The organism is Streptomyces cinereoruber (genome assembly GCF_009299385.1).
GTDB lineage: Bacteria > Actinomycetota > Actinomycetes > Streptomycetales > Streptomycetaceae > Streptomyces > Streptomyces bikiniensis.
On sequence record NZ_CP023693.1, the window covers coordinates 4,370,019 to 4,480,587 of the forward strand.

Sequence of the window (110,569 nt, forward strand, 5' to 3'; positions counted from 1 at the left end):
CAGGAGGCATGGGGCCGCACCGTGACCATGCTGACGTACAAGACCGCCCGCCAGGGCGGCACCCTGGTCAAGGTCCCCGCGCCCTACACCTCCCAGCGCTGCTCCGCGTGCGGCTTCCTCACGCCCGGCAGCCGGGAGACGCAGGCCCTGTTCGTGTGCAAGAACCCCGACTGCGGATGGACCGGCAACGCCGACCACAACGGAGCCCGGAACGTCTTGCACCTGTACCGGATCGGCCACGTGGCGATCCCGGCTGCCGGGAGGGCAGTCGTCAGGCGCACTCGCGGCGTCAAGCCTGTCACCGCAAGGTAGACGGGAATCTCCTTCCTGAGCTTGCGAAGGGAGGAGAGCACTTCAAAACCTCTTCGAGCGGCGCGCCGAGATGGAGGTCATCCCGGCCGCGCGGGAGTACGGGCTCGGGGTCATCCCCTGGTCCCCGCTGCACGGCGGGCTCCTCGGCGGGGTCCTGAAGAAGGAGGCCGAGGGCAAGCGGCGCACGGAGGGGCGCGCGGCGGCCACGCTCGCCGACCCGGCCGCGCGGGCGCAGCTCCAGGCGTACGAGGACCTGCTCGACAAGCACGGGCTCCAGCCCGGCGAGACCGCCCTGGCGTGGCTGCTCACCCGGCCCGGTGTGACGGGGCCGATCGTGGGGCCCCGGACCCCGGAGCAGCTGGCCGGCGCGCTGAGGGCCCTGGAGGTCGAGCTGAGCGAGGAGCTGCTGGCCGCGCTCGACGAGATCTTCCCCGGGCCCGGACCTTCGCCGGAGGCCTTCGCCTGGTGACGGCCCGGCCGTCAGGGGCCGGGCGCGTACGGGCCGCCCAGCCCCCACGCCTGGTGCATCGCGTCCGCGAAGGCCGCCGCCAGTTTGTGTTCGCCGGTGGGGCCCGGGTGGGTGCCGTCGTAGGTGTCGGCGGGGAGGGCGTACGACTCCGGGATCGTCCCCAGGAGCAGCGGGGAGGCGGGTGAGTCCAGATCGGCGACGGCCTTCGCGAGGAGGTCGTTGAAGCGGGCGCACTCGGCGGCGAAGGGGGCGTCGTAGGTGGCGCGGACGTTCGGGATGACCGGGAGGAGGACCGCCCGGACGCGCGGGTTCGCGGCGCGGGCGGCCCCGACGAAGGCCCGGACGTTCTCGTCCGTCTGGTCGCTGTTCGTGTAGAAGCCCAGGTCGATCAGGCCGAGGGAGACGAGCAGCACGTCCGCCCCGGTCGCCGCGACCGTCTCCCCGATCACCGGCGCCATGTGCAGCCAGCCCTCGCCCCAGCCGGCCAGGTGCCGGCGGGCGGGGGCGGGGAAGTCCGGGGCCGCGTACGCCTCGGTGGCGTGGGGGCCGTCCGGGTCCTCCGGGTCGTACAGGCCCGTGCGCGGGCCCACGATCTCGTACCCGCCCGGGAGCGTGGCCTCCAGGTGCTGCCACATCCGGTAGCGCCAGGTCCAGTCGCCGACGCGTCCGATGGTCATGCTGTCGCCGACGAACAGAAAACGCATGGTCACATCATCGCGGATCGGGTGGCGGGGCTCTTTGTGATCCGGGGCACCCCCTAGTGCCCGTCCGTCCGCGCGTCAGCGCAGGCGGCGGGCCCGCAGGACGACGTCGTCGGTGTGGTGGGCGCCCGCGCCGCCCTCGGGCACCACGCGGGGCCGCTCCTCGTCCACCTCGATCCGCCAGTCGTCGCCGAGGAGCGCGGCGACCATCGAGGGCCAGACGTAGTCGGCGGGGTCGAAGGCGTCGTCCTCCCGCTCGGCGTGGTGCTCGGGGCGGTGCTCGTCCATGCCCGCGTGGTGGACGAGCAGGAGGACGCCGCCGGGCGCGACGGCGTCGAGCAGGGCGCGCTCGGCCGCCGCGTCCGGCGTGCGGAGCAGCGCCGGGTACTGCGCGGAGACCAGGTCGAAGGAGCCGGGCGGGAGCGCCGCCTCGGCCAGTCCGGCGTGTACCCAGCGGACGTCGGCTCCGGCGTCCCGCGCGTGGGCGGCGGCCCGGGCGAGGGCCACCCCGGAGACCTCCAGGGCGGTGACGTCCCAGCCGGAGCGGGCGAGCCAGATGGCGTCCGCGCCCTCGCCGCAGCCGACGTCGAGCGCGCGACCGGGGGAGAGGTCGGCGACCTCGGCGACGAGCGCCCCGTTGGGCTGCCCGCTCCAGAGCTGCTGGTGCTCGGAGTAGCGGGTGTCCCACTCGTCGCGCACGGAGGGGTCGCCGACGTAGCCGTCGGTGAAGGTGGGAAGGGTGGGGAGGGCCTCTGCTGAGGTGTCGTCTGCCATGACCCCACCGTCGCGCAGCGCCTGCGCGTGGGGCCAGTCCTGTTGCGGAAACGGCAAAGGGGTGGGGCGGGGCGGGCGGTTGCGGCTCGGGGCCGACGGGGCCCCGAAGCCGGCCGGGTCTCAGGTCGTGAGGAAGGCGTCCACCGTCCTCGTGAAGTCCTCCGGGGCGTCGTGCCACGGGAAGTGGCCCGCGCCGGCCAGGACGGCGAGTTCCGCCTTCGGGAACAGCGCCGCGTACGCGGCGGCCGTCGGCGGCGGGGTGTTCACGTCCCCCTGGCCCGCCACCACCAGGACCGGGCGGTCGAACCCCGCGAGCACCGCGCGCGTGGCGGGCGGGTCGTAGGCGCCCTCGCCCCCGTAGGCTGCCGCGGCCTCGTCGTTGCGCTGCCGGTCGCTTTCGCCGTGGCGCTTCTGTGCCGCTTCGTCCCAGGCCCCGTGGAAGAACGGCGCGACCGCCCCGAACGCCTCCGCCGTGCCCCGCCCCGCCGTGACCTCCTCCAGGGCCGCGTACGCCGGGCCGAACCACGGCTCCCCGCTCCGCAGCCGGGCCGTCGTCAGCCGCTCCTCCGGGGGCGTGTCGAGCCCCACCGCCGCCGTGCCCGGCGTGACGAGCACCAGGCGGGCCACGCGGCCGGGGTGCCGGGTCACGTACAGCGCGGCCAGGTTGGCGCCCGCCGAGTGCCCGAGCAGGTCGACGGCGTCGAGGCCGAGGTGCTTCCGCAGCGCCTCCACGTCCTCCACCAGGCGGTCGCAGCGGTACGAGGCCGGGTCGGCCGGTACGGCGGACGCCCCCGTGCCCCGCAGGTCGAGGCGGATCAGGCGGCGGCGGGCCGCGAGGCCGCCGAGGTCGCCCAGGTAGGCGGAGTCCTGCATCGGGCCGCCGGGGAGGCAGAGCAGCGGGGCCCCGGATCCGGGGCCGGAGTCGTGGTACGCGAGTTCCGTGCCGTCAGGGGCGGTGAAGGTAGGCATGGGCGCGACCATGACAGCGGTACCGATCATGGTCAACCGGGTTGTCGCCGCCCGTGGCAGGCTTGGGGCATGCGATCTGCTCTGTGCGCCCTCGGTACGGCGGCGGCCCTGGTGCTGCTTCCGGCCGCTCACGCCCGTGCCGAAGGCCAGGAGCCCGACCGGGACTTCACGATCCGGGACGCCCGGATCACCGAGTCCAGCGGCCTCGCCGCGAGCCGCGCCCACCCGGGGATCTACTGGACGCACAACGACCAGGACGCGCCCCTGATCTACGGCGTCGACTCCCGTACGGGGGAGACGGTCGCGACCCTGACCATGCGGGGGGTCGGCACCCCCCGGGACATGGAGGCGATCTCCGTCGGCCCCGACGGGAGCATCTACGTCGGCGACATCGGCGACAACCTCGACGGCTCCTGGGACCACGTCTGGATCTACCGCTTCCCCGAGCCGAAGGTCCTCGAGGACCAGAACGTGGCGGCGGAGCAGTACGTCGTGAAGTACGCCGACGGCGCGCGCAACGCCGAGGCCCTGATGGTCCATCCGAAGACCGGCCGGGTGTACATCGCGAGCAAGAACGAGGACGGCGGCGGACTGTACGCGGGGCCCGAGCGGCTCTCCCGGTCCGGGACCAACGTCTTCCGGCGCGTGGGCGAGGTGCCGTGGGTGACCGACGGCGCCTTCTCGCCGGACGGCGAACGGCTCGTCCTGCGCGGCTACTTCAGCGCCCGTGAGTACGTCTGGAAGGGCGGGCGGATCGAGGGCGAGGGGACGTCCGCGGGGGCGCCCTTCCAGGGGCAGGCGGAGTCGGTGACGTACACGGCGGACGGCTCGGCCCTCATGTTCGGCTCGGAGGGGAAGGAGAGCCGGGTCCTGCGCGTGGACCCGCCGTCCGGCGGCGGCCGGGAGACGGAGGCCCCGGCCTCCCCCGGCGCCTCCGCGGCCCCGTCCCCGTCCGCGTCCGCCGTCCCGGGCCCCGGCGAGCAGGGGAACGTCACCGTCGGCTTCCTCGTCCTCGCCGGCGCCACGCTCCTGGTGGTGGCGGGCAAGCGGCTCGTCAGGCGCCGCTGACTCCCTTCTTCTCCTCGTCCACCGGCCCCTTCCGCCTCCGGTCCACCAGGGTCTCGAAGCCGTCCAGGAGCCGTTCGAGGCCGAAGGCGAAGTGGTCGGTCTCGCGGGAGAAGGTGTCGTCCGCGAGCGCGGCCATCAGCGGGTAGTCGCCCGAGAGCATCGCCCGTTCCAGATAGGGCCGTTGCGCCTCCCAGAACGCGTCGTCGCCGATCCCGGTCTCCCGCGCGGCCTCGGAGGCCTGGAGCTCCATGCGGGCGGTGCCCGCCGCGTACCCCTGCACGGTGATGATCACCGAGATGGTCTCGGGGTCGCTCAGCCCCATGCCGTGCGGGCCCTTGAGCCCCGCGAGGCACAGTTCCAGGCCGCGCAGGGCGCTCGGGCCGAGGACGGAGCGGGCCTGGTTGACCCGGAGCAGCCAGGGGTGGGCCCGGTAGAGGTCGAGGGTGGTGCGGGCCAGGGCCGTGACGGTGTCCCGCCAGTGGGTGGGGGGCGGCGGGTCGTCGGGCAGGGCCTCGCCCTGGACCCGGTCGTGCATCAGGTCCAGGAGTTCGGTCTTGCCGGGGACGTACCGGTAGAGCGACATCGTGCCCACGCCCAGTTCGTTCGCCACCCGCCGCATCGAGACGGCGTCGAGTCCCTCCGCGTCGGCGAGGCCGATCGCCGCCGTGACGATCCGGTCGACGGTGAGGCCGGGTTTGGGGCCGCGGCTGGGGCGGTCGCCCGTGCCCCAGAGGAGGTCGAGGCTGCTCTTGGTCATGCGGCCACTTTAAAACGCTCCGCTTTGAAACTGAGTACACCGTACTCGTAATGGAGTACGGTGTACTCGATTACGTGTTCCGAGAGACCGCACCGACCGGAGGCTCCGTGTCCCAGCACGCCGTCATGCCCGAACGCACCGGTACGCCCGCCCGCGTCCCCGAGTACGCCGTCCTCGCCGAAGGCCTGCGCAAGGAGTACCGGGGCAAGGACGGCACCACCCACGCCCTCGACGGCTTCGACCTCGCCGTCCGGCCCGGCACCGTCCACGGCCTCCTCGGTCCCAACGGCGCCGGCAAGACCACCGCCGTCCGCATCCTCGCCACCCTCCTGCGGGCCGACGGCGGACGCGCCGAGGTCGCCGGGACCGACGTCGCCCGCGACCCGCGCGCCGTCCGCGCCCGCATCGGGCTCGTCGGCCAGTACGCCGCCGTGGACGAAGGCCTGACCGGCCGCCAGAACCTGGAGGTCTTCGGCCGCCTCTTCCACCTCGGCGCCCGCCGCGCCCGCGACCGCGCCGCCGAACTCCTCGACCGCTTCTCCCTCGCCGAGGCCGCCGACAAGGGCGCCGGCCAGTACAGCGGGGGCATGCGCCGCCGGCTCGACCTCGCCGCCTCGATGATCCTCGCCCCCGCCGTCCTCTTCCTGGACGAGCCGACCACCGGCCTCGACCCGCGCGCCCGCGGCGAGGTCTGGGAGGCCGTCCGCACCCTCGTCGCGGGCGGTACGACCGTGCTGCTCACCACCCAGTACCTGGACGAGGCCGACCGGCTCGCCTCCCGGATCACCGTCGTGGACCGGGGCCGGGCCATCGCCGACGACAGTCCCGACGGCCTCAAGGACCTCGTCGGCGGCGACCGCGTCGAGGTCGTCGTCGCCGAGGCGGCCGACCTGCCCGCCGCCCGCGCCGTCCTCGCCCGGGTCGCGGGCGCCGAGCCCCGCACCGACGAGGCCGAGCGGCGCGTCCACGTCCCCGTCACCGACCGGGTCGCCGCCCTGACCGAGGTCGCGCGCACCCTTCAGGAGGAGCGGATCGCCGTCGAGGACCTGGCCCTGCGCCGCCCCGCCCTGGACGACGTCTTCCTCCGCCTGACGGGCCAGGGGACCGACCTCCAGGAGACCGCCCACCAGGAGGCCGCCGCATGAGCACCGCCCTCACGCCCGTGACCGGCAGTCGCGCCCACTGGGCCCTCGTCGACTGCCTCACCCTCGTCCGCCGCACCCTGCTCAACTACCGCCGCAACCCCGTCGCCATCCTCTGGCAGCTCGGCTTCCCCATCGTCTCCGTGCTGCTCTACGGGTTCGTCTTCGGCAGCGCGATGCGGGTGCCCGGCGGCGGCGACTACCGCGCGTTCCTGATGCCCGGCATGTTCACCATGGCCATGGCCTTCGGGCTCATGAACACCGCCGTGGCCGTCGTCACCGACAGCGGCAAGGGGGTCGTGGACCGCTTCCGGTCCATGCCGATGGCCCCCTCCGCCGTCGCCACCGGCCGCGCCCTCTCCGACCTCCTGATCGCCACCGCCGAACTCACCGTCCTGGCCGCCACCGCCCTCGCCATCGGCTGGACCTCGAACGGCGGCCCCGGCGCCACGCTCCTCGGCTTCGGGCTGATCCTGCTGCTGCGCTTCAGCCTGATCTGGGCGGGCGTGTGGTGCGGCCTCGTGCTGCCGAACGCGGAGGCGGCCGGCGCCCTCTACGCCGTGGTCTTCCCGCTCACGATGATCTCCAGCGTGTACGTGGCGCCGTCCCTGATGCCCTCCTGGCTCGCGCCCGTCGCCGCCTGGAACCCGATCTCGTCCACCGTGACGGCCACCCGCGAGCTCTTCGGCAACCCGGGCGCGGGCGGCGGCTCCTGGATCGAGCAGCACGCCGTCCTCATGGCCGTCGTCTGGCCGCTCGCCCTCGTGGCGCTCTTCCTGCCCCTCGCGGTCCGCCGCTACCAGGCCCTGAGCCGCTGACGTACACGCAGGAGGGCCCGGCGCCGCGTGTGCGGTGCCGGGCCCTTTCCCTCGGGGGAGAGGGGTTACAGCTTCTCGATCACGTAGTCCACGCAGGCCGTCAGGGCCCGCACGTCCGCCGGGTCGACCGCCGGGAACATCGCGATCCGCAGCTGGTTGCGGCCCAGCTTGCGGTACGGCTCGGTGTCCACGATCCCGTTGGCGCGCAGCACCTTCGCGACCGCCGCCGCGTCGATCTCGTCCGCGAAGTCGATCGTGCCGATGACCTGCGAGCGCTTCGCCGCGTCCGTCACGAACGGCGAGGCGTACTTGGACTCCTCGGCCCATGTGTACAGCGCGTCCGAGGACTCCTTCGTCCGGGCCACGGCCCAGTCCAGACCGCCCTGGCCGTTGATCCACTTCAGCTGCTCGTTGAGCAGGAAGAGGGTCGCGAGTGCCGGGGTGTTGTACGTCTGGTTCTTCAGCGAGTTGTCGATCGCGGTCGGCAGCGAGAAGAACTCGGGGACGTGCCGGCCGGAGGCGTGGATCCGCTGCGCGCGCTCCAGGGCGGCGGGCGAGAACGCCGCCAGCCACAGGCCGCCGTCGGCCGCGAAGGACTTCTGCGGGGCGAAGTAGTAGACGTCCGACTCGGTGATGTCGACGGGCAGGCCGCCCGCGCCGGAGGTCGCGTCCACCAGGACGAGCGCGCCCTCGTCGGCGCCCGCGACCCGCTCGATCGGGGCGGCGACACCGGTGGAGGTCTCGTTGTGGGTGTACGCGTAGACGTCGACGCCCGCCTCGGCCACCGGCTCCGGGTGGGTGCCCGGGTCGGAGGAGATCACGCTCGGGTCGGCCAGCCAGGGGGCCAGCTTGGCGGCCTTCGCGAACTTGGAGGAGAACTCGCCGAAGGTCAGGTGCTGGGACTTGTTCTCGATGAGTCCGTGGGTCGCGACGTCCCAGAAGGCGGTGGAGCCGCCGTTGCCCAGGATCACCTCGTAGCCCTCGGGCAGCGAGAAGAGGTCACGGATGCCGGTACGCACCTCGCCGACCAGGTTCTTGACCGGAGCCTGGCGGTGGGACGTGCCGAGGAGGGAGGTGCCGGTGGCGGCCAGGGCGTCCAGCGCCTCCGTACGCACCTTGGAGGGGCCCGCGCCGAAACGGCCGTCGGCGGGCTTGATGTCAGCGGGAATCTGGATATCAGCCACGAGGCGGAGGGTATCGGGTCGCGGAGGCGCCGGTCGCCGGATGTCCGCCCGATGAGACGAGGGACGCGAGATCCTGGACTTGTGGGAACACACCAGGAACACGCGTCCGAACTCGCCGCCGCCCTGCGCTCGGCCGTCGCGGGGGAGGTCGACTTCTCCGCCACGGCCAGGGCCCTGACCACCATGGACGCCTCCAACTACCGCCGCGTTCCGGCCGGTACGGTCGCCCCGCGCGACGCCGCCGACGTCGCGGCGGCCCTGGAGGTGTGCCGGGCGCACGGCACGCCCGTGGTCGCCCGGGGCGGCGGCACGTCCATCGGCGGGCAGGCCACGGGCACCGGCGTCGTGCTCGACCTCACACGGCACATGGGCGGGATCGTCTCCCTGGACCCCGAGGAGCGGACGGCGGTCGTCGGGCCGGGGCTCGTCCTCGACCGGCTGCGGGCGGCGGCCCGCCCGTACGGGCTGACCTTCGGCCCCGATCCGTCGACGCACAGCCGCTGCACGCTCGGCGGGATGATCGGCAACAACGCGTGCGGGGCGCACTCGGTCGCGTGGGGCACCACGGCGGACAACGTGCGCTCCCTCGATGTGGTGACCTACCGGGGCGCGGAGTTGACACTCGGGCGGGAGGGGCGGGGCGCGCCGCCCGGCCTGCGGGAGCTGGTGGGGAAGAACCTCGCCCTGCTGCGGACCGGCTACCCGGAGGGACTGCCGCGCCGGATCTCGGGGTACGCCCTCGACGCGCTGCTCCCGGAGCGGGGCGTGGACGTGGTCCGCTCCTTCTGCGGCAGCGAGGGCACGCTCGGGGTGATCACGGAGGCGACGGTACGGCTCGTTCCGCTGCCCGCCGAACCCGTACTGGTGGTGCTCGGGTACGCGGACGAGGGCGCGGCCGCGGACGCGGCGCCGGGGCTGCTCCCGTACGGGCCGTTGACGGTGGAGGGGATGGCGGCGGACCTCGTACCGGACGCCGTCGGGCTGCCCCGGGGCGGGGCGTGGCTGTTCGTCGAGGTGGACGGGCCGGACGCGGCCCGGCGGCTGGTCCGGGCGGCGGACGCCCTGGACGCGGCCGTCGTACGGGACCCGGCCGGGCAGCGGGCGCTGTGGCGGATCCGGGAGGACGCGGCGGGGACGGCGACCCGGGCGCTCGACGGGGGCGAGGCGTGGCCGGGCTGGGAGGACTGCGCGGTGCCGCCGGCGCGCCTCGGCGCGTACCTCCGTGAATTCCGCCCCCTCCTGGCCGAATTCGGCCTCCGGGGGATCCCGTACGGGCACTTCGGGGACGGCTGCGTCCACGTCCGGATCGACTTCGACCTGTGGACGGAGCAGGGGGTACGCCACTTCCGCCGCTTCTCGGAGGCGGTGGCGGACCTGGTGGTCGCCCACGGCGGCTCGCTCTCCGGCGAACACGGCGACGGGCGGGCGCGGGCCGAACTGCTGCCGAGGATGTACGGGGAGGAGCTGGTCGGGCTCTTCGGCGCGGTCAAGGACGTGTGGGACCCGGACGGGGGCCTGAACCCGGGGATGCTGGTCCGGCCGGGGCGGCTGGACGAGGGGCTGCGGTTCGAGGGGCTTTCGGGGACGGACCTCCCGCTCGTGGGAGTCGGGCGGGCGGCGGCCCGGTGCGTCGGGGTCGCCAAGTGCCGTGTGGAGGGGCCGAGTTCGGGGCCGGGCGTGATGTGTCCCTCGTACCGCGCGACCGGGGAGGAGCGGCACTCGACCCGGGGGCGGGCGCGGCTGCTGCACGAGATGGCGATCGGGGAGGTGATCACCGACGGCTGGCGCTCGGAGGAGGTCCGCGAGGCGCTGGACCTGTGCCTGTCCTGCAAGGGCTGCCGCAGCGACTGCCCGGTGGGCGTCGACATGGCCGCGTACAAGGCGCAGTTCCTGGACCGGCACTACGCGGGCCCGCTCGGCCTGCTGCGCCGACCGCGCTCGCACTGGACGATGGGGTGGCTGCCGCACTGGCTGGACGTGTTCGGGCGGGGCCTGAACGCGGCGATGCGGCTGCCGTTCGCGGCGCGGCTCGCGGGGGTGACGCCGGAGCGGGCGCTGCCGAGGGTGGCGGAGGCGTCGTTCACGTCCTGGTTCGCCGAGCGCGCCTCGGACCGCCCGCCGGCCCTGACCCTCTGGCCCGACACCTTCACCGACCACCTGTCCCCGGAGGTCGGCCGGGCGGCGGTCCGGGTCCTGGAGGACGCGGGGCTGGGCGTGCGGCTGCCGGAGGGGCGGGTGTGCTGCGGGCTCACGTACGTGTCGACGGGGCAGTTGGGGGCGGCGCGGAGGGTGATGCGGAGGACGCTGGACGTGGTGGACCCCTCGGACTCCTCAAGCGGGGGCCTCCCCGTCGTCGTCCTCGAACCCTCCTGCGCGGCGACCCTCCGCACCGACCTGCCCGAGCTGCTGCCGGACGACCCCCGGGCCGCCCGCCTCGCCACCTCCGTCCGCACCTTCGCCGAGGCCCTGGAGGAGCTGGCCCCCGACTGGGCCCCGCCCCGCCTCGACCGCCCGGTCACCGGCCAGACCCACTGCCACCAGCACGCCGTCCTGGGCGACGCCGCCGACCGGCGGCTGCGCGCCCGCGCGGGGCTCACCGGCGACCTGGCGGGCGGCTGCTGCGGCCTCGCGGGCAACTTCGGCTTCGAACCGGGCCACTACGAGGTCTCGGTCGCCTGCGCCGGGGACCAGCTCCTGCCGGCCCTGCGGGACGCGCCCCCGGAGGCCGCGGTCCTGGCGGACGGCTTCTCGTGCCGTACGCAGATCGCCGACCTGACGGACGGGCGGGGACGGCACGTGGCGGAGCTGCTCGCGGAGGGGCTGGAGGAGGAGGCGGCGGCGCGGTGAGGGGGAGCGGGTGGTCCCGTACGGGAGGAGCCGTACGGGAGGACTCGTACCGGAGCTTCAGGGAGCCGTACCGGTCTCCGCGACGATCTCGCGGGCCAGCGCCGCCAGCGCCTCCGTCGCCGGATGCGGGAAGGCGTCGCGCCAGGCCAGGACGACCGGGAGCGGGGGCGCGTCGGGGAGGGGGCGGTAGGCGACGCCCGGGTACGGATGGAGGGCGGCCGTCGAGGCGGAGGAGACGCCGACGCCCCGGCCGGCGGCGATGGCGGTGAGCCAGTCGTCGGTGTTGGCGACGGTCAGGGTGGCCGCCGGGCGGGCGGCGGCGGGCCACAGGGCGAGGGTGGTCGCGCCGGAGACGGTGTTGAGGACGACCGTCTCGCCCACCAGGTCGCCGAGCGCGAGCCGGGACCGGGCGGCGAGCGGGTGGTCGGAGGGCAGCGCGGCCACCCGGGGCTCCGTGGCGAGCTCCTCGGTGACCAGGCCGGGCGCCTCCACCGTGCCCCGGAGCAGGGCGGCGTCGACCTCGCCGCGGGCGAGCCCGGCGGTGCGGTCGTCGACGCGGAGGAGTTCGAGCGGGGTGCCGGGGTGCTCCCGCTGCCAGCGCCGGAGCAGGGGAGTGGTGTACGGGCCGAACGCCGACCAGGCGTGCCCGAGGCGCAGGGGGCGGCGGCGGAGCCCGGCCGGGTCGACGGCCGCGTCGAAGGCGGCGAGGGCGGTGGCGGCCCGGTCCCGGAAGGCGAGCCCCTCGGAGGTGAGGGCCAGGTGGTGGGTGGAGCGGTCGACCAGCCGGATGCCGAGGTGCTGCTCCAGGGCGGCGAGCGTGCGGGAGACGGCGGGCTGGGTGAGGTGGAGCCGGGCGGCCGCCCTGGTCAGGCTGGACTCCTCGGCGATGGCGAGGAAACAGCGGAGGTGGCGCAGCTCGATGCTCATGCGTCGGGAGCATAAACGCAGCGCAATCGGCATTTCCGCTGCCGCGCGAGGAGCCGTACGGTGAGGTGGCGCCGGGCGGGTGACCTGCCCGACGCACCTTCGTACGTGCCGTACGTCGTGTCTCGTGTCGTGTGGAGGAGCAGCCGGTGGACAGTCCGGTCAAGGACGTGACCCCGGTCGCGACGGCGACGGCCGCGGAGCCTCGGGGAGTCCCCGTACGGGACAAGGCGCCGGGCGGTCGGCTCGGGCCGGTCGCCCTGGTGGTCACGAGCGGGCTCTCCGTACAGTTCGGGGCCGCCGTCGCCGTGCTCCTCATGCCGCGCGCCGGCGCCCTCGGCGTCGTCACGCTGCGGCTCGTGCTCGCCGCGGTCGTGCTGCTCGCCGTCTGCCGGCCCCGGGTCCGCGGCTACGGCCGGGCGGACTGGGGGACGATCGTCGCCTTCGGCACCGCCATGGCGGGGATGAACGTCCTCATCTACCAGTCGTCGAGCCGGATTCCGCTCGGCGCCGCCGTGACCCTGGAGGTCCTCGGCCCGCTGATCCTCTCCGTGGTCGCCTCGCGCCGCTGGACGAACCTGCTGTGGGCCGGGCTCGCCCTGGTCGGCGTCGTCCTGCTCGGCGGGGGCGGCTTCGACCGCCTGGACCCGCTGGGAGCGGCCTTCGCGCTCGGGGCGGGCGGCATGTGGGCCGCGTACATCGTCTTCGGCGCCCGCACCGGCCGCCGCTTCCCGCAGGCCGACGGGCTCGCGCTCGCGATGGCCTTCGGCGCGGTCCTGAGCCTGCCGCTCGGCATCGCGGAGGCGGGCGGCAGGCTCCTCGTACCCTCCACGCTCGCCCTGGGCCTCGCGGTCGCCCTGATGTCGTCGGTCCTGCCGTACACCCTGGAACTCCTCGCTCTGCGCCGCATGCCCGCGCCCACCTTCGCGATCCTGATGAGCCTGGAACCGGCCGTCGCGGCCCTGGCCGGCTTCCTCGTCCTCAGCCAGGCCCTCTCCACCACCGACGCCCTGGCCATCACCCTCGTCATCGCGGCGAGCATCGGCGCGGTCCGCACGACCCGCGCGAAGGGATAGGGCCTGTCCGGCGGATCAGGGCCGGGGCCGCGGCGGTCCGGACGGCCCCGGGGTCATTCCGTCCGCCGGCGGGCCCGCTGCACCTCGCCGTGGACGGCCCAGACATCGGTGACGGCCCCGAGCCCTTCACCGGCTGACCGCCCGCGCCCGGGCACCCCGCTGTCGTGCCCCACCCAAGTTGCTTCGCATGTCGGCAGGTGTCCCAACGTGGCTTGATGAAAAGGGGTTTGAGCGGCACGTGCCAGTGGCAGACACCATGTGCTGATACCTCCCCCCCCGGGGCGAGCGGAGCCCCGGAGGGGGGCCACTGGGAAATGGGGGGTGGTCATGTCAGTCGATCCAGGCAGCATGACACCGGAGCAATACCAGGCCTACGCCGACAAGATGGCCGCGGACGCGGAAAGGTTCTACGACCGCATAGAGGCAAGTGAGGCACAGCCCGGCCCGTCCGAGGACGCGGCCACCTCGACGGGCAACGATTTCCCGACGGCCGACCACGACGACTCCGACACGTCCAACTCCACCGCCTACGACCCGTCCGACGACGTCGACACCATGGACGACTTCGAAGACTTCGACGACGACCTCTTCTGAGGCCAGGAGCTTCACCCTCTCTCCACTCATCGCATGCCGTGGGCCCTACCGGGCTGGGTGCTGCCCGCACGGCTACGGGGCCTTGAAAAGGACTGGAGTCTCATGGCAGTGAAGACGATCGAGGAAGCGGACCGGAAGGCCCGGAACATCGTGCACGGCTGGTGCGCGGCGGCCACCGCCGTGAGCTGGGTGCCGGGCAGCACGCTCGTGCTCGGCATGGCGGACATGAAGATGGTGAACGACGTCGCCAAGGTCTACCGGGTGCAGTCGTTCAGCATCGAGGGAGTCACCGCGGCCATAGGCGGGGCCGTGGCCGGGCGCGGCACGTCGGAAGCCGCGCTGGTGTGGTTTCCCGTCGTCGGCTGGGGCATCAAGGCACTGATCGCGGGAGGGGTCACCAAAGCGGTCGGGGAAATCGTGATCAGCTACATGCGGGAGCGGTCGCCGCTCGTCGCCAAGTGATCCGGGGCGGAGACGACATCGGAAGATGACGGTGCGGACACCGGCCGCGGACGTTCGTTCCGCGGCTCGGTGCCGGTCCCCGGCGTTCAGTCGAAGAGGTCCAGCAGGTCCGCCCAGGAGCCGTTGTCGGACGAGCGGGCTCGCATCGGGCGGGGGTCCGGGTAGGTGGTCGTCGCGGCCCTCGCGCGGACGGCTTCCGGGCCGCCGCACGCGGCGACCGCGAAGTCGCCGAAGATCCTGGCGAACGCGGCCGGGTCGCGGAACTCCACGCCGTACGCGCGGCCGTCGTGCAGCGGCACCCACACCACCCGGTCGGACCGCGTCCACTCCGCCACCGGCCGGTCGTCCGCCGTCGACCGGCCCTCCAGCCACAGCCTCGCCACGTGCAGCAGGTTCACCCGGTCCATCGGCAGCCGCTTGCGCCGTACGCGCAGCTCGTGCGTCGTCAGGGTGACCAGGTGGTCCTTCCTCGGGTACCAGGCGCCGCCGATCCCGAACGGCACCCACAGCAGGATCCCGATCATCGGCCAGACCAGGGCGTCGCCCCACGACCGGATCAGCCCGCCGTCGAGCAGGTACAGGGCCCCGAAGACCAGGGCCCACTTCGCCGTCATCCGCCAGAACCCGGTGCCCTGCCGGTACAGGACCCGCCGCTTCCCCGTCGTCGTCATGCCCGCACGCTATCCGCCGCCCTGCCGGCCGCGACGGGCGGCCCGATTCCGTCGAAATCCGGCCACCGGACTGTTGAGACGGGCGGGGCGGGTGAGGAGCATGGGGGACACAGCCGTACGAGGAGGGGAGCGGGCGCATGGCCCTGGAGATGCGTGACCGGTGCGAACGGTGTCGGGTGGCTGTCCTGCCGCTCGACGGGCTCGCGCGGATCTGTTCGTACGAGTGCAGCTTCTGCGTGCCGTGCGCCGACGCCCTGGGCAGCATCTGCCCCAACTGCGGGGGCGAACTCGTCCCGCGACCGCGGCGCTTCGCCCCGGTGTAGGGGCCGGTCGGAAAACTTCGTGGGCGGCGCGCATGCCGCCGGACTTCCCGGGCACACGGAGGGGGAGCGCGTGGGACCGCTCCAGAACGCCGGGCCCGTGGTTCCCCCCGTACCGCGGGCCCGGTGAACGCAGGACGCGCGGCCCGTACACCTGGCGGAGGTGCGGGCCGCGCGCCGCTTTTCGCGCCCACCCGACGTGCCCACCCGACGTGTCGGCACCGCCGTCCGGGTCGCCGGGCCTCAGGCCGCGGCCCTCCTCCCGTACCGCTCGCGCGTGGTGAAGTTGCAGCCCAGGAGCAGGGCGAGGATCGGGACGGCGGTCAGGGCCGCGGGCGTCAGGCCCACCGCCAGGCAGCCCGCGAGCGTCACCGCCTGGACGGCCGTGGCGCGTCCGAGCGCGGTGCGCAGGGGCAGGGTCCCGCCGATCGCCCTCCTGAGTCCGTGGCCCGTCCAGGCGTTCGCCGCGATGACCAGGGCCCCGCAGGTGAACGAGACGATCATGGTCGGGGTCCTGGGGGCCGGTCCCGTCTCCTCCGGCTCGTCGGGGCCGAGTCCGCCGGCGACCAGAAAGACGACGACGAAGCAGAGCATCGCCAGCAGGAGGATCTGCCCGGCCGTGAGCACCATGGCGCCGATCAGGGAAACGCGGTGACCGGTTTTCATGACTCTCCTCGGGAGGGGATGGGGGTGCGCCCGGCCGGGAGGTGGGTGGGGCGGGGCATGGATGGGGGGTGGGGCATGTAGGGGAGGGCGCGTGCTGGTCGGGAAGCGTACTGGCCAGGTGGCGTGCTGGTCGGTCTGTATCCAGGTGCCGACAGCTCCGATTCGCGGGGCGAGCCTATCCAGAACGTCACATGCGCAGTCGCGGTTTTGTACACATACAGCGCATGACGGGTGGGGGTGGCGGAGTGCTTCACTGGAGGCATGAATTCGAAGGCAGACACCCGCCCCGCGTTCGAACTCCGCGTCGGCGGTCTGCACTTGACCGTTCAGCGCGTCCCCGGGTGGCTCGTCGCCCTGTTCACCACCGCGTCCGGGGTGGCGGGAACGTGGTGGGTCCAGAGGTGAGGACCGGAGCCCCTGCCGGACCCGGGGCGGCGTGGGCGCGGGCGTGGTCGAGTGCGCCCTCGGCTTCGCCGCCCGGGACCTCCTCAGCCCGAGCGCAGTCTGGCGCGCAGGATCGCCACACCCTCCCCCTCAAGGTCCTCGCAGGCCACCGCGCGGCCTGCCATCGCCATCACCAGCGAGAGGGTCGGCCCTCGGAGGGGAGCGCCCGAGCCGGTGGTGAACGGTCCGTCCGTGGCCTCGGCCCGCAGGCCCGTGAGGGCGGTCTTGCCCGCGACGGTGAAATCGCGGCCGGCGAAGAACCGGGCCACGGCGGTCGTCGTGGTCACCGGGGGCGTCCGCACGAGCCCCAGGGGGCGGCGGATGTCCTCGCCGTGGACGACTATTTCGCCCAGCCAGGCCGCAGTGTGTCCTGTCGGCCCGGTGCGCCCGGCGACGACTTCGCGGAATCGCCGCAGAGTCTCTTCGGGCGTGGTGCCGCGGTGCTGTGCGAGCCGTCGGTCGTTGTGCAGATCGGGGTCGAACCGCGCTGCCAGCATGCTCAGCAGCCAGCGCCCCATCCCCGTACTGGCTCCTGCCGTCAGATGGGCCACGACCTCCTCCACGGTCCAGCGTTCGCACAGTGACGCCTTCGCCCACTGGGCCTCGTCGAGTGCGGCGAGGTCCTGGGCGAGCGCCGACCGCTCGACGTGGATCGCCTGTTCCAGGGCTTTCCGGGTTTCCGTGACGCGTGGTTCGGGCATGAGGCGGTCTCCAGAGATCGGGTGTTCTCCATCAGACTCCTCGCGCTGCCCGAACTCATCGGTCGCCCCTGTGCTGCGAACCTGTTCGGCCAGGGTCTATGAACCCTGTGTATACACGGCGCGTATAGTTGGGGAGCATGGCAGCACCCGCATCCGCACCCGCCCCCGCCGCCCCGCGCCTGCTCAAGGCGCTGATCGTCTCGTCGGTCGGCGTCGCGGCGTCCCATCTGGTCCTGTCCGACACCCTCTACCTGTCGCTCGCCGCCCAGGCCTCCGCAGCGCTCGGGGCCGGGCCCGGGTACTCCTCCCAGCAGGCGTTCACCTCGGCGCTCGTCAACACCTTCCTGCTCATGCCGCTGGTCCTGTGGATCGGCATGCGGATCACGGGGGAGCGGAAGGTCGGTCCGGTGGTGCTGGTGGGGACCGCCGGGTGGGTCGTCGCCGTCGGGAACGGCATCGACGCGATCGACGACCGGCCCGGCGCGATCCTCCCCCTGGGCTCGCTCCTTCTCGTCGTCGGCGCCACCGCGCTCGCCTCGCTGATGCGGCGGACCCGGACCTGAGTCCGGGCCCGGAGCTCGCTCCGAGCTCTTTTCGAAACTAAAGCAAGCACGCTTGCTTGTTTCTCTCTCCGCTGCCATGCTCCTCCGCGAAGGCCCGTGCCCGTGACCGTGCCCGCGTCGCATCCGCGACCGTGCCCGTGCCCGCGACCGCCCGTCCCCGAGGGGAGCGCACCGTGTCCGACCCCGTCGTCCTCCTTGACGACCTGCGCGACGAGAGTGACGAACTCGACCGTCTCGTGAGCGAGTTGAGGGAGGAGGAGTGGAAGACGTCCACCCCCGCGCCCGGCTGGACGATCACCCACCAGATCGCCCACCTCGCCTGGACCGACCGGGCCGCCCTCCTCGCCGCCACCGACGCCGACGCCTTCGCCGCCGAGACGGAGAAGGCCCTCGCCGCCCCCGACCGGTTCGTGGACGAGGGCGCCGAGGAGGGGGCCGCGCTCCCGCCCGCCGTCCTGCTCGACCGCTGGCGCACCGACCGCGCGCGGCTCCAGGAGGCCCTGCGCGCCGCCCCGCCCGGCGCCCGCTTCCCCTGGTACGGGCCGCCGATGAGCGCCCCCGCGCTGGCCACCGCCCGGCTGATGGAGACCTGGGCCCACGGCCAGGACGTCGCCGACGCCCTCGGGGTCGTCCGCGCGCCGACCGCTCGCCTCCGGCACGTCGCCTGGATCGGTCACCGCGCCCGCGACTACGCCTACCTCGTCCGGGGCGAGCAGCCCCCCGCCGAACCCTTCCGGGTGGAACTCGTATCACCCGGAGGGGAGTTGTGGACGTACGGGCCCGAGGGCGCCGTCCAGAAGGTCACCGGGCCCGCCCTCGACTTCTGCCTCCTCGTCACCCAGCGCGTCCACCGCGACGACACCGCCCTCACCGCCCACGGCCCCGACGCCGCGCACTGGCTCACCATCGCCCAGGCCTTCGCCGGTCCGGCGGGAGCCGGACGTCAGGCCCTCGCCACCTCCGAGGAGCCCTGATGGTCCTCCGCATCGGCAACGCCTCCGGCTTCTACGGCGACCGCTTCGACGCCGTCCGCGAGATGCTCACCGGCGGCGGCCCCGGGGGAGACCTCGACGTCCTCACCGGCGACTACCTCGCCGAACTGACCATGCTCATCCTCGGCCGCGACCTGCTCAAGGACCCGGCCACCGGCTACGCCAAGACCTTCCTGCGCCAGATGGAGGAGGGTCTGGGCCTCGCCCACGAGCGCGGGACCCGGATCGTCACCAACGCCGGCGGCCTCAACCCCGCCGCCCTCGCCGACGCCCTGCGCGCCCTCGCCGACAAGCTCGGCCTGCCCGTACGGGTCGCGCACGTCGAGGGCGACCGGCTGCCCGCCCGGGACGGCGTCCTCGCCGCCAACGCCTACCTCGGCGGCGCCGGCATCGCCGCCTGCCTCGCCGCCGGTGCCGACGTCGTCGTCACCGGCCGCGTCACCGACGCCGCCCTCGTCACCGGGCCCGCGCAGTGGTACTTCGGCTGGGGCCCGGAGGAGTACGACCGGCTCGCGGGCGCGGTCGTCGCCGGGCACGTCCTGGAGTGCGGCACCCAGGCCACCGGCGGCAACTACGCCTTCTTCCGCGACCACGACCCGGCCCTCCTGCGCCGCCCCGGCTTCCCCGTCGCCGAACTCCACGACGACGGCTCCTGCGTGATCACCAAGCACCCCGGCACCGGCGGCCTGGTCGACGTCGGCACGGTCACGGCCCAGCTCCTCTACGAGACGGCGGGCGCCCGCTACGCCGGACCCGACGTGACCGCGCGCCTCGACACCGTGCGGCTCACGCGGGAGGCCCCCGACCGGGTCAGGATCGAGGGCGTACGGGGCGAGGCCCCGCCGCCCACCCTCAAGGCCGGGCTCAGCCGCCTCGGCGGCTTCCGCAACGAGGTCGTCTTCGTCCTCACCGGCCTCGACGTCGAGGCCAAGGCCGCGCTCGTACGGGACCAGATCGAGGACGCCTTCGTACGGGGCGGGTCCCGTCCGGCGGAGGTGCGGTGGGACCTCGTCCGTACCGACCGGCCCGACGCCGGCACCGAGGAGACCGCGAGCGCCCTGCTGCGGCTCGTCGTCCGCGACCCCGGCCCCGACGCCGTCGGCCGGACCCTTACGGGCGCCGCCATCGAACTGGCCCTCGCCAGCTACCCCGGCTTCCACGTCACCGCCCCGCCCGCCAAGGGTTCCCCCTACGGGGTCTTCGAGACGGTGTACGTGGACGCCGCCGAGGTCCCGCACACGGCCGTCCTCCCCGACGGGACCCGTCAGGGGATTCCCGTACCGCCCCGCACCCGCGCCCTCGAACCCGTACCCGAGCCGGAGCTTCCGGAGCCGCCCGCCGACGGGCCCGTCCGCCGCGCCCCCCTCGGCCGGATCGCCGGGGCCCGCAGCGGCGACAAGGGCGGCGACGCCAACGTGGGCGTGTGGGTCCGCACGGACGGGGAGTGGCGGTGGCTGGTCCACGCGCTCACCGTCGAGCGGTTCCGCGCGCTGCTGCCCGAGACGGCCGACCTGCCCGTCGTCCGGCACGTGCTGCCGAACCTGCGGGCCCTCAACTTCACCGTCGCCGGGATCCTCGGCGAGGGCGTCGCCTCCCAGGCCCGCTTCGACCCCCAGGCCAAGGCCCTCGGCGAGTGGCTGCGCTCGCGCGACGTGGACGTACCGGAGGAACTGCTGTGACCGCCGTATCGAAGGCCTCCCGAGAGGAATCCCCGTGACCGTCCTCGCCTCCGCCCTCGACACCGGCGGACCCGACTACGCCGACGCCCGCGCCGCCATGCTCGACAAGCTCGCCGCCCTCGACGCCGAGCACGCCAAGGCCCTCGCGGGCGGCGGCGAGAAGTACACGGCCCGGCACCGGAAGCGCGGCAAGATGCTCGCCCGGGAGCGGATCGAGCTCCTGATCGACCCCGACAGCCCCTTCCTGGAACTGTCGCCGCTCGCCGCCTGGGGCAGCGACTACACCGTAGGGGCCTCCCTGATCACCGGCATCGGGGTGATCGAGGGCGTCGAGTGCCTGATCACCGCCAACGACCCCACCGTGCGCGGCGGCGCCTCCAACCCCTGGACCCTGAAGAAGGCCCTGCGCGCCAACGAGATCGCGTACGCCAACCGCCTCCCCGTCGTCTCCCTCGTGGAGTCCGGCGGCGCCGACCTGCCCTCCCAGAAGGAGATCTTCATCCCGGGCGGGGCGCTCTTCCGCGACCTCACCCGGCTCTCCGCCGCCGGCATCCCGACGATCGCGGTCGTCTTCGGCAACTCGACGGCCGGCGGCGCGTACGTCCCCGGCATGTCCGACCACGCCGTGATGATCAAGGAGCGGTCGAAGGTGTTCCTCGGCGGTCCGCCGCTGGTGAAGATGGCGACGGGGGAGGAGAGCGACGACGAGTCCCTGGGCGGCGCCGAGATGCACGCCCGGACCTCCGGCCTCGCCGACCACTACGCCGTGGACGAGGCCGACGCGCTCCGTCAGGCCCGCCGGATCGTCGCCCGCCTCAACCACCGCAAGGCGCACCCCGATCCGACGTTCGCGGAGCCGCCGAAATACGACGAGGACGAACTCCTCGGGATCGTCCCCGGCGACCTCAAGACCCCGTTCGACCCGCGCGAGGTGATCGCCCGGATCGTGGACGGCTCCGACTTCGACGAGTTCAAGCCGCTGTACGGGCCGAGCCTGGTCACCGGCTGGGCGTCCCTGCACGGCTACCCGGTCGGCGTCCTCGCCAACGCGCAGGGCGTCCTCTTCGGCCCCGAGTCGCAGAAGGCCGCGCAGTTCATCCAGCTCGCCAACCAGCGGGACGTTCCGCTCGTCTTCCTGCACAACACCACCGGCTACATGGTCGGCAAGGAGTACGAGCAGAGCGGCATCATCAAGCACGGCGCGATGATGATCAACGCCGTCTCGAACTCGAAGGTCCCGCACCTGTCGGTGCTCATGGGCGCGAGCTACGGCGCCGGGCACTACGGCATGTGCGGCCGGGCCTACGACCCCCGGTTCCTCTTCGCCTGGCCCAGCGCCAAGTCCGCCGTCATGGGCCCGCAGCAGCTCGCGGGCGTCCTGTCGATCGTGGCGCGGGCGTCGGCGGCGGCGAAGGGGCAGCCGTACGACGACGAGGCCGACGCCGGTCTGCGGGCCCTGGTCGAGGCGCAGATCGAGTCCGAGTCGCTGCCGATGTTCCTCTCCGGACGGCTCTACGACGACGGGGTCATCGACCCCCGCGACACCCGCACGGTCCTCGGGCTGTGCCTCTCCGCGATCCACACGGCACCGGTCGAGGGCGCGCGCGGCGGCTTCGGCGTCTTCCGAATGTGAGGCGAGTCATGATCTCCAGGCTGTTGGTCGCGAACCGGGGCGAGATCGCCTGTCGCGTCTTCCGCACCTGCCGCGACCTGGGCGTCTCCACCGTCGCCGTGTACTCCGACGCGGACGCCGGCGCCCTGCACGTACGGGAGGCCGACGCGGCGGTACGGCTGCCGGGGGCCGCGCCCTCGGAGACGTACCTGCGCGGCGACCTGATCGTGAAGGCGGCCCTCGCGGCGGGCGCGGACGCCGTCCACCCCGGCTACGGCTTCCTCTCCGAGAACGCCGACTTCGCCCGTACGGTGATCGACGCCGGGCTCGTCTGGATCGGCCCGCCCCCGGCCGCCATCGAGGCCATGGCGTCGAAGACCCGCGCCAAGGAACTCCTCGGCATCGAGCCCCTGGACCCGGCCCGGGTCGCGGAGTCCGACCTGCCCGTCCTGGTGAAGGCGGCGGCGGGCGGCGGTGGCCGCGGCATGCGGATCGTACGAGAACTGGCCGATCTGGCGGGGGAGTTGGAGTCGGCGTCGGCGGAGGCGGCGAGCGCGTTCGGGGACGGCGAGGTCTTCGTCGAGCCGTACGTGGAGGACGGGCGCCACGTCGAGGTGCAGCTGCTCTGCGACGCCCACGGCACGGTCTGGGCGCTCGGCACCCGCGACTGCTCCCTCCAGCGCCGCCACCAGAAGGTGATCGAGGAGGCTCCGGCCCCCGGCCTGCCCGCCGCCCTGGAGGCCTCCCTCCTCGACACGGCCGTGCGCGCCGCCAAGGCCGTCGGCTACGTCGGCGCGGGCACGGTCGAGTTCCTCGTCGCGGACGGCCGCGCGCACTTCCTGGAGATGAACACCCGCCTCCAGGTCGAGCACCCGGTGACGGAGGAGGTGTACGGGGTGGACCTCGTCGCCCTCCAGCTCGCCGTCGCCGAGGGCGCGAAGCTGCCGCCGGAGACCCCGGCCCCGCGCGGCCACGCGATCGAGGCCCGGCTGTACGCGGAGGACCCGGCCCGGGGCTGGGCCCCGCAGACGGGCGCCCTGCGCCTCTTCGACGTACCGGGAGGGGTCCGGCTCGACACCGGGTACGCCTCCGGGGACGCGATCGGCGTCCACTACGACCCGATGATCGCCAAGCTGACCGTCCACGCCCCCACCCGCGACGGGGCCGTCCGCAAGCTCGCCCGCGCCCTGGAACGGACCCGCATCCACGGCCCGGTCACCAATCGGGACCTGCTCGTCGCGTCCCTCCGCCACCCCGAGTACGCGACGGCGGACCGCCTCGACACCGGCTTCTACGACCGGAACCTGCCCGCGCTCACCACCGCCCCGGAGGGCGCGGAACCGGCGGCCGTCGCCGCTGCGCTCGCCGCCGCCTCCGCCCGCCGGGGCCGCTTCGGCGGCGGCTGGCGCAACCTCCGCTCGCAGGACGAGACGCGGACGTACGGAGGGACGGGCGGCGATCACGAGGTCCGCTACCGGCCGACGCGGGACGGCGGCTACGAGGTCACCGCGCCGGAAGGGGTACGGGTCGTGGCGGCGGCCCCGGACCGGGTGAGCCTCGAAACGGCCGGAGTCGTACGCCACTTCGACGTGACCGCCTACGAGGACAGAACGGTCCACGTGGGAGGCCACCGCCTCACCGCCCGCCCCCGCTTCACCGACCCGCGCGAGCAGACCGCGCCCGGCTCCCTGCTCGCCCCCATGCCCGGCACCGTCGTCCGGGTCGCGGACGGCCTCGCCGTCGGCGACGCGGTCACCGCCGGGCAGCCGCTCCTCTGGCTGGAGGCCATGAAGATGGAGCACCGCGTCACCGCTCCCGCCTCCGGCACGCTCACCGCGCTCCACGCCGCCCCCGGCCGCCAGGTCGAGGTCGGTGCCCTGCTCGCCGTCGTACGGACCGAAGAACGGCCCGAAGCGCAGTCCTGAGAACGGCCCGTCGTACCGCCCGATGCACAGGAGGACCCGTCCGCATGAGCACCATGATCGAGACCGAAGAACTCACCGCCCTCCGCGCGGCCGTCTCCGCGCTCGGCCGGCGCCACGGCCCCGGCTTCGACCGGGCCGAGCTGTGGGCCGAGGCCGGGAAGCTCGGCTACCTGGGCGTGAACCTGCCCGAGGAGTACGGCGGCGGGGGCGGCGGCATGGCCGAGCTGTCGATCGTCCTGGAGGAGGCGGGCGCGGCCGGCGCGCCGCTCCTGATGATGGTGGTGTCGCCCGCGATCTGCGGCACGGTCATCGCCCGGTTCGGCACGGAGGAGCAGAAGCGGGCCTGGCTTCCGGGGCTCGCGGACGGCACGAAGACGATGGCGTTCGGGATCACCGAGCCCGACGCCGGGTCGAACTCGCACCGGATCACGACCACGGCGACCCGCACCGAGGAGGGCTGGGTCCTCAACGGCCGGAAGGTCTTCGTCTCGGGCGTGGACATCGCGGACGCGACCCTGATCGTGGGCCGCACGTCGGACGCGCGGACGGGCAGGCTCAAGCCCTGCCTCTTCATCGTGCCGCGCGACGCCCCCGGCTTCGGGCGCCGCCACATCGAGATGGAACTCGACGCGGACGAGAAGCAGTTCGAGCTGACCCTCGACGACGTGCACCTGCCCGAGGACGCGCTCGTGGGCGACGAGGACGCGGGACTCCTCCAGCTCTTCGCGGGGCTCAACCCGGAGCGGATCATGACGGCCGCGTTCGCGATCGGCATGGGCCGGTACGCGCTCGCGCAGGCCGTGACGTACGCGAAGGAGCGCCAGGTCTGGAAGGCCCCGATCGGCGCCCACCAGGCCGTCGCCCACCCGCTGGCCCAGGCGCACATCGAACTGGAGCTGGCCCGCCTGATGATGGCGAAGGCGGCGCAGCTCTACGACGCGGGTGACGACTTCGGCGCGGGCGAGGCCGCCAACATGGCCAAGTACGCCGCCGCCGAGGCCTGCGTGAAGGCCGTCGACCAGGCCGTCCACACCCTCGGCGGCAACGGCCTCACCAAGGAGTTCGGGCTCGCCCGCCTGATCACGGCGGCCCGCGTGGCCCGGATCGCCCCCGTCAGCCGGGAGATGATCCTCAACTACGTGTCCCACCAGACGCTGGGGCTGCCGAAGTCGTACTGACGGCCTTGGCGGCCTCGACGGCCTCGTCGTCCGCCCGGCGGACCTCGCCGGTGACGAGGACGAACAGGGCCACAGCGGCGAGTGCCGTGCCCGGGATCACCGTCATGCCGCGCTGATCGCCCTCCCGCACCGCCTCGTACTCCCGCCGGTCGACCTCGACGGTGCCGCGACGGCCGGACGTCTCGAAGACGACGTACCGGCCGTCGCGGACCTCGGCGTCCTGCCGGCTGTCCGAGGTGGCGGCGTCCACCGCGCACAGCACGACACCGGCGCCGATCAGGGCAACGAGCGCGAGTCGCGGCCGGCCGGGCAGGCAGCGGAAGGCGAGCCGATGGAGGTCCCGGTCGAAACCGCCGAAGAGGCCCCGGAAGAAGGCCCAGCCCATGAGCGGAAAGAGGGTGACGCCGCTCAGGAGCGCCAGGAACCTCGGGGAGGGCAGCGGGAGGCTCCCCGGCAGCAGGGTCAGCCCGGCCACCAGGAGCATCAGCGCACTCGTCCCACCCGCGAGGACGGCGTGCACCTTGGAGCTCGTTCTCATGCCCCCACCCTTCCGCCCCGCCCGACCGCGCGCACTGCCCGCTCCCGGCAGTCCCGCGCCGTCTTCCCGTCCGGTACGAGACCCGCGGAACGCCCGGCTCCACGCAGCGTCTCGATTTCCGTACGGAGGGTGCCCGTTCGTGAACATCGTGTGTACGATCTCGTCACTTCGTGCACAACCGGTGCACATTCACCGGGGGAGACGCACGTGTACCCGCCGCCGCATTCGCACCCGTACGCCCCCGCGCCCCCGCCCCTCCGGCGCTGGTGGCAGCACCCCGCCCTGATCATCACCCTGCTGGTGATCTTCCCGCCGGCCGGCATAGCCCTGGCCTGGACGAGCCTCTGGAAGAAGTCGCAGAAGATCGTGGCGACCGTGCTCTCGGGCCTGTGGTTCCTGTTGTCCCTCCTCCTCCAGGACCCGCCGGAGGAGGACACGAAGGCGGACCGGCCGACGGCCACCGCGTCCCCGAGCCCCACCCCGACGCCGACCCCGACTCCGACCCCCACCCCGTCGGAGACGGAGGAGGTCCCGGTGATGCCCTCGCTCGTCGGCGGCGCCTACGCCTCCGCCGAGCCGATCGTCACCGCCAACCTGGGCCGGGCCTACGCCGCCTACAAGGACGTGGACCTCCCCGCCGAGTACGGCACGTGGCTGGTCTGCTTCCAGCGCCCGGACGCCGGCGCGCCGGTCACGTCCGCGGTGCCGGTGGTGTACCTGACGGAGCCGGGCGTCCCGTGCCCGGCGTCGCCGAACACGGTCCTCCACAAGCCGACCCCGAAGCCGACCCCGCCCCCGGCCCCGAAGCCCCGGCCCACCACCCAGCCGCCGACGGTGGCCCCGGAACCGGAGCCCACGCAGGAGGCCGTCGAAGAGAACGTCTACTACCGCAACTGCACGGCCGTCCGCGCGGCCGGAGCCGCCCCCATCCGCCGCGGCGACCCCGGCTACGCCCGCCACCTCGACCGCGACGGCGACGGCGTGGGCTGCGAGAACTGACGCCGGTACGGCCCGTTCAGACGAGGTGCCGCCGGAAGAACGCGGCGGCCTCACCGCCGACCCGGAAGCGGACGTCCGGGTCGGCGGGCTCCGCGGCGAAGAAGTCGTCGTGGCGGACGTCGGGACCGGCCGAACGGCCGCTCGCGGTGGGGATGTTCTCCAGGTACGGCCGGGTGTCGGTCCCGTACGGGGCGATGGTGTCCGCCCCGCCCCAGCGGATGTCCACGGGCACCCGCACGGCCGCCAGGCTCTCCGGGGAGACGAGCCCGCCGACCCCGGGGGCCACCTGGAAGACCGCCCGCACGCGGGGGTCGGAGAGGTCCGCCCCGGCGGCGTCCAGCGCCCGCCGCGAGGTCTCGTCCACCGGGTGCTTCGCGCGCAGCGCCTCCAGGAGGCCGGGGAACTCGGGGGTCTCCGGCAGCGGGACCTCGCCCGTCAGGACCGCCCACAGGACCTCCGGGACGACCCGGGCCCCGACGAGGGCCGCCGCCGTGTAGCCGCCGAGGGAGAAGCCCGCCGCGCCCACCGGGCCGAGGGGCCGCTCGCGGTCGAGCGCGTCGAGGACGAAGGTCACGTCCCGGGGCCGCTCCCACACGTGCAGGAAGCCCTCGGGCTCGTACCCGTCGACGTGGTTGTTGCCGTGGTGGTCGAGGGCGACGACCCGGAACCCCGCCCCGCGCAGGGGCCCCGCCAGCCACTCCATGTCACCGCCGGAGCCCCCGGTCCCGTGCGACACGACGACCAACGGCGCGGGGTCGGACTCCGGACGGTCCGGCTCCCACAGGTAGACCCGTACGGGACGGGGGTGGCCCGGGTCCCGCAGGTCCCGCCGGGACTCGTCGTACAGGACGCGTATCAGGGGCCGTTCGGGCCGGGAGGTCGTCACGGCGGCAGCCTAGGGAGCCCACCGCCCCGCCGCCCAGGAGCCGGAGCGCACCGGGGACGGCGTGTCCTCCGGCTCGGCGGCGTACGGGCACGGGACGCGTACGGGCATGGGTCCCGCTCGCGACCGTGTCAGTGGCCGCCGGCGAGTTCGCCGGTGAGCTTGCCGTGGAGGTCGGCGCTGGGATCGTTGAGGCCGATGATCTCGACGCTCTTGCCGCGCTGCCCGTACTTGGTCTCGACGGCGTCGAGGGCGGCGACGGAGGAGGCGTCCCAGACGTGGGCGGCGGACAGGTCGATGACGACCTTGTCGGGGTCGGCGGCGTAGTCGAACTGTCCGACGAGGTCGTTGGAGGAGGCGAAGAACAGTTCGCCGGTCACGGTGTACAGGACGCTCGTGCCGTCCGGGGAGACGAGCCGGGCGACCTCGGCGAAGCGGGCGACGCGCTTGGCGAAGATGACCATGGCGGTGATCGAGCCGACGACGACGCCGATGGCGAGGTTGTGGGTGGCGACGACCACGGCGACCGTGACGAGCATGACGGCGGTCTCGCCGAGGGGCATCCGCCCGAGGGTCTTCGGGGCGACGGAGTGCCAGTCGAAGGTCGCGAACGACACCATGACCATCACCGCGACCAGGGCGGCCATGGGGATGTCGGAGACGACCGGCCCGAAGACGATGCACAGCACCATCAGGAACGCGCCGGCGAGGAAGGTGGAGACGCGGGTGCGGGCGCCGGAGACCTTCACGTTGATCATCGTCTGGCCGATCATGGCGCAGCCGCCCATGCCGCCGAAGAAGCCGGTGACGATGTTGGCGACGCCCTGGCCGATCGACTCGCGGGTCTTGTTCGAGTGCGTGTCGGTGATCTCGTCCACGAGCTTGGCGGTCATCAGCGACTCCATGAGGCCGACCAGCGCCATCGCGAAGGCGTACGGGGCGATCGTCGTCAGGGTGTCGAGGGTGAACGGCACGTCCGGCAGGCCCGGCACGGGCAGGGAGGACGGCAGTTCGCCCTTGTCGCCCACGGTGGGCACGGCGATCCCGGCCGCCACGGTGATGACGGTCAGGATGACGATGGAGACCAGCGGTGCGGGGATCACGGTGGTGATCTTCGGGAAGAACACCATCAGCGCCAGGCCGCCGATGATCAGCGGGTAGACGGCCCAGGGGACGTCGCGCATCTCGGGGACCTGGGCCATGAAGATCAGGACGGCGAGCGCGTTGACGAAGCCGACCATCACCGAGCGTGGGATGAACCGCATCAGCTTCGCCACGCCGACCGCGCCCAGGACCACCTGGAAGACGCCGGCCAGGATGACGGCGGCGATCAGGTAGCTCAGGCCGTGCTCGCGGTTCAGGGGCGCGATGACGAGGGCGACGGCGCCGGTCGCCGCCGAGATCATCGCGCGCCGACCGCCGACGACGGAGATGACGACGGCCATGGTGAAGGAGGCGAACAGCCCGATCGCGGGGTCGACCCCGGCGATGATCGAGAACGAGATCGCCTCGGGGATCAGCGCGAGGGCGACGACCAGGCCCGCGAGGACCTCGGTGCGCCAGACCTTCGGATCGTTCAGCCAGTCGGGCTTGAGGCCGCGCAGCCGCGCGGCGGGGGACACAGCAGCAGAAGACAAGGAGACGCGTACCTGTCGTGCTCGGGCACACCCCTGCGGCGGGCGGGGGGCGCGGAAAGGACGCGCGGGGGCCGGGACGGCACCCCGCGGACGGCCCGCGGGACGGGGCCGGAAGTCGTGGAGGACGGACGAGAGGCGGCGCACACGGACGCCGGCGCTTCACGTCGAGGGGCGAAGGGTCACGGCGGGCAGGCGGCGGCGACCGGCGTCATGGACTCGCGCACGCTCTCTCCTGCTCTCCTGCAAGAATCGGATCTTCGCCGGGGGCGCCATCGGCCCCGGAAACGGCGGGATGGTCGGGCCGCCCTCACCAGCAACTCTACCCTAACGTTAGAGTAGAGATCGGCGGGGTCGTACGGAACGCGGCCCGCCACGACGGGAAGGGTCAGGGACAGGGGCGTGGACGGCAAGCACATGCAGATCGGCGAGGTCGCCGCGCGCACGGAGCTCTCCCTGCGCACCATCCGGCACTACGAGGAGACCGGCCTGGTCATCCCCTCCGCCCGCTCCCAGGGCGGCTTCCGCCTCTACACCGAGACCGACGTCGCCCGCCTCATGGTCATCCGCCGCATGAAGCCGCTCGGCTTCACCCTGGACCAGATGCGCGACCTCCTGGACGCCACCGACCGCCTCGACGCCGACGACGCCGAAGACGCCGCCAACGCCACCGGCCGCCTCGACGCCGACGAGCGCGAGGCGCTGCTGGAGCGCGTACGGACCTACCGGCAGGCCGCCGCCGAACAGGTCGAGAAGCTCCGCGTCCAACTGTCCCGTGCCGAGGACTTCGCCGACACCCTGAGTGCCCGCCTGGACCGGAACGCTCCGGCGACCCGCGTCTAGGGCCTGTCCGGACGCCCGGACGCCCGGACGATCAGAGGGGCGAGGACCGGAGCGCCCGCCCGGAGCGCCACGCGTCCGTTCGCCCTGGCCGTACGGGGACGGGCCCGGGTCGCGGCCGGGGCGGCCCGCCCACCCACCCCGGAGCACCGCCCCAAAATCATGCAGGCGTGCTTGATTGTTCTACGGGGTACTGACAAGGTCTCCCCAAGTCGCCGCCCCACCCGCGATCCTGGCGCTCACCTTCCACCTCTCCAGGGGGTCATCCATGGTGTTCCACAGCGCGTACGAGGACGTTCCGGCCGTCTCGCTCCCCATCCACGACGCGGTCCTCGGCCGCGCCGCCGAGTACGGCGACACCCCGGCCCTCGTCGACGGCTCCGGCGCGGAGGGCGCGCTCACCCTCACGTACGCCCAGGTCGACGCCTTCCACCGGCTCGTCGCCGCCGGGCTCGCCGAGGCCGGTGTCCGCAAGGGCGACGTGCTCGCCCTGCACAGCCCCAACACCGTGCTCTTCCCCATCGCCTTCTACGCCGCCACCCGCGCCGGCGCCGCCGTCACCACCGTCCACCCGCTCGCCACCCCCGAGGAGTTCGCCAAGCAGCTCCGCGACTCCTCCGCCCGCTGGATCGTCACCGTCTCGCCCCTGCTCCCCGCCGCCCGCGCGGCGGCCGAACTCGCGGGCGGGATCGAGGAGATCTTCCTCTGCGACCAGCCGCCGGCGGGGGAGACCGTCCGTTCGCTCCAGGCCTTCCTCGGCTCCACCGGGCCCGTCCCCGAGATCGAGGTGGACCCGGACGAGGACGTCGCCGCCCTGCCGTATTCGTCCGGCACGACCGGGGTACCCAAGGGCGTGATGCTCACGCACACCTCGATCGCGACGAACCTGGCCCAACTGGAGCCGTTCATCCCCATGGGCCCGGGCGACCGCATCCTCGCCGTCCTGCCCTTCTTCCACATCTACGGCCTCACCGCCCTCATGAACGCGCCCCTCCGCCAGGGCGCCACCGTCGTCGTCCAGCCCCGCTTCGAGCTCGACACCTTCCTGCGGGCCGTCCAGGAACACCGCATCAACGGCCTGTACGTCGCCCCGCCGATCGTCCTCGCCCTCGCCAAGCACCCGGCCGTCGCCGACTACGACCTGTCCTCCCTGGAGTACATCGTCAGCGCCGCCGCCCCGCTCGACGCCGCCCTCGCCGAGGCCTGCTCGAAGCGGCTCGGGCTCCCGCCGGTCCGGCAGGCGTACGGCATGACCGAGCTGTCCCCGGGCACCCACGTCGTCCCGCTCGACGCCGAGACGCCCCCGCCCGGCACCGTCGGCCGGCTCCTGCCCTCCACCGAGATGCGGATCCTCTCCCTGGACGACCCCGCGAAGGACGCCGCGCCCGGCGAGGAGGGCGAGATCGCCATCCGGGGGCCCCAGGTCATGAAGGGCTACCTCGGCCGCCCCGACGCCACCGCCGCCATGATCGACGCCGAAGGGTGGGTCCACACCGGGGACGTCGGGCGCGTCGACGCCGACGGCTGGCTCTTCGTGGTCGACCGCGTCAAGGAGCTCATCAAGTACAAGGGCTTCCAGGTCGCCCCCGCCGAGCTGGAGGCGCTGCTCCTCACCCACGAGGGCGTCGCCGACGCCGCCGTCATCGGCGTCACCGACGCCGACGGCACCGAGATCCCCAAGGCCTTCGTCGTCCGCCAGCCCTCCGCGCCCGGCCTCACCGCCGAGGAGGTCGTCGCGCACGTCGCCGCGCGCGTCTCCCCGTACAAGAAGGTCCGCGCCGTGGAGTTCGTCGACACCGTCCCCCGGGCAGCGTCCGGGAAGATCCTCCGAAGGGAACTGAGGCAGCGCGCATGACCACACTCGTCACCACGTCCGAGGAACGGGGCATCACGACCCTCACGCTGAACTCCCCCGCCACCCGCAACGCCCTCTCCGCCGCCCTCGTCGGCGAGCTCGCCGACGCGCTCGCCGCGTGCGGCAAGGACCCGGGCGTACGGGCCGTGGTCCTCGACCACGCCGGCACCACCTTCAGCGCGGGCGCCGACCTGAAGGCGCCCCCGAGCCCGTACGACTTCGTGGCCCTGCTCCGGCGGATCGTCGAGCTGCCGAAGCCGGTCGTCGGCCGGGTCACGGGGCACGCGCGCGCGGGGGGCCTCGGGCTGCTCGGGGCGTGCGACGTGGTGGTGGCGGGGGAGGGGGCGGACTTCGCCCTCACGGAGGTACGGATCGGGGTCGCCCCCTCCGTCATCTCCCTGACCCTCCTGCCGAGGCTGGAACCGCGCGCGGCGGCCCGCTACTACCTGACGGGCGAGCGGTTCGGGGTGCCGGAGGCGATCGCCATGGGCCTGGTGACGGCCGGGGACGACGCCCTCCCCGGCATCCTCGACGCCCTGCGCGCCGCGTCGCCGCAGGGCCTGCGGGAATCGAAACGGCTGGTCACCGCTAGAGTCCTGGAGACCTTCGAACGCGACGCGGAGGACCTGGTGCAGAGGTCGGCCACGCTCTTCGCCTCCGCCGAGGCGCGCGAAGGGATGACGGCCTTCCTCGAACGACGGGACCCCGCATGGCGGCTGTGACCGCACCCAAGCAGGACAGGAGCCGCGCCACCCGGCAGCGGCTCCTGGAGGCCGCCGTGTCCTGCCTGGCCGAACACGGCTGGGCGGGCTCGACGGTCTCCGTGGTGGCGGAACGGGCCGGCGTCTCCCGGGGCGCCGCCCAGCACCACTTCCCCACCCGCGAGGACCTTTTCACCGCCGCCGTCGAGTACGTCGCCGAGGAACGCTCCCAGGCGCTGCGGGCGCTGCCCTCCGACGACCGCGAGGCGGCCGTCGCCGCCCTCGTGGACCTCTACACCGGCCCCCTCTTCCGGGCCGCCCTCCACCTCTGGGTCGCCGCCACCGGCGAGGACCAGCTCCGCGCCCGCGTCACCGAACTGGAGGCCCGCGTCGGCCGCGAGTCCCACCGCATCGCCGTCGAGGTCCTGGGCGCCGACGAGACCCGCCCCGGCGTCCGCGAGACCGTCCAGGGCCTCCTCGACATGGCCCGCGGCCTCGGCCTCGCCACCCTCCTCACCGACGACCGCGCCCGTCGCGAACGCGTGGTGTCCCAGTGGGCACGGCTGGTGAACGAGGCGCTGAAGTAGCGGCGCGCTCCGGGGCCGGAGCGGTGGCACGCCCCCGATCGGGAAGACCGCCCCGCCCCGTGACCCGCGTCACACCCCTTCCGGTCCCCTCGCAGTACCCTGTCCGCATGCCTCCGCTCGTACGCCGTCGCCACGTGGACTTCGTCCGCGTCACGAGCATGAGCTGTCGACGCTCCGTCTGACCCCCACGGCCGCTCCGGTCCGGGCCTCCCGCCCACAGGACCCCCGGCCCCCGGCCTCCCGGGTCCTCCGGACCCGCCCGGCCCTCCCAGACCTTCCGGGGTACCACTCCACCCACCCCTCCGGGTCCCGTCACAGAGCCCCAGCAGATCGGCACCCGTGGCGTCCGCCCCACCCCCGGCGGCCGTCCCGGGCACCCGTAGACCCCGCGGACACCTCATGACCAGCAGCTCGTACTCCTCGCAGCTCCCCATCGTGGACCTCTCCGCCGCCGACCGCGGCCCGCAGGCCCGGAGGCTGCTCCACGCCCAGCTCCACTCGGCCGCCCACGACGTGGGGTTCTTCCAGCTCGTCGGGCACGGGGTGACCGAGGCCGAGACGCGGGCCCTCACCTCCGCGATGCGCGCCTTCTTCGCGCTGCCCGAGGCCGACCGGCTCGCCCTCGACAACATCAACTCGCCGCACTTCCGCGGCTACACCCGCATCGGCGACGAGCGGACGCAGGGCGCCCGGGACTGGCGCGACCAGCTGGACATCGGCGCCGAGCGCCCCGCGCACGCCCCCGCGCCCTGGGAGGCCCCGTACTGGTGGCTCGAAGGCCCCAACCAGTGGCCCGAGGCGCTCCCCGAGCTGCGCACCGCCGCCCTGCACTGGATCGACCGCCTCAGCGGCGTCGCCGCGCGCCTGCTGCACGAGCTGCTCGCCTCCATCGGCGCGCCCGAGGACTTCTACGACGACATCTTCGGCCCGCACGCCCACCCGCAGCTCAAGCTGGTCCGCTACCCGGGCAGCAGCGGCGAGGGCGACGACCAGGGAGTGGGCGCCCACAAGGACTACGGCTTCCTGACCCTGCTGCTCCAGGACCAGGTGGGCGGGCTCCAGGTCCAGCGCGAGGACGGGAACTTCCACGACGTGCCGCCGCTGCCGGGCGCGTTCGTCGTCAACCTGGGCGAGCTGCTCGAAGTGGCCACCAACGGCTACCTGCTCGCCACCAACCACCGGGTGGTCTCCCCGCCCGGCGCGACGGAACGTTTCTCCGTCCCGTTCTTCTACAACCCGCGGCTCGACGCCCGGATCGCCCCGCTGGACTTCCCGCACGCCTCCACGGCCCCGGGCATCACCACGGACCCGTCGAACCCGCTGTTCGCCGAGTACGGGCGCAACGCCCTGAAGGGGAAGCTCCGCGCCCACCCGTCGGTGGCGGCCCGCCACCACGCGGAGCTCCTGCTGCATCCCGAGGGTCAGCCGGCGATGTCGGCGTAACCCTCGATCTCGCGCGGGTCCCGCCGGCCGGGGCCCGTGTAGCGGGCCGAGGGGCGGACCAGGCGGCCGGTGCGCTTCTGCTCCAGGATGTGCGCCGACCAGCCGGCCGTGCGGGCGCAGGAGAACATCGACGTGAACATGTGCGCCGGGACCTCGGCGAAGTCCAGGACGATGGCCGCCCAGAACTCCACGTTCGTCGCCAGGACGCGGTCGGGGCGCCGGTTGTGCAGCTCCTCGAGGGCGGCCTTCTCCAGCGCCTCCGCGACCTCGAAGCGCGGCGCGGCCAGCTCCTTGGCCGTACGGCGGAGCACGCGCGCGCGGGGGTCCTCGGCGCGGTAGACGCGGTGGCCGAAGCCCATCAGCCGCTCGCCCTTGTCCAGGGCCTGCTTCACGTACGCGGTGGCGTCGCCGGTCCGCTCGATCTCCTCGATCATGCCGAGGACGCGGGAGGGCGCGCCGCCGTGCAGCGGGCCGGACATGGCGCCGACGGCGCCGGAGAGCGCGGCGGCCACGTCGGCGCCGGTGGAGGCGATGACGCGGGCGGTGAACGTGGAGGCGTTCATGCCGTGCTCGGCGGCCGAGGTCCAGTACGCGTCGACGGCCTTGACGTGCTTCGGGTCGGGCTCGCCGCGCCAGCGGATCATGAACCGCTCGACGATGGACTGCGCCTTGTCGATCTCGCTCTGCGGGACCATCGGCAGGCCCTGGCCGCGCGCGGACTGCGCGACGTACGAGAGGGCCATGACGGCGGCGCGGGCGAGGTCGTCGCGGGCCTGCTCGGGCGAGATGTCCAGGAGCGGTTTGAGGCCCCAGACGGGCGCGAGCATGGCGAGCGCGGACTGTACGTCGACGCGGATGTCACCGGAGTGGACGGGGATCGGGAACGGCTCGGCGGCGGGCAGGCCGGGGTTGAAGGCGCCGTCGACCAGCAGGCCCCAGACGTTGCCGAACGAGACGTGGCCGACGAGGTCCTCGATGTCGACGCCGCGGTAGCGGAGGGCGCCGCCCTCCTTGTCGGGTTCGGCGATCTCCGTCTCGAACGCGACGACTCCCTCAAGCCCGGGTACGAAGTCGGACATCAGGCGGCTCCTCTATCGATGATCGATCAACGGGGTTGGTCGATGGCGGGAATCAACAGTCATCCAGCCGAAGAGTCTGTACGGTTCCGATGATGCGGGGAAGCGTGACATCCGGCACACTCCGCCGATCCGGCGGGAGAGGGTTAGCGCCCTCCGGTGCCGGGCAGACTGGCCCGCTGCCGCAGAATGGCCCCGTGAGCGATTCCGTGAACGACGACCCCACGCACTGTCCGGCGGCCCTTCCGGCGGCCGGCGAGGTCCCGGACCCCGCCGACATGCGCGAGCAGTACCGGACCACGGAGCTGACCCCGGCCGACCTCGCGCCCGAGCCGGTCGCGCAGTTCACCCGCTGGTTCAAGGAGGCCGCGGAGGACCCGGCGATCCACGAGCCGAACGCGATGGTCGTCTCCACCGCCACCCCCGACGGCCGCCCGTCCTCCCGGACGGTCCTGCTCAAGCACTACGACGCGGCCGGCTTCGTCTTCTTCACCAACTACGACTCCCGCAAGGGCCGGGAGCTGGCGGACAACCCGTACGCCTCGCTGCTCTTCCCCTGGCACCCGGCGGCCCGCCAGGTCGTCGTCACGGGCCGCGCCGAGCGCGTCGGGCGCGAGGAGACGGTGGCGTACTTCCGCACCCGCCCGCACGGCTCCCGGCTCGGCGCCTGGGCCAGCCCCCAGTCCTCGGTGATCGCCTCCCGCGAGGAGCTGCTCGCCCGCTACGACGACCTGGCCGCCCGCCACCCCGAGGGCACGCAGGTCCCGGTCCCCCCGCACTGGGGCGGCTTCCGGGTCGTCCCGGACACGGTCGAGTTCTGGCAGGGCCACGAGAACCGCCTCCACGACCGCCTGCGCTACGTCCGCGAGGACGGCGACGCGTGGCGGGTGGAGCGCCTGGCCCCGTAAGGGCCCCGGAAACGCAGACGACCCGTGAGCCTTGGTCCCGTCCGCCCAGGCGCCTGGGTCGGACGGAAGCCGGCCGGACTCACCGGCGGCTCACGGGTCGGGTGACTGCGTTGGTCTTCGGCAGACTGGCCTGCCGAGGTGCACAGAGTGCGACGGCAGGCCTCAGCCCGCAGTCACCTCGCTGGTCCGGTAAGAAATCACTTCCGGATCACCTCCTTTCATGCGTGGCTCCACCGTACGAACTCCGCCCGCGGCGCTCAACCGATTTATCCGGCGACTTCCCCCGGGCGCCCTCTCAGGCGTCCCGGCGGCGCATCGCCCACCACCCCGCGAGGAGCGCCGCCGCCGTCCACAGCGCCGCCACCCCGAGGCCCGCCCAGGGGCCGACCTGCCCGACCGGGTCCTGGTAGAGGATCTGCCGCCCGGCGCGGTCCGGCAGGTAGTCGGCGGCGCCCGCCGCCACGTCCCCGATCACGAACGGCAGCATCAGCAGCGCCGGGGTCAGGATGCTCAGCGTCGCGACCGCGCTGCGCAGCAGGAACGTCAGTCCGAAGGCGAGCAGGGCCATCAGGGCGAGGTAGATCCCGGCGCCGAAGCAGCCCCGCAGCGCCCCCGGCTCCCCGATGCCGATGGCGTATTCGCCCGCGAACGCCTGCCCCGCGAAGAAGGTGGTGAACGAGGTCACCAGGCCCACGGCGAGGGCCGCGCCCCCGGTGACCGCCGCCTTGGCCGCGTAGAGCAGCCCCCGGCGCGGCACGGCGGCCAGCGAGTTGCGCAGCGCGCCGTTCAGGTACTCGGACGACACGGCGGTCGCGCCGAAGGAGATCGCGGCGAGCTGCGCGTAGTTGGTCTGGAAGAGGGCGCGGAAGACGGGGTCCCCGGCGCCGTCCGGCTCCGGGCCGCCCACGCTGACGTACAGGGCCAGGTTGAGGGCGAGGGCGACGACGAAGACCGCGAGGAGCGATCCCGAACCGGCCCGGACGGAACTGATCTTGATCCACTCGGAGCGGGCGACTGCGGTGAACGGCACGGTCAGACCTCCAGGGCCGAGGAGCGGGGACGGGAAGCGGCGGCGGAGTGCTCCGCCTCCTCCGAGGTGAGCGCGAGATAGGCCTGCTCCAGGGAGGCGCGCTCGTCGGCCAGCTCGAAGACGGGGATGCCCTCGCGGGCCGTGACCGCCCCGATCTCCTCGGCCGAGGCGCCCTCGACCACCCACCGGCCGGCCTCGTCGGGGGCGTCCCCGACCGCCCACCCCTTGGCCAGGAGCGTGGCCCGCAGGCGTACGGGATCCCCGGTGCGCACCCGTACGCGCGCGTGGCTGTGGGCGTCGATGAACTCCCGCATCGGCACGTCCGCGAGGAGCCGGCCCCGGCCGAGGACGACGAGGTGGTCGGCGAAGAGGGCCGTCTCGTTCATCAGGTGGCTGGAGACGAGGACCGTACGGCCCTCGGCGGCGAGCCCGCGCAGCAGCTCGCGGATCCACACGATGCCCTCGGGGTCGAGGCCGTTCGCCGGCTCGTCCAGCAGGAGCACGGCCGGGTCGCCGAGCAGCGCGGCGGCGATGCCGAGCCGCTGGCGCATGCCGAGCGAGAAGGTGCGGACCCGGCGGCGGGCGGCGCCCGCGAGACCGGTCCCGGCCAGGACCTCGTCCACGCGCCGGTCCGGGATGCGGTGGGAGGCGGCGAGGGCCCGCAGGTGGTTCCGGGCGGTCCGGGAGCCGTGGGCCGCCTGCGCGTCCAGGAGGGCGCCGACGGTACGGAGCGGCTCGTCCAGCGCCGTGTACGGGCGTCCGCCGACGGTGGCGGTGCCCGAGGTCGGCCGGTCGAGGCCGAGGACGAGCCGCATGGTGGTGGACTTCCCGGCCCCGTTCGGGCCGAGGAAGCCGGTCACGCGGCCCGGTTCGACGGAGAAGGTCAGCCCGTCGACGGCCCGCTTCGGCGGCCTGCCGGCGTACTCCTTCGTGAGGTTCCTGACGTCGATGCTGGTCATGGCTCGATCCTGGCCGCCCGCCGGCCCCGGGCCATCCCCCGCCCGGGGAGGCGGTCTCCCCCGCACGGGGGAGCCGCGGGCGGCGGCCGCCCTGCCAGGATGACGGGATGCCCGGACCCTTCCGCCGGCCGACGCGCACCACTCCGCGCGCCCCTCGCCGCCGCCCGCTCGCGAGTGCGGTCACGCACGGCGCCCGCCGTCTCCGGCCGTCCACCCGCGCGGCCACCCACCACGCCGACCGGTCCCCACTGCTCGCGAGCGCCGCCGCGCACCGCGCCCACCGCCTCCGGCCGCTCGCGAGTACCGTCGCGCACCGCGCCCACCGCCTCCGCCCGCTCGCCCGCGCCGTCACGTACACCCGCTGGCTCCACCTCCTCGTGGGCGCGATCGTGCCGCTCGCCGCCGGCCTGATCCACCCCGGCCTCTCGCACCCGTACCCGGCGGACTGGCTGGTGGTGGCGGTGCTCCCGGTGCCGCTGGTCGCGGCCGTCGCCCTCGTGCCGGCGGCCCGCCGCGCCGAGGGCCTCCAGGCGCGTCTGATGCTCTTCCCGGGCAAGCACGCGCGCGCGTGGAGGACGCCGGAGGGCGCGGACGTCTCCGCGTCCCCGTCGGCCTCGTGGACGGACCGGGGCAGGACGGCCCTGTGGCTGGTGTTCCGGATGGAGGCGGGGCTCGCCGTCTGGCTGCTGTCGGTCGGACTGCCCCAGTGCGCGCTGACGCTGGCCGGGGTGCACGTCGAGGAGCCGGTCGTGGCCGGTCTGACCCTGCCTTCCGGCGGGGACCGGTGGTCGGCGTTCCTGGCCCCGCTCCCGGTGCTCGTGCTCCTGGCGGTGGTCGTCGCGGGCGGCGGACTGGCCGCGCGGGTGGCCCGTACCCTCCTCGGCCCCTCGGTGAAGGAGCGCATGGCCGCCCTGGAGGGGCGCACCGAGCGGCTCCTCGAACGCAACCGGATCGCGCGGGAGCTGCACGACTCGCTCGGCCACGCGCTGACCCTGGCCGTGGTGCAGGCCGGGGCCGCGCGGGCCGCCGCCGACCCGGAGTTCACCGACCGGGCCCTGGAGGCGATCGAGGAGACGGGGCGGGCCGCCCTGGAGGACCTGGAGCGCGTCCTGCTCCTGCTGCGCGAGACGGGCCGCCCGGCGGCCGCGAGCCCCGGCCTCGACGAGGCGGCCCGGCTGCTCGACTCGGCGCGCTCCTCGGGCGCGCGGGTCGACGCCGAGGTCACCGGGCCGCTGGAGGAGGTGCCGGGCCCGGTCTCCCGCGAGGCGTACCGGATGCTCCAGGAGTGCCTCACCAACGTGCTGCGGCACGCGGGCCCGGTCCCGGTCGCCGCCCGCGTGGCGGTGGAGGGAGCCTTGCTCCGCCTGGAGGTCCGCAACCCGCTGGCCCCGGGGCGGGCGGAGCACCCCGGCTCGGGCAGCGGCCTGCGCGGGATACGCGAACGGGCCGCGCTCCTGGGCGGCTCGGCCCGGACGGGCCGGGACGGCGACGCGTGGCTGGTCCGCGTGGACCTGCCGCTGCGCTGACCGGAGCGGGCGTACTGCGCGGCCGGAGCGGGCCGTACGCGGAACCAGGGCCGCCCGTACGCGCCCGTACGCCTGATCTACGCTGGCCACATGCCGATCACCGTCCTCCTCGTCGACGACGAACCGCTGGTCCGGGCCGGTCTGCGCGCCGTCCTGGAGGCGCAGCCCGACATCGAGGTGGTGGGCGAGGCGGCCGACGGGGCCGCCGTCATCCCCCTCGTGCGCCAACGGCGCCCCGACGTCGTCGCGATGGACGTCCGCATGCCGCTGATGGACGGCATCGAGGCGACCCGCGCGGTCCTGCGCACGGTGCACGAGCCGCCGAAGATCCTGGTCGTCACCACCTTCGAGAACGACGAGTACGTGTACGGGGCGCTGCGCGCGGGCGCCGACGGCTTCCTGCTCAAGCGGGCCCGCCCGGCGGAGATCGTGCACGCGGTGCGCCTCGTGGCGGAGGGCGACTCGCTCCTCTTCCCGGCGGCGGTACGGCAGTTGGCCGCCTCGTACGGGCGGGAGCGGGACGGGTCGGAGGCCCGGGAGGCGCTGGAACGGGCCGGCCTCACCGAGCGGGAGGCGGACGTGCTGCGGCTCGTGGCGCGCGGCCTGTCGAACGCGGAGATCGCCGCGCGCCTGGTGGTGGGCACGGAGACGGTGAAGTCGCACGTCAGCTCCGTCCTGGCGAAGCTCGGCGCCCGCGACCGCACCCAGGCGGTCATCGCCGCCTACGAGTCGGGCTTCGTCTCACCGGGCTGAACCGGGCCCGGAACCGTCCCGGCGGGGCGCGCCCGCCCATCGTTTTCGGCGAAGGTGATGTGCTCTGCGTCACGTTCCAGTTGAATGGTCCACAGCATGGGGGGTGTCGGGTGAGTGCTTTCGCGGAGTCCACGAGTGAGGCCGCCGTTCCCGGGGCGGGGGCCGATCTGCTGGCCGCGCTGCTCGACGGGATGGACGCGGCGCTCTGCGCCTTCGACGCCGACGGGACGGTCACCCACTGGAACCGGGAGGCCGAGCGGATCCTCGGCTGGACCGCCGGGGAGGCCGTCGGGCGGCGCGGGTTCGAGGGGTGGGCGGCGCGGAGCGCGGACGCCGAGGAGACCCTGGGGCGCCTGATGGGGGCCATGAAGGGTCCCGGCCGGCAGGTCCACGAGTTCGTCCTGCTCCGCAAGGACGGCGGGCGCGTGCTCGTACGGAGCCAGGCCGCCGGGGTGCGCGGCGCGGACGGCGCGCCGGCCGGGGTGTACTGCGCGTTCAGCGAGGTCCACGTCCAGCTCGACCTGGAACGCTCGGTCGCCCTCAGCGAGGCCCTGTTCGACGACGCCTCCTGGGGCGTCGTCCTGGTCGACGCCGACCTGCGCCCCGCCATGGTCAACGCCCACGCGGCCCGGTCCTTCGGCGCCGGGCGCACCACCCTGCTGGGCCGCCCGCTCGGCGAGGTCGTCGTGCACGGCGCGGAGGAGCTGGAGGCCGCCTTCCAGCACGTCCTGGCGGAGGGCACCCCGCCCGCGCCCGCCGAGGTGTGGGTGACCCTGCGGACGGCCACGGGGGAGCGGCGCCGGTGCTGGCGCAGCGGCTTCCTGCGGCTCGCGTCCCCGATGGCGGAGGCGGCGGTGCCGCTGGGGGTCGCCTGGCTGTTCCAGGACGTCACCGACGAGCGGCTCGCGGCCCGGGAGGCGGACCGGCTGCGGTTCCGGTGGAGCCAGCTGCACCGGGCGGGCGCGGCGGCGGCCGAGTGCGAGGACCCGGCGGAGGCGGCGGCGGTCCTCCTGGAGTTCGCCCTGGCCGGGTTCGCGGACCACGCCCTGGTGGACCGGGTGGCGGGCGACCGGCGCCTGACGCGGGCCCTGGCCGTCCCGGCGTCCGTCCCCGGCCCGTCCTCGCCGCCCGTGGGCGGCGGCATCCCGCTGCGGTACGGGCCGCGGCACCCGGCGCTCCAGGCCTGGGACCGGACGGGCGCGGTCCGGGCCAGCGCGGGCCGTACGGCCGAGGTGTGGGCGGAGGCCCACCAGTGGCCCGGCGACGCGGCGCACTCCCTGTGCGTGGTGCTGCGCTCCCGGGGCCGGACCCTCGGCGTCCTCACCTTCCTGCGGGCCGCCTGCCGCCCGGCCTTCGAGCGCGAGGACGTGGTCTTCGCGGAGTCGGTGGCGACGGGCGTGGCGTCGTCCCTGGCGCTGGGGGACGGACACGGGGACGGGCCCCCGGCGTACTGACCGGGGGCCCGTGCTCGCGGTGTCCGTGCCCGTCACTCCGGGTCCCGCCGGAACGCGGCCGTCGACCAGCGGTAGCCGAGCACGGTGAGGGCCAGGGACCAGGCGACGGCGAGCCAGCCGTTGTGGCCGATCTCGGTGCCGAGCAGCAGGCCGCGCAGGGTCTCGATGGCCGGCGTGAAGGGCTGGTACTCCGCGACGGGCCGGAACCAGCCGGGCATCGACTCCAGCGGCACGAAGGCGCTGGAGATCAGGGGCAGCAGGATCAGGGGCGTGGCGCTGTTGCTGGCGCCCTCGGCGTTGGGGCTGGCCATGCCCATGCCGACCGCGATCCAGGTGAGCGCGAGGGCGAAGAGCGCGATCAGGCCGAGGGCGGCCAGCCATTCCAGGACGGTGGCGTCGGTGGAGCGGAAGCCGATGGCGAAGCCGACGGCGCCGACGAGGAGGACGCTGGCGAGCGACTGCATCACGCTGCCGACCACGTGCCCGACGAGGATGGAGCCGCGGTGGATGGCCATGGTGCGGAAGCGGGCGATGATCCCCTCGTTCTTGTCCATGGCCACGGACACGGCGGCACCGACGACGGTGGAGCCGATGGTCATGAGCAGGATGCCCGGGACGATGTAGGCGATGTAGGCGTCGCGGCCTCCGCCGCCGGCCAGGCCCGCGCTCATCGCGTCGCCGAAGATGTAGACGAACAGCAGCAGGAGCATCACCGGCGTGAGCAGCAGGTTCAGGGTGAGGGAGGGGTAGCGGCGGACGTGCAGGAGGTTGCGGCGCAGCATCGTGGACGAGTCGCGCACGGCGAGGGAGAGGGTGCTCATCGGACGGTCTCCTCGTTCTGGTCGTTCCGGCTGTCGTGGGTGCTCTGGGCGGGGACTTCGGCGGTGCCGGTGAGGGCGAAGAAGACGTCGTCGAGGTCGGGGGTGTGCACGGTCAGTTCGTCCGCCTCGATGCCGGCCGCGTCCAGCCGGTCCAGGACGGTGCGCAGGGCGCGCTGGGTCCCGTCGCTGGGGATCTGGAGCGTGAGCCCCTCGTCGTCCGTGGTCGCCCCGCGCAGCTCGGCGGCGGCGGAGCGGTAGGCGACCGGGTCGGAGAAGCGCAGCCGTACGTGGCCTCCGGGGATCAGCCGCTTGAGCTCCTCGGCGGTGCCCTCGGCGGCGATCCTCCCGTCGTGCAGGACGGCGATGCGGTCGGCGAGCTGGTCGGCCTCCTCCAGGTACTGGGTGGTGAGGAAGACGGTGGTGCCGCCGGCGACCAGTTCGCGGACGATCCGCCACATGGTGTGCCGCGAGCGCGGGTCGAGGCCGGTGGTGGGTTCGTCGAGGAAGATGATCCGGGGGGCGCCGACCAGGGTCATGGCGATGTCCAGGCGGCGCTTCATGCCGCCGGAGTAGCCGGCGGCGGGCTTCTTCGCCGCCTCGACCAGGTCGAAGCGCTCCAGGAGTTCGGCGGTGACCCGGCGTCCCTCCCGCTTGGAGAGGTGGTGCAGGTCGGCCATCAGGAGCATGTTCTCCTCGCCGGTGATCAGGCCGTCGACGGCCGAGAACTGCCCGGTGACGCCGATCGCGGCCCGTACCGCCTGCGGGTCGGCGGCCAGGTCGTGGCCGCCGACCCGCAGGTCACCGGCGTCGGCGGTGATGAGCGTGGAGAGGATCTTGACGGCGGTGGTCTTGCCGGCGCCGTTCGGGCCGAGCAGGGAGAAGACCGTTCCTTCGGGGACGGCCAGGTCGACGCCGTCGAGCACGACCTTGTCCCCGTAGGACTTGCGCAGCCCGTTCGCCGCGATGGCCAGGTCGGTCATGGTGATGCTCCTTCGGGAGTGACGCGGGAAGGGGTGGAGAGCTCAGAGGCTGCGGGCGGTGACGTCGCCCCGGGTGGTGGTCGCCCGGACGGCGAGGACGGTGGTGCCGTCGTTCTTCAGCGCGTTGACGACGCGGCCGAGGGCGGTGCCGGCGTCCAGGGAGGCGGAGACCCCGGCGGCGGCGCCGACCGTGATGTCGCCGTCCTGGGTGCGGAGGACGACCTCGCCGCGTACGGCCTCGGCGATTCGGATGGAGCCCCGCGCGGTGCCGATCTCGGCGGGGCCGTTCAGCCGGTCGACCTCGACGTCGCCGTCGGTGGCGGTGAGGCGGACGCTCGCGGCCTCGTCGATCTTGATCCGTCGGTACGCGCCGTCGAAGGAGACGTCTCCGAGGCGGCCCACGGCCCGGAACTCGGTGGCGGCCGCCTTCGCCTCGACGCGGGAGCCGCTGGGCACCCGGACCGTGACCTCGACGGACCCGGAGGAGCCGAAGCTCCGGTTGCCGGCGGGGACTTCGATCCGCAGGACGCCGTCGGCGCAAGCGACCGCCGTCTGCTCGGCGGCCTTCGCGTCGCGGCTCTTGGCGGGGTTCGCGGGGAGGACCTCGACCACGGTGTCGTCGCGGTCGGCGGCGATGACCTGGATCCGTCCGGCGGGGACGTCGAGGACGGTGGTGACGGGGGCGGGGGTGGCGAAGGTCTGCATGACGGGTGCTCCTCGTTCCGCGCCGTCTCCGACGCTTCCGTTGTTTCTGATATGGGAAAAGCTACGTTGCGTTCGAGGGTTTGGCAACGAGTTAGTTGCGAAGAAAGTGCATCGCAGCAGCTCAAGCTAGGTAAATCGTTGCACTGGGGATGGATTTAACGCAACGTCAGGCAGTGTCGGCGTTGCAATGAAGTGAAAGTGAACGCTATGCTGGGGGCCTCGGGGAACGAAGGAGGCCGTGATGCCGGGAGGCAGGCTCACTCAGCAGGACCGTCAGCAGATCGCCCTCGGGCTGGCCGAAGGCCTCGCCTACGCGGAGATCGCCAGGGGCCTGGAGCGCCCGACCTCGACGATCACGCGCGAGGTGATGCGCAACGGCGGCCCCGCCGGGTACCGGGCGGACCTCGCCCACCGCGCCACGGAGCAGCGCACCCAGCGGCGCAGGCCCGCCCCGCCGCCCGGGGGCGCCGAGCCGGCCCCCCACCAGCCGGACGGGCGCGACCCCGAGGCCGTGCGTGCGTACGAGGAGCTGTTCACCACCGTCATGATGCGGTCGGGCCTGCCCAAGATGATGTCCCGGGTGATGGTCGCCCTGCTCCTGACCGACTCCGGCAGCCTGACGGCGTCCGAACTCGCCCGGCGCCTCCAGGTCAGCCCGGCGACCGTCTCCAAGTCGATCACCTTCCTGGAGGGCCAGACCCTCATCCGCAGGGAGCGCGACGAGCGCCGCCGCGAGCGGTACGTCGTCGACGCCGACGTCTGGTACCAGTCGATGGCCGCCAGCGTCCGCTCCCTCGTCGAGCAGGGCGACCTCGCCCGGCAGGGCGTCGGCGTCCTCGTCCCCGGCACCCCGGCCGCCGTCCGCCTGGAGAACGTCGCCCGCTTCCTCGACTTCGTCGCCGAGAGCCTCGCCCGCGCCGCCGAGCAGGCCCGCGAGGTGCTCTCCACGAAGGCGGACCCGGACCGGGAGGCCGGTGACTGACGGGGCGTCACCCTCTCCTGACACCCACTTTTTTGTGGGTGCTTGCCGGTGCCCGCCGCCCGGGAGAACCTGGTGGCGGGCCCGGACGCGGAAGGAGGGAGCAGGGCCTCAGGAGGCGGTCCGCGCCTCCGCGAGCCGGTCCAGACGCCGGTGGCCCCAGTCCGACAGGGGGCCGAGCAGTCCGGACAGTTCACGTCCGGAGTCCGTCAGCGAGTAGACCGTCTTCGGCGGCAGGACGTCGTGCGCCTCGCGGTGCACGAGACCGTCCTCCACCATCTCCCGCAGCGCCTGGGACAGCACCTTCTCGCTGATCCCGGGGAGTTCGCGGCGCAGTTCGCCGGGCCGGCGCGGCCCGGACTCCAGCAGCCACAGCAGCCACGTCTTCCACTTGCCGTCGATCACGGAGATCGCGGCCGTGACACCGCAGACGTTCGTGTCCTGGGTCCGGCGGCTCGCCATGCGCGCCCCTCTCCTCGCTCGGTCACCCGCGCACTCGCACGTACTCATGCGCGTTCACGCGTACTCACTTGACCACAAAGGAAGCACACGCATGTCCTCTTCCCCCGAGCAGAACCCCTCCCGCCCCTCCGTCACGGTCCTCGGCCTCGGTCCGATGGGCCGCGCGCTGGCCGGCGCGTTCCTGGACGCCGGAGTGCGGACCACCGTGTGGAACAGGACCCCGGGCCGGGAGGGCGACCTGGTCGAGCGGGGCGCGGTCCCGGCCGCGAGCGCCGAGGAGGCGGTCGCCGCGAGCCCCCTGACGGTGATCTGCCTGGTCAACTACGACGCCACCGACTCCGTACTGCGGCGGCCGGAGGTCACGGCCGCGCTCAAGGGCCGGACGGTGGCGAACCTGAGCGCCGACACCCCGGAGCGGGCGCGCGACACCGGCCGCTGGGCGGAGGAGCACGGCATCGGGTACCTGGACGGCGCCATCATGACCCCGACCCCGAGCATCGGCACGCCCGAGGGCGTGTTCCTCCACAGCGGCCCCGAACCGCTCTACGCCGAGCACCGGCCGGTGCTCGGCGCGCTGGGCGGCTCCCACTCGCACCTGGGCGAGGACGTCGGGCGGGCCGCCGCGTACGACCTCGCGCTGCTCGACATCTTCTGGACGGCGATGTCGGGGTACGTCCACGCCCTCGCGCTCGCCCGCGCGGAGGGGGTGACGGCCCGGGAGCTCGCGCCGTTCGCGCAGGGCATCGGGGCGATCCTGCCGCCGCTGTTCCGGGAGTGGGCGGAGGACGTGGACACCCGTACGTACTCGGGCGAGGGCAACCCGGTCACCTCGGGCCTGTCGACCATGGAGCACGTCGTGCACGCCGCCGAGGGCCACGGGCTCGACGCGAGCGTCATGCGCGCCACGGCCGCCCTGGCCCGCCGCGCCGTCGACCGGGGCCACGGCGCGGACGGCTTCACCCGCGTGACGGAGCTGCTCGACCTCCGCTGAGGGGCGCCCGACCCGGCCGGGGGACGGGGGGTGGGCCTCCGCCCCCCGTCACCGCCGGTAGAAGATCCGGTCCCCGTACTCCGTCATCACGCGCCCGTTCCACTCGTGCCCGCCGTCCACGTTCCCCGAGCGCAGCAGCGGCGGCTCGATGCCGCGCCGGACCAGTTCCTCGGCGGCGGCGGCCATCGTGGCCTGCATGAGGGCGCTGGTGACGACGGTGGACGCGGGCGCGAAGGGGGCCTCGATGCCCTCGTGGGTCAGCTCGGCGTCCCCGACGGCGATCCGGGAGTCGAGGACGACGTCGCAGTGGTCCTTGAGGTACGTCCCCGAGACGTGCCGGGACTTCGTCTCCGTCGCGTACGCCACCGAGGTGACCCCGATGACGGTGAGGCCCAGCGCGCGGGCGTTCATGGCCATCTCGACGGGCAGGGCGTTGCGCCCGGAGAGGGAGATGATGATCAGGACGTCCCCGGCCTTGGCGGGGGAGGAGTCGAGGACCGCGCCCGCGAGGCCGTCGACCCGCTCCAGGGCGGAGCCGAGCGTGGCCGGCATGACGTCGACGCCGACGACGCCGGGGACGGCGAGCAGGTTCATGAGGGCCAGGCCGCCGGCCCGGTAGACGACGTCCTGTGCGGCGAGGGAGGAGTGGCCCGCGCCGAACGCGAAGAGCCGGTTGCCGCGCGCGACGGCCTCGGCGATCGCCTCTCCGGCGGCGGCGATCTCGGCGGAGTCCCCGTCGCGCACCTCCTGGAGCAGGCCGATCGCGGCGTCGAAGAACTGTCCGGCCAGCTTGCTCTCGCCCATCGCGGCGGCTCCTTCTCGTCGTGGTCGCCGATCACGGTGCGGTCTGGACCATTGCTCTGTCAATACCGCCTCCGGGGCCTCCCCGTCCCGGCGGGGCCCGGTTGTCCGCCCGATGCGTCAGAATTGGTGCCAGGGCCAGCGCACGACTCATCGAGGGGCACGTATGTCCGGACTGATCGACACCACGGAGATGTATCTCCGCACCATCCTCGAGCTCGAGGAGGAAGGCGTGGTCCCCATGCGCGCCCGGATCGCCGAGCGGCTCGACCAGAGCGGGCCGACGGTGAGCCAGACGGTGGCCCGGATGGAGCGCGACGGCCTGGTGGCCGTGGCGAGCGACCGCCATCTGGAGCTCACCGACGAGGGCCGCCGCCTCGCCACCCGCGTGATGCGCAAGCACCGCCTCGCGGAGTGTCTGCTCGTCGACGTGATCGGCCTGGAGTGGGAGCAGGTGCACGCCGAGGCCTGCCGCTGGGAGCACGTCATGAGCGAGGCCGTGGAGCGGCGGGTCCTGGAGCTGCTGCGCCACCCGACGGAGTCGCCGTACGGGAACCCGATCCCGGGCCTGGAGGAGCTGGGCGAGAAGGCGGAGGCCGAGGCCTTCCTGGACGACTCGATGGTCTCCCTGGCGGACCTGGACGCGAGCGGCGGCAAGACGGTGGTCGTGCGCCGGATCGGCGAGCCGATCCAGACGGACGCCCAGCTGATGTACACCCTGCGGCGCGCGGGCGTGCAGCCCGGCTCCGTGGTGTCCGTCTCGGAGTCCGCGGGCGGCGTCCTGGTGGGCAGCAGCGGCGAGGCCGCCGAGCTGGACCCGGAGGTCGCGGCGCACGTGTTCGTCGCGAAGCGCTGAGGTTCCGTCCGTACGGAGGTGAGGGGCGCCCGCCGGTCGGGCGCCCCTCACCGCTGCCCGGCCCCGGTCACCGCCCGGTGCTCAGAGGTACGGGGCGAGGACGCCCCACAGGCCGAGCGCGAGCAGGGCGAGCGCGCCGAGCATGCCGAAGCCGTTCTTCAGGACCACGACGACGAGCGGGGCCCGGGGCGCGTGGCGGTTCGGCCGCTGCGGGTCGTAGACGACGTGGATGTGCCGCGTCGGGCGGTTGCGCGCCTCCTGGGAGTACTCGTTGCCGTGGGTGTCGGTGAACTGGTAGTAGTCCGACTTCTTTCCGTTCGGGAAGTACTTCGCGGTGGCGACGACGGTGACGCCGCGCCGGGCGAGCACCACCCGGTCGGTGACGGTGCCGACGGCTCCGACCACGCTGCCGAGACCGATGAGCGTCCCGAACGCCGCGAAGAAGGCGATGAAGGCCATGGTGCCGCCGTGGGCGACGGCGGTCCACCAGACGTAGGCGATGTAGAGGCCGGCGAAGGCCGCGCCTCCGGCGATCAGCCACCACGTCCGCACCCCGTGCTCGTCCTCGACGGTGACGAGGGCGCTGCCGGCCGGGTCGCGTTCCTCGGGCAGGGCGGCGGTGAGGGCGTCGTGGAACAGGGTGGTGGCGGTCGCGTTGCCGCCGTGGATCCGGTGGTCCGTCCCGTCGGTCAGGGTGACCCTGAGCGTGGTGTCGTCCTCCCGGTGGACCTCCCGGACGACGGCGAGGGGGATCTCCTTGCGCCGGCTGACCGTCGTGACGACGAGCCGGTCGGGTTCGAGGACCGCGGATTCGTCCGCCTTGGCGAGTACCTGAGGTGAGAGCACGGTCCGTGGACCGACGAACGGACGATCGGGTTGTACGAAAGCGGGGCACGGATCCGCGCCGGTGCGGGCGCTCCGGGGCGACGGGCCGCCGTGCGACCCGGTTTACGTCGGAATGGCCCCGCCCGCCCCTTCGGCGTGCCACGCTGGTACGAGCCCGGGCGTGGAGGGGGTGGGGCCATGAGGGCCGCGAGCGACGCCGCCGAAAACAGAGGACCCCGGCGCCCATGGGCGCCGGGGCCTGTCCTCCCCGGTCACGACCTGGAGCCCCGAGCTCTCAAGGTCGTTCCCCTCGGACCGTTTTTCCCCGAGCGGTCCGCCTCCCGCTCAAGATCTCCCCTCGGTCGCGGGCGTCAATCCTTGAGGCTTGTCACTCGAACGAGGGGTGTTGGGTGGCAGAAGAGCATTTTCGAATGCGAGTTCGATACTCTGGCGAGGTTCGACGGAAAAGAGGGGGTGCCGGAGACATGGCGCGACGACTCGACGTCACCGGGGCCGACGGCGTCCGGCTGACGGCCTGGGACCACACGCCCGGGCCCACGGACGACGGCACCACGGGCCGGGGCGCCCCCGGCAGGAGCGTCACCGCTCAAGCGCCCGGAGGCGGCGGCACCATCGCCCTCCCCGGCATCGTCCCGCAGCCCGGCCCCGCCCAGGGCGCCGTCCCGCGCCCGGCCGGCCGCCCCGCGCCGGAGGCCCACCGGGCCCCCGCCCCCGGCGTGTTACTGCTCCACGGGCTGATGGGCCACGCCGGTCACTGGGCCCGGGCCGCGAGCCGGCTCACCGGCGGGCACCGGCTCGTCGCCCTGGACCAGCGCGGCCACGGCGGCAGCGAGAAGCCCGCCGCCGGACCGTTCACGCGCGAGGCGTACGTCGCGGACGCGGCCGCCGTCGTCGAGCAGCTCGGCCTCGGCCCCGTGACCCTGATCGGCCACTCCATGGGCGCCCTGACGGCCTGGCAGCTCGCCGCCGAGCGCCCGGACCTGGTCCGCGCCCTCGTCATCTGCGACATGCGGGCCTCCGCGCTCGGCGCGGCCTCGCAGCGCGCCTGGCAGGACTGGTTCCGGGGCTGGCCGGCGCCGTTCCCGTCCCTGGAGGCCGTCCACCGCTGGTTCGGCGACGAGGACCCCTGGGTGGAGACCCCGAACCCGGCCCGGGGCGCCTTCTTCGCCGAGGTGATGGCCGAGCACGCGGACGGCTGGCGCCCGGTGTTCGACCCGGAGCAGATGCTGACCTCCCGCGAGACCTGGGTCCACGACGCCCACTGGGACTCGCTCGCCCAGGTCCGCTGCCCGACCCTCGTCGTCCGGGGTCTGGGCGGCGAACTGGGCCGCGCGGAGGCCCAGGAGATGGTCCGGGTCCTCCCCCACGGGGAGTACGCGGAGATCCCGGACGCCGGCCACCTCCTCCACTACGAGCACCCGGACGCCTGGTGCGAGGCCGTGGAGCCCTTCCTGAACGGCGTCCTCACTCCGTAGGCACGGGGCGGGGACGCCGGACCGGGGCGGCGGCACCCCCGCCGGTATCGGAAAGATCAAGAAGGTCCCCCGCCCTCCCGGCCCGTCACCGCCGCGCGGTACCTTCCCTCCCACGGCGTGTCGAGAGGAAAGCCCGAGGGCTCGACTCCACGCCGCACCTCGAGGGGAAAACCACCTATGACTCTGCTGTCCCGCCCGCCCGCGACCGCCGGCGCGTCCGCCCGCCCGTCCGGCGGCAGGTCCAGGCTCGCCGCGCTCGCGCTCGCGGCCCTGACCACTCTCGCCACGTTCACCGCCGCCGGCCCCGCCGCCACCCCGGCCCAGGCCGCGCCGCAGGACTGCCCGCGCGGCTACCTGTGCGTGTGGCAGACCGACCACGCCACCGGCTCCATGCTCAAGATCACGTCGAACAAGCCGACGCTCGGTTCCTGGGACAACAAGATCAGCGCGGTCTCCAACCGCAGCAACTTCTACGCCTGCGCCTACAACGAGCCCAACTACAAGACCTCCGGCAACTGGACCGTCGGCTCGCGGGAGCCGGACCCCGGCGGCACCGAGTGGGGTTACTTCGGCACCCCGTCCGTCAGCTCCGTCAAGCTCGTCGCCACCGAGCGCGAGTGCTACGGCCCCGCCTACCCGGACTGGTCCGTGCGCTGGGACTCCGCGAGCCGGGGTTCCTTCGCCAACCTCGACGGCAACAACCGTTCCGACCTCCTCACCCGCGACAAGGTCGGCCGTCTGTGGTTCCTCCCCGGCGACGGCACCGGCAGGCTCGTCGGCGGCGGCTGGAACGCCATGGACGTCCTCACCCGGCACGGCGACTTCACCGGCGACGCCCGCGAGGACCTCGTCGCCCGCGAGGCGTCCACCGGCAAGCTCTGGCTCTACCCCGGCAACGGCACCGGCTCCTTCGGGGCGCGCAAGCTGATCGGCTCCGGCGGCTGGAACACCATGTCCCGCATCGTCGCCTTCGGCGACCTCACGGGAGACAGGCGCTCGGACCTCCTCGCCGTCGAGAAGTCCACGGGCAAGCTGTGGCTGTACCCGGGTACGGCCTCCGGCGCGCTCGGTGCCCGCAAGCTCTTCGGCTCCGGCGGCTGGAACACCATGGACGCCCTCACCGCCGCCGGAGACCTGACCGGCGACGGCAAGACCGACCTCATCGCCCGCGAGCCCTCCACCGGCAAGCTGTGGCGCTACGACGGCAGGACCGGCTCCATCGCCCCCCGCGTCCTGATCGGCGGCGGCTGGAACGTCATGGGCACGCTCGTCGCCGCCGGGGACTCCGAACTCGGCGACGGCCGCAACGACCTCTACGCGATCACGAACAGCCGCTTCACCGGGACCCCCGACAGCTCCTGCGTCGGGGCGAGCTGCCTGCTCACCTACGCGAACAAGGGCAACGGGACGTTCTACCCGGGGACTTGGGACAGCAGCCTCTGGTACGACATGACGGCCGTGCTCTGAGACCGTGACGCGGCCGGCCGGGGAGGTGGGGGCACCGGCCGGCGGTCAGCCGCCGTGGAGCCCCCACTCGTCGAGGCCGCCGTGGACGTGGGCTTCCCCGCACGCCGGGGCGTTCATGCCGACGGCCACGCCCCGGTACAGGGCGACGAGCGAGTCCTCGCCCCGCCAGCAGGCGTCGGTCATGCCCCGCACCTCGGGCACCGGCTCGTACCCTTCGAGGTCCAGGGACTCGACGGCCTCTCATGAAGCCTCAGCCGCGCCTCGTGGCGCTCGCTCGTCAAGCCGTCTGCTGCGGCACCTGAACGGTGATCACTCCTGAGGATCGTCTTCGAGGTGATCAAGTGGTGAGGGGCGCGCTTGCGCCGTGCCTGGCCCTGGACCCGCCCGACGTGACGGAGGGCTCCGCCCGGAAACGGACGGGGCCCTCCGTACGCCGTCACACGCCCGAGACGAACGCGGCCCAGGCCGCCGGGGAGACCTCGAAGGAGGGGGGAGGCACGCGGGTCAGCCGGCGGCGTCGAGCTGGTGGTCCGCCCAGACGTAGGTCTCGGGCAGCAGGTCGGCGATCGGGACGGTCCGCAGGCGGTCGCCCCGGCCGACGACGACCCCGAGGGACGGGAAGTAGTCGAGGAGGGCCTGCCGGCACCGCCCGCACGGCGGAACGACCCCCCGGTCGCGGTCGCCCACGGCGACGATCGTCTCCAGCTCGTAGGCGCCCTGGGCGGCGGCCGTACCGATGACGACCAGTTCGGCGCAGGGGCCGCCGGTGAAGTGGTAGGCGTTCACGGCGGTGACGATCCGGCCGTCGGCGGCGCGGGCGGCGGCGGCCACGGTGTGGTTGTCGCCCCGGCAGCGGGTGCGGGCGACGTCCTCCGCCGCCCGGACGAGTTCGTGGTCGACGGGGCGGGTCTGCGCGGTCATCTTCTCCTCCTCCGTGGGGTGCGGGGCGAGGTTGCCGCGTGCGGCGGGGGCGCGCAAGCGAGTATCGGCGACGGGCCCCGCCCCCCTCGGACCCCGATCGCCCGTCGCTACGGATCGGTCACACATTCCACGCACCGTACGGAACCCACGTGACCGGCCCGCAGGATGAGGGACATGACCCGACGTCCCTCCTCCCGCACCGCCGCGGGCACGCTGTTGTTCGCCGTCCTCGTCGCCGGCTGCGCCGACCCCTCCGACGACCCGCGCGCAAGCGCCTCCGGCGCCTCCGGCACTCCCAGTGGCGGCATGCGGTACTGCCCGAGCCCCCAGGAACCGCCGCTCGACCCGTCGGTGCCGTGCATCTCGCAGGACCCGGCCCAGAAGTACGCGGAGAACCACGCCTACCGGCAGGAGATGGAGATCGGCGAGGAGGAGCGGGCCGGGGCGCAGGGCAAGGCGGACGCGCTCGCCGAGGCCCTGAAGGGCCTGGTGGGGAAGCCGGCCGGGGAGGTCGAGGTGCGCGCGGCGGCCGCCGCCGCCCTCGGCCTCGAACCGGCCGACGTCGAGTACCGCGCGGGCACACCCGGCAAGGTCCTCAGGGACGTCGTCGTCGGCGGCGGCCGCGGCAAGGTCTGCGTCAACGGGAACATCGACTCCCAGGGCGACGCCACCGCCGAGGTCGCCGGCCGCACGATGGACGGCACCTGCCTGCCGGGCCTGGGCGGCCACTGAACCTCCCCGCACCGCGAGACCGCCGGTTCAAGGGCCTTGCAGCGCGATTTCATCGCCGGCCTGTGGGATGGAGGGGAGCGGCACCCGAGTGCGGCCTCCGGGACCCACCGCACCGCCGCGGCGACGAAAGGGTCCGGGGAAGGACGACATGACCGAATCAGGCACGGCACCGCGGCTCGGCGCGCTGCGGGCCACCTACACGGCCAGGCGCCCGCCGTGGGCCGGGTACGTGGTGGGCGGCGTCCTCCTCTTCGGCGGCGGCACGCCCCTGCTGGTCGCGCTGCTCATCGCGGGGACGGGACCGCTGCCGGTGCTGGCCTTCGCGATCGTCTACGCGGGCTACACGTGGATGCTGGTCGACCGGGTCAAGCTGGCCCGGCGCGGCAAGGGCGCGCGGCTCGACCTCCACGAGCGCGGCGCGGTGGTGACCCTCGGCGGGGGGAACGTCCACGCCTTCGACTGGGACACCGTCCTGGTCCACCAGGACGTGCTCCACTCGCGGAAGAACGGCATCACCACCTCCAGCCACGTCTACACGCTGATCGGCACGGACGGCGTGGCCTGCACCATCGGGGACAGCGGCAGGACCTCGTCCTCCCGCTACGCGGGCATCGTCACCCATGTGAAGGGGGCGGAGTTCACGGAGCCCGAGCAGTGGGGCCCGGCCATCGTGCAGGCGGTGGGCGACGCCCAGATCGGCCGCGTCCTGGAAGAGGTGGCGAACGGGCGGAGGCTCGCGTTCAACACGATCGCCCTCGGCCTGCACGGGGTGGAGCACAAGGGGCGGTCCCTTCCATGGGGCCGCGTGGGCGAACTGCGGGTGGTGAACGGCCGCTTCCACGTCAAGGAGGACGGGCGGCGGCTCCCCGCGATGGACGTCCCGGTGTCCGCGATTCCGAACTTCCCGGTCTTCTACACCGTGGCCAAGAGGCTCCACGAGGCGACGCGACGATCCTGAGGCCCGGGGCGGGCGGTGTACGACCCACCCGCCGTCGTCGGTCCGTCCGCCCCGGGGCCATCGGCTGTCAGCCCTTGCTCACCGCCGCCAGGATCTCCGGCAGCCGGTTCGCCGTGCGCGGGGCCGCCAGCCTGAGGCCCGCCCACACCAGGAGGGCGCCATAGAGGGTGCCCGCCGGGAGGAGGAGCCAGAGGAGGGCGTGGTGGCCGGCCAGGTGGAAGCAGACCGCCGCGCCGATCAGCGGAGCGCACAGCAGCGCCGCCACCAGCATGCCGCCGAAGATCGAGATCCAGGCCAGGCCCGCCTGCCCCGGGACCACGTTCTTGTACCCGCTGTCCTGCGGGATCGAGTACGGGAAGAGGGCCGAGGCCACCGCGCCCGTCCCCAGCATCGCGCCGAGCAGCCCGAACGCCAGGCCCAGGCCCTCCGGGAGGCGCCCCCAGTCGCCCAGGACGGCACACGTCAGGACCGTCACGAGGACCGTGAACGGCAGCGTCACGGCGAGCAGCGCCAGCGCCCGCGCCCGCAGCTCGGCGTACGCGTCGGCCGGGGTCGAGAGGGTCTGCGCGACCATCCAGAAAGCCGACGTGTCCTGCCCGAACTGGTTGTACATCAGCATGCCGAGCATGCCGGAGGCGAAGCACGCCCAGTAGATCGAGCCCGCGCCCTGGAGGGCGTTGAACAGCGGCACGATCAGACCGATGGCGAGCGAGGTCACCCACGCCGCCTTCGTCTTCGGGTCCCGCCACATGTACCGCAGGCTGCGCTCCATGACCGCGCCCGTCCGCCCGCCCGGCAGGAACCGGCCGAGGAACCCCGTGCCGTCCTTCCCGCGGGCGCCCGGGTCCGGGGCCGCGCCGATCGTGGAGCCGTCCGGCTCGACCATCAGGCGCACGAGGCTCCGCCGCCACCAGTGCACGAGCCCGGCGAGCGCCGCCGCCGTGAGCAGCAGCCGGGCCGCCGCCACCGCGTACGCGCCCTCGCCCGCCGCGTCCACCGCGCCGATCGCGGCGGCGGGCGGCAGCCAGCCGACGACGGCCGCCGCCGGCTCGACCGCGTCCAGCCCGCCCGGCTCGCTGAGCCGCTGGGCGGCGAAGTTCACGACCTGCATGCCGACCGCGATGACCAGACCGCTGAGCAGCGCCAGGTCCCGGCCCTTGCGGGAGGTGAGGAGCCGGATGTTGGCGGCGGCCACGGCCCGCGAGAGCGCCACGCAGGTGACCGTCACCAGGGGGACGGCGAGCACGGCGACGAGCGTCGCGGCGGCGCCGTGTGCCACGGACAGCGCCGCGCCGAACGCCAGGAGCAGCGTCAGCACGGGGCCGATGCCCACGAGCGAGGCCACGAGCAGCGCCCGGACCAGCGGGGCGGGGAGCAGCGGCAGCATCACGAGCCGCGACGGGTCGAGGGTCTCGTCGCCGCTCGGCACGAACAGCGGCATCACCGCCCACGCGAGCGCGACCACGCCGGTGAGGAGGATCGCGACGGTACCGGCGTTCTCGTGGCCCCGGACGAGGACGAAGGCCAGGAGCATGCCCGCCGCGAAGAGGACGCCGAAGACGATGGAGACGATGTACGCGGCGGTCCGCCCGCCCGACTGGCGCAGCCCGTTGCGCAGCAGCGACAGCTTGAGCCGCACGAAGACGGAGGTGAGGGAGGGGACGGGAGCGGAGGAGGCCGGTGCGGTGGAGGAGGTGACGGCACTCATCACTGCGCCCCGCCGACGGAACCCGTACCCGAGCCGTTCGCCCCGCCGCCGGCGCCCGTACCGCCCAGCCAGTCCAGCGAGTCCCCCGCCGCCGCGCGCTCGTTCGCGCCGACCAGTTCCAGGAACGCGGCCTGGAGCGAGGGCGCGTCGCCGCGGACCTCGGCCAGCGGGCCCTGGGCCCGGATCCGGCCCGCCGCCATGACGGCGACCCAGTCGCAGAGCGACTCGACCAGTTCCATGACGTGGCTGGAGAAGACGACGGTCGCGCCGGACGCGGTGTACCGCTCCAGGACGCCGCGGATGGTCTGCGCGGAGACCGGGTCGACGCCCTCGAAGGGCTCGTCGAGGAAGAGGACCTCGGGGTTGTGCAGGAGCGCCGCCGCCAGGCCGATCTTCTTCCGCATGCCGGTCGAGTAGTCCACGACCAGCTTGTGCTGCGAGCCGGTCAGGCCGAGGACGTCGAGGAGTTGGGCGGCGCGCTTGTCGACCTCGTCGCCCGGGAGCCCCCGCAACCGGCCGCTGTACGCGAGGAGTTCGCGGCCCGAGAGGCGCTCGAAGAGGCGCAGGCCCTCCGGCAGGACGCCGATGCGGGACTTGACCCGGGCGACGGACTCGGGGTCGGCCCACACGTCGTCCCCGGCGACCAGGATGCGCCCGTGGTCGGGCCGCAGCAGGCCGGTGATCATGGAGAGCGTGGTGGTCTTGCCCGCTCCGTTGGGCCCCACGAGCCCGATGAACTTGCCGGCGGGCAGCGCGAGATCGATCCCGTGCACCGCGATCTGCTGCCCGAAGCGCTTCCACAGCCCCTCGACCCGCACGGCGGGCGCGGCACCGCCCTCCGGCCCGCCCCCCGCCTTCTCGAACGTTCCCCCGAATGCCGCCTGGTCAGGCATGCTCCGTCAACCCCTCGGTCGTCCCCGTGCTTACGGCCACCACCCTAAGCGCCGGTCCCGAGGGCGGACCCGGGCGTACGCCGGACGGCCCGCCGCCCCGTGGGATCCACGGGGCGGCGGGCCGTCCGGAGGCGCCGGGTCAGGAGGCCCGGGACGTCCTCGCGTCCGCCGCCTCGCGTCCGCACGCGTACGCCAGGGCGCTGATCAGCTCCTCCGCGTCGGGGAGCCAGCGGTTCGCCGGGGTGGGACGGCGGGCCCACTGCACGGCGCCCCGGCCGCCGATCCGGGTCGGCGGGGCCGCCACGTAGTGCCCCTCGCCGCGCGTGACGAGGTCGAGGGAGGACGGGACCCAGCCCAGCTTGCGGACGAGGTCCGGGACCTTGGTCGCGGCGCCCGGCAGGACGAAGAAGTACATCCGGCGCTCCGGGGAGCAGGTCACCGGGCCGAGCGTCAGCTCCATCCGCTCCATGCGGGCGAGCGCGAGGAACCCGGCCGACTCGGACACCTCGATCGCGTCGAAGGTGCGCCCGGTCGGCAGCAGGATCGAGGACTTCGGCTGCTTCGACCACATCCGCCGGGCGCCGACCCCGCTTCCGGTCGCCTGGGTCGACCAGTCGGGCCGGGACGCGTGGCCGCCCGGCAGCGCGCAGTCGTCCGCGCCGCAGGAGCAGCGCTCCCGACCCTCGGCGGCTTCCAGCCAGGTCCCCGGGACCACGTCCCAGTGCCGCTCTTCCGCGTACCGCACGGCGCTGTCCAGCAGCTGCTCGCTCCGCTGCTCGGGGACCCGCGCGGCCTCCGTGACTCCCATGGTCTCTTCCACGCTGAGCACAACTCCCCGCACCACCCGGGGTTACGGGCGGGGCGGAGAAGCGGGGCGGCGCAACGATTCCGCACGCGGGGCGCACCGGTGCACGGGCGGGGGCGCGCGGAGGGCCGGGGCGCGGGGGCGGGTACGCAGAGGTGGGGGCGCCGGCGGGGCTCGCGGCCGACGTGTCCGCTTTCGCGCGTTCGCATCGGCATTGACCGGATATCCACCGGGCAGTGATCCCTTCTCCACCGATCACCCGCACGGTCTCAGGGGGTACTTCATGGCAGCCAGGCCACTCGTTCCGCGTCAGGTCAACGAACGGCTCCAGGCGCTCATCCAGGAGGCGGGCTGCTCCAACGCCGGCCTCGCCCGCAGGGTCAACACGGTCGGCGCGGAGCGCGGCCTCGACCTGCGGTACGACAAGACGTCCGTGGCGCGCTGGCTGCGCGGGCAGCAGCCGCGCGGCCGGGCGCCCGGGGCCATCGCGGAGGCGCTGAGCCGCAAGCTGGGCCGCACGGTCACCATCGACGAGGTCGGCATGGCCAACGGCCGGAACCTCGCCGCCGGGGTGGGCCTCCAGTTCGCGCCGACCGTCCCCGGGGCCGTCGAGCAGGTCTGCGAGCTGTGGCGCAGCGACGTGGGGCGCCGGGAGTTCCTGTCCGGGTCCACGGTGGCGGCCTCCGCCCTGGTCGAGCCCAGCCGGGACTGGCTGATCACGGCGCCGGACGCGCACGTGGCCCGGACGGCGGGGGCCCGCGTCGGGGTCGCGGACGTGGCGGCCGTACGGGAGACGACGGCCGCGCTGGTCGACCTCGACCGGCGGTTCGGCAGCGGGCACGTGCGCCCGGTGGTGGTGCACTACCTGGACAGCGTGGTCTCGGGGATGCTGTCCGGCTCGTACCGGGAGGCGGTGGGCAGACAGCTCTTCGCGGCGGCCGCCCGGCTGACCGAGCTCGCCGGGTACATGGCGGTGGACACCGGCGAACCGGGCCTGGCCCAGCGGTACTACATCCAGGCGCTGCGGCTCGCGCAGGCGGCCGGGGACCGGGGCTACGGCGGTTACGTGCTCGCCGCCTCGATGAGCCACCTCGCCGCGCAGCTCGGAAACCCCCGGGAGATCGCCCAGTTGGCGCGGGCGGCGCAGGAGGGGGCGCGCGGGAAGGTGCCGCCGCGCGCGGAGGCGATGTTCCTCGCGGCCGAAGCGCGCGGGCACGCCCTGATGGGCGACGTCCGGGCCTTCGAGGAGGCGGCGGGCGGCGCCGTGCGGGCCCTGGAGCGGGCCGATCCGGAGGCGGGCGACGAGCCGGTGTGGATCACCCACTTCGACCACGCGTACCTGGCGGACGAACTGGCCCACTGCTACCGGGACCTGGGCCGCGCGGAGGCGGCGGCGCGGGCGGCCGAGGAGTCGGTCGCCGGGCATCCGGAGACGCGGGCGCGGCGGCGGGCGATCGGCCTCGCCCTGCTCGCGGCGGCGCAGATCCAGCAGCGGGAGGTGGAGCAGGCCTGCCGCACGGGCACGCGGGCGCTCGAACTCCTGGGCACGCTGCGGTCGTCGCGCGGCATGGAGTACCTGGACGACCTGAGGGACCGCCTGGAGCCGTTCTCGGGGGAGCCCGCGGTACGGGAGTTCGGGGTGCGGATGGAGCTGTACGCGGTCTGAGTCCGCCCGGAGGGAGCGGTACGGGCCGGTCGCGTGAACCAGTTGTGTAACCGGCCTCACACGTGTGTGCGGAGCCCCGGGCCCAGCCGGTAGCGTGAACCGACGATTCCGTAGGTCCATCAGTAGGAGTCCCGGTGACGCAGAACGGACAGGGTCCGGAGCCGCAGTACCCGGCGGTGCCCCCCGCGCACGACGGTGCCCACGGGGGAGCACGGCCGTGGGACGGCGGCTGGGCCCCCGCCGGCGGTCAGCCGGGCGGACAGCCGCTGCCGCCCGCGCAGCCGCTGCCCCCGGAGGCGACACCGGGCGCCGCCGACATGCAGTCCACGCAGTACCTGCCGCCGATACCCCCGCAGCCCGGCTACGGCTACCCGGGCCCGGGGCCCGCCGGCGACATGCAGGCGACCCAGCACATCGCGCCGGTGCCGGGCGCGATGCCGCCGGCCCAGGCGCAGCGGCCGGGGTACGGCTACCCGCCGCCGGCCCGGGCGCAGACCTCGCAGCCGGGCTACGGCTACCCGCCGCCCCAGGCGCAGTCCCAGCAGCCCGGCTACGGCTACCCGCACCCGGCCGCCCCCGCCGCCGACATGCAGGCCACCCAGCACATCGCGCCGGTGCCGCCGCAGCGGGGCGGCGGGGACTCCACCCAGTTCCTGGGCACGGGACCGCTGGCGCACCAGGGCGGACCCGGCCAGGGCGGGCCCGGTCAGGCCGGGGCCTCCGACGCGACCCGGCACATCGCCCCCGTCCCCCCGGCCGCGCCCGGCGAGCGGCAGCCGCCCGCCGAGTTCGACAACCTCTTCCGCACGGAGGCGCCCCGGGCCCCGCAGCAGCCGCAGCCCCCGCAGGGCTACCGGACGCCGCCCCCGGCCCCCGCCCCGTACCAGCAGCAGCCGCCGCAGCCCCCGCAGCAGGGGTACGGATACGAGGACGCCTACTACGACGACGAGCCCGCGCCGCGCCGCAAGTCACCGGTCGCCCTGATCGCCGCCGTCGTCGTCGGCTGCGCGGTCGTCGGCCTCGGCGCCGGGGCGCTGCTCAGCGGCGAGGACGAGAAGAAGGAGCCCGAGAAGAGCGGCGCGACCGTGGCGGCGACCTCCTCCGCGTCCCCCGCCGAGCAGCCGACGGAGAAGGCGGCCGACCCGGCGGAGACGCAGGCGCGGGAGCTGAGCAAGCTCCTCGCGACCAGCAGCGACAGCCGCGACACGGTGATCAGCTCGGTCGAGTCCATCAAGCAGTGCAAGAACCTGGACAAGGCGGCCGCGGATCTGCGGGGCGCCGCCGCGCAGCGACGGGGCCTGGTCACGAAGCTCCAGTCACTGTCGGTCGACAGGCTTCCGGACCACGACAGGTTGGCCGCCGCGCTCGCCGAGGCGTGGAACGCCTCGGCGTCCGCCGACGACTATTACGCCGCCTGGGCCGTCCAGGTGAAGGAGAAGAAGGCCTGCAAGGACGGGAAGGCCCGGTCGACCAAGGAGCTCTCCGTGGCGAACACGAAGAGCGGTGAGGCCACCAGGGCCAAGCGCAGGGCGGCCGGGCTGTGGAACCCGACCGCCGACAAGTACGGACTGGAGAGGCGGGAGCCCACCCAGCTCTAGGGCCCGCCGGCGGATCAGTGCCGGACCGGCCCCGGCGGGAGGATCAGGTCACGGAGAGGAGCGTCTCGCCCACGTCGACGAAGCCGGGCTTCTGCGCCACCAGCTGGCCCTGGCGCACCACCTGGAAGGTCACCTGGTGGTTGACGATCCGGGGGAAGCCGGAGGCGCCGAGCAGGTCCGCGTACTTCCAGCGCAGGGCGGGGGTGAGGCCGCCGGTGTCGATCCGCTCGCCCCGGTCGAGGGCGTGGGCGATCTCCGTGGCCGTGATCCGGTCCCGGTCCAGGGCCTCCACGACCTGCTTGAGGACCGTGTAGGCGATCCAGGTGGTCTGGACGCCCGTGTCGGCCGGATCGACCCGGTTGTCGACGAACGCGTGCTCCTGGATGACCTTCCGCATCGGCGCCCAGCTCTTGTCGTTCGCCTCCGGGTACCAGCCGGTGACGAACGCCCCCTCGAAGGGGCTGTGGGAGCCGCCGGTGCGGTCGATCACGGGCTGGTCGACGCTGCCGAGGACCGAGGAGATGCGGACGTGCCCGCCCTTCCCGTCCTGCCCGCCCTTCCCGTCCTGTCCGCTCCCGCCGCGCCGCTTCTCCTCCGGCAGCCGGCGGAAGGAGTCGAAGAAGGTCTGGGTGCGCTCGCCGAGCACGGCGGTCACGCAGCCGCCCGCGCCCTTCGCCCCGGACCTGGCCCGGCCCGCCTGCCGGGTGTACTCGGCGGCGTCCTCGGCGGCCGGGATGTCGAGGGCGCCGCCGTGCTTCGCCCGGCGCAGGCCGGAGTCGAGCAGGGCGGGCAGCCGGTCCCCGCCGACGGTGTCGGGCCGGACGAGGGCGACCTTCTCGCAGACGCCGGCGAGCTGCATGCCGTGCCCGGCGACGAGGGACGCCTGCCCTCCGTTGACGGGGTACGAGAGCGGGCTGGTGAACTCGTCGTCGGTGACGCCGTAGCCGCCGACGTACGGGATGCCGGCCGCTTCGAGGGCGTTCATGAAGTCGCGCCCGTGCTGGCTGTACGAGCCGACGACGGCGACCGCCTTCTGGTCGATGGCCTGACGGGCGCAGTCGGCGGCGCCCTCGGAGGTGTTGCGCTCGTTGCAGGTGAGGACGCGCAGTTCGTGGCCGTCGATGCCGCCCGAGGAGTTCACCCAGCGGGCGAAGGCCTGCGCCATGGCGGGCATGCCGGGCATGTTGGTGGCCTTGGTCCGGTCGGGGGCCCAGGTCATCACGGTGAGGGGCTCCCGGGAGCCTCCCACGGCCCCGGGGAGCGCACCGCATCCGGTGAGCAGCGACGCTCCGGCCGCCGTGGCCGTGACGTACGCGAGGAGTGAGGTCAGTCGCCTGCCGGTCATGGACACGCACATTTCCGCCCCAGGGGTAACGCGGGAGTGAGCACGGGTCGACGGTGGGTGACGGGAGGGTGAATTGCGGGGGTCGGCCGGGGGCGGCTCCACCGTCCGGGCAGGGGAACGTACGATCGAAACGTGTCCAGTCCCGCCATTGACCCCGCCACCGGCCCCGCCCCGGATCCGGGCCCCGGCCCGCACGCCGGCCGGGCCCCCGGTTCGTCCCCCGGTTCGTCCCCCGGTCCGGTCACCGGTTCGGGGAACCCTTCCCGTCGCGGCCGTCGCTCCTCCACCATGGGCGGCATGCCGCTCAACGACATGCCGTGGTGGCGCTGGCGCAGCAACGTGCGCTCGGCGCTGCACATGCTCTCCGACCCCGTGTTCCACGAGACGACCTGGCTGGCCGGCCGGGAGGGGTACGGCGACGTCACCGACGCCGTCTACCGCCTGGTCGAGGACACCTGGCTCGACAACTGGTCCGCCGAGAAGTACGTCGGCGCGATCTTCCGGGACTCCGGCGAGGCCGCCCTCGTCGACGTCGCCGTCCTGCGGGTGCTGCGCATCCTGCACCAGGTCGGCCCCGACGCGCCCGTCTCCGCCTACCTGGAGCACCAGGGCTGGCCGGAGGCCGTACGGGCCGCCCGCGAGGCCCACGTGCGCCTCGCGCTCGCCGACGGCGAGGACCCCGACACGCCCCCGCGCTCCCTCGACGTGCTCCGTATCATGACGCGGTCCTGAACCGTTCCGCCTGCCGGACGGTGCGCCTCGCCCCCGGCCGGGTGTGGCAGGCTGACGGGATGACCGACCAGTACGTCCTCACCCTCTCGTGCCCCGACAAGCAGGGCATCGTGCACGCCGTGTCGAGCTACCTCTTCATCACGGGATGCAACATCGAGGACAGCCAGCAGTTCGGGGACCGGGACACCGGGCTCTTCTTCATGCGGGTCCACTTCTCGGCCGAGGCGCCCGTGGACGTGGAGAAGCTGCGGGCCAGCTTCGCGGCGGTCGGCGACGCCTTCGGCATGGAGTGGCGGATCGACCGGGCCGACCAGCGCATGCGGGTCGTGCTCATGGTGTCGAAGTTCGGGCACTGCCTGAACGACCTCCTTTTCCGCTCCCGGATCGGGGCGCTGCCGGTGGAGATCGTGGCCGTCGTCTCCAACCACACGGACTTCGAGGAGCTGGTCGGCTCGTACGGGATCCCGTTCCGGCACATCCCCGTCACCAAGGACACCAAGGCGGAGGCCGAGGAGCGGCTGCTCGACCTCGTGCGCGAGGAGGACGTCGAGCTGGTCGTCCTCGCCCGCTACATGCAGGTCCTCTCCGACGACCTCTGCAAGCGGCTCTCCGGCCGGATCATCAACATCCACCACTCCTTCCTGCCGAGCTTCAAGGGCGCCAAGCCCTACCACCAGGCGCACGCCCGGGGCGTGAAGCTGATCGGCGCGACCGCCCACTACGTGACGGCGGACCTCGACGAGGGCCCGATCATCGAGCAGGAGGTCGAGCGCGTCGGCCACGAGGTGACCCCGGACCAGCTCGTCGCGATCGGCCGCGACGTCGAGTGCCAGGCGCTCGCCCGTGCGGTCAAGTGGCACGCGGAGCACCGCATCCTGCTCAACGGCAGCCGCACGGTCGTCTTCGCCTAGATCTTCACAGGTGGCTGAGGGAAGCCGCCGCGGCCAGGACGTCGCGGATCGCCTCGCGGTCCCCGTCCTGGCCCGCCGCCGCTTCCTCCGGGGAGACGCGGCCCGCCACGAGCTGGCAGAACTCGACGCCCTCCATGGCGACCTGCGCCACCGCCTGGTCCGGGTCGCCGACCGCGGCCGGGGAGTCGAGGGCGATGTACCAGTGGCCGCCGCCCGCGCCCTCCACCTCCAGGTGCAGCGAGCGGCCCGGCGCGCCCGCCGCGACCAGCTGCCGGGCGGGCGCGGCGAGACCGCTGCGGCGCCGGCCGGCCAGGGCCGCCGGGAGCAGCCGCGTCGCCAGGTCGATCATCTCGTGCAGATGGGCGCCGCAGGGCGGGTCGTACGGGTACGCCACCGCGTGCGCGATGTCGTCCGCGTGCAGCCAGCACTCGAAGGCCCGCTCCAGGAGCGAGTCCCGCAGCGGCAGCGCGAAGTCCTTGTAGGTGACCGTGAGGTCGGCCACCCCGCGCCCGGCGAAGGAGACGGTACGGATCAGGGCGTGGCTCTGGTCCCGCCAGGGCTCCCGCAGGGCCCGGCCCGGCGGCCGCTCCAGGCCCGACCAGAACGCCTCGGTCCGCTCGGACGGCGACAGCTCGGGCGTGCCGGCGCCCAGCGGGTCGTCGAGCCCGAGGGCCCCGGCCACCAGGCCGTCCACGGCGAAGAGGTGGCCGATGACCCCGGCGACGGTCGCCTTGCGGCGCACCTGCCGGTCCTCCTCGTACCACTTGAGCCGCACCGGCGCGTGCCACTCGGACTCGCCGATGTCCCGGAGCAGCGCGTCGAGCCGGGCGGTCTCCGCGTCGTACGGCGTGACCCAGCCGGGGATCGGGATGCGGGCGGGGCGGCGGCCCAGGCAGTTCTCCAGGACGCGGGAGCGCAGCAGCGGGTCGAGGTCCAGGTCGCGGTCGCGGTGGAGCAGGGCGACGGCGTCGCGCAGCCGCAGCGCCTCGTCGGCGCACGGGCCGCACTCGGTGAGGTGCGCCTCGACGGCCGCGGTCTCCCCGGCGGAGCACGCCGAGAGCGCCCAGGCCCCGAGGAGGGACTTGAGCACGCCGTGGGAGAGGACGGGCACGTCCGGCTCCCGCTCCTCCACCGGCTCTTCCTCTTCCCTCTCGTTCGGGGGCCTTCCCGTCAGGTCCGCGTGGTCGTCCGCCGACCGGCGGGGGCCCGGTATGCGGGGCGCCTGCGCGACGCCGTCCGCGTCGTCGTCCGCCCCGGTCACGGCGTCCGTCCGGGGCCGGGCGGGGAGGTCCCTTCGAGCGGCCGGGTGTTCGCCGTGGAGAGCAGCTGGAGGCCGAGCCGGAGGCGCCGGCGCGCCTCGTCCTCGGTGACCCCGAGGTCGGCGGCGGTCTGGCGGTAGTCCCGCCGCTGGAAGTAGGCGAGTTCGAGCGCGGCCCGCAGCGGCGCGGGCATCGACGTCACGATGTAGTCGGCGCGGGCCGCGATCGAGGCCCGGCGCACCTTCTGCTCCAGCTCCTCGGCGGAGCCGACGCCCGTCTCCGCGTACGCCGTGGCCTCCGCGAGCCGCAGCCGGTGCACGGCCTGCCGCTGGGCGAGCCGGGCCACCCACGCGCGCATGTTCCCCTGCCGGGGGTCGTACGCGTCGGGGTTCTCCCAGATGTAGCCGAAGACCTCGCGGGTGATCTGGTCGGCCGCCGCGTCGTCGTCGAGGACCCGGTGCGCCAGGCTGTGCACCAGCGCGGCGAACCGGTCGTACAGCTCCCCGAGGGCAGCGGCCTCCCCGCGCGCCAGCCGCTGCTGCATCCTGCGGTCCCAGCGCGGTGGTGTGTCCTTCGCCATCCGACCCTCCACCCGTGCCGACCTTCCGGTTCTCCTCCAAAGTAATGCGCCGTCCCGACGGCGCACCCCCGTTTGCCGCAAGTGCGCCCTTGACGGAGGTCCGGGTGGTAAGGGAAGCACGGCCCCGCGGGCGGCCGTCCGCCGGCTCCGCCGGGTGACGGAACGTCGATACCGGGTCGTGCCCCGCGGGCGGGGCCGTCACGGCCCGGAGTCGGCCCCCGGCTCCGGTACGCTCCGTGGGATGCGAGTGCACGTTGACCCGGATCGTCCCGGTGTCGCCCCTGCGGTGACTCCGTGTCCCGGAATGCGCCCCGCTCGCGCCCCCGGGAGGCGCCCCGCGCGCTCCTGTTCGACTCCCCGCAGCGCGCGTCGCACAGTATGGACCATGCGTACTCCTTCGCGCTGGAATATGCCCGAAGCGCTTGTTGCGGTGACTGTACGTCAACCATGCTGTCTCGCAAGGGAATCACGTTCCGTAAGGGCGTCGACGGCTGTGAGGCGCGAGGCGATGTGTCCGCCGGTTCGGGTGGTGTGAACGGTGCAGGTGCTTCAGGTTCAGTTGGAGGTCGGGCCGGACCCGGCCGAGGTGGGGCGGGCCCGGAGGTGGGCCCGGTCACGGCTCGCCGGTTCGGGCATAGGGGAGGACGAGCCGCTGGCGGAGACGCTGGTGCTGCTCATCTCCGAGCTCGTGACCAACGCCGTGGTGCACACGGGCTGCCCGGCCGTGCTGCGGATGCTGTTCGCGGCGGAGGGCGGGGTGCGGGTCGAGGTGGCCGACGCGAGCGACCGCCCGCCGAAGCCCCGGCGCGCGGAGGGCGACGACACCAACGGGCGCGGCCTGGAGCTGGTGGACGGCCTCGCGGACCGGTGGGGCTGGCAGCCCGAGGGCCTCGGCAAGAGCATCTGGTGCGAGGTGGACCGGGCGGCTCCGGTGGCACCCGCGCCCGTGGGGGCCCCGGGGGTCGCCGTGGCACAGGGTGGCCCTGTGGCGCCCGGGGTTCCGGTGACGCCCGGACGGGTGCCCTGTTGACGGTTCGTGCCGTTTTGCCCACCCTGGGGTGAGCGATTCGCGGCGAGGGGAGCCGAGGGCCGTAGGGGCCCTCGGCATTGCGGGTCGCGGCCGGGCGGCGGCGGGTCCGTGCCGTGCTCGGGGCGCGCGCGAGCGCGCCGCCGCCCGGCTGCCGAACCTTTTGGCGCGACCTTTCGGCGCGCGTGCGTTCAGCCCCCGGACACGCTCTCCGTCCCCGTCACGCGGAACGTGCGCCGGTACGAGGTGGGGGTCACCCCGATCGCGCTCATCAGGTGCGTCCGCAGCGACTGGGCCGTGCCGAAGCCGGCGTCCCGCGCGACCCGGTCGACGGGCAGGTCGGTGGACTCCAGGAGGTGCCGGGCGCGTTCGACGCGCTGCTGGACGAGCCACTGGCCGGGGCTGACGCCGACCTCGTCGCGGAACCGGCGGGTGAACGTCCGTACGCTCATCGCCTCCTTCTCCGCCAGGTCCCGCAGCTGGATCGGCTCGTGGAGGTGGGCCAGCGCCCAGGCGCGGGCCGCCGTCGTGGTGTGCGTCCCGGCCTGCGGCACGGGCCGCGCGATGTACTGGGCCTGGCCGCCGTCCCGGTGCGGCGGCACGACCGTCCTGCGGGCCACCTCGTTGGCGACGCCCGTCCCGTGGTCGCGGCGCACCAGGTGCAGGCACAGGTCGATCCCGGCGGCCACGCCCGCCGAGGTCAGGACGTCGCCGTCGTCCACGAAGAGGACGTCCGCGTCGACCCGCACCTTCGGGAAGAGGCGCTGGAAGTGCTCGGCGGAGGACCAGTGGGTGGTGGCCGGGCGCCCGTCGAGGAAACCCGCGGCGGCGAGCACGTACCCGCCGGTGCAGATCGAGACCAGCCGGGTGCCGGGCCGGATGTGCGCGAGGGCGGCGGCCAGTTCGGCGGGCAGCCTGCCCTCCTCGTAGACCGGGCCGAGTTCGTACGAGGCGGGCACCACGACCGTGTCGGCGGTGGCGAGGGCCTCCGGGCCGTGCTCCACCTGGATGGCGAAGTCGGCGTCGGTGCGGACCGGGCCCGGGGCCGTCGCACAGGTGACGATCTCGTACAGGCGCCGCCCCCCGGAGTCCCGGGCGAGGCCGAAGATGCGGTGCGGGATGCCCAGTTCGAAGGGGAGGAGGCCGGGCAGGGCGAGAACGGCGACGCGGTGCGGCGACGGCGGCACGGGCAGTCTCCTTCCGGAGGGTGGCGGCGAAAATCGATGGTGGTCCAGACCATTTTCCGGTAGCTGTTCTTGACCGTGACGGACAACACGTACGACAGCGCGCGCGGCCCCGCCCGCAAGGACACCACGTACAAGACCGAAGCCCTCGAACGGATTCCCGTCCCGGACCGGCCGCCCGCCCTCTGGAACCGTAACTTCCGGCTCTTCTTCGTCGCCCGGGGGGCCGCCGTCTTCGGCGAGGGCATGGTTCCCGTCGCCTACGCCGCCGGACTCCTCGGCGCCGGGCACCCCGGCTCCGCCGTCGGCTACGCGCTCGGGAGCTGGACCGCCGCCTTCGCGCTCTTCGTGCTCTTCGGCGGCGTCCTCGCCGACCGGTTCACCGCCCGGCGCATGATGGTCCTCGCGGACCTGCTGCGGCTGCCCGGCGCCGCCGTCCTCGCCGTCACCTTCGCGCTCGGCAGTCCACCCCTGTGGGTGGTGTACGTCCTCTCCGTCACCGGCGGCATCGGCGCCGCCCTCTTCCAGCCGGGCGTCGCCTCCACGATCCCGCGCATCGCCCCCGACGTGCAGCGCGCCAACGCCGTCCTGCGGGTCGCCGAGGCCCTGACGACCATGGCGGGCCCGGCCGCCGCGGGCCTGCTCGTCGCCGTCTGGAACGCGGGCGCCGCCTTCGCCGTCAACGGCGCCACCTTCGCGGTCAGCGCCCTCTGCCTCGCCCTGATGCGGCTCGCCCCGCTCCCCTCCGACACGATGGAGCGCGACTCCCTGCGCGCCGAACTCGTCGGCGGCTGGCGCGAGTTCCGCTCCCGCAGCTGGCTCTGGGGGGTCATATCCATCTGGACGGTGTACGGCCTGACGGTCGCCGGGCCCATGGTGCCGCTCACCGCGAGCCTGGTCACCGGCGACCACGGGCCGGCCGCGTACGGCGTCCTGATGGCCGTCAACGGGGCCGGGAGCGCGGCCGGCGGGCTGCTCGCCCTCCGGCTGCGCCCGGGCCGTCCCCTCGCGTGGGGCGCGGTCGCCCTCCTCGGCCTCCCCGTGAACCTCGCCCTCCTCGGCCTGGGTGCGCCCGTGGAGCTGCTCGGCGCGGGCCAGTTCATCGCCGGGGCGGCCTTCGCGTACTGGCTGGTGATGTGGTCCACCGCCGTCCAGACGCACGTCCCGCAGGAGGCCCTGAACCGGATGCACGCCTACGACGTGGCCGGATCGCTCCTCATGATGGGCGTCGGCCGCACCCTCTCGGGCCCGGTCGCGGCGGCGGTCGGCACGGAACAGGTCCTCCTCGTGGGCACGGGCATCGCCGTCCTCGTGGTGGCCGCGCTCCTCGCCGTACGCCCGATCAGGACGCTGCCGAGGGTGTGAGGCGCGCGGGGGCGGCGCGCGCCAGGAGCGCGGCGAACAGGAGGGGCGCGACCGCCTGGTAGCCGATCCAGACCTCGCCCCCGGCGGTGCCGCCCCGTGCCGCCACCAGGACGCCGACGAGGGTCGCGAGCGCCCAGGCGGTGTCGTATCCGACCATCAGGCGGACGCAGGTGCGGGCCGGGCGCACGCGCGCGTACCCGAGTTCGGCCCCGCCGCAGGCGAGGAGCGACGCGCCGGAGACGACGAGCAGCCAGAGCGGCGCGCCGAGCGACCGGGAGAGCGGGGCGGCGCCGAGGGCGAAGGCGGCGCCGAGCAGCACCTTGAAGCCGCCGTCGGCGACGATGCCGACGGCGGTGGCTCCGGTGGCGGGGGCATGACGGTCCATGGGTCCTCCTCGTACGGGCGTCCTCATTCTCGTAACTCGATTACTGTAATAATGAAGTTATGCGAATGACGAGGGCCGAGGCGAAGGAACGCAACCGACGGGCTTTGCTGGACGCGGCGTTCCACGTGGTCTCCCGGGACGGGCACCGGGCCGCGCTGGCCGAGATCACCGAGCGGGCCGGGCTGACCACCGGCGCCGTCTACTCGCTCTTCGGCAGCAAGAACGGCCTGGTCGTCGCCCTGGTGACCGACCGTCTGGAGCCGCACTACGAGGAGATCGAGCGGGCGGTGCCCGTCGGCGCGGACCTGCTCGAAGCGGTCGACGCGCTCGCCCGCCACCAGCGGCGCGACTGCGACGCCCCCGGCGCCCGCGCCGCCGTCGCGCTCCAGATCACCCTGCTCGACATGGCCCTGCGCGACCCGGAGCTGGGCGAGCGGTTCGCCGCGTCCGTCCGGGCGCACGAGGAGCGCCTGATCGCCCTGCTCTCCGGGCGGGCCCACCGGGGCGGCACGGTCGGGCCGGAGCGGGCCCGGCGCCTCGCGGTCGCGCTCCGGGCCCTGTTCGTCGGCCTCGGCCAGGGCGTGGCCCTCGGCCTCGCGGAGGACGCGGACGAGGAGCACTGGGCGGAGGCGGCGCGGGCGCTCGCGGACGGCGCGCACGACTGAGCCGTCCCCGGCCGCCGGGGTGGCCCGATCCGTTGGAAAGCTGTCGTCCGGGCCAATGGCCGGGAGCGGGGCCGGCCGGGATGCTCGGTGACATGGCTCAGACAACCGAGACCCCCGCCCGCACCCCCGAGGACGGGCCGGCCCGCACCCCCCGCGTCCACCGCGCCTGGTTCGTCGCGGCGGTCACCTTCGTCACGATCATCGGTGCCGCGGCCTTCGCCTCCCTGCCCGGCCTCCTGATCGAGCCGCTGCACGCCGAACTCGACTGGTCGCGCGGCACGATCGGGTTCGCGGTCTCGGTGAACCTCGCCCTCTACGGCCTGACCGCCCCCTTCGCCGCCGCGCTCATGGACCGCTTCGGCATCCGCCGGGTCGTCGCCGTCGCCCTCTCCGTCATCGCGCTCGGCGCGCTCCTCACCGTGTGGATGACCGCCCCCTGGCAGCTCGTCCTCTACTGGGGGATCCTCGTCGGCCTCGGCAGCGGCTCCATGGCCCTCGCCTTCGCCGCGACCGTCACCAACCGCTGGTTCGTCGCCCGGCGCGGCCTGGTGACCGGCGTCCTCACCGCCGCCGGCGCCTCCGGCCAGCTGATCTTCCTGCCGCTGCTCTCCTGGCTGGTCGAGCACCACGGCTGGCGGCCCGCCTCCGTGACCGTGGCCCTCTCCGCGCTCGCCGTCGTCCCGTTCGTCTGGCTGCTGCTCCGCGACCACCCGGCGGACGTCGGACTCGCCCCGTACGGCGGGAAGTACGAGGCGAAGCCCGCCCCCGTGACGGGCGCCGCCCGCCGGGCCGTCACCGTCCTGTTCAAGGCGGCCCGCACCGGCCCCTTCTGGCTCCTCGCCGGCTCCTTCGCGATCTGCGGGGCCTCCACCAACGGCCTGATCCGCACCCACTTCGTGCCCGCCGCCCACGACCACGGCATGCCGATCACGGCGGCGGCCGGACTGCTCGCCGTCATCGGGGTCTTCGACGTCGTCGGCACGGTCGCCTCCGGCTGGTTCACCGACCGCTTCTCCGCCCGCCGCCTCCTCGCGGTGTACTACGCGCTGCGCGGGATCTCGCTCTGCTTCCTGCCGATCCTGCTCGCGCCGTCCGTGCACCCGCCGATGCTGTTCTTCATCGTCTTCTACGGCCTGGACTGGGTGGCCACCGTCCCGCCCACGATGGCCCTGTGCCGCGAGCACTTCGGCGTCGACTCGGCGATCGTCTTCGGCTGGGTCCTCGCCTCCCACCAGGTCGGCGCGGCCGTCGTCGCCTTCGCGGGCGGCCTGGCCCGCGACGCCTTCGGCACCTACGACGTCGTCTGGTACGCCTCGGGCGCGCTGTGCGCGGCGGCGGCCCTGATGGCCCTGGTCATCAGCCGCCCCCGGCCGGGGGCGGGGCTTCCGGCGGGGGCGTGACGTCCCCGCTCCAGCCCCTCCTCACATCACAGCCAGCTCGGATCCGCGACGAGGGCCTGCAACTCGTTGACGAGCCGGGCCGAGTGGAACCCGTCCGCGGCGGCGTGGTGCACCTGCACGGCCAGGGGGAGCAGGGTCCGGCCGTCCCGCTCGGTGTAGCGGCCGAGGGTGAAGATCGGCGCGAGGTGGTCCCAGCCGTTGCCTCCGATGTTGAGGTTGAACCCGGTGAAGGATGTCCACGGAAGACTCGACACGTCGAACGCGTTGGCCGGCGGCGCGCCCTGCGGGAAGAAGTCGGTGGCGCGACCGTGCTCCGCGAGCAGCGGGGCGGCCGCGTCGTGGAACGCGCCGAAGTCGGGGTCGTGGGCGGCCCACACGCACGCGAACGTCTCGCGCTCCGGGTTGAACACCGTGAAGGCGGGATGCACGACGGGCCAGACCGCCGGCTCGCCCGACGCGGTGAGGCACATCCTGAACTCGTCGTGCCGGTTGACGACCGTGGAGAGCGCCCAGACCTGCGCGATGTACGACTTGCGCGGCGACCGGCGCAGGGCCGCGGCGAACGCGGTGACGTCCAGCTCCACCGTCATCGCGTACGTGCACGGGACGAGCCGGCGGTAGTGCTCGAAGTGCTGTCGGCGCGGCCACGTGTCGAGGTCGATCGGGGTGGGGGAGGAGGTGGGGGCGGGGGCGTCCATCCGCGCATCATGTCAGCGGTCGGGGGGCGCCCCCAACCGGTTTGGGGGGCGGCCGGTCCGGGCGAGGGTCTACCCCGCCCAGGACAGGGGTCTGCCCCGTTTCGGTGACGGGTCTGCCTCGCCCAGGGCGGAGGCCTGCTCCGGTCTGGACGGACGCCTGCCCAGGGCGACGGCCCGCCCCGGCCGGGACGGCTGCCGTCGCGGGAGAGGCCTCAGGCGCGCTCGGCCTTCGGGGCCTTCGAGGTCTTCGCGGGAGTCGCTGCCTCCGGCGCCTCCAGGGCTTCCGTGACCTCCGAGGCCTTCGGGACCTCCGGGGCTTCCGTGACCTTCGAGGCATCCGAGGCTTTCGAGCCCTTGGCGGCCTTCGCGTCCTTCGCCGCCCGCGCGCCCCGGCGCGCGATCGCCCGCGCGATCTTCTCCGCGTCGATCGCCAGCTCCCGGAACATCCCGCTGATCGGGTTCGTGAAGCCCGTGAAGTACAGGCCCGGGGCCTCGCGCGGGCAGCGGGCCCCGTGGACCACCGGGCGGCCCCGCTCGTCCAGGACGCCCAGGTCGCCCACCAGGGGCTCCAGGGCACGGCGGTAGCCGGTCGCCGCGACGACCGCGTCCGGGGCGATCCGGGAGCCGTCCGCGAGCAGCACCTCGCCGCCCTCGAAGCCCTCGACGGCCGCGACGATCTCGACCTTTCCGGACCGCACCGCGTCGACCAGGCCCACGTCCTGCACCGGGATCGCCCCCTGCCGCTGGCGGGTGGCGAGACCGGTGTCCGGCCGGGGCAGCCCGTGCGCCGTGAGGTCGGGCGCGGCGAAGCGGGCCATCACCGCCCCCAGCCGGTCGACCACGGGCACCGGCAGCCGCCGCACCAGGATGCCGGTGCGCTGGGCCGGCCACCCGGCCGTCGTGCGCCGCACGATGTGCGGGACCGTCCGCACCGCGAGCCGCACCCGCTGCGCGCCGCCCCCGGCGAGGTCGGCCGCGATCTCGGCGCCGGTGTTCCCGGCGCCCACGACCAGGACGTCCTTCCCGGCGTACGGCTCCGGACTGCGGTACGCGCGCGCGTGGCTCAACTCGCCCTCGTACGCGTCCAGACCGGGCCACGCGGGCAGGCTCGGGGTGTGGTTGAAGCCGGTGGCCACGACGACCGCGCCGCCGACGAGCCGGCGCCCGCCGGTCGCGTGCAGGACCCAGTCCCCGCCGGACCGCTCGATGCCGTGGACCTCGACGCCGGTCACCACCTCCAGCTCGTGGTGCTCCGCGTACTTCTCCAGGTAGCGGACCACGTCGGCGCGGGCGACCCAGCGTCCGAACGAGCGGGGCATCTTCAGGCCCGGGAGCGCGGAGAGCCGCCGGGTGGTGTGCAGCCGCAGCCGGTCGTAGTGGGCGCGCCAGGAGGCGCCGACGGCATCGGACTTCTCCAGGACGACCGCCCGGACGCCCCGCCCGCGCAGGGCGGCGGCGACCGCGAGCCCGCCGGGCCCGCCGCCTATGACGTAGACGGGGTGGGCGGGGTGGACGGGCGGTTCGTGGGGGGTGGTGACCATGAATGCTGAGCGTAATGACGCGTACACGTAGTGGGTCTCGACCGGGCGGGGTTTCGGTTGCGAATCGGTATACACGCGTGCGCGTGCCGACTACAGGGCCCCGATGTTCCGCCAGAGCTGGGTGTTGCCGGCGCCGCAGGCGTACATCCTCGGGAACGGCGGTCCGCCCGTCAGGCACAGCCCGCTGCCCACGTTCTTGAAGGATCTCCCGGAGGAGGTCGTGGTGTGGATCCTCCACGACTGGCTGCCGGAACCGTTGCAGGCGGCGATCGTCATGCTGGGGTTCCCGTTGGGGTCGAGGCACTGGCCGCTCTTCTTGTTGACCAGCCGGAAGGTGCCGTCCCCGTTGCTCCGGTAGATCCAGCTGTACGAGATGGTGCCGCTGCTGGGCGCGGAGCCGCAGGTGGAGGTGTTGGCGAAGGTGCCGTACCCCGGCCTGGACTCGGCCAGGCAGTTCCCGTCGGAGGCGTTCTCCAGGGAGTACGTCCCCGAGGGCACCGAACCGCCACCGCCACCGCCGGTCGTCGGCTGCGGGGCAGGCTTCTGGGTCGTCGGCTGAGGGACGGGCGGACGGGTCGTCTTCGTACCGCCGGAGGGGGAGGTGGGGACCGCACCCTCACCACCGGACCCGGAGCCCGACCCACCCGGCAGAGCACCACCGCCGCCCCCGCCCCCGCCGTCACCCGGCGGCGGAACGGCCCCCGGCGGCTGCTGCCCGGACGGCGCCCCCGACGACGGCGACGGCGTAGACGTAGACGCCGAAGGAACCGGAGACGTGCCCGACGGCCCGCCCGCCGGAGGCACCGCCGCCGGCTGCGAGGCCACGGCGGACGGCGGGGCGGAGTCCTGCGGGGCCGCGCCGAGCCGTCCGACCTCGTACGGCCCGAGGGCCACGGTCAGGGTGGTGCCGGTCGCCACGACGACGGGCACGGCGAGCATGACGAAACGATTCCGCCTCTTCTCCGGCCGCCCCGCGACCCCGGCGGCGGTCAGGGCGAGCGCGTCCGGCGAGGCCGTCGCGGGCTCCTTCCCGGCCTGTGGGGTGAGCGAGGCCGTCGGAACGTCCTCGGCGGGGTCGGCCGCCTCGAGCTCCGCGAGCTGTTCGGCGGTCGGCGCCCCGGCCGCGAAGGCCGCCCGCTCGCCGATCCGCGCGGCGACGACCTCCGGCCACGCGGCCCCGGCCGCCCCCTCCTCGGTGAGTTCCACCAGCTCGGCGGCGGTCGGCCGGTCCGCCGGATCCTTGGAGAGACACTTCTTCACGAGCTCCGCGAGCGCGGGATCGGCCTCGGCGAGGCCCCCGAAGTCGGGCTCACCGTGCACGACGCGGTACAGCAGGTCGGGACCGGAACCGTCACCGAACGGCGGCCGCCCGTTCGCCGCGTACAGCAGCAGGCTGCCGAGGGCGAAGACGTCGGCGGCACCCGTCAGGACCGTTTGCGCGACGGCCTGTTCGGGGGCCATGTAGGCGGGGGTGCCGATGACCATGCCGGTCCGGGTCAGCCGGCTCTGGTCGGCGGCGCGGGCGACGCCGAAGTCGATGAGGGAGAGCCCGTCGCCGGTCAGCATCACGTTGGACGGCTTGAGGTCCCGGTGCACCATGTCGGCGCCGTGCACGACCCGGAGCCCCGTCGCCGCGCCCCGGAGGAGCCGCCACAGGGCCCCGCCGGACAGCGGACCGGCGTTGAGCCGGATCGCCTCGTTGAGGGTGATGCCCGGGATGAACTCGGTCGCGAACCACGGGGGCTTGGACGTGCGGTCGCTCGCGAGCAGCTTGGTGTTGGCGCCGCCGGGCAGGCGCGCCAGGTTGTCCAGCTCGTGCCCGAAGTGGCTCAGGAAGTCCGCGTCCTCGGCGAGGATCGGCAGCACCCGCTTCACGGCGGCGAACTTCCCGGGCACGGCACCGAGGTAGACCCGCCCCATGCCACCGGACCCGAGCACGCCGAGCAGCCTGAAGGCCCCGATCTTCCGAGGATCCTCCACGGCCAACGGCATGGCACCGCTGCCGTCCAGACGTCCCGAACTAGAGCGTTTTTCCAGTTCCCCCTGCATGGGGCACACCCTAGCCGAGCCGAACGCCCACCTGAATGCCCGCCAACTGCTCATTGCTGTAATGCAGTTGAAGGAACAATGAAAGAGCGATGAAGGACCCGGCGACGACCGCGTCAGGCCGTCCCGACGGGACGCTCGGCGCTGATCGGCAAGGCGGCGGCGCGCGCGGATCGCGGCCGGTTCGGGAAGAGGCGCCGACGACCGCCCGTCACGAGGCGGACCCCGCTCCGTACGGGAGCCGGGTCCTAACCGGACCGGACCGGAAGCCCGCGCAGCAAGGTTTCGAGGAACACTTCGAACGACGGCTCCCCGGGTTCGTTCCCGGCCGCCCCCAGCCACCGCACCACCCCGAACCCGAACACCTGCCAGCTCAGCTCGGCGTCCGTCTCCCCCGCGCCGGCCGCCCTGAACGCCGTGACGACCCGCTCCCGCAGTCGCCCGAACGACTCCGGATGGTGCCGGTGGGGGCGGGCGACATGAGCCGCGTACCCGGGTACGGCCAGGAACTCGTCCCGCATCGAACGCGCGAGCCGCGCGAGCCACTCCCGCCAGTCGTCGGCCCCCGGCTCCCCCTCGGGCAGCAGCCGCTCGACCATGACCTCGCTCACCAGATCCAGCACGCCGTCCCGATCGGGCACCCACCGGTACAGCGACGAGTGCGACACGCCGAGACGGGACGCCAGCTCCCGCATGGTGAGCGTCTCCACGTCACCTCGCAGCGCGGCCTCGACGATCAGCTCGCGACTGAGGCGCGCGGGCCGTCCGGGCCGGTTTCCGGTCGTCTTCTTCACCTTCGTGGTCATCACGGCAAGGCTATGCCGACCTTATTAGTGACCGGCGGTCGCTAATTTCCCCTACAGTCGCCCCATGGACATACGAGAGACGCGCGGGACGACGGTTCACGAGATCGACGCGACCGGTCTGCCCACGCCCGAAGCCCAGGACCTGATCCTGCGCGAGCTGCGCACCCTCACCGAACGGGCCGCCCCCTTCGCCGCCGTCCTCCTCATGCCCGCACCGGAGGAACGCCCCGCCGGCGCCCCCGCCACCGACCGCATCCGCGCCCTCAAGGAACTCCGCCCCGGCCTGACGGTCCACTGCCGCGGCCTCGCCTTCGTGGCACCGGCCGACATCCCGGAGGAACGGGCCAGGGCCCTCCACAGCAGCGACAGCCTCTGGGGCTGTCCGACGACCGCCACCCAGGACGCGGAGGCGGCACGCACCTGGGTGCGGAGCCGGTGACCCGGACCCCGGCTCAGGCCCCCAGCGCCGCCAGGACGTGCGGGGCCGCCTCCGACAGGGTCGGGAAGTGGCGGTGGGCCTCCGGGTGCGGGGCCGGGACGTTGACCGTCCAGACCGTCATCCCGGCGTCGAGCCCCGCCCGTACGCCCGAGGGCGCGTCCTCGATCACCAGGCAGTCCGCCGGGTCCGCGCCCAGCTTCTCGGCGGCGGTCAGGTACGGGACGGGCGACGGCTTCCCCTCCGCCACCGAGGCCGCGTCCACGATCAGCCCCGGCAGCGGCAGCCCGGTCCGCTCGAACCGCCCCCGCACCCGGTGCTCGTAGTTCGACGTCACCAGCGCCCACCGGTCCGCCGGGAGCGCGCCCAGCAGCCCGGCCGCCCCGTCGAAGGCCGTGTACGTCCCCGTCCGCACGTCCTCGTCCTCAAGGGCGTGCAGGAGCGCGAGGCACGCGGCCGGGTCCTCGGCCGGTACGACCGCCGCGAAGGTCTCGACGGGGCGGGTGCGCAGCGCGACCGCGTACACCTCGTCCCCATCGAGCCCGTACCGCCCGGCCCACTCGTGCCAGACGCGGCGCTGGTTGGCGACGGCGTCCATGAGGGTGCCGTCCACGTCGAAGAGTACGAACTTCTTACTGGTCACACGGCAGAGGCTACGTCCACGAACGCCGCCCAGGCCGCCGGGCCCACGGCGAGCTGGGGGCCGTGCGGGACCTTGGAGTCACGGACGTGGACGGTGGTGGGGTGGGCGGCGACCTCGACGCAGTTGCCGCCCTCGGGGCCGCTGTAGCTGGACTTGCGCCAGTCGTAGGCGATCTCGATGCACTCGCCGCCCTCGGAGCTGCTGTAGCTGCTCTTGAACCAGGCCAGTTCCATGGTGTTCACCGTTCTCCCAGCAGTTTCTCGATCCAGTCCAGGGACTCGCGGGGGGTGAGTGCCTGCGCCCGGATGATCCCATAGCGCTCGGTGTAGGCGCGTACCTCCTCCGGATCGGTGATCAGCCGGGAGTGCCCGTAGATCTCGGTGTACGCGACCTCCCGCCGCCCCCTTGCGGTGAGCAGGGTGAAGGCGCCGTCCAAGTACGGGTGTTCGTCCTTGTCCTGCGGCATGATCTGGAGCTCGACCGTGCGCCGCCGGGCCACTTCGAGGATGCGCAGCAACTGCTCGCGGTGCACCTTCGGACCGCCGAACGGCCGGAGGAGGACGGCCGCCTCCAGGACGAAACTGACCGTCGGGGCGGGCCACTGGTCGAGCAGCACCTGCCGCGAGATCCGGTCCGCCACCCGCTTCTCGATGGTGGCCTCGTCCAGCATGGGGCGACGGTGCTCGAACAGCGAGCGCGCGTACGCGGGTGTTTGGAGAACACCAGGTACCGCCTGCACTGCGTAGTAGTGCAGCGCGACCGCCTTCGCCTCCTCATGGGCGAAGTCCCGGAACCAGTCGGGGTGTCGTACCCGCGCCCGCGCCAGCGCCTTCCGTACGTCGTCCGCCGCAACCGCCAGCACTCCGTCCGCCTTCACCAACGGATCCACCCGCACCAGGAAGTCCGGCTGCGGAGTCCGTACCCCCCGTTCCACCGAGGAGATCAGGTCCTCGCTGCAATGGGCCAGGTCGGACAGTTCCGCCTGGCTCAGGCCCGCATTGCGGCGCAGGACTTTCAGAATCTTGCCCAGCGCCTGGAAAAGGTGCGCCGTACCGTCCACCTCGGAGGGCCGTTCCGGCCTCTCCTCCTCGTTCCCCGACATCCGTACCGCCTTCTTGGCGTGCCCGTACCGTTACGCAGCGTCGTCGCGTCGCTGCTGGTCAGCGTAGGGGCGGCGGGTCAGTCTCGGGGCATGAAGTCAGAAACCACCACCCCGACCGGTGAGTTCACGCTGCGGCTCTCGGCGACGCGCCGGGGCGCGCGCCTGGCGCGTCTGCTGGGCGCGCAGCAGCTCCGGGACTGGGGCGTGACCGGCCCGGCGACCGAGGCCGCCGAACTGGTCCTGGCCGAGCTGGCCAACAACGCGGCCCTGCACGGGCGGGTGCCCGGGAGGGACTTCGAGGTGCGGATGGAGAGGGGCGACGGGCACGTACGGATCGAGTTGTCCGACGCGCGCGGCGAGCGCCGGCCGTTACCGTCCGCGACGCCCGACGAGGGCGGCTACGGGCTGCTGCTCGTCGCCGCCCTCGCCACGGCGTGGGGCGTGAAGGAGCGGGAGGTCGGCAAGACGGTCTGGGCGACCGTGCGGCTCACGCCCCGGTGACGGGAGCCGTCACCGCCCCCGCTCCACCACGCCCCGTACGTACGCCGCCTGCCCCGCGTGCTGGAGGTCGTCCGCGATCACCGACACGAGTCGGACGCCGAGGGTGACCGGCGGGTCCCAGGCGGTGTCGACCACCCGGTCCAGGTCCGCGTTCGTGACCGCCCCGACCAGCTCCGCCGTCCGGTCGTGCACGGCGTCGTGGTAGCCGAGGAGGAGGTCGGAGGCGGCCCGGACCCGCCCCGTCTGCGCGGGCGTCTGGCCGTACCCGGTGGCCTCCTCCGGGAAGGGCAGGCCGAAGCGGTCCGCCCAGCCCTCGGTGGTCCACAGCTGCTCCGTGCCGAAGGCGCCCGCCAGGTGGTCGTCCTGGATGCGGGTGAGGTGCCAGACGAGCCAGGCGATCGAGTTCGCCTCCGGATCGATCCGGGCGGCCAGCTCGTCCTCCGAAAGGCCCTCCACGGCCCCGTGGACGGCCTCGCGCACCCGGCCGAACGAGTCGACCAGCAGACCGGCGCTGTTCATACGGACTCCTTGCGTGTGCCTGGTATCGGAGGGATCAGGAACGGGCCGCCCGCCACCGTTCCACCGTCGCCTCCACGTCGAAGGGCTTCAGGTTCAGCGGCGGCCCGGGCGGCGGGCGCAGCAGGGCCTCGGCGATCTTCGTGTTGACCTCGCCCAGGATCCGGCGGACCTGGCTCTCCGAGACCGCCCCGGCCACCGCCGCCTCCGCGTCCTCGGCCTCCTTGCGCAGGGCGAGCGCCGGCGGCAGCACGGACGCGCCCTCGCGGTGCATCTTCCCCTTGATCCACCACAGCTCGTCGTACGGCGCCGTGTCGTCGGGGAGGGGCTTCCCGAAGCCCGGCAGACTCCGGAACTCCCCCCGTTCCGCCGCCTCGCGGATCTGCTTGTCCACGAACGACTCGAAGCTGACTCCCGGCGGCTTGCGTTCGGTCATGTGTCCAGACTACGTAACCGGTCCTGCGCGAGTGTGGTCCACGCGGTCTACTGCGACACGCGATCTTGCGGCACCCTGAGGTCCGTTCAACGCGCGTCGACCCCTGTCCCACCGAGCCCCACCACGCCCCACCGCCCCCGCCACCCCCACGTACCGGAGGACGCATGCGTGCACGGATCACCCCGCTCGGCACCCTGCTCGCGCTCGTCGCGGGCCTGCTCACCGCGCTCGTCACCACGACCCCCGCCCAGGCCGCGCCGGTCTTCAAGGCACCCTTCGCCTGCGGCCAGAAATGGACCTACAGCCACCACTCTGCCGAGGTCCGCCAGGCCCTCGACTTCGTCCGCTCCGACGGCGGCGGCACCGCCGGGGCCCCGGTCCTCGCCTCGGCGTCCGGCACCGCCTACCGCTACTCCCAGCCGTCCGGCGCCGGGAACTACGTCGTGATCGAGCACGGCGGCGGCTGGAAGACGTACTACTTCCACCTCAACGCCTACTCGGTCGCCCACGGCGCCGCCGTCTCCCAGGGCCAGCAGATCGGCACCACCGGCTCCACCGGCAACAGCTCCGGCGCCCACATCCACTACGAGCAGCTCTACAACGGCGTCGGCCAGCCCATCAGGATCAACGGCACCTCCCTCGCCCCCTACCCCGGCTCCTACGGCTCCCGGCACCTGACCAGCGACAACGGCTGCTCCGGTGGGGGCGGGAAGTACTGGGTCGACACCTTCGCCAACGCCGTCGGCTACGCCCAGGCCAACACCGGCGACGCCCAGGGCGTGCTGAACGCCGGCACGAACTACGTCTACTGCAAGGTCTGGGGCCAGGAGATCCGCGACGCCTCCGGCAACTACAACCACTGGTGGCTGCGGACCGACCTCGACACGGTGTACGCCGGGAAGAACGGGCGGGGCGCGTACGTCTCCGCCTACTACCTGTCCCGCTGGGGCAACGACGAGGCGCGGGACAACAACGGGACCGTGATCCCGAACTGCTGACCCCGAAGGGGACGGGTCCCGAAAGGGGACAGGCCCCGGAAAAGGGCAGGAGCCCCGCTCGTGCCGTGCGGCACGGAGCGGGGCTCCTTGGGTACTGCTCTAGTCGTGCGCTATCGCCGACCCGGGCAACTTAGGCCGGGGTGACGTTCTCCGCCTGCGGGCCCTTCGGGCCCTGCGTGACGTCGAAGGTCACGAGCTGGTTCTCCTCGAGCGAACGGAAGCCGTTCGCGTTGATCGCGGAGTAGTGGACGAAGACATCCGGGCCGCCGCCGTCCTGGGCGATGAAGCCGAAGCCCTTTTCAGCGTTGAACCACTTGACGGTTCCGGTAGCCATAAGCCCTCCTTGGGCCAAAGGGTTGCCCTGCTCCAGAACCTGCAAACAAGTCTGAAAACTACAAAAGCCTGCGGGTCACATGCTCCGCAGGCTCTGTACTGCAAGGGAAACCAAACTGCAACTTGCGTCGAGCGTAGCACGCAGAACGCTTCGGAGGGTAGAGGGAAAGATCACGTCACCCGAGTGTTTGAACGTCTCTTCCGTGCTGACGCGCGTGCCCCGGCGATGCCCGGTCCGTGAGACGGGTCTAGCCTCACGATGTGGACAAAGCAACCGACGACCAGCGCAGCCGGCCCCGCGTCGGACACATCCAGTTCCTGAACTGCCTCCCCCTCTACTGGGGCCTGGCGCGCACGGGGACGCTCCTGGACCTGGAGCTCACCAAGGACACCCCCGAGAAGCTCAGCGAGCGGCTCGTCCGGGGCGACCTGGACATCGGCCCCGTCACCCTCGTCGAGTTCCTCCGCAACGCGGACGACCTGGTCGCCCTCCCGGACATCGCCGTCGGCTGCGACGGACCGGTGATGTCCTGCGTGATCGTGTCCCAGCGGCCCCTGGAGGAGCTCGACGGCGCGCGCGTGGCGCTCGGCTCCACCTCCCGCACCTCCGTACGGCTCGCCCAGCTGCTCCTGTCCGAGCGGTACGGCGTGTCGCCCGACTACTACACCTGCCCGCCGGACCTCGGCGTGATGATGCAGGAGGCCGAGGCGGCCGTCCTCATCGGCGACGCCGCGCTCCGGGCCTCGCTCCACGACGCGCCCCGGCTCGGGCTCCAGGTCCACGACCTGGGCCTGATGTGGAAGGAGTGGACGGGCCTGCCGTTCGTCTTCGCCGTCTGGGCGGCACGGAAGGACTACCTGGCGCGCGAGCCGGAGACCGTCCACGAGGTCCACCAGGCGTTCCTGGCCTCGCGCGACCTCTCCCTCGAAGAGGTCGCCAAGGTCGCCGAGCAGGCGGCCCGCTGGGAGGCCTTCGACGCCGAACTCCTGGAGCGGTACTTCCGCACCCTCGACTTCCGCTTCGGGCCCGAACAACTCGCGGGAGCCCGCGAGTTCGCCCGCCGCACCGGCCCCACGACCGGTTTTCCGGCGGACGTCGCGGTGGAACTCCTGGAGCCCTCGCGCGGCTGACTGCACGGGCCCGGTAGCGGTTCCGGTACGGGCCCGGGACGGGCGCCCGTGAATTCACACGAATGTAATTCCGATCGTGTTCCCGGTCGTGTCCCGGCCGCATTCCGGACGCCCGAAAGGTGAGAACGGTTTCCCGCCCGTTCACCCGATCGTTCATCCTTCGGGATCCCGGATGCCGGTAATTCACCGGAATGGCCGGGCAGCTTCCCGGTGGCTCCCCGCCCGCTCCCCGCCGGAGGCGGCCCGGACCCCTGGCGTACGCTGGTTCGGTCTGTCAGTACCCCTCCGAAAGGGACGAACCCGGTGACCGAGAAGGCCGAACTGCAGTCCGTTCTGGACCGCGCCGCCGCGGGCGGCCGGATCACCCCCGAGGAGGCGCTCGACCTCTACCGCTCGGCGCCCCTGCACGCCCTCGGCGCCGCCGCCGACGCCGTGCGCCGCCGCCGGTACGCGGGGACCGAGCACATCGCGACGTACATCATCGAGCGGAACATCAACTACACGAACGTCTGCGTGACGGCGTGCCGGTTCTGCGCGTTCTACGCCGCCCCGAAGGACACCAAGAAGGGCTGGACCCGGGACCTCGACGACATCCTGCGCCGCTGCGCGGAGACCGTGGAGCTGGGCGGCACCCAGATCATGTTCCAGGGCGGCCACCACCCGGACTACGGCGTCGAGTACTACGAGGAGCACTTCGCCGCGATCAAGGCCGCGTTCCCGCAGCTGGTCATCCACTCCCTCGGCGCCTCCGAGATCGAGCACATGGCCCGCATCTCCGGAGTCCCCGTGGAGGAGGCGATCAGCCGCATCCACGCGGCCGGCCTCGACTCCTTCGCCGGCGCGGGCGCCGAGCTGCTGCCCGAGCGCCCCCGCAAGGCCATCGCGCCCCTGAAGGAGTCCGGCGAGCGCTGGCTGGAGATCATGGAGATCGCCCACGGCCTGGGCGTGGAGTCCACCTCCACCATGCTCATGGGCACCGGCGAGACCAACGCCGAGCGCATCGAGCACCTGCGGATGATCCGCGACACGCAGGACCGGACGGGCGGCTTCCGGGCCTTCATCCCGTACACGTACCAGCCCGAGAACAACCACCTCAAGGGCCGCACGCAGGCCACGCTCTTCGAGTACCTGCGCATGATCGCCATCGCCCGGCTGTTCCTCGACAACGTCGCCCACATCCAGGGCTCCTGGCTGACCACGGGCAAGGAGGTCGGCCAGCTCTCCCTGCACTACGGCGCCGACGACCTCGGCTCGATCATGCTGGAGGAGAACGTCGTCTCCTCCGCCGGTGCCAAGCACCGCTCCAACCGCCTGGAGATCATCGACCTGATCCGCAAGGCGGGCCGCGTCCCGGCGCAGCGCTCCACCACGTACGAGCACCTGGTCGTCCACGACGACCCGGCGAACGACCCGGTGGACGAGCGCGTCGCCTCCCACATCTCGTCGATCGCGATCGAGGGCGGCACGGCCCACCCGGAGCTGAAGCTCCTCGACGCGAACTGAGATCCGTGCTGACGATCCACGTCGCCGAGGCGACCCCCGAGAGCGCCGTCCTGGTCGACGGCGCCCTCGTCGCGGCCGTCGGCCCGTACGAGGACCTGGCGGCCGTACGCCCCGGGGCGCGGGTGCGGCGGTGGCCCGGCATCCTCACCCCGGGCCTGCTCAACCCGTACGCCCCCGAGCTGCTGGAAGCCACCTACCACCCGGACCCCCGGGAGGCCGAGGGGTTCGGCACCGAGCCGATCACGGGGGAGCGGGCGCGGCGGATCTTCCGCGCCGACCCCGCCCGCCGGAGCGCCTCCGCGCGCCGGGGCGTGCAACGGCTCCTGGCCCACGGGACGGTCGCGGTCGCCGGAGAGCTGCGCGACCGGGCCGCCGTGGACGCCGTGCGCCGGGCCGGGCTCGCCGTCGGCCGCCGCCCGGAGCGGCTGCCCGGCCCGCCGTCGCTCTCCCCGGTGCCGCTGGTGCTGCTGCCCGCCCTCGCCCCGGGGAGCCCCGCCCGCTTCGCCGTCTTCGACGTCCCCGACCGGGCGTCCCTGGTCCGCCTCGGGGCGTCGACCTGCGTCGCCACCGTCCTCGGCGGGCGGCTCGTCCACCGGGCCCGCTGAGCGCCCGGCGCGCCCGGCGGCGCCGAGCGCGCCCTGCCGACCGGGACGGGAGGGGCCCTGAGACAATGGGACCGCCCGCCCGTCTCCGATTCTGCGAGGCCGAACACCCGTGACCCGCGCCACCCTGGACAAGCAGCCGCACGAAGTCGCGTCGATGTTCGACGACGTGGCGGCCAACTACGACCTCACCAACGACGTGCTCTCGCTCGGCCAGGACCGCCGCTGGCGCAAGGAGGTCGCGAAGGCGGTCGACGCCCGCCCCGCGCAGAAGGTCCTCGACCTCGCCGCCGGCACGGCCACCTCCTCGCAGCCCTTCGCGCGCGCGGGCGCGTACGTCGTGCCGTGCGACTTCTCCCTCGGGATGCTGCGGGTCGGCAAGAAGAACCACCCGTGGATGCCGTTCACGGCGGGCGACGGCACGAAACTGCCCTTCCGCGACGACGTGTTCGACGCCGTCACGATCTCCTTCGGACTGCGGAACATCCAGGACACCGAGCAGGCGCTGCGCGAGCTGTACCGGGTGACGAAGCCCGGCGGCCGGGTCGTCATCTGCGAGTTCTCGCACCCGACCTGGGCGCCGTTCCGCACGGTGTACGAGGAGTACCTGATGCGCGCGCTGCCGCCGGTGGCCCGCGCCGTCTCCTCCAACCCGGACGCGTACGTGTACCTGGCCGAGTCCATCCAGTCCTGGCCGGACCAGCCGACCCTGGCGGGCCTGCTCCAGAAGGCCGGCTGGTCGAAGGTCGCCTGGCGGAACCTGTCGGGCGGCATCGTCGCCCTGCACCGCGGCTTCAAGCCGTAACCCCCGCAGTCCTTCCGACCCGCCCCTAGACTTCCCCCACCCTTCCCTCGACCCCTTAGGGAGATCCGTCGTGACCGAGCAGCCCCTCTCCGAGCACAGCGCAGATGTGATCGTCGTCGGGGCGGGCCCGGCCGGCTCGACCACCGCCTACTACCTGGCGAAGGCGGGCCTTGACGTCCTCCTCCTGGAGAAGACCGCGTTCCCGCGCGAGAAGGTCTGCGGCGACGGCCTCACCCCCCGCGCCACCAAGCAGCTCGTCGCCATGGGCATCGACATCTCCGAAGAGGCCGGCTGGCTGCGGAACAAGGGCCTGCGGATCATCGGCGGCGGCGTCCGCCTGGAGCTGGAGTGGCCGGAGCTGGCCTCGTACCCGGACTACGGACTCGTCCGCAAGCGCGACGACTTCGACGAGCAGCTGGCCCGGCAGGCGCAGAAGGCCGGCGCCCGCCTGTACGAGCGCTGCAACGTCGGCGCCCCGATCATCGACGACCGCACGGGCCGGATCACCGGCGTCCACGCCAAGCTGGGCGAGGAGAAGCGCGAGGTCACCTTCCACGCCCCGCTGGTCGTCGCCGCCGACGGCAACTCCAGCCGCATCTCCCTCGCGATGGGCCTGCACCGGCGCGACGACCGGCCGATGGGCGTCGCCGTCCGCACGTACTTCACGACCCCCCGGCACGAGGACGACTACCTGGAGTCCTGGCTGGAGCTGTGGGACCGGCGCGGCCCGCAGGACCGGCTGCTGCCCGGCTACGGCTGGATCTTCGGCATGGGCGACGGCACCTCGAACGTCGGCCTCGGCATCCTCGACTCCTCCTCCGCGTTCAAGGAGCTGGACTGGCGCGAGGTGCTGAAGGCCTGGTGCGCGTCGATGCCGGAGGACTGGGGCTTCGTCCCGGACAACATGACGACCCCGATCCGGGGCGCCGCCCTGCCGATGGCGTTCAACCGCCAGCCGCACTACACCAAGGGCCTGCTGCTCGTCGGCGACGCGGGCGGCCTGGTCAACCCGTTCAACGGCGAGGGCATCGCGTACGCCATGGAGTCGGGCCAGATCGCGGCCGACGTCATCGTCCAGGCGCACGCGCGCGCGACCCCGGCCCAGCGCGAACTGGCCCTGCGGAACTACCCGCAGGTCCTCAAGGACACCTACGGCGGCTACTACACGCTCGGCCGCGCCTTCGTGAAGCTCATCGGCAACCCGAAGGTCATGAAGATCGCGACGCAGCGCGGGCTCACCCACCCGCTCCTGATGAAGTTCACCCTGAAGATGCTGGCGAACCTGACCGACCCGACGGGCGGCGACGCGATGGACCGCATCATCAACGGCCTGTCGAAGGTCGCGCCGAAGGCCTGACGGGCGCGGGGGACGTGCGGGGCGACGAAGAGCGTTACGGCCCCGAGGCCCTGGAGCCCGCGGCCTTCCCCGGGGGCGCGCAGGAGGACCGGGTGCTCGCGGCGGCGCTGCTCGCCGTGCGCCACACCGCGCTGTTCGTGCCCGTGGTCGCCTCGCCCTGGGTCGGCCCGGTGCGCGACGCGCTGGTCCGGGCGCACTCCACCGCCGTGGTCATGCTCCGGGAGGGGTACGGCCCCGGCGGCGAGGTCGGCGCCTTCGACATCGGGCTCACCCGCTGGATGCTGGCGGGCGCGGCCGGGCTTCCCGAGGCGGTCCGGCGGCCGGAGGAGGCCGTGGACGGGCAGCTGGAGCTGGCCCGGGCGGTCTTCGACGCCGTCGCGCACCCGGACGACGGGGAGCGGTTCGCCGGGGCGTGCGCGGCGGCGGAGCGGCTGGCGGGCCCGGCGGTGGCGGAGGAGCGCGCGCTGCGGGCCCGGGACCTCGCCGGCCTCGCGGCGGCACGGGAGGCAGGCCGGCGGCCGGACGGCCCGGCGCTGGAGGCGCGTTCGGCCGTCTTCGGCCGGGAGCGGGCGGACCGGGTCCGGGCGGAGCTGCGGGCCCGGGGGCACCGCATCGGCGAGGCGACGGCCGGCCTCCCGGCGACGGTGCCGGTGACGGTGACGGTGAGCGAGCGGGGCGCGGAGCTGGTGCGCGCGATCACGGCCGCGATGGCGGGCCGGTTCCGGGTCTCCGAGGAGGAGGCCGGGAGGCGGGTCTTCGCGTACTTCTCGGACCTGAACCTCACGGACGAGTCCGACATGGGGGACTTGAACTACATCGAGCACCAGGGGCCGGACCAGTGGGCGGGCAGCATCTACCTGGGCCTGGAGTTCCACGAGGTGCGGTGGGACGTCGACCTGAGCGTGCGGACGCCGGTGCCGGAGCAGCCGGAAGGGCAGGAACGGCCGAAGGACCGTCACTCCCCCGAGGAGTGACGGCCCTTCCGCGCGAGCGTACGAGTGCTCAGAGGATCCGCACGGCGCCCGACGGCGGGTCCCAGTCCAGGGAGCGCTCGACGACGCCCGTGGAGGAGTTCTGCGCGCCGACGTACTTGCCGCCGCCGACGTAGATCGCGACGTGGTACGAGCCGCTGCGGCTGCCCCAGTACAGGATGTCGCCCGGCTGGAGGTTGCTCAGGGAGACGGAGCTGCCCATGCTCGACTGCTGGTACGAGATGCGGGGCAGGTCGATGCCGGCCGCGCGGTAGGCGGCCTGGACGAGGCCGGAGCAGTCCCACGAGTTGGGGCCGGTGCCGCCGGTGACGTAGGAGTCGCCGACCTGGGCGCGGGCGAAGGCCACGATCGAGGCGGCGGAGCCGGTGGGGGCCTGCGTGCGGCTGTCGCTGTCCGAGGCGCCGGCGCCGCTGTCGGAGGACGACGAGGACGAGCCGCCGTCGTTCGACGAGGAGTTCGTGGTGAGCTGGGTGCGCGCGTCGGCGCGGGAGGCGCGCTCGGCGGCCTCCTCGGCCTCCTTGCGCTCCTTCTCGGCCTTCAGGCGGGCCTTCTCGGCGCGCTCGGCCGCGGCCTTGCGGTCCGCCTCGGCCTTGGCCTTCTTGGCCTCCTGGGACGCCTTCTGGAAGGCGACCTGCTCCAGGCTCTGGAGGTTCTGGTCGAGCGCCTCCTGCTGGGACGCCTCGGCGGCGGCGGCGACCGCGCTCGCGAGGTTCGTACCGGCGTCGAGCGAGCCCAGGGTGGGCATTTCGATGGTCTCGGTCACCGGCTCGGCGTTCGCCGGTCCGGCGGCACCGGCCACCGCGATGGTGCCGAGGACGCCACCGGCAACTCCGGCGCGGAGCGCGAGCTTCGAAGCGCTGCGGCGGGGCTTCCGGTGGCTGGGTATGTGAGCGGTGTGGGACATGGGAACAACCGCTATCAGGGCTTGACGGTTCCCTTCAAGAAACGTGGATTGCGCCACAGTTACGTTCGGAACCTGTGAATCCGCTTCTGTGACGCCCTTATTGACGCCGTAACGGGCAAATCGGGCATGAGTCATCCGGGCCTTGATCACGGGTTTTCAATGAAACGCCCGAATTGCCCGACGCTTACCACTCCTTGACACCCTTGGCCAAGCCCCCTTCTTTTCGTGCCTCGATCTTGTGGCGCAGATCACATCGGAGCTCGTGAAAACGCGCACGTGTCCACCTCCGTACGCGCGACCCCCCGACCGGGCGACGGGCAGACCCTTTACCACCCGCTCGCGTCCATCGCCAATTTGCCTGTAGTGGCCACTATTTGATAGTGCGACACCCCCTCCGAGCAGCGATTTCCGGTATGGATGTCACATCTGGTGATCACCTGGGCGCTTCGCGCGACAAGATCACCGCTCATCCGACTTCATGATCCTTCGTCAGGTGGTGGAGATCACAAACTACGTGCTGCACCCCGTGTCGCAGATCACAGAGGGGCAGGCATAAGATGCGGGGCAGCCGGGCTTGTGAACTGCCTCACATGGGGGCGATCTTTCACGGCGCGGCGGTGCGGTCCAACGGTCAAGGACGACTGGAAGGAGCGAGGAGCGTGAATGCGTACGCGCCCGTCCTCGTGCTCGGTGCCCTGGGTGCGGGGTTTGCGATCTTCTCCGTGGTCATGGCCACGATCATCGGGCCAAAGCGGTACAACAGGGCAAAACTCGAGGCGTACGAGTGCGGCATCGAGCCGACACCCACGCCCGCCGGAGGCGGCCGCTTCCCGATCAAGTACTACCTGACGGCGATGCTCTTCATCGTCTTCGACATCGAGATCGTCTTCCTCTACCCCTGGGCCGTCACCTTCGACGCCCTGGGGCTTTTCGGGCTCGTGGAGATGCTGCTCTTCGTGCTCACCGTCTTCGTCGCCTACGCCTACGTGTGGCGGCGCGGCGGCCTGGAATGGGACTGAGGGGCTGAGGGGCACCTATGGGACTCGAAGAGAAACTCCCGAGCGGCTTTCTGCTGACGACGGTCGAACAGGCCGCGGGCTGGGTGCGCAAGGCGTCCGTCTTCCCCGCGACCTTCGGCCTCGCCTGCTGCGCCATCGAGATGATGACCACCGGAGCCGGCCGGTACGACCTGGCCCGCTTCGGCATGGAGGTCTTCCGCGGCTCGCCGCGCCAGGCCGACCTGATGATCGTCGCCGGCCGGGTCAGCCAGAAGATGGCGCCCGTCCTGCGGCAGGTCTACGACCAGATGCCCAACCCCAAGTGGGTCATCTCCATGGGCGTCTGCGCCTCCTCGGGCGGCATGTTCAACAACTACGCGATCGTCCAGGGCGTCGACCACATCGTCCCGGTCGACATCTACCTGCCCGGCTGCCCGCCGCGTCCCGAGATGCTGATCGACGCGATCCTCAAGCTCCACCAGAAGATCCAGACCTCCAAGCTCGGCGTGAACGCCGAGGAGGCGGCGCGCGAGGCGGAGGAGGCGGCGCTCAAGGCACTGCCGACCATCGAGTTGAAGGGTCTGCTCCGGTGAGCGACGAGACACCCAACCCCGAGAAGGACCTCAGCGCGCAGAACCTGCCGGGCCAGCGCGGGGACCACGGCGAGGAGGTCCGCGTCCAGCGCGGCATGTTCGGCGCCCAGAGCGGCGGCGACACCTCCGGATACGGCGGCCTCGTCCGCTCGATCCGGCTCCCCGGCCCGGCCGCCCGCCCGTACGGAGGCTGGTTCGACGAGGTCGCCGACGAGCTGGAGGGCGCCCTGGAGGAGCAGGGGCTCCTCCCCGAGAACGCGATCGAGAAGACGGTCGTGGACCGCGGCGAGCTGACCTTCCACGTCGAGCGCGAGCACCTGGTCCGCACGGCCCGCACCCTGCGCGACGACCCGGCGCTCCGCTTCGAGCTCTGCACCGGCGTCTCCGGCGTCCACTACCCGCACGACAAGGGCCGCGAGCTGCACGCCGTCTACCACCTGCGCTCGCTCACCCACGGCCGGATGATCCGCCTGGAGGTCTCGGCCCCGGACACCGACCCGAGGATCCCGTCCCTCGTCGCCGTCTACCCGACGAACGACTGGCACGAGCGCGAGACGTACGACTTCTTCGGGATCGTCTTCGACGGCCACCCCGCCCTCACCCGGATCATGATGCCGGACGACTGGCAGGGCCACCCGCAGCGCAAGGACTACCCCCTCGGCGGCATCGCCGTCGAGTACAAGGGCGCCCAGATCCCGGCTCCGGACCAGCGGAGGTCGTACTCGTGACCACTCCCCACGCGTCTCCCCGCGAGACGACAGAAGGCGCCGTCTACACGGTGACCGGCGGCGACTGGGACGAGGTCGTCCGGTCCGCCGCCAAGGCCGACGACGAGCGGATCGTCGTCAACATGGGCCCCCAGCACCCGTCCACCCACGGAGTGCTCCGCCTCATCCTGGAGATCGACGGCGAGACCGTCACCGAGGCCCGCTGCGGCATCGGCTACCTCCACACCGGCATCGAGAAGAACCTCGAATACCGGACCTGGACGCAGGGCACCACCTTCGTCACGCGCATGGACTACCTCACCTCGTTCTACAACGAGACGGCGTACTGCCTCGGCGTGGAGAAGCTCCTCGGCATCACCGACCAGATCCCGGACCGCGCCAGCGTCATCCGCGTCCTGCTCATGGAGCTCAACCGGCTCTCCTCGCACCTGGTCTGCATCGCCACCGGCGGCATGGAGCTCGGCGCCACCACGATCATGATCTACGGCTTCCGGGACCGCGAGATGATCCTGGACCTGTACGAGCTGATCACCGGCCTGCGCATGAACCACGCGTACATCCGCCCCGGCGGCCTCGCCCAGGATCTCCCGCCCGGCGCCGTCGACGCCGTGCGCGAGTTCGTGAAGACCATGAAGAAGAACCTGCCGGAGTACGACAAGCTCGCCACCGGCAACCCCATCTTCAAGGCCCGCATGCAGGACGTCGGCCACCTCGACCTCACCGGCTGCATGGCCCTCGGCGCCACCGGACCGATCCTGCGCTCCGCGGGCCTCCCGCACGACCTGCGCAAGACCGACCCGTACTGCGGCTACGAGGAGTACGACTTCGAGGTCCCCACCGCCGACACCTGCGACTCCTACGGACGCTTCCTGATCCGCCTGGAGGAGATGCGCCAGTCCCTGCGGATCGTCGAGCAGTGCCTCGACCGCCTGGAGCCCGGCGACGTCATGGTCGGCGACAAGAAGATCGCCTGGCCCGCGCAGCTCGCGCTCGGCACCGACGGCCTCGGCAACTCCCTCGACCACATCAAGAAGATCATGGGCACCTCCATGGAGGCCCTGATCCACCACTTCAAGCTGGTCACCGAGGGCTTCCGGGTCCCGCCCGGCCAGGCCTACGCGGCCGTCGAGTCCCCCAAGGGCGAGCTCGGCGCGCACGTCGTCTCCGACGGCGGCACCCGCCCCTACCGGGTCCACTTCCGCGACCCGTCCTTCACCAACCTCCAGGCCATGGCGGCGATGTGCGAGGGCGGCCAGGTCGCCGACGTCATCGTCGCCGTCGCCTCCATCGACCCCGTGATGGGAGGCGTCGACCGATGACCGAGCAGATCAGCCTGGGCATGCCCCAGCTCCCCGCCCCCGGCTACCCGGCGGACGTCCGCGCCCGCCTGGAGGAGGACGCGCGGGCCATCGTCGCCCGCTACCCGGACTCCCGCTCCGCGCTCCTGCCGATGCTGCACCTCGTGCAGTCCGAGGAGGGCCACGTCACCCGCACCGGCATGGCGTTCTGCGCCGACGTCCTCGGCCTCACCACCGCCGAGGTCACCGCCGTCGCCACCTTCTACACCATGTACCGGCGCAAGCCCTCCGGCGACTACCAGGTCGGCGTCTGCACCAACACCCTCTGCGCGGTCATGGGCGGTGACGCCATCTTCGAGGAGCTCAAGGAGCACCTCGGCGTCGGGAACAACGAGACCACCGAGGACGGCAAGGTCACCCTCGAACACATCGAGTGCAACGCGGCCTGCGACTTCGCGCCCGTCGTGATGGTCAACTGGGAGTTCTTCGACAACCAGACCCCCGAGTCCGCCAAGAAGATGGTGGACGACCTGCGGGCCGGCCGGACCGTCGAACCCACCCGGGGCGCCCCCCTCTGCACCTTCAAGGAGACCGCCCGCATCCTCGCCGGCTTCCCCGACGAGCGCCCCGGCGCCGTCGAGGCCACCGGCGGCGCGGGCCCCGCCTCCCTCGTCGGCCTCCGACTGGCCAAGGGCGAGCAGCCGCACCACCGAATCGTCCACCCGCGCGGTGAGACCTCCGGACAGGAGGGGGAGTGATGACCTTGGCCACCGAGATCAACAACGGCAGCAGCAGCCCCGAGAAGCTGCTCGCCCCCGTCCTCTCGGCCTTCTGGGACCAGCCCGACTCCTGGACCCTGGAGACCTACGAGCGCCACGAGGGCTACCGGGGCCTGCGCAAGGCCCTCGCGATGAGCCCCGACGACCTCATCGCGTACGTCAAGGAGTCCGGGCTCCGCGGCCGCGGCGGCGCCGGCTTCCCCACCGGCATGAAGTGGCAGTTCATCCCGCAGGGCGACGGCAAGCCGCACTACCTCGTCGTCAACGCCGACGAGTCCGAGCCAGGCACCTGCAAGGACATCCCGCTCCTCTTCGCCAACCCGCACTCCCTCATCGAGGGCATCGTGATCGCCTGCTACGCGATCCGCTCCAGCCACGCCTTCATCTACCTGCGCGGCGAGGTCGTCCCCGTCCTGCGCCGCCTCCACGAGGCCGTCCGCGAGGCCTACGCCGCCGGCTACCTCGGCCGGAACGTCCTCGGCAGCGGACTCGACCTCGAACTCACCGTGCACGCCGGCGCCGGCGCGTACATCTGCGGCGAGGAGACCGCGCTCCTCGACTCCCTCGAAGGACGCCGCGGCCAGCCCCGGCTGCGGCCCCCCTTCCCCGCCGTCGCCGGTCTGTACGCCTGCCCCACCGTGGTGAACAACGTCGAGTCCATCGCGTCCGTTCCCGCGATCCTCAACAAGGGCAAGGACTGGTTCACCTCCATGGGCAGCGAGAAGTCCCCGGGCTTCACGCTGTACTCGCTCTCCGGGCACGTCGCCTCGCCCGGCCAGTACGAGGCCCCCCTCGGCATCACCCTGCGCCAGCTCCTCGACATGAGCGGCGGGATGCGCCCCGGCCACCGCCTCAAGTTCTGGACGCCCGGCGGCTCCTCCACCCCGATGTTCACCGACGAGCACCTCGACGTGCCCCTCGACTACGAGGGCGTCGGCGCCGCCGGCTCCATGCTCGGCACCAAGGCGCTCCAGTGCTTCGACGAGACCACCTGCGTGGTCCGGGCCGTCACCCGCTGGACCGAGTTCTACGCCCACGAGTCCTGCGGCAAGTGCACCCCCTGCCGCGAGGGCACGTACTGGCTCGTCCAGCTCCTCCGCGACATCGAGGCCGGCAAGGGGCAGCTGTCCGACCTGGACAAGCTCAACGACATCGCCGACAACATCAACGGCAAGTCGTTCTGCGCCCTCGGCGACGGCGCCGCCTCGCCGATCTTCTCCTCCCTCAAGTACTTCCGCGAGGAGTACGAGCAGCACATCACGGGCAAGGGCTGCCCCTTCGACCCGGCCAAGTCGACCGCCTGGGCGGACAACCACAAGGAGGTGACCGCATGACCGTCACCGAGTCCGGACCGACGGGAGGCGGCAGCCCGGCCGTGCCGCCGGAGGACCTCGTCACGCTGACCATCGACGGCATCGAGGTCTCCGTCCCCAAGGGGACCCTGGTCATCCGCGCCGCCGAACAGCTCGGCATCGAGATCCCGCGCTTCTGCGACCACCCGCTCCTCGACCCCGCCGGCGCCTGCCGCCAGTGCATCGTCGAGGTCGAGGGCCAGCGCAAGCCCATGGCCTCCTGCACCATCACGTGCACCGACGGCATGGTGGTGAAGTCGCAGCTCACCAGCCCCGTCGCCGAAAAGGCCCAGCACGGCGTGATGGAGCTGCTGCTCGTCAACCACCCCCTCGACTGCCCCGTCTGCGACAAGGGCGGCGAGTGCCCCCTGCAGAACCAGGCCATGTCCCACGGACAGGCCGAGTCCCGCTTCGAGGGCGTCAAGCGCACCTACGAGAAGCCGATCCCGATCTCCACGCAGGTCCTCCTCGACCGCGAGCGCTGCGTGCTCTGCGCCCGCTGCACCCGCTTCTCCAACCAGGTCGCGGGCGACCCGATGATCGAGCTGATCGAGCGCGGCGCGCTCCAGCAGGTCGGCACCGGCGAGGGCGACCCCTTCGAGTCGTACTTCTCCGGCAACACCATCCAGATCTGCCCGGTCGGCGCCCTCACCTCCGCCGCCTACCGCTTCCGCTCCCGCCCCTTCGACCTGGTCTCCTCGCCGTCGGTGTGCGAGCAGTGCTCCGGCGGCTGCGCCACCCGCACCGACCACCGGCGCGGCAAGGTCATGCGGCGGCTCGCCGCCGAGGACCCCGAGGTCAACGAGGAGTGGATCTGCGACAAGGGCCGCTTCGGCTTCCGGTACGCGCAGCAGCGCGACCGGCTCACCACCCCGCTCGTACGGAACCAGGCGACCGGTGAACTGGAGCCCGCCTCCTGGCCCGAGGCCCTGGAGGCCGCCGCCCGCGGGCTCGTCCGCGGCCGCACCGGCGTCCTGGCCGGCGGCAGGCTGACCGTCGAGGACTCCTACGCGTACGCCAAGTTCGCCCGGGTCGCCCTCGACACCAACGACGTCGACTTCCGGGCCCGGGTCCACTCCGGCGAGGAGGCCGACTTCCTGGCCTCCGCCGTCGCGGGCCGGGGACGGGACCTGGACCGCAAGGGCGTCACGTACACCTCGCTCGAAGCCGCCCCGGCCGTGCTCCTCGTCGGCCTGGAGGCCGAGGAGGAGGCCCCCGGCGTCTTCCTGCGGCTCCGCAAGGCCTGGCGCAAGCACGGCCAGAGGACCTACGCCGTCGCCGCCTTCGCCACCCGGGGCCTGGAGAAGGCCGGCGGCACCCTGCTGCCCGCCGCCCCCGGCACCGAGACCGAATGGCTCGACGCCCTCACCTCCCGGGTCGGCCTCACCGGCGACGGGCTCGCCGCCGCCGAGGCCCTCCGCCAGGAGGGCGCCGTCCTCGCCGTCGGCGAACGCCTCGCGGGCGTGCCCGGCGCGCTCACCGCCGCCCTGCGCGCCGCCACCGCCACCGGCGCCCGGCTCGTCTGGATCCCGCGCCGCTCCGGCGAACGCGGCGCCGTCGAGGCGGGCGCGCTGCCCTCGCTGCTCCCCGGCGGCCGGCCCGCGACCCACCCCCGCGCGCGCGAGGAGGTCGCCGCCGCCTGGGGCCTGCGCGAACTCCCCGCCCGGTACGGCCGCGACACCGGCCAGATCGTCGAGGCCGCCGCCACCGGCGAACTCGCCGCCCTGCTCGTCGGCGGCGTCGAGGTCGCCGACCTGCCGGACCCGGCACGCGCGCGCGAGGCGCTCGACGCGGCCTTCGTCGTCTCCCTGGAGCTGCGGCCCGGCGAGGTCACCGACCGCGCCGACGTCGTCCTGCCGGTCGCCGCCGTCGCCGAGAAGCCCGGCACCTTCCTCAACTGGGAGGGCAGGGCCCGGCTGTTCGAGGCCGCGCTCAAGCCGGAGCAGATGACCCGGCCGCTCGCCCCGACCGACACCCGCGTCCTGCACATGCTGGCCGACGCCCTGGACGCCCACCTGGGCCTGCCCGACCTCAGGGCCGTACGGCGGGAGCTGGACCGGCTCGGCGGCTGGGCCCACGAGCGGGCCACCGAGCCCACCGAGCCCGGCCGGCCCGCGCCCCGCACCGGCGACGGCGAGGCCGTTCTCGCCGGACACCGGCTCCTGCTCGACCTCGGACGCCTCCAGGAGGGCGACACCGCCCTCGCCGGGACCCGGCACGCGGCCGTCGCCCGGCTCTCCGCCGCCACCGCCGCCGACACCGGCGTCGAGGAAGGCGACCTCCTGGAGGTCACCGGGCCGGCCGGCTCCGTCGCCCTCCCGCTCCAGGTCACCGAGATGCCCGACCGCGTCGTCTGGCTCCCGCTGAACTCGACCGGGCACGGCGTCCTCTCCGACACCGGCGCCCGCCCGGGCGACCTGGTCCGCATCGGCCCGGCGGCCCCGCTCCCCGCCGACGTCACGGAGGTGCAGGCATGAGCGTGCCGCTCGCCGCTGAAGACCTGTCCATGTTCGGCACGGACCCCTGGTGGCTCGTCGCGGTCAAGGCCGTCTTCTGCTTCGCCTTCCTGATGGTGACCGTGCTCTTCTCCATCGTGTGGGAGCGCAAGGTCGTCGCCTGGATGCAGCTGCGCGTCGGCCCCAACCGGCACGGCCCCTGGGGCCTCCTCCAGTCCCTCGCGGACGGCATCAAGCTGATGCTCAAGGAGGACGTGATCGTCAAGAAGGCCGACAAGGTCGTCTACGTCCTCGCCCCGATCGTCGCCGCGATCCCCGCCTTCATGGCGATCGCCGTGATCCCCTTCGGCCCGGCGGGCAACGAGGTCTCGATCTTCGGCCACCGCACCACGATGCAGCTCACCGACCTGCCGATCGCGATGCTGTACGTCCTCGCGGTCGCCTCCGTCGGCATCTACGGCATCGTCCTCGCCGGCTGGTCCTCCGGCTCCACGTACCCGCTCCTCGGCGGACTGCGCTCCTGCGCGCAGATGATCTCCTACGAGATCGCCATGGGCGCGGCCTTCGCCTCCGTCTTCCTCTACTCCGGGTCGATGTCGACCTCGGCGATCGTCGAGGCGCAGGCGGACCGCTGGTTCGTGATCCTGCTGCCGGTCTCGTTCATCATCTACGTCGTCACGATGGTCGGCGAGACCAACCGCGCCCCCTTCGACATGCCGGAGTCCGAGGGCGACCTCGTCGGCGGCTTCAACACCGAGTACTCGTCCATCAAGTTCGCGATGTTCATGCTCGCTGAGTACGTGAACATGGTGACGGTCTCGGCCGTGACGGTGACCCTCTTCCTGGGCGGCTGGCGGGCCCCGTACCCCGTCTCCACCTTCTGGGAGGGCGCGAACCACGGCTGGTGGCCGATGCTCTGGTTCGTCCTCAAGGTGCAGCTGCTGCTGTTCTTCTTCATCTGGCTGCGCGGCACCCTGCCCCGCGTCCGCTACGACCAGCTGATGAAGCTCGGCTGGAAGGTCCTCATCCCGGTCTCCGTGGTCTGGCTGATGCTGGTCGCCACCGTCCGGGCGCTGCGCAACGAGAACATCGCGTTCACCAACATCGTCCTGTACGTGGCCGGGGCCGTGCTCGCCCTGCTCCTCCTCTCCTTCGTGGTGGACCTCTTCCGCGACCGGAAGGCGAAGGCGGCGGCGCCCGCGCCCGAGGAGGACCGGGCCTTCGACCCGATGGCCGGAGGCTTCCCCGTACCGCCCAAGCCCGGACAGTCCCTGCCGCCCGTGCCCCGGCGCAGGTCCAGGCACCAACGGGACCTCGTTGTCAGTGGCGCCCCCGATACCGCTACTGCGAGTGATGGAAAGGAGACGGACGGTGTCTGACTTCCAGAATCCGGTGGCCGGCTTCGGCGTGACCTTCAAGGCCATGTTCAAGAAGCGGCTGACCGAGCAGTACCCGGAGCAGCAGAAGACGACGGCGCCCCGCTTCCACGGCCGGCACCAGCTCAACCGCCACCCGGACGGCCTGGAGAAGTGCGTCGGCTGCGAGCTGTGCGCCTGGGCCTGTCCCGCCGACGCCATCTACGTGGAGGGCGCGGACAACACGGACGAGGAGCGCTACTCGCCCGGCGAGCGCTACGGCCGCGTCTACCAGATCAACTACGCCCGCTGCATCCTGTGCGGCCTGTGCATCGAGGCCTGCCCCACGCGCGCGCTGACGATGACCAACGAGTTCGAACTGGCCGACTCCTCCCGGGCGAACCTGATCTACACCAAGGAGCAGCTCCTCGCCGGCCTGGAGGAGGAGATGGTCGACACCCCGCACGCGATCTTCCCGGGCATGGACGAGCAGGACTACTACCGGGGCCTGGTCACCGGGGCCGCGCCCGGCACCGTCCGGCAGACCGCCACCTCCAAGGGGGAGAAGGACGACGCCGACGAGGAGGTGGACGCGTGAGCGCGCACCTCGCGGCGTACGCGACCTCCACCGGCGAGGCCGTCCAGTTCTGGGTCCTCGGCACCGTCGCCGTGATCGGCGCGCTGTGCACGATCCTGATGCGCAGGGCCGTCCACTCCGCGCTCTGCCTCGCCGGAACCATGATCATCCTGGCGGTCTTCTACCTGGCCAACGGCGCGTACTTCCTCGGCGTCGTCCAGATCGTCGTCTACACCGGCGCGATCATGATGCTCTTCCTCTTCGTCGTCATGCTGGTCGGCGTCACGGCCGCGGACTCGCTGAAGGAGACCATCAAGGGCCAGCGCTGGTGGGCCGTCGCCTGCGGCCTCGGCTTCGGGATCCTGCTCTCCGCCGGCATCGGCAACGCCTCGCTCACCGAGTTCACCGGCCTCGGCGCCGCGAACAGCGCGCGCGGCGGAAACGTCGAGGGCCTGGCCACCCTCATCTTCACCAAGTACGTCTTCGCCTTCGAGATCACCGGCGCGCTCCTCATCACCGCCTCCGTCGGCGCGATGGTCCTCACCCACCGCGAGCGCACCGAACGCGCCCGCACCCAGCGCGAGCTCGCCGAGCAGCGCGTCCGCGAGGGCAAGCACGTGCCGCCGCTGCCCGCGCCCGGCGTCTACGCCCGGCACAACGCCGTGGACGTCCCGGGCCTGCTGCCCGACGGCACCCCGGCGGAGCTCACCGTCATGGGGACCCTGCGCAAGCGGGGCCAGATCCGGGACGTGTCCGCCGAGGCCATGGCCGACCTCAAGGCCCTGGAGCAGCGCTCCGAGGAGCGGCTCGGCCGGGACCGGGACGCGTCCGGCCGGGACCGGGACGAAGAGGAGGCCAACCGGTGAATCCCGTCAACTACCTGTACCTGTCCGCCCTGCTGTTCACCATCGGCGCGGCCGGGGTCCTGATCCGGCGCAACGCGATCGTGGTCTTCATGTGCGTGGAGCTGATGCTCAACGCCTGCAACCTCGCGTTCGTCACCTTCTCCCGCATGCACGGCAACCTCGACGGACAGATCGTCGCCTTCTTCACGATGGTCGTCGCCGCCGCGGAGGTCGTCGTCGGGCTCGCGATCATCGTGTCCGTCTTCCGTGCCCGCCACTCGGCCTCGGTCGACGACGCAAGCCTGATGAAGCTGTGAGGGGCTGACCGTGGAAAATCTCATCGCTCTGCTCGTCGGGGCGCCCCTGCTCGGCGCGGCCGTGCTGCTCTGCGGCGGCCGCCGGCTCGACCGGACCGGCCACTGGATCGGCACGCTCCTCGCGGCCGTCTCCTTCGCGGTCGGCCTGGCGCTCTTCGCCGACATGCTCGGCAAGGGGGCCGAGGAAAGGGCCCTGCACCAGCGGCTCTTCACCTGGATCCCGGTCGAGGGCTTCCAGGCGGACATCGCCTTCCAGCTCGACCAGCTCTCCATGACGTTCGTCCTGCTGATCAGCGGGGTCGGCACCCTCATCCACGTGTACTCCATCGGATACATGGAGCACGACGAGCGGCGCCGCCGGTTCTTCGGCTATCTGAACCTGTTCGTCGCGGCGATGCTGCTGCTCGTCCTCGCCGACAACTACCTGCTCCTGTACTTCGGCTGGGAGGGCGTCGGCCTCGCCTCGTACCTCCTGATCGGGTTCTGGCAGCACAAGCCCAGCGCGGCCACCGCCGCGAAGAAGGCGTTCCTGGTCAACCGGGTCGGTGACATCGGCCTCTCGATCGCCATCATGATCATGTTCACCACCTTCGGGACCTTCACCTTCGGGCCGGTCCTGGAGGCGACCGGCCAGGCCTCGCAGGGGACGCTGACCGCGATCGGCCTGATGCTGCTCCTCGCGGCCTGCGGCAAGTCGGCCCAGGTGCCGCTGCAGTCCTGGCTCGGGGACGCGATGGAGGGCCCGACCCCGGTCTCGGCCCTCATCCACGCGGCCACGATGGTGACCGCCGGTGTCTATCTGATCGTCCGCTCCGCCGACATCTTCAACGCGGCCCCGGACGCGCAGCTCGTCGTCACCATCGTCGGCGCGGTCACGCTCCTCTTCGGTGCGATCGTCGGTTGCGCCAAGGACGACATCAAGAAGGCGCTGGCCGGCTCGACCATGTCGCAGATCGGCTACATGATCCTGGCGGCCGGGCTCGGCCCGATCGGCTACGTCTTCGCGATCATGCACCTGGTGACGCACGGCTTCTTCAAGGCCGGGCTCTTCCTCGGCGCCGGTTCGGTCATGCACGGCATGAACGACGAGGTGGACATGCGGAAGTACGGCGGCCTGCGGAAGTACATGCCGGTCACCTTCGTCACCTTCGGCCTCGGCTACCTCGCGATCATCGGCTTCCCCGGTCTGTCCGGCTTCTTCTCCAAGGACAAGATCATCGAGGCGGCGTTCGCGAAGGGCGGCGCCGAGGGCTGGATCCTCGGCGCGGTCACCCTGCTCGGCGCGGCCATCACCGCGTACTACATGACCCGCGTGATGCTGATGACCTTCTTCGGCGAGAAGCGCTGGCAGCCCGACGAGAACGGCAACCCGCCGCACCCGCACGAGTCGCCGAAGTCCATGGTGATCCCGATGGTGCTGCTGGCCGTCGGATCGGTCGCCGGGGGCGCGGTCTTCCAGTTCGCCGGGTTCGTGGAGTGGCTGGAGCCGGTCACCGGCTACGAGCACGGCCACCCGCCGATCGGCGCCGCCGCCGTCACCGCCTGCACCGTCGCCGTCATGGTGATCGGCGTCGGCCTGGCCTACCTCCAGTACGGGCGCCGGCCCGTCCCGGTGGTCGCCCCGCGCGGCTCGCTGCTCACCCGGGCGGCCCGCCGCGACCTGCTCCAGGACGACTTCAACCACGCCGTCTTCGTCACGGGCGGCACGCACCTCACCCGCTCGCTCGTCTACGTCGACCACTCCCTGGTGGACGGCGTGGTCAACGGCACCGCGGCGAGCGTCGGCGGGCTCTCCGGCCGGCTGCGCAAGCTCCAGAACGGCTACGCCCGCTCGTACGCGGTCTCCATGTTCGGAGGTACGGCGGTGCTGATCGCCGCGACCCTGCTGATGAGGGCGGTGTAACCCCCATGTCCTTCCCGCTCCTTACGGTGACGGCAGCGGTGCCGGCGGTCGGTGCGATCCTGACCGCCGCCGTGCCCGCCGCCCGTCGCACCGCCGCCAAGTGGCTGGCGCTGCTCGTCTCGCTCGCCACGCTCGTCCTTGCCGGGATCGTCTTCGTCCGGTTCGAGCCGGGCGGCGAGCGGTACCAGCTGACCGAGTCGTACGCCTGGATCAAGGACTTCGGGGTCCGGTACGAGCTGGGCGTGGACGGCATCGGGGTGGCGCTGATCGCGCTCACCGCGCTGCTGATCCCGTTCGTCATCCTGGCCGGCTGGCACGACGCCGACCCCCTGGAGACCTCGTCCAAGCGCTGGCGGCCGACGCAGGGCTTCTTCGCCCTGATCCTCATGGTCGAGGCGATGGTGATCCTCTCCTTCGAGGCCACCGACGTCTTCCTCTTCTACATCCTCTTCGAAGCCATGCTCATCCCGATGTACTTCCTCATCGGCGGCTTCGGCGACCGGGCCCACGCGGGCTCCGACGAGAACGCGGCGGCCCAGCGCTCCTACGCGGCCGTCAAGTTCCTCCTCTACAACCTCGTCGGCGGCCTGATCATGCTGGCCGCCGTCATCGGCCTGTACGTGGTCGCGGGGAACTTCTCGCTCACCGAGATCGCCGCGGCCCGGGCCGACGGCTCCCTGGAGATCGCCACCAGCACCGAGCGCTGGCTGTTCCTCGGCTTCTTCTTCGCCTTCGCGGTGAAGGCGCCGCTGTGGCCGCTGCACACCTGGCTGCCGAACGCGATGGGGGAGGCGACCGCCCCGGTCGCCGTCCTCATCACCGCCGTGGTCGACAAGGTCGGCACCTTCGCGATGCTCCGCTTCTGCCTCGGGCTCTTCCCCGAGGCCTCGAAGTGGGCCACGCCCGCGATCGTCGTCCTCGCCCTGATCAGCATCGTGTACGGGGCGCTCGTCGCCGTCGGCCAGCGGGACATCAAGCGGCTGGTCGCCTACGCGTCCATCTCGCACTTCGGCTTCATCGTCCTGGGCATCTTCGCGATGACCAGCCAGGGCCAGTCCGGCGCCACGCTCTACATGGTCAACCACGGCATCTCGACGGCCGCCCTGATGCTGGTCGCCGGGTTCCTGATCTCCCGGCGCGGCTCGCGGCTCATCGCCGACTACGGCGGCGTGCAGAAGGTGGCGCCGGTGCTCGCCGGCACCTTCCTGATCGGCGGCCTCGCGACCCTGTCGCTGCCCGGACTCGCGCCGTTCGTCAGCGAGTTCCTGGTCCTGGTCGGCACCTACGCCCGCTATCCGGTGGCCGGCGTCATCGCCACCACAGGCATCGTCCTCGCCGCGCTCTACACCCTCGTCCTGTACCAGCGGACGATGACCGGGCCGGTGAAGGAGGAGGTCCGGAGCCTGCCGGACCTGCGGCCGCGCGAGCTGGCCGTGGTCGTTCCGCTGATCGCCGTCCTGATCTTCCTCGGGGTCTTCCCGAAGCCGCTGACGGACGTCGTCAACCCGGCGGTGCGGCACACCATGTCCGACGTCCAGCAGAAGGACCCCCAGCCTGAAGTGGAGGCGGCCAAGTGAGTGCTCCCGCTGTCGCATCCTCCGTCCACACCCTGTGGACGACCGCCGCCGTCGAGCCGCTGGAGAAGATCCCGGCGCCGCACATCGAGTACACGCAGCTCGCGCCCGTGCTCATCGTGGTCGGCGCCGCGGTCCTCAGCGTCCTCGTCGAGGCCTTCGTGCCCCGCAGGGGCCGCTACACCGCCCAGGTCTTCCTGAGCGTCCTCGCGCTCGCCGCCGCCTTCGCCGCCGTCGTCGGCCTGGCGGCCGGCGGGTACGGCTCCACCAAGGCCCACATCGCGGCCATGGGCGCCATCGCGGTCGACGGCCCCGCCCTCTTCCTCCAGGGCACGATCCTGCTCGCCTCGATCGTGGCGGTCTTCACCTTCGCCGAGCGCAGGCTCGACCCGGCCGACCACGGCCACCGGGTCGACTCCTTCGCCGCCGAGGCCGCCGCCGTGCCCGGCAGCGACCACGAGAAGGCGGCGGTCAAGGCCGGGTTCACCACCACCGAGGTGTTCCCGTTCGCCCTCTTCGCCGTCGCGGGCATGCTGGTCTTCCCGGCGGCCAACGACCTCCTGACGCTCTTCATCGCCCTGGAGGTCTTCTCCCTCCCGCTGTACCTGCTGTGCGCCGTCGCCCGCCGCAAGCGGCTGATGTCGCAGGAGGCGGCCGTCAAGTACTTCCTGCTCGGCGCCTTCTCCTCGGCCTTCCTGCTCTTCGGGATCGCCCTGCTCTACGGCTACGCGGGCTCCGTCTCGTACGCCACGATCGCCGACGTGGTCGACGGGACGGTCACCTCGGTGAACCCGGCGCTCGCCGACACCATGGGGAACGACGCGCTGCTCCTCATCGGCTTCGCCATGGTCCTCACGGGGCTCCTCTTCAAGGTCGGCGCCGTGCCGTTCCACATGTGGACCCCGGACGTCTACCAGGGCGCCCCGACCCCGGTCACCGGCTTCATGGCCGCCGCGACCAAGGTCGCCGCCTTCGGCGCCCTCCTCCGCCTGCTGTACGTGGTGCTCCCGGGCCTCACCTGGGACTGGCGGCCGGTCATGTGGGGCGTCGCCATCGTGACGATGCTGGGCGGCGCGATCATCGCCATCACCCAGACCGACATCAAGCGGCTCCTGGCGTACTCGTCCATCGCGCACGCGGGCTTCCTGCTCGCGGGCGTCATCGCCGCCACCCCGAGCGGCATCTCGTCCGTCCTCTTCTACCTGGGCGCGTACTCCTTCGTGACGATCGGCGCCTTCGCCGTCGTCACCCTGGTCCGCGACGCGGGCGGCGAGGCCACCCACCTCTCCAAGTGGGCCGGTCTGGGCCGTCGTTCGCCGCTCGTCGCGGCGGTCTTCGCGGTCTTCCTGCTCGCCTTCGCCGGCATCCCGCTGACCTCCGGCTTCTCCGGCAAGTTCGCGGTCTTCAAGGCGGCGGCGGAGGGCGGCGCGGGCGCCCTCGTGGTGGTCGGCGTGATCTCCTCGGCGATCGCGGCCTTCTTCTACATCCGGGTCATCGTGCTCATGTTCTTCAGCGAGCCCAAGGCCGACGGCCCCACGGTCGCCGTCCCCTCGGCCTTCACCACGATCGCCATCACGGCGGGCGTGGCGGTCACCCTGGCCCTCGGCCTCGCCCCGCAGTACTTCCTGGACCTGGCGAACCAGGCGAGCGTGTTCGTGCGGTGACCCCGCGGGGACGCGCGCGAAGGGCCCGGCTCCTCCAGGAGCCGGGCCCTTCCGCGTACTTCACCCCCGGCGGACGCCGTGCCATCGTGGAAGCCGCCCCGAATGGTCTGTACCAGTCCTCGGAAGGGAAGCGGCACGATGCGCGGCACCACCGTCTTACCAGGCACCCCCTGCGACGCCCCGAGGGCCGGTGACCCGCCCGTGCACCGGCTGGAGCTGCGGCTGCCCGACCAGGTGCCCTTCGCCGCCGGGGGGTTCGACGCGATGGGGCCGATGTCGCGGGCCGCGTACCCGCACCGGCACACCTTCTACGAGATCGTGCACGTCACCGAGGGGAGCGGGACGCACGTGCTCGATCTGGAGCGGTACGAGGTGCGGCCGCCGCAGCTCGGGGTGATCCTGCCCGGGCAGGTGCACCACTGGGAGGGCGTGCGCGGGCTCGAAGGGTCGCTCGTGCTCTTCACGCCCGAGTTCCTGGTCGGCGGGCCCGGCGACGAGGAGCTGCTGCGGCGGCTGGGGGAGCGGCCCTGGGTGGACCTCGACGCCGCCACCCACGAGCGCACCAGCCGGCTGATGGGCGACCTGGCCGAGGAGTACCGGCACGGGGCCGACGGGTTCGCCGGAGTGCTGCGGTCCCTGCTGCACGTGCTCCTCGTGCGGGCCTCCCGGCTGCCCGGCGGCGGAGGGGGCGGCGGCGCGGGGACGGGGGCCCCGCCGCGCGGTCTCGCCGAGGAGTTCCTGCGGCTCGCCCGTACCGCCGGGACCGCCGGGCTCTCCGTACGGGAGTGCGCCGAGCGGATCGGGGTGACCCCCGGGCACCTCACCGAGGTGGTGCGGGCCGCCACCGGCCGCACCCCCGCCGCGCTGCTCCGCCAGGAGCGGGTGCGGGAGGCGCAGCGGCTGCTCGTCGCCACCGGGCTGCCCGTGCGGCAGGTGGCCGCCCGGGTCGGGTTCGACGACGCCGCCTACTTCTGCCGGTTCTTCCGGCGGGAGGTCGGGCGCAGCCCCGGTCGCTTCCGAAAAGACCACGACCGCCGCGTTCCGTCCATCGAACCCGGTGGCGCGGGCCCCTAGGTTCGTTGCCGATCCCAGCCCCCACCCGAGGAGCCAGGCACATGGACCACGAGACCAGCACCGGGCACGTGACCCGCAAGACCGTCCTGCGGGCCGCGCTCGCGGCCGGCATGGCGGCGCCCGCGGTGCTCATGGGCGTCCCCGCGCTCGCCCGCACCCTGACCGGCGGCGAGGAGGCGCCCGCGCTCACCCCCACGTGCGACGACGGCGACGACCCCACCCCGGCCCAGATGGAGGGCCCGTACTTCAAGCCCAACTCCCCGCTGCGCTCCAGCCTGTTGGAGGGGAACACCCCCGGTGTCCGGCTCACCGTCAGCGGGTACGTCTTCGGGCTCGCCTGCCGGCCGATATCCGGCGTCCTGCTGGACTTCTGGCAGGCCGACACCAACGGCGCCTACGACAACACCGGGTTCCGCTTCCGCGGCCACCAGTTCACCGGCGCCGACGGCTCCTTCAAGCTCACCACGATCGTGCCCGGCCTCTACCCGGGCCGCACCCGGCACATCCACGTCAAGGCGCAGGCCCCCGGCCGCCCGGTCCTCACCACGCAGCTGTACTTCCCGGGCGAGCCCCGCAACAACACCGACTCCCTCTTCGACCCGCGGCTGCTGATGACCGTCAGGGACGCGGGCGGGGCGCGCGAGGCCGCCTTCGACTTCGTCCTCAACGTGCCGCAGGACCCCGGCCCGACGCCGACGCCGACGCAGACCACCCAGCCGCCGGGGGGCAGCTGGGCGGTCGGCACCGCCTACCGGGCCGGGGACGCCGTCACCTACGGAGGGGCGGCCTACGTGTGCCTCCAGGCGCACACCGCCCAGCCCGGCTGGCAGCCGCCGAACGTCCCCGCCCTCTGGCGGGCCGTCTGAGCCTCCGGGACTCAGACGACGGCGGGGGCGATCCGGCCCCGGACCTCGCCCAGGGCGACCCGGGTGCCGTCCGGGCCCGGAGCCCACGCCGTCAGGACGACCTCGTCGCCGTCCTCCAGGAACGTCCGCTTCCCGCCGGACAGTTCGAGCGCGTCGCGCCCGTTCCAGGTCAGCTCCAGGAGCGAACCGCGCTGGTTCACCTCGGGCCCGGAGACCGTACCGGAGCCGTACAGGTCGCCCGTGCGCAGCGACGCGCCGTTCACCGTCATGTGGGCGAGCTGCTGGGCCGCCGTCCAGTACATCGAGGAGAACGGCGGCTCGGCCACCACCTCGCCGTTGATCTCCACGGAGATCCGCAGGTCGAAGCCGCCCTGCTCCTCCTCGTCCGCGTCGTCCAGGTACGGCAGGAGCGGGAGGTCCCGGGCGGGCGGGGCGGTGCGGGCCGCGTCCAGGGCCTCCAGGGGCGTCACCCACGCCGAGACCGACGTCTGGAACGACTTGCCGAGGAACGGGCCGAGCGGCACGTACTCCCAGGCCTGCACGTCCCGCGCCGACCAGTCGTTGAGCAGCGTCAGGCCGAAGACGTGCTCGCGGAAGTCGGCGAGCGGCACCGGCCGGCCCAGCTCCGACGGGGTGCCGACCAGGAAGCCGACCTCCGCCTCGATGTCCAGCTTCACCGACGGCCCGAAGACCGGGGCCGGGTCGGTGGGCGCCTTGCGCTGCCCGCAGGGGCGCACGACGTCGGTGCCGGAGACCACGACCGTGCCCGCCCGCCCGTGGTAACCGATGGGCAGGTGCTTCCAGTTGGGGGTGAGCGCGTCGCCGTCGGGGCGGAAGATCCGGCCCACGTTGGTCGCGTGGTGCTCGCTCGCGTAGAAGTCGACGTAGTCCGCGACCTCGTACGGCAGGTGCAGCGTCACCGCGTCCAGCGGGTGGAGCAGCGGCTCCACGTCCGCCCGGTGCGCGGGGACCGTCACCCAGGCCGTGAGCGCCCGGCGGACGTCGCGCCAGGCGGTCCGCCCGGCGGCGAGCAGCGGGTTGAGGCCGGGCTGCGCGAGCAGCGACGCGTACGGGGAGCCGAGCGCGTGCGCCGCGGCCCCCGCGTCCAGCACGTACCCGCCGATCCGGACGCCGAGCCGGCGCCGGTCGGGCTCCTCGGCGGTGGAGAAGACGCCGTACGGGAGGTTGTGCGGGCCGAAGGGGTCGCCCTCGGCCAGGTCGAGCGGGCTGTGCTCGGACATCGGTACCTGCCTCGCTTTCCACGGGTGTGGGGGACACGTTACGGGGCGGGCCGCCGGGCGCTGATGACATGGATCACACGGAAAGTGCGGCCTCCGTGGGCAACTGTCCGCGTTCGCTCCCTTTGGGTGCCGACCGCTCGCTCCCGCCCGCCCGGGGCCGCGGGAACGGGCCTCCCGCGAGGGCGTCCACGGCCATACGATCACGGTGGCGACGCGCCGCGTGAAGTAGCCGCAGGCGCGCGCCCCGCTCTTCTTCCGACCCCCTGACCAGGGAAAGGTCCACCACGTGAAGATCCGCCGCATGCTCGCGACCGCCGTGGCCGCCGCCGTCACCACGCCGCTCGTGCTCCTGTCCGCCACTCCCGCCCTCGCCGACACCAAGCCGTCGCCCGCCTCCACGCAGAAGCCGGCGGCCGGCGAGGACGAGAAGCCGCCCACGCTGGCGGAGCTCAAGGCCGCCGTCGAACTGGCGCAGAAGGAGTACGACGCGGCCGTCGCCGAGGTCGCCAGGGCCGACGCCGCCGTCGAGGCCCTGGACAAGGCCGACCACCCGCTGGCGGTGGCGGCCTCCGACGCGAAGAAGGCCGCCGAGGCGGCCGCCGCCGCCAAGACCGCCGCCGATGCGGAGCTCGCCAAGGCCGAGGAGGCCCGCGAAAAGCTGGCCGAGGACGCCACCGACGAGGAGAAGCAGGCCGCCGACGAGGCCGTCGCGACGGCGAAGGCGACCGCCGAGGCGGCCGCCACCGCCAAGGCCGCCGCCGACACGAAGGCGAAGGACACCGCCAAGGCCCTGGAGGAGGCGCGCGTCGCCGCCTTCACGACGCTCGGCCTCGCCCAGAAGGCGGAGAAGGCCGCCGCCAAGGAACTCGCCGCCGCCGAGCAGGCCCTGGCGGACTTCGAGGAGCTCGGTCAGGAGTGCACCGAGGACAAGTCCGTCACGGTCGCCCTCAGCGGTCCGAAGAAGGTCACCGCCGGCACCAGCGCCCTCTTCTCGCTGCGCGTCTCCAACACCTCCGAGAAGACCTTCGACGAGGTCGAGGCCTACGCC

Annotated in this window: 110 protein-coding genes and 1 pseudogene (2 of these 111 only partly in view); 68 read left to right on the forward strand and 43 right to left on the reverse strand. The window is 73.2% G+C overall.

Features of this window, described 5'->3' with window-relative positions; translation table 11 throughout:
• Positions 1-312, forward strand: partial view of an RNA-guided endonuclease InsQ/TnpB family protein gene (locus tag CP977_RS19705; protein ID WP_229991412.1) — the 3' end only. It extends 948 nt beyond the left edge of the window; 312 of the gene's 1,260 nt are visible here — the last part of the coding sequence; its start codon lies beyond the left edge, outside the window; the stop codon is at positions 310-312.
• A 34-nt stretch (positions 313-346) separates the two neighbouring features.
• Positions 347-781 (forward strand): annotated as a pseudogene (locus CP977_RS19710) (aldo/keto reductase); the annotation flags it as partial.
• An 11-nt stretch (positions 782-792) separates the two neighbouring features.
• Here CP977_RS19710 and CP977_RS19715 read toward each other — a convergent pair.
• From CP977_RS19715 to CP977_RS19725, 3 genes are all read right to left on the reverse strand, one after another.
• Complete coding sequence (locus tag CP977_RS19715; RefSeq protein ID WP_062756941.1) at positions 793-1,485, reverse strand: GDSL-type esterase/lipase family protein; 693 nt, start codon at positions 1,483-1,485, stop codon at positions 793-795.
• A 75-nt stretch (positions 1,486-1,560) separates the two neighbouring features.
• Positions 1,561-2,256: a class I SAM-dependent methyltransferase gene (locus CP977_RS19720; protein ID WP_062753081.1), complete on the reverse strand. Its 696-nt coding sequence runs from the start codon at positions 2,254-2,256 to the stop codon at positions 1,561-1,563.
• 120 nt (positions 2,257-2,376) lie between these two features.
• Positions 2,377-3,225 carry an alpha/beta fold hydrolase gene (locus CP977_RS19725; RefSeq protein WP_062756940.1) on the reverse strand — a complete coding sequence of 283 codons (849 nt, stop codon included), beginning with the start codon at positions 3,223-3,225 and terminating at the stop codon, positions 2,377-2,379.
• A 69-nt stretch (positions 3,226-3,294) separates the two neighbouring features.
• On the opposite strand from CP977_RS19725, the gene CP977_RS19730 reads away from it, so the two are divergent.
• A complete protein-coding gene (locus CP977_RS19730) occupies positions 3,295-4,293 on the forward strand; it encodes a WD40 repeat domain-containing protein (protein ID WP_152370575.1) in 999 nt (332 codons plus the stop codon).
• On the opposite strand, the gene CP977_RS19735 is transcribed toward CP977_RS19730, so the two are convergent.
• A complete protein-coding gene (locus CP977_RS19735; RefSeq protein WP_062753077.1) occupies positions 4,280-5,050 on the reverse strand; it encodes a TetR/AcrR family transcriptional regulator in 771 nt (256 codons plus the stop codon). The two genes, CP977_RS19730 and CP977_RS19735, sit on opposite strands and share 14 nt — an antisense overlap.
• Before the next feature lie 125 nt (positions 5,051-5,175).
• Here CP977_RS19735 and CP977_RS19740 point away from each other — a divergent pair, with 125 nt between their 5' ends.
• Positions 5,176-6,195 carry an ATP-binding cassette domain-containing protein gene (locus CP977_RS19740; RefSeq protein WP_152371602.1) on the forward strand — a complete coding sequence of 340 codons (1,020 nt, stop codon included), beginning with the start codon at positions 5,176-5,178 and terminating at the stop codon, positions 6,193-6,195.
• Complete coding sequence (locus CP977_RS19745) at positions 6,192-7,010, forward strand: ABC transporter permease (protein WP_062753075.1); 819 nt, start codon at positions 6,192-6,194, stop codon at positions 7,008-7,010. Before CP977_RS19740 ends, CP977_RS19745 begins: the two co-directional genes overlap by 4 nt.
• Before the next feature lie 65 nt (positions 7,011-7,075).
• Here CP977_RS19745 and serC read toward each other — a convergent pair whose 3' ends face one another.
• Positions 7,076-8,194: a phosphoserine transaminase gene (serC, locus tag CP977_RS19750; protein WP_062753073.1), complete on the reverse strand. Its 1,119-nt coding sequence runs from the start codon at positions 8,192-8,194 to the stop codon at positions 7,076-7,078.
• 51 nt (positions 8,195-8,245) lie between these two features.
• On the opposite strand from serC, the gene CP977_RS19755 reads away from it, so the two are divergent.
• Positions 8,246-11,041: an FAD-binding and (Fe-S)-binding domain-containing protein gene (locus CP977_RS19755; RefSeq protein WP_152370576.1), complete on the forward strand. Its 2,796-nt coding sequence runs from the start codon at positions 8,246-8,248 to the stop codon at positions 11,039-11,041.
• A gap of 57 nt (positions 11,042-11,098) precedes the next feature.
• Here the strand turns inward: CP977_RS19755 and CP977_RS19760 are convergent, their stop codons facing one another.
• Positions 11,099-11,968 carry a LysR family transcriptional regulator gene (locus tag CP977_RS19760; RefSeq protein WP_152370577.1) on the reverse strand — a complete coding sequence of 290 codons (870 nt, stop codon included), beginning with the start codon at positions 11,966-11,968 and terminating at the stop codon, positions 11,099-11,101.
• 146 nt (positions 11,969-12,114) lie between these two features.
• Between CP977_RS19760 and CP977_RS19765 the strand changes: the two genes are divergently transcribed.
• The 3 genes from CP977_RS19765 to CP977_RS19775 all read left to right on the forward strand — a co-directional run bounded on the left by CP977_RS19765 (position 12,115) and on the right by CP977_RS19775 (position 14,097).
• The gene (locus CP977_RS19765; protein ID WP_229991411.1) at positions 12,115-13,041 is read left to right on the forward strand and encodes an EamA family transporter; all 927 of its coding nucleotides are present in this window, start codon (positions 12,115-12,117) and stop codon (positions 13,039-13,041) included.
• A 348-nt stretch (positions 13,042-13,389) separates the two neighbouring features.
• Entirely contained in the window at positions 13,390-13,635 is a 246-nt protein-coding gene (locus CP977_RS19770) for a hypothetical protein (RefSeq protein ID WP_152370578.1), read from the forward strand.
• Between the two features lie 102 nt (positions 13,636-13,737).
• Positions 13,738-14,097, forward strand: a complete 360-nt coding sequence (locus CP977_RS19775; RefSeq protein ID WP_152370579.1) for a hypothetical protein — start codon at positions 13,738-13,740, stop codon at positions 14,095-14,097.
• 86 nt (positions 14,098-14,183) lie between these two features.
• On the opposite strand, the gene CP977_RS19780 is transcribed toward CP977_RS19775, so the two are convergent.
• A complete protein-coding gene (locus CP977_RS19780) occupies positions 14,184-14,768 on the reverse strand; it encodes a hypothetical protein (protein ID WP_062753060.1) in 585 nt (194 codons plus the stop codon).
• Positions 14,769-14,905: 137 nt separating this feature from the next.
• Here CP977_RS19780 and CP977_RS19785 point away from each other — a divergent pair, with 137 nt between their 5' ends.
• On the forward strand, positions 14,906-15,091 hold the full coding sequence (locus CP977_RS19785) for a DUF1272 domain-containing protein (protein ID WP_062753058.1): 186 nt from the start codon (positions 14,906-14,908) through the stop codon (positions 15,089-15,091).
• 240 nt (positions 15,092-15,331) lie between these two features.
• Here the strand turns inward: CP977_RS19785 and CP977_RS19790 are convergent, their stop codons facing one another.
• Positions 15,332-15,754 carry a hypothetical protein gene (locus CP977_RS19790; RefSeq protein WP_062753056.1) on the reverse strand — a complete coding sequence of 141 codons (423 nt, stop codon included), beginning with the start codon at positions 15,752-15,754 and terminating at the stop codon, positions 15,332-15,334.
• A gap of 261 nt (positions 15,755-16,015) precedes the next feature.
• On the opposite strand from CP977_RS19790, the gene CP977_RS34160 reads away from it, so the two are divergent.
• Entirely contained in the window at positions 16,016-16,159 is a 144-nt protein-coding gene (locus CP977_RS34160) for a hypothetical protein (protein ID WP_159057765.1), read from the forward strand.
• An 83-nt stretch (positions 16,160-16,242) separates the two neighbouring features.
• Here the strand turns inward: CP977_RS34160 and CP977_RS19795 are convergent, their stop codons facing one another.
• Positions 16,243-16,899: a maleylpyruvate isomerase family mycothiol-dependent enzyme gene (locus tag CP977_RS19795; RefSeq protein WP_152370580.1), complete on the reverse strand. Its 657-nt coding sequence runs from the start codon at positions 16,897-16,899 to the stop codon at positions 16,243-16,245.
• A 137-nt stretch (positions 16,900-17,036) separates the two neighbouring features.
• Between CP977_RS19795 and CP977_RS19800 the strand changes: the two genes are divergently transcribed.
• The 6 genes from CP977_RS19800 (at position 17,037) to CP977_RS19825 (ending at position 24,848) form a co-directional block, all read left to right on the forward strand.
• A complete protein-coding gene (locus tag CP977_RS19800; RefSeq protein WP_152370581.1) occupies positions 17,037-17,462 on the forward strand; it encodes a hypothetical protein in 426 nt (141 codons plus the stop codon).
• A gap of 173 nt (positions 17,463-17,635) precedes the next feature.
• Entirely contained in the window at positions 17,636-18,436 is an 801-nt protein-coding gene (locus CP977_RS19805; RefSeq protein WP_152370582.1) for a TIGR03084 family metal-binding protein, read from the forward strand.
• A complete protein-coding gene (locus CP977_RS19810) occupies positions 18,436-20,133 on the forward strand; it encodes an acyclic terpene utilization AtuA family protein (protein ID WP_152370583.1) in 1,698 nt (565 codons plus the stop codon). Before CP977_RS19805 ends, CP977_RS19810 begins: the two co-directional genes overlap by 1 nt.
• 34 nt (positions 20,134-20,167) lie before the next feature.
• Positions 20,168-21,766 (forward strand): acyl-CoA carboxylase subunit beta, encoded by a 1,599-nt coding sequence (locus CP977_RS19815; protein WP_109185103.1) that lies wholly within the window; start codon positions 20,168-20,170, stop codon positions 21,764-21,766.
• A gap of 8 nt (positions 21,767-21,774) precedes the next feature.
• Positions 21,775-23,670, forward strand: coding sequence for an acetyl/propionyl/methylcrotonyl-CoA carboxylase subunit alpha (locus CP977_RS19820; RefSeq protein WP_152370584.1), 1,896 nt, complete (start codon positions 21,775-21,777; stop codon positions 23,668-23,670).
• 44 nt (positions 23,671-23,714) lie between these two features.
• Entirely contained in the window at positions 23,715-24,848 is a 1,134-nt protein-coding gene (locus tag CP977_RS19825; RefSeq protein WP_062753043.1) for an acyl-CoA dehydrogenase family protein, read from the forward strand.
• Here CP977_RS19825 and CP977_RS19830 read toward each other — a convergent pair.
• Positions 24,802-25,386 carry a hypothetical protein gene (locus CP977_RS19830; protein WP_152370585.1) on the reverse strand — a complete coding sequence of 195 codons (585 nt, stop codon included), beginning with the start codon at positions 25,384-25,386 and terminating at the stop codon, positions 24,802-24,804. The genes CP977_RS19825 and CP977_RS19830 overlap by 47 nt on opposite strands.
• Positions 25,387-25,593: 207 nt before the next feature.
• Here CP977_RS19830 and CP977_RS35535 point away from each other — a divergent pair, with 207 nt between their 5' ends.
• The gene (locus tag CP977_RS35535) at positions 25,594-26,385 is read left to right on the forward strand and encodes an excalibur calcium-binding domain-containing protein (RefSeq protein WP_372460623.1); all 792 of its coding nucleotides are present in this window, start codon (positions 25,594-25,596) and stop codon (positions 26,383-26,385) included.
• 16 nt (positions 26,386-26,401) lie between these two features.
• On the opposite strand, the gene CP977_RS19845 is transcribed toward CP977_RS35535, so the two are convergent.
• Both CP977_RS19845 and CP977_RS19850 read right to left on the reverse strand, forming a co-directional pair.
• Positions 26,402-27,271, reverse strand: a complete 870-nt coding sequence (locus CP977_RS19845) for an alpha/beta hydrolase family protein (protein WP_229991410.1) — start codon at positions 27,269-27,271, stop codon at positions 26,402-26,404.
• Between the two features lie 128 nt (positions 27,272-27,399).
• Positions 27,400-28,890 carry a SulP family inorganic anion transporter gene (locus tag CP977_RS19850; RefSeq protein ID WP_062753037.1) on the reverse strand — a complete coding sequence of 497 codons (1,491 nt, stop codon included), beginning with the start codon at positions 28,888-28,890 and terminating at the stop codon, positions 27,400-27,402.
• Positions 28,891-29,304: 414 nt separating this feature from the next.
• Between CP977_RS19850 and CP977_RS19855 the strand changes: the two genes are divergently transcribed.
• The 5 genes from CP977_RS19855 (at position 29,305) to CP977_RS19875 (ending at position 34,328) form a co-directional block, all read left to right on the forward strand.
• Positions 29,305-29,745 carry a MerR family transcriptional regulator gene (locus tag CP977_RS19855; protein WP_183953217.1) on the forward strand — a complete coding sequence of 147 codons (441 nt, stop codon included), beginning with the start codon at positions 29,305-29,307 and terminating at the stop codon, positions 29,743-29,745.
• A 265-nt stretch (positions 29,746-30,010) separates the two neighbouring features.
• Positions 30,011-31,597, forward strand: coding sequence for an AMP-binding protein (locus tag CP977_RS19860; RefSeq protein WP_062753035.1), 1,587 nt, complete (start codon positions 30,011-30,013; stop codon positions 31,595-31,597).
• Positions 31,594-32,319 (forward strand): enoyl-CoA hydratase family protein, encoded by a 726-nt coding sequence (locus CP977_RS19865; RefSeq protein ID WP_062753033.1) that lies wholly within the window; start codon positions 31,594-31,596, stop codon positions 32,317-32,319. The genes CP977_RS19860 and CP977_RS19865 overlap by 4 nt, the downstream gene beginning before the upstream one ends.
• Positions 32,307-32,885 carry a TetR/AcrR family transcriptional regulator gene (locus CP977_RS19870; protein WP_062753031.1) on the forward strand — a complete coding sequence of 193 codons (579 nt, stop codon included), beginning with the start codon at positions 32,307-32,309 and terminating at the stop codon, positions 32,883-32,885. Before CP977_RS19865 ends, CP977_RS19870 begins: the two co-directional genes overlap by 13 nt.
• Positions 32,886-33,284: 399 nt before the next feature.
• Complete coding sequence (locus CP977_RS19875) at positions 33,285-34,328, forward strand: isopenicillin N synthase family dioxygenase (RefSeq protein WP_152370586.1); 1,044 nt, start codon at positions 33,285-33,287, stop codon at positions 34,326-34,328.
• On the opposite strand, the gene CP977_RS19880 is transcribed toward CP977_RS19875, so the two are convergent.
• Positions 34,307-35,407: a citrate synthase 2 gene (locus CP977_RS19880; protein WP_062753027.1), complete on the reverse strand. Its 1,101-nt coding sequence runs from the start codon at positions 35,405-35,407 to the stop codon at positions 34,307-34,309. The genes CP977_RS19875 and CP977_RS19880 overlap by 22 nt on opposite strands.
• Before the next feature lie 275 nt (positions 35,408-35,682).
• Here CP977_RS19880 and pdxH point away from each other — a divergent pair, with 275 nt between their 5' ends.
• On the forward strand, positions 35,683-36,312 hold the full coding sequence (gene pdxH / locus CP977_RS19885; RefSeq protein WP_229991434.1) for a pyridoxamine 5'-phosphate oxidase: 630 nt from the start codon (positions 35,683-35,685) through the stop codon (positions 36,310-36,312).
• A 295-nt stretch (positions 36,313-36,607) separates the two neighbouring features.
• Here the strand turns inward: pdxH and CP977_RS19890 are convergent, their stop codons facing one another.
• Positions 36,608-37,348, reverse strand: a complete 741-nt coding sequence (locus tag CP977_RS19890; protein ID WP_062756937.1) for an ABC transporter permease — start codon at positions 37,346-37,348, stop codon at positions 36,608-36,610.
• Entirely contained in the window at positions 37,345-38,301 is a 957-nt protein-coding gene (locus CP977_RS19895) for an ATP-binding cassette domain-containing protein (RefSeq protein ID WP_152370587.1), read from the reverse strand. Before CP977_RS19895 ends, CP977_RS19890 begins: the two co-directional genes overlap by 4 nt.
• Before the next feature lie 107 nt (positions 38,302-38,408).
• Here CP977_RS19895 and CP977_RS19900 point away from each other — a divergent pair, with 107 nt between their 5' ends.
• The 3 genes from CP977_RS19900 (at position 38,409) to CP977_RS19910 (ending at position 42,034) form a co-directional block, all read left to right on the forward strand.
• Complete coding sequence (locus CP977_RS19900) at positions 38,409-39,827, forward strand: sensor histidine kinase (protein ID WP_152370588.1); 1,419 nt, start codon at positions 38,409-38,411, stop codon at positions 39,825-39,827.
• Between the two features lie 90 nt (positions 39,828-39,917).
• Positions 39,918-40,580: a response regulator gene (locus CP977_RS19905; protein WP_062753021.1), complete on the forward strand. Its 663-nt coding sequence runs from the start codon at positions 39,918-39,920 to the stop codon at positions 40,578-40,580.
• 110 nt (positions 40,581-40,690) lie between these two features.
• The gene (locus tag CP977_RS19910; RefSeq protein WP_152370589.1) at positions 40,691-42,034 is read left to right on the forward strand and encodes a PAS domain-containing protein; all 1,344 of its coding nucleotides are present in this window, start codon (positions 40,691-40,693) and stop codon (positions 42,032-42,034) included.
• Positions 42,035-42,066: 32 nt separating this feature from the next.
• Here CP977_RS19910 and CP977_RS19915 read toward each other — a convergent pair whose 3' ends face one another.
• Genes CP977_RS19915 through CP977_RS19925 form a run of 3 tightly spaced genes read right to left on the reverse strand, consistent with a single transcriptional unit; the run spans position 42,067 to position 44,540 of the window.
• Entirely contained in the window at positions 42,067-42,855 is a 789-nt protein-coding gene (locus CP977_RS19915; protein WP_062753017.1) for an ABC transporter permease, read from the reverse strand.
• Positions 42,852-43,835: an ATP-binding cassette domain-containing protein gene (locus CP977_RS19920; RefSeq protein ID WP_062753015.1), complete on the reverse strand. Its 984-nt coding sequence runs from the start codon at positions 43,833-43,835 to the stop codon at positions 42,852-42,854. Before CP977_RS19920 ends, CP977_RS19915 begins: the two co-directional genes overlap by 4 nt.
• Positions 43,836-43,877: 42 nt before the next feature.
• Positions 43,878-44,540, reverse strand: a complete 663-nt coding sequence (locus CP977_RS19925; RefSeq protein WP_152370590.1) for a DUF4097 family beta strand repeat-containing protein — start codon at positions 44,538-44,540, stop codon at positions 43,878-43,880.
• Positions 44,541-44,781: 241 nt separating this feature from the next.
• Between CP977_RS19925 and CP977_RS19930 the strand changes: the two genes are divergently transcribed.
• Positions 44,782-45,522: a helix-turn-helix domain-containing protein gene (locus tag CP977_RS19930; RefSeq protein ID WP_152370591.1), complete on the forward strand. Its 741-nt coding sequence runs from the start codon at positions 44,782-44,784 to the stop codon at positions 45,520-45,522.
• 108 nt (positions 45,523-45,630) lie between these two features.
• Here CP977_RS19930 and CP977_RS19935 read toward each other — a convergent pair whose 3' ends face one another.
• Positions 45,631-45,981, reverse strand: coding sequence for a winged helix-turn-helix transcriptional regulator (locus tag CP977_RS19935; RefSeq protein WP_062753009.1), 351 nt, complete (start codon positions 45,979-45,981; stop codon positions 45,631-45,633).
• A 91-nt stretch (positions 45,982-46,072) separates the two neighbouring features.
• Between CP977_RS19935 and CP977_RS19940 the strand changes: the two genes are divergently transcribed.
• Positions 46,073-46,972 (forward strand): NAD(P)-dependent oxidoreductase, encoded by a 900-nt coding sequence (locus CP977_RS19940; RefSeq protein ID WP_152370592.1) that lies wholly within the window; start codon positions 46,073-46,075, stop codon positions 46,970-46,972.
• A 48-nt stretch (positions 46,973-47,020) separates the two neighbouring features.
• Here the strand turns inward: CP977_RS19940 and CP977_RS19945 are convergent, their stop codons facing one another.
• On the reverse strand, positions 47,021-47,776 hold the full coding sequence (locus CP977_RS19945) for an SIS domain-containing protein (protein ID WP_062753004.1): 756 nt from the start codon (positions 47,774-47,776) through the stop codon (positions 47,021-47,023).
• Between the two features lie 163 nt (positions 47,777-47,939).
• On the opposite strand from CP977_RS19945, the gene CP977_RS19950 reads away from it, so the two are divergent.
• A complete protein-coding gene (locus CP977_RS19950; RefSeq protein ID WP_030208665.1) occupies positions 47,940-48,629 on the forward strand; it encodes an iron-dependent transcriptional repressor DtxR in 690 nt (229 codons plus the stop codon).
• Positions 48,630-48,710: 81 nt separating this feature from the next.
• Here the strand turns inward: CP977_RS19950 and CP977_RS19955 are convergent, their stop codons facing one another.
• Entirely contained in the window at positions 48,711-49,475 is a 765-nt protein-coding gene (locus CP977_RS19955; RefSeq protein WP_062753001.1) for a DUF3592 domain-containing protein, read from the reverse strand.
• Between the two features lie 464 nt (positions 49,476-49,939).
• Between CP977_RS19955 and CP977_RS19960 the strand changes: the two genes are divergently transcribed.
• Complete coding sequence (locus tag CP977_RS19960; protein WP_152370593.1) at positions 49,940-50,950, forward strand: alpha/beta fold hydrolase; 1,011 nt, start codon at positions 49,940-49,942, stop codon at positions 50,948-50,950.
• Positions 50,951-51,127: 177 nt separating this feature from the next.
• Positions 51,128-52,417, forward strand: a complete 1,290-nt coding sequence (locus tag CP977_RS19965) for an FG-GAP-like repeat-containing protein (RefSeq protein ID WP_152370594.1) — start codon at positions 51,128-51,130, stop codon at positions 52,415-52,417.
• Positions 52,418-52,462: 45 nt separating this feature from the next.
• Here the strand turns inward: CP977_RS19965 and CP977_RS19970 are convergent, their stop codons facing one another.
• Together CP977_RS19970 and CP977_RS19975 are read right to left on the reverse strand one after the other, a co-directional pair.
• Entirely contained in the window at positions 52,463-52,600 is a 138-nt protein-coding gene (locus CP977_RS19970; protein WP_229991409.1) for a hypothetical protein, read from the reverse strand.
• A gap of 321 nt (positions 52,601-52,921) precedes the next feature.
• A complete protein-coding gene (locus CP977_RS19975) occupies positions 52,922-53,338 on the reverse strand; it encodes a cytidine/deoxycytidylate deaminase family protein (RefSeq protein WP_109185588.1) in 417 nt (138 codons plus the stop codon).
• Between the two features lie 174 nt (positions 53,339-53,512).
• Here CP977_RS19975 and CP977_RS19980 point away from each other — a divergent pair, with 174 nt between their 5' ends.
• Together CP977_RS19980 and CP977_RS19985 are read left to right on the forward strand one after the other, a co-directional pair.
• Positions 53,513-54,070 carry a precorrin-3B C(17)-methyltransferase gene (locus tag CP977_RS19980; protein ID WP_152370595.1) on the forward strand — a complete coding sequence of 186 codons (558 nt, stop codon included), beginning with the start codon at positions 53,513-53,515 and terminating at the stop codon, positions 54,068-54,070.
• A 148-nt stretch (positions 54,071-54,218) separates the two neighbouring features.
• Complete coding sequence (locus CP977_RS19985) at positions 54,219-55,028, forward strand: DUF6585 family protein (RefSeq protein ID WP_152370596.1); 810 nt, start codon at positions 54,219-54,221, stop codon at positions 55,026-55,028.
• Between the two features lie 67 nt (positions 55,029-55,095).
• Here the strand turns inward: CP977_RS19985 and CP977_RS19990 are convergent, their stop codons facing one another.
• The 3 genes from CP977_RS19990 to CP977_RS20000 all read right to left on the reverse strand — a co-directional run bounded on the left by CP977_RS19990 (position 55,096) and on the right by CP977_RS20000 (position 58,437).
• Positions 55,096-56,736 (reverse strand): transporter, encoded by a 1,641-nt coding sequence (locus CP977_RS19990; protein ID WP_152370597.1) that lies wholly within the window; start codon positions 56,734-56,736, stop codon positions 55,096-55,098.
• Complete coding sequence (locus CP977_RS19995) at positions 56,736-57,629, reverse strand: ABC transporter ATP-binding protein (protein WP_109185118.1); 894 nt, start codon at positions 57,627-57,629, stop codon at positions 56,736-56,738. Before CP977_RS19995 ends, CP977_RS19990 begins: the two co-directional genes overlap by 1 nt.
• Before the next feature lie 139 nt (positions 57,630-57,768).
• On the reverse strand, positions 57,769-58,437 hold the full coding sequence (locus CP977_RS20000; RefSeq protein ID WP_062756934.1) for a bifunctional DNA primase/polymerase: 669 nt from the start codon (positions 58,435-58,437) through the stop codon (positions 57,769-57,771).
• A gap of 280 nt (positions 58,438-58,717) precedes the next feature.
• Here CP977_RS20000 and CP977_RS20005 point away from each other — a divergent pair, with 280 nt between their 5' ends.
• Complete coding sequence (locus CP977_RS20005; RefSeq protein ID WP_062752974.1) at positions 58,718-60,100, forward strand: NsdA family TPR-like regulatory protein; 1,383 nt, start codon at positions 58,718-58,720, stop codon at positions 60,098-60,100.
• A gap of 134 nt (positions 60,101-60,234) precedes the next feature.
• Positions 60,235-61,698: a hypothetical protein gene (locus tag CP977_RS20010; RefSeq protein WP_062752972.1), complete on the forward strand. Its 1,464-nt coding sequence runs from the start codon at positions 60,235-60,237 to the stop codon at positions 61,696-61,698.
• A 43-nt stretch (positions 61,699-61,741) separates the two neighbouring features.
• On the opposite strand, the gene CP977_RS20015 is transcribed toward CP977_RS20010, so the two are convergent.
• Positions 61,742-63,043, reverse strand: coding sequence for an ABC transporter substrate-binding protein (locus CP977_RS20015; RefSeq protein ID WP_062752970.1), 1,302 nt, complete (start codon positions 63,041-63,043; stop codon positions 61,742-61,744).
• A 288-nt stretch (positions 63,044-63,331) separates the two neighbouring features.
• Between CP977_RS20015 and CP977_RS20020 the strand changes: the two genes are divergently transcribed.
• A complete protein-coding gene (locus CP977_RS20020; RefSeq protein ID WP_062752968.1) occupies positions 63,332-63,775 on the forward strand; it encodes an SCO4402 family protein in 444 nt (147 codons plus the stop codon).
• A gap of 59 nt (positions 63,776-63,834) precedes the next feature.
• Positions 63,835-64,686, forward strand: coding sequence for a formyltetrahydrofolate deformylase (gene purU, locus CP977_RS20025; RefSeq protein WP_062756933.1), 852 nt, complete (start codon positions 63,835-63,837; stop codon positions 64,684-64,686).
• Between the two features lie 4 nt (positions 64,687-64,690).
• On the opposite strand, the gene CP977_RS20030 is transcribed toward purU, so the two are convergent.
• Together CP977_RS20030 and CP977_RS20035 are read right to left on the reverse strand one after the other, a co-directional pair.
• Complete coding sequence (locus tag CP977_RS20030; protein ID WP_152370598.1) at positions 64,691-65,947, reverse strand: maleylpyruvate isomerase N-terminal domain-containing protein; 1,257 nt, start codon at positions 65,945-65,947, stop codon at positions 64,691-64,693.
• Positions 65,944-66,525, reverse strand: a complete 582-nt coding sequence (locus CP977_RS20035) for a sigma-70 family RNA polymerase sigma factor (RefSeq protein WP_062752966.1) — start codon at positions 66,523-66,525, stop codon at positions 65,944-65,946. The genes CP977_RS20030 and CP977_RS20035 overlap by 4 nt, the downstream gene beginning before the upstream one ends.
• A 538-nt stretch (positions 66,526-67,063) precedes the next feature.
• On the opposite strand from CP977_RS20035, the gene CP977_RS20045 reads away from it, so the two are divergent.
• A complete protein-coding gene (locus CP977_RS20045) occupies positions 67,064-67,555 on the forward strand; it encodes an ATP-binding protein (protein ID WP_062752964.1) in 492 nt (163 codons plus the stop codon).
• A 188-nt stretch (positions 67,556-67,743) separates the two neighbouring features.
• Here CP977_RS20045 and CP977_RS20050 read toward each other — a convergent pair whose 3' ends face one another.
• Positions 67,744-68,745: a GlxA family transcriptional regulator gene (locus CP977_RS20050; RefSeq protein ID WP_208420921.1), complete on the reverse strand. Its 1,002-nt coding sequence runs from the start codon at positions 68,743-68,745 to the stop codon at positions 67,744-67,746.
• A gap of 147 nt (positions 68,746-68,892) precedes the next feature.
• Between CP977_RS20050 and CP977_RS20055 the strand changes: the two genes are divergently transcribed.
• Positions 68,893-70,101 (forward strand): MFS transporter, encoded by a 1,209-nt coding sequence (locus CP977_RS20055; RefSeq protein WP_079131298.1) that lies wholly within the window; start codon positions 68,893-68,895, stop codon positions 70,099-70,101.
• Here CP977_RS20055 and CP977_RS20060 read toward each other — a convergent pair.
• Positions 70,079-70,486, reverse strand: coding sequence for a hypothetical protein (locus tag CP977_RS20060; RefSeq protein ID WP_062752960.1), 408 nt, complete (start codon positions 70,484-70,486; stop codon positions 70,079-70,081). The two genes, CP977_RS20055 and CP977_RS20060, sit on opposite strands and share 23 nt — an antisense overlap.
• Before the next feature lie 65 nt (positions 70,487-70,551).
• Here CP977_RS20060 and CP977_RS20065 point away from each other — a divergent pair, with 65 nt between their 5' ends.
• Positions 70,552-71,151, forward strand: a complete 600-nt coding sequence (locus tag CP977_RS20065; protein WP_152371606.1) for a TetR/AcrR family transcriptional regulator — start codon at positions 70,552-70,554, stop codon at positions 71,149-71,151.
• A gap of 92 nt (positions 71,152-71,243) precedes the next feature.
• A complete protein-coding gene (locus CP977_RS20070; RefSeq protein WP_229991408.1) occupies positions 71,244-72,551 on the forward strand; it encodes an MFS transporter in 1,308 nt (435 codons plus the stop codon).
• Positions 72,552-72,577: 26 nt separating this feature from the next.
• Here CP977_RS20070 and catA read toward each other — a convergent pair whose 3' ends face one another.
• The 4 genes from catA to CP977_RS20090 form a co-directional block, all read right to left on the reverse strand.
• Positions 72,578-73,249 (reverse strand): type A chloramphenicol O-acetyltransferase, encoded by a 672-nt coding sequence (gene catA, locus CP977_RS20075; protein WP_062752953.1) that lies wholly within the window; start codon positions 73,247-73,249, stop codon positions 72,578-72,580.
• A 212-nt stretch (positions 73,250-73,461) separates the two neighbouring features.
• Positions 73,462-74,790 (reverse strand): flavin-containing monooxygenase, encoded by a 1,329-nt coding sequence (locus CP977_RS20080; RefSeq protein WP_152370601.1) that lies wholly within the window; start codon positions 74,788-74,790, stop codon positions 73,462-73,464.
• A gap of 90 nt (positions 74,791-74,880) precedes the next feature.
• Complete coding sequence (locus tag CP977_RS20085) at positions 74,881-76,770, reverse strand: serine/threonine-protein kinase (protein WP_229991407.1); 1,890 nt, start codon at positions 76,768-76,770, stop codon at positions 74,881-74,883.
• Between the two features lie 314 nt (positions 76,771-77,084).
• Positions 77,085-77,642, reverse strand: a complete 558-nt coding sequence (locus CP977_RS20090; RefSeq protein WP_183953219.1) for a TetR/AcrR family transcriptional regulator — start codon at positions 77,640-77,642, stop codon at positions 77,085-77,087.
• A 64-nt stretch (positions 77,643-77,706) separates the two neighbouring features.
• Here CP977_RS20090 and CP977_RS20095 point away from each other — a divergent pair, with 64 nt between their 5' ends.
• Positions 77,707-78,081: a hypothetical protein gene (locus CP977_RS20095; RefSeq protein WP_062752949.1), complete on the forward strand. Its 375-nt coding sequence runs from the start codon at positions 77,707-77,709 to the stop codon at positions 78,079-78,081.
• A gap of 13 nt (positions 78,082-78,094) precedes the next feature.
• On the opposite strand, the gene CP977_RS20100 is transcribed toward CP977_RS20095, so the two are convergent.
• Genes CP977_RS20100 through CP977_RS20110 form a run of 3 tightly spaced genes read right to left on the reverse strand, consistent with a single transcriptional unit; the run spans position 78,095 to position 79,823 of the window.
• The gene (locus CP977_RS20100) at positions 78,095-78,721 is read right to left on the reverse strand and encodes an HAD family hydrolase (protein WP_152370603.1); all 627 of its coding nucleotides are present in this window, start codon (positions 78,719-78,721) and stop codon (positions 78,095-78,097) included.
• Positions 78,718-78,954, reverse strand: a complete 237-nt coding sequence (locus CP977_RS20105) for a DUF397 domain-containing protein (protein ID WP_109185590.1) — start codon at positions 78,952-78,954, stop codon at positions 78,718-78,720. The genes CP977_RS20100 and CP977_RS20105 overlap by 4 nt, the downstream gene beginning before the upstream one ends.
• A gap of 5 nt (positions 78,955-78,959) precedes the next feature.
• Positions 78,960-79,823, reverse strand: coding sequence for a helix-turn-helix domain-containing protein (locus tag CP977_RS20110; protein ID WP_109185131.1), 864 nt, complete (start codon positions 79,821-79,823; stop codon positions 78,960-78,962).
• A gap of 90 nt (positions 79,824-79,913) precedes the next feature.
• On the opposite strand from CP977_RS20110, the gene CP977_RS20115 reads away from it, so the two are divergent.
• Complete coding sequence (locus CP977_RS20115; protein ID WP_109185132.1) at positions 79,914-80,324, forward strand: ATP-binding protein; 411 nt, start codon at positions 79,914-79,916, stop codon at positions 80,322-80,324.
• Between the two features lie 9 nt (positions 80,325-80,333).
• Here CP977_RS20115 and CP977_RS20120 read toward each other — a convergent pair whose 3' ends face one another.
• Positions 80,334-80,843 carry a mycothiol transferase gene (locus CP977_RS20120; protein ID WP_109185133.1) on the reverse strand — a complete coding sequence of 170 codons (510 nt, stop codon included), beginning with the start codon at positions 80,841-80,843 and terminating at the stop codon, positions 80,334-80,336.
• 34 nt (positions 80,844-80,877) lie between these two features.
• The gene (locus CP977_RS20125; protein WP_062752937.1) at positions 80,878-81,276 is read right to left on the reverse strand and encodes a DnaJ family domain-containing protein; all 399 of its coding nucleotides are present in this window, start codon (positions 81,274-81,276) and stop codon (positions 80,878-80,880) included.
• 164 nt (positions 81,277-81,440) lie between these two features.
• Between CP977_RS20125 and CP977_RS20130 the strand changes: the two genes are divergently transcribed.
• Entirely contained in the window at positions 81,441-82,274 is an 834-nt protein-coding gene (locus tag CP977_RS20130; protein WP_152370604.1) for a M23 family metallopeptidase, read from the forward strand.
• A gap of 130 nt (positions 82,275-82,404) precedes the next feature.
• Here CP977_RS20130 and CP977_RS20135 read toward each other — a convergent pair whose 3' ends face one another.
• Positions 82,405-82,608, reverse strand: coding sequence for a cold-shock protein (locus tag CP977_RS20135; RefSeq protein WP_030208785.1), 204 nt, complete (start codon positions 82,606-82,608; stop codon positions 82,405-82,407).
• Between the two features lie 260 nt (positions 82,609-82,868).
• On the opposite strand from CP977_RS20135, the gene CP977_RS20145 reads away from it, so the two are divergent.
• From CP977_RS20145 to CP977_RS20170, 6 genes are all read left to right on the forward strand, one after another.
• Positions 82,869-83,738, forward strand: a complete 870-nt coding sequence (locus CP977_RS20145; RefSeq protein WP_152370606.1) for a menaquinone biosynthetic enzyme MqnA/MqnD family protein — start codon at positions 82,869-82,871, stop codon at positions 83,736-83,738.
• A 303-nt stretch (positions 83,739-84,041) separates the two neighbouring features.
• On the forward strand, positions 84,042-85,241 hold the full coding sequence (gene mqnC, locus CP977_RS20150) for a cyclic dehypoxanthinyl futalosine synthase (RefSeq protein ID WP_062752931.1): 1,200 nt from the start codon (positions 84,042-84,044) through the stop codon (positions 85,239-85,241).
• A gap of 5 nt (positions 85,242-85,246) precedes the next feature.
• Positions 85,247-85,846: a hypothetical protein gene (locus CP977_RS20155; RefSeq protein ID WP_152370607.1), complete on the forward strand. Its 600-nt coding sequence runs from the start codon at positions 85,247-85,249 to the stop codon at positions 85,844-85,846.
• Positions 85,847-85,955: 109 nt separating this feature from the next.
• On the forward strand, positions 85,956-86,648 hold the full coding sequence (locus CP977_RS20160) for a demethylmenaquinone methyltransferase (RefSeq protein WP_030208792.1): 693 nt from the start codon (positions 85,956-85,958) through the stop codon (positions 86,646-86,648).
• Between the two features lie 70 nt (positions 86,649-86,718).
• Positions 86,719-88,005: a geranylgeranyl reductase family protein gene (locus CP977_RS20165; protein WP_062752924.1), complete on the forward strand. Its 1,287-nt coding sequence runs from the start codon at positions 86,719-86,721 to the stop codon at positions 88,003-88,005.
• 14 nt (positions 88,006-88,019) lie between these two features.
• Entirely contained in the window at positions 88,020-88,979 is a 960-nt protein-coding gene (locus CP977_RS20170) for a hypothetical protein (RefSeq protein ID WP_152370608.1), read from the forward strand.
• Between the two features lie 28 nt (positions 88,980-89,007).
• On the opposite strand, the gene CP977_RS20175 is transcribed toward CP977_RS20170, so the two are convergent.
• Positions 89,008-89,901, reverse strand: coding sequence for a C40 family peptidase (locus CP977_RS20175; protein WP_062752920.1), 894 nt, complete (start codon positions 89,899-89,901; stop codon positions 89,008-89,010).
• A gap of 659 nt (positions 89,902-90,560) precedes the next feature.
• On the opposite strand from CP977_RS20175, the gene CP977_RS20180 reads away from it, so the two are divergent.
• The 16 genes from CP977_RS20180 (at position 90,561) to CP977_RS20255 (ending at position 108,280) form a co-directional block, all read left to right on the forward strand.
• Positions 90,561-90,920: an NADH-quinone oxidoreductase subunit A gene (locus CP977_RS20180; RefSeq protein ID WP_030208801.1), complete on the forward strand. Its 360-nt coding sequence runs from the start codon at positions 90,561-90,563 to the stop codon at positions 90,918-90,920.
• Positions 90,921-90,937: 17 nt separating this feature from the next.
• Positions 90,938-91,492, forward strand: coding sequence for a NuoB/complex I 20 kDa subunit family protein (locus CP977_RS20185; RefSeq protein ID WP_030208804.1), 555 nt, complete (start codon positions 90,938-90,940; stop codon positions 91,490-91,492).
• Complete coding sequence (locus CP977_RS20190) at positions 91,489-92,220, forward strand: NADH-quinone oxidoreductase subunit C (protein WP_062752918.1); 732 nt, start codon at positions 91,489-91,491, stop codon at positions 92,218-92,220. The genes CP977_RS20185 and CP977_RS20190 overlap by 4 nt, the downstream gene beginning before the upstream one ends.
• Positions 92,217-93,539 (forward strand): NADH-quinone oxidoreductase subunit D, encoded by a 1,323-nt coding sequence (locus CP977_RS20195; RefSeq protein WP_062752915.1) that lies wholly within the window; start codon positions 92,217-92,219, stop codon positions 93,537-93,539. Before CP977_RS20190 ends, CP977_RS20195 begins: the two co-directional genes overlap by 4 nt.
• Positions 93,536-94,276 carry an NADH-quinone oxidoreductase subunit NuoE gene (gene nuoE / locus CP977_RS20200; protein WP_062752913.1) on the forward strand — a complete coding sequence of 247 codons (741 nt, stop codon included), beginning with the start codon at positions 93,536-93,538 and terminating at the stop codon, positions 94,274-94,276. The genes CP977_RS20195 and nuoE overlap by 4 nt, the downstream gene beginning before the upstream one ends.
• Positions 94,276-95,631 (forward strand): NADH-quinone oxidoreductase subunit NuoF, encoded by a 1,356-nt coding sequence (nuoF, locus tag CP977_RS20205; protein ID WP_062752911.1) that lies wholly within the window; start codon positions 94,276-94,278, stop codon positions 95,629-95,631. The genes nuoE and nuoF overlap by 1 nt, the downstream gene beginning before the upstream one ends.
• Complete coding sequence (locus CP977_RS20210; RefSeq protein WP_152370609.1) at positions 95,628-98,126, forward strand: NADH-quinone oxidoreductase subunit G; 2,499 nt, start codon at positions 95,628-95,630, stop codon at positions 98,124-98,126. The genes nuoF and CP977_RS20210 overlap by 4 nt, the downstream gene beginning before the upstream one ends.
• Positions 98,123-99,484, forward strand: a complete 1,362-nt coding sequence (gene nuoH, locus CP977_RS20215) for an NADH-quinone oxidoreductase subunit NuoH (RefSeq protein ID WP_062752907.1) — start codon at positions 98,123-98,125, stop codon at positions 99,482-99,484. The genes CP977_RS20210 and nuoH overlap by 4 nt, the downstream gene beginning before the upstream one ends.
• Positions 99,459-100,058, forward strand: coding sequence for an NADH-quinone oxidoreductase subunit NuoI (gene nuoI, locus CP977_RS20220; RefSeq protein ID WP_109185140.1), 600 nt, complete (start codon positions 99,459-99,461; stop codon positions 100,056-100,058). Before nuoH ends, nuoI begins: the two co-directional genes overlap by 26 nt.
• Entirely contained in the window at positions 100,055-100,903 is an 849-nt protein-coding gene (locus CP977_RS20225; protein ID WP_152370610.1) for an NADH-quinone oxidoreductase subunit J, read from the forward strand. Before nuoI ends, CP977_RS20225 begins: the two co-directional genes overlap by 4 nt.
• Positions 100,900-101,199: an NADH-quinone oxidoreductase subunit NuoK gene (gene nuoK, locus CP977_RS20230; protein WP_030208826.1), complete on the forward strand. Its 300-nt coding sequence runs from the start codon at positions 100,900-100,902 to the stop codon at positions 101,197-101,199. The genes CP977_RS20225 and nuoK overlap by 4 nt, the downstream gene beginning before the upstream one ends.
• Positions 101,200-101,209: 10 nt before the next feature.
• Positions 101,210-103,102 carry an NADH-quinone oxidoreductase subunit L gene (gene nuoL / locus CP977_RS20235; RefSeq protein WP_152370611.1) on the forward strand — a complete coding sequence of 631 codons (1,893 nt, stop codon included), beginning with the start codon at positions 101,210-101,212 and terminating at the stop codon, positions 103,100-103,102.
• A 5-nt stretch (positions 103,103-103,107) separates the two neighbouring features.
• On the forward strand, positions 103,108-104,679 hold the full coding sequence (locus CP977_RS20240; protein WP_062752899.1) for an NADH-quinone oxidoreductase subunit M: 1,572 nt from the start codon (positions 103,108-103,110) through the stop codon (positions 104,677-104,679).
• On the forward strand, positions 104,676-106,340 hold the full coding sequence (nuoN, locus tag CP977_RS20245) for an NADH-quinone oxidoreductase subunit NuoN (protein WP_062752897.1): 1,665 nt from the start codon (positions 104,676-104,678) through the stop codon (positions 106,338-106,340). Before CP977_RS20240 ends, nuoN begins: the two co-directional genes overlap by 4 nt.
• A 138-nt stretch (positions 106,341-106,478) precedes the next feature.
• On the forward strand, positions 106,479-107,414 hold the full coding sequence (locus CP977_RS20250; protein ID WP_152370612.1) for a helix-turn-helix domain-containing protein: 936 nt from the start codon (positions 106,479-106,481) through the stop codon (positions 107,412-107,414).
• A 41-nt stretch (positions 107,415-107,455) separates the two neighbouring features.
• Positions 107,456-108,280 (forward strand): dioxygenase family protein, encoded by an 825-nt coding sequence (locus CP977_RS20255; RefSeq protein ID WP_183953220.1) that lies wholly within the window; start codon positions 107,456-107,458, stop codon positions 108,278-108,280.
• A gap of 11 nt (positions 108,281-108,291) precedes the next feature.
• Here the strand turns inward: CP977_RS20255 and fahA are convergent, their stop codons facing one another.
• Positions 108,292-109,521, reverse strand: a complete 1,230-nt coding sequence (fahA, locus tag CP977_RS20260; RefSeq protein WP_062752891.1) for a fumarylacetoacetase — start codon at positions 109,519-109,521, stop codon at positions 108,292-108,294.
• Between the two features lie 286 nt (positions 109,522-109,807).
• Here fahA and CP977_RS20265 point away from each other — a divergent pair, with 286 nt between their 5' ends.
• Positions 109,808-110,569: the 5' portion of a hypothetical protein gene (locus CP977_RS20265; protein WP_062752889.1), read on the forward strand. It continues 549 nt past the right edge of the window; 762 of the gene's 1,311 nt are visible here — the first part of the coding sequence; its start codon is at positions 109,808-109,810; its stop codon lies beyond the right edge, outside the window.

Coding starts and splice junctions, on each gene's coding strand:
- CP977_RS19715 (WP_062756941.1), bottom strand. CDS start 1,485: ATGCGTTTTCTGTTCGTCGGCGACAGCATGACCATCGGACGCGTCGGC.
- CP977_RS19720 (WP_062753081.1), bottom strand. CDS start 2,256: ATGGCAGACGACACCTCAGCAGAGGCCCTCCCCACCCTTCCCACCTTC.
- CP977_RS19725 (WP_062756940.1), bottom strand. CDS start 3,225: ATGCCTACCTTCACCGCCCCTGACGGCACGGAACTCGCGTACCACGAC.
- CP977_RS19730 (WP_152370575.1), top strand. CDS start 3,295: ATGCGATCTGCTCTGTGCGCCCTCGGTACGGCGGCGGCCCTGGTGCTG.
- CP977_RS19735 (WP_062753077.1), bottom strand. CDS start 5,050: ATGACCAAGAGCAGCCTCGACCTCCTCTGGGGCACGGGCGACCGCCCC.
- CP977_RS19740 (WP_152371602.1), top strand. CDS start 5,176: ATGCCCGAACGCACCGGTACGCCCGCCCGCGTCCCCGAGTACGCCGTC.
- CP977_RS19745 (WP_062753075.1), top strand. CDS start 6,192: ATGAGCACCGCCCTCACGCCCGTGACCGGCAGTCGCGCCCACTGGGCC.
- CP977_RS19755 (WP_152370576.1), top strand. CDS start 8,246: ATGAGACGAGGGACGCGAGATCCTGGACTTGTGGGAACACACCAGGAA.
- CP977_RS19760 (WP_152370577.1), bottom strand. CDS start 11,968: ATGAGCATCGAGCTGCGCCACCTCCGCTGTTTCCTCGCCATCGCCGAG.
- CP977_RS19770 (WP_152370578.1), top strand. CDS start 13,390: ATGACACCGGAGCAATACCAGGCCTACGCCGACAAGATGGCCGCGGAC.
- CP977_RS19775 (WP_152370579.1), top strand. CDS start 13,738: ATGGCAGTGAAGACGATCGAGGAAGCGGACCGGAAGGCCCGGAACATC.
- CP977_RS19780 (WP_062753060.1), bottom strand. CDS start 14,768: ATGACGACGACGGGGAAGCGGCGGGTCCTGTACCGGCAGGGCACCGGG.
- CP977_RS19785 (WP_062753058.1), top strand. CDS start 14,906: ATGGCCCTGGAGATGCGTGACCGGTGCGAACGGTGTCGGGTGGCTGTC.
- CP977_RS19790 (WP_062753056.1), bottom strand. CDS start 15,754: ATGAAAACCGGTCACCGCGTTTCCCTGATCGGCGCCATGGTGCTCACG.
- CP977_RS34160 (WP_159057765.1), top strand. CDS start 16,016: ATGAATTCGAAGGCAGACACCCGCCCCGCGTTCGAACTCCGCGTCGGC.
- CP977_RS19795 (WP_152370580.1), bottom strand. CDS start 16,899: ATGCCCGAACCACGCGTCACGGAAACCCGGAAAGCCCTGGAACAGGCG.
- CP977_RS19800 (WP_152370581.1), top strand. CDS start 17,037: ATGGCAGCACCCGCATCCGCACCCGCCCCCGCCGCCCCGCGCCTGCTC.
- CP977_RS19810 (WP_152370583.1), top strand. CDS start 18,436: ATGGTCCTCCGCATCGGCAACGCCTCCGGCTTCTACGGCGACCGCTTC.
- CP977_RS19820 (WP_152370584.1), top strand. CDS start 21,775: ATGATCTCCAGGCTGTTGGTCGCGAACCGGGGCGAGATCGCCTGTCGC.
- CP977_RS19825 (WP_062753043.1), top strand. CDS start 23,715: ATGAGCACCATGATCGAGACCGAAGAACTCACCGCCCTCCGCGCGGCC.
- CP977_RS19830 (WP_152370585.1), bottom strand. CDS start 25,386: ATGAGAACGAGCTCCAAGGTGCACGCCGTCCTCGCGGGTGGGACGAGT.
- CP977_RS19860 (WP_062753035.1), top strand. CDS start 30,011: ATGGTGTTCCACAGCGCGTACGAGGACGTTCCGGCCGTCTCGCTCCCC.
- CP977_RS19865 (WP_062753033.1), top strand. CDS start 31,594: ATGACCACACTCGTCACCACGTCCGAGGAACGGGGCATCACGACCCTC.
- CP977_RS19870 (WP_062753031.1), top strand. CDS start 32,307: ATGGCGGCTGTGACCGCACCCAAGCAGGACAGGAGCCGCGCCACCCGG.
- CP977_RS19875 (WP_152370586.1), top strand. CDS start 33,285: ATGACCAGCAGCTCGTACTCCTCGCAGCTCCCCATCGTGGACCTCTCC.
- CP977_RS19880 (WP_062753027.1), bottom strand. CDS start 35,407: ATGTCCGACTTCGTACCCGGGCTTGAGGGAGTCGTCGCGTTCGAGACG.
- pdxH (WP_229991434.1), top strand. CDS start 35,683: ATGCGCGAGCAGTACCGGACCACGGAGCTGACCCCGGCCGACCTCGCG.
- CP977_RS19895 (WP_152370587.1), bottom strand. CDS start 38,301: ATGACCAGCATCGACGTCAGGAACCTCACGAAGGAGTACGCCGGCAGG.
- CP977_RS19900 (WP_152370588.1), top strand. CDS start 38,409: ATGCCCGGACCCTTCCGCCGGCCGACGCGCACCACTCCGCGCGCCCCT.
- CP977_RS19905 (WP_062753021.1), top strand. CDS start 39,918: ATGCCGATCACCGTCCTCCTCGTCGACGACGAACCGCTGGTCCGGGCC.
- CP977_RS19915 (WP_062753017.1), bottom strand. CDS start 42,855: ATGAGCACCCTCTCCCTCGCCGTGCGCGACTCGTCCACGATGCTGCGC.
- CP977_RS19920 (WP_062753015.1), bottom strand. CDS start 43,835: ATGACCGACCTGGCCATCGCGGCGAACGGGCTGCGCAAGTCCTACGGG.
- CP977_RS19925 (WP_152370590.1), bottom strand. CDS start 44,540: ATGCAGACCTTCGCCACCCCCGCCCCCGTCACCACCGTCCTCGACGTC.
- CP977_RS19930 (WP_152370591.1), top strand. CDS start 44,782: ATGCCGGGAGGCAGGCTCACTCAGCAGGACCGTCAGCAGATCGCCCTC.
- CP977_RS19935 (WP_062753009.1), bottom strand. CDS start 45,981: ATGGCGAGCCGCCGGACCCAGGACACGAACGTCTGCGGTGTCACGGCC.
- CP977_RS19940 (WP_152370592.1), top strand. CDS start 46,073: ATGTCCTCTTCCCCCGAGCAGAACCCCTCCCGCCCCTCCGTCACGGTC.
- CP977_RS19945 (WP_062753004.1), bottom strand. CDS start 47,776: ATGGGCGAGAGCAAGCTGGCCGGACAGTTCTTCGACGCCGCGATCGGC.
- CP977_RS19950 (WP_030208665.1), top strand. CDS start 47,940: ATGTCCGGACTGATCGACACCACGGAGATGTATCTCCGCACCATCCTC.
- CP977_RS19960 (WP_152370593.1), top strand. CDS start 49,940: ATGGCGCGACGACTCGACGTCACCGGGGCCGACGGCGTCCGGCTGACG.
- CP977_RS19965 (WP_152370594.1), top strand. CDS start 51,128: ATGACTCTGCTGTCCCGCCCGCCCGCGACCGCCGGCGCGTCCGCCCGC.
- CP977_RS19970 (WP_229991409.1), bottom strand. CDS start 52,600: ATGACCGACGCCTGCTGGCGGGGCGAGGACTCGCTCGTCGCCCTGTAC.
- CP977_RS19975 (WP_109185588.1), bottom strand. CDS start 53,338: ATGACCGCGCAGACCCGCCCCGTCGACCACGAACTCGTCCGGGCGGCG.
- CP977_RS19980 (WP_152370595.1), top strand. CDS start 53,513: ATGACCCGACGTCCCTCCTCCCGCACCGCCGCGGGCACGCTGTTGTTC.
- CP977_RS19985 (WP_152370596.1), top strand. CDS start 54,219: ATGACCGAATCAGGCACGGCACCGCGGCTCGGCGCGCTGCGGGCCACC.
- CP977_RS19990 (WP_152370597.1), bottom strand. CDS start 56,736: ATGAGTGCCGTCACCTCCTCCACCGCACCGGCCTCCTCCGCTCCCGTC.
- CP977_RS19995 (WP_109185118.1), bottom strand. CDS start 57,629: ATGCCTGACCAGGCGGCATTCGGGGGAACGTTCGAGAAGGCGGGGGGC.
- CP977_RS20000 (WP_062756934.1), bottom strand. CDS start 58,437: ATGGGAGTCACGGAGGCCGCGCGGGTCCCCGAGCAGCGGAGCGAGCAG.
- CP977_RS20005 (WP_062752974.1), top strand. CDS start 58,718: ATGGCAGCCAGGCCACTCGTTCCGCGTCAGGTCAACGAACGGCTCCAG.
- CP977_RS20015 (WP_062752970.1), bottom strand. CDS start 63,043: ATGACCGGCAGGCGACTGACCTCACTCCTCGCGTACGTCACGGCCACG.
- CP977_RS20020 (WP_062752968.1), top strand. CDS start 63,332: ATGGGCGGCATGCCGCTCAACGACATGCCGTGGTGGCGCTGGCGCAGC.
- purU (WP_062756933.1), top strand. CDS start 63,835: ATGACCGACCAGTACGTCCTCACCCTCTCGTGCCCCGACAAGCAGGGC.
- CP977_RS20035 (WP_062752966.1), bottom strand. CDS start 66,525: ATGGCGAAGGACACACCACCGCGCTGGGACCGCAGGATGCAGCAGCGG.
- CP977_RS20060 (WP_062752960.1), bottom strand. CDS start 70,486: ATGGACCGTCATGCCCCCGCCACCGGAGCCACCGCCGTCGGCATCGTC.
- CP977_RS20065 (WP_152371606.1), top strand. CDS start 70,552: ATGACGAGGGCCGAGGCGAAGGAACGCAACCGACGGGCTTTGCTGGAC.
- CP977_RS20070 (WP_229991408.1), top strand. CDS start 71,244: ATGGCTCAGACAACCGAGACCCCCGCCCGCACCCCCGAGGACGGGCCG.
- catA (WP_062752953.1), bottom strand. CDS start 73,249: ATGGACGCCCCCGCCCCCACCTCCTCCCCCACCCCGATCGACCTCGAC.
- CP977_RS20080 (WP_152370601.1), bottom strand. CDS start 74,790: ATGGTCACCACCCCCCACGAACCGCCCGTCCACCCCGCCCACCCCGTC.
- CP977_RS20090 (WP_183953219.1), bottom strand. CDS start 77,642: ATGACCACGAAGGTGAAGAAGACGACCGGAAACCGGCCCGGACGGCCC.
- CP977_RS20095 (WP_062752949.1), top strand. CDS start 77,707: ATGGACATACGAGAGACGCGCGGGACGACGGTTCACGAGATCGACGCG.
- CP977_RS20105 (WP_109185590.1), bottom strand. CDS start 78,954: ATGGAACTGGCCTGGTTCAAGAGCAGCTACAGCAGCTCCGAGGGCGGC.
- CP977_RS20110 (WP_109185131.1), bottom strand. CDS start 79,823: ATGTCGGGGAACGAGGAGGAGAGGCCGGAACGGCCCTCCGAGGTGGAC.
- CP977_RS20115 (WP_109185132.1), top strand. CDS start 79,914: ATGAAGTCAGAAACCACCACCCCGACCGGTGAGTTCACGCTGCGGCTC.
- CP977_RS20120 (WP_109185133.1), bottom strand. CDS start 80,843: ATGAACAGCGCCGGTCTGCTGGTCGACTCGTTCGGCCGGGTGCGCGAG.
- CP977_RS20125 (WP_062752937.1), bottom strand. CDS start 81,276: ATGACCGAACGCAAGCCGCCGGGAGTCAGCTTCGAGTCGTTCGTGGAC.
- CP977_RS20130 (WP_152370604.1), top strand. CDS start 81,441: ATGCGTGCACGGATCACCCCGCTCGGCACCCTGCTCGCGCTCGTCGCG.
- CP977_RS20135 (WP_030208785.1), bottom strand. CDS start 82,608: ATGGCTACCGGAACCGTCAAGTGGTTCAACGCTGAAAAGGGCTTCGGC.
- CP977_RS20175 (WP_062752920.1), bottom strand. CDS start 89,901: ATGTCCCACACCGCTCACATACCCAGCCACCGGAAGCCCCGCCGCAGC.
- CP977_RS20185 (WP_030208804.1), top strand. CDS start 90,938: ATGGGACTCGAAGAGAAACTCCCGAGCGGCTTTCTGCTGACGACGGTC.
- nuoE (WP_062752913.1), top strand. CDS start 93,536: ATGACCGAGCAGATCAGCCTGGGCATGCCCCAGCTCCCCGCCCCCGGC.
- nuoF (WP_062752911.1), top strand. CDS start 94,276: ATGACCTTGGCCACCGAGATCAACAACGGCAGCAGCAGCCCCGAGAAG.
- CP977_RS20210 (WP_152370609.1), top strand. CDS start 95,628: ATGACCGTCACCGAGTCCGGACCGACGGGAGGCGGCAGCCCGGCCGTG.
- nuoH (WP_062752907.1), top strand. CDS start 98,123: ATGAGCGTGCCGCTCGCCGCTGAAGACCTGTCCATGTTCGGCACGGAC.
- nuoI (WP_109185140.1), top strand. CDS start 99,459: ATGGAAAGGAGACGGACGGTGTCTGACTTCCAGAATCCGGTGGCCGGC.
- CP977_RS20240 (WP_062752899.1), top strand. CDS start 103,108: ATGTCCTTCCCGCTCCTTACGGTGACGGCAGCGGTGCCGGCGGTCGGT.
- CP977_RS20250 (WP_152370612.1), top strand. CDS start 106,479: ATGCGCGGCACCACCGTCTTACCAGGCACCCCCTGCGACGCCCCGAGG.
- CP977_RS20255 (WP_183953220.1), top strand. CDS start 107,456: ATGGACCACGAGACCAGCACCGGGCACGTGACCCGCAAGACCGTCCTG.
- fahA (WP_062752891.1), bottom strand. CDS start 109,521: ATGTCCGAGCACAGCCCGCTCGACCTGGCCGAGGGCGACCCCTTCGGC.